This is a genomic window from Sphingomonas hylomeconis (genome assembly GCF_025370105.1).
Classification (GTDB): Bacteria; Pseudomonadota; Alphaproteobacteria; order Sphingomonadales; family Sphingomonadaceae; genus Sphingomonas; species Sphingomonas hylomeconis.
Window position 1 is genome coordinate 1 of the sequence record NZ_JANQBK010000001.1, and the last position, 111,869, is coordinate 111,869.

General features: G+C 67.0%; 111 protein-coding genes, 1 tRNA gene and 1 pseudogene (1 of these 113 running past the window's edge). 67 read left to right on the forward strand and 46 right to left on the reverse strand.

Annotated features, from left to right (window positions below; translation table 11 throughout):
- From NV401_RS00005 to rplA, 4 genes are all read left to right on the forward strand, one after another.
- The coding region (locus tag NV401_RS00005) for a hypothetical protein (protein ID WP_261292335.1) at positions 1-509 on the forward strand (509 nt) is incomplete at its 5' end.
- 79 nt (positions 510-588) lie between these two features.
- Positions 589-2,478 carry a CocE/NonD family hydrolase gene (locus tag NV401_RS00010; RefSeq protein WP_261293041.1) on the forward strand — a complete coding sequence of 630 codons (1,890 nt, stop codon included), beginning with the start codon at positions 589-591 and terminating at the stop codon, positions 2,476-2,478.
- A 181-nt stretch (positions 2,479-2,659) separates the two neighbouring features.
- Positions 2,660-3,091, forward strand: coding sequence for a 50S ribosomal protein L11 (rplK, locus tag NV401_RS00015; RefSeq protein WP_261292336.1), 432 nt, complete (start codon positions 2,660-2,662; stop codon positions 3,089-3,091).
- A 4-nt stretch (positions 3,092-3,095) separates the two neighbouring features.
- Positions 3,096-3,788, forward strand: a complete 693-nt coding sequence (rplA, locus tag NV401_RS00020) for a 50S ribosomal protein L1 (RefSeq protein WP_261292337.1) — start codon at positions 3,096-3,098, stop codon at positions 3,786-3,788.
- A gap of 63 nt (positions 3,789-3,851) precedes the next feature.
- Here rplA and NV401_RS00025 read toward each other — a convergent pair whose 3' ends face one another.
- Both NV401_RS00025 and NV401_RS00030 read right to left on the reverse strand, forming a co-directional pair.
- A complete protein-coding gene (locus tag NV401_RS00025; protein ID WP_261292338.1) occupies positions 3,852-4,877 on the reverse strand; it encodes a helix-turn-helix domain-containing protein in 1,026 nt (341 codons plus the stop codon).
- 411 nt (positions 4,878-5,288) lie between these two features.
- Positions 5,289-7,772 (reverse strand): PhoX family protein, encoded by a 2,484-nt coding sequence (locus tag NV401_RS00030; protein WP_261292339.1) that lies wholly within the window; start codon positions 7,770-7,772, stop codon positions 5,289-5,291.
- Positions 7,773-8,245: 473 nt separating this feature from the next.
- On the opposite strand from NV401_RS00030, the gene rplJ reads away from it, so the two are divergent.
- On the forward strand, positions 8,246-8,761 hold the full coding sequence (gene rplJ / locus NV401_RS00035) for a 50S ribosomal protein L10 (RefSeq protein WP_261292340.1): 516 nt from the start codon (positions 8,246-8,248) through the stop codon (positions 8,759-8,761).
- Between the two features lie 79 nt (positions 8,762-8,840).
- Complete coding sequence (rplL, locus tag NV401_RS00040; RefSeq protein ID WP_261292341.1) at positions 8,841-9,215, forward strand: 50S ribosomal protein L7/L12; 375 nt, start codon at positions 8,841-8,843, stop codon at positions 9,213-9,215.
- Between the two features lie 213 nt (positions 9,216-9,428).
- Here the strand turns inward: rplL and NV401_RS00045 are convergent, their stop codons facing one another.
- Positions 9,429-12,779 carry a polysaccharide deacetylase family protein gene (locus NV401_RS00045; RefSeq protein ID WP_261292342.1) on the reverse strand — a complete coding sequence of 1,117 codons (3,351 nt, stop codon included), beginning with the start codon at positions 12,777-12,779 and terminating at the stop codon, positions 9,429-9,431.
- A gap of 261 nt (positions 12,780-13,040) precedes the next feature.
- Between NV401_RS00045 and NV401_RS00050 the strand changes: the two genes are divergently transcribed.
- Both NV401_RS00050 and NV401_RS00055 read left to right on the forward strand, forming a co-directional pair.
- Positions 13,041-13,589, forward strand: coding sequence for a MarR family winged helix-turn-helix transcriptional regulator (locus NV401_RS00050; protein ID WP_261292343.1), 549 nt, complete (start codon positions 13,041-13,043; stop codon positions 13,587-13,589).
- The gene (locus tag NV401_RS00055; RefSeq protein ID WP_261292344.1) at positions 13,586-15,886 is read left to right on the forward strand and encodes a TonB-dependent receptor; all 2,301 of its coding nucleotides are present in this window, start codon (positions 13,586-13,588) and stop codon (positions 15,884-15,886) included. The genes NV401_RS00050 and NV401_RS00055 overlap by 4 nt, the downstream gene beginning before the upstream one ends.
- Positions 15,887-15,949: 63 nt before the next feature.
- Here NV401_RS00055 and NV401_RS00060 read toward each other — a convergent pair whose 3' ends face one another.
- Positions 15,950-17,716: a PDZ domain-containing protein gene (locus NV401_RS00060; protein ID WP_261292345.1), complete on the reverse strand. Its 1,767-nt coding sequence runs from the start codon at positions 17,714-17,716 to the stop codon at positions 15,950-15,952.
- 250 nt (positions 17,717-17,966) lie between these two features.
- Between NV401_RS00060 and NV401_RS00065 the strand changes: the two genes are divergently transcribed.
- Together NV401_RS00065 and NV401_RS00070 are read left to right on the forward strand one after the other, a co-directional pair.
- Entirely contained in the window at positions 17,967-18,929 is a 963-nt protein-coding gene (locus NV401_RS00065; protein WP_261292346.1) for a hypothetical protein, read from the forward strand.
- A gap of 565 nt (positions 18,930-19,494) precedes the next feature.
- Positions 19,495-21,069, forward strand: coding sequence for a hypothetical protein (locus NV401_RS00070; protein WP_261292347.1), 1,575 nt, complete (start codon positions 19,495-19,497; stop codon positions 21,067-21,069).
- Between the two features lie 244 nt (positions 21,070-21,313).
- Here NV401_RS00070 and NV401_RS00075 read toward each other — a convergent pair whose 3' ends face one another.
- From NV401_RS00075 to NV401_RS00095, 5 genes are all read right to left on the reverse strand, one after another.
- Positions 21,314-21,598, reverse strand: a complete 285-nt coding sequence (locus NV401_RS00075; RefSeq protein WP_261292348.1) for a helix-turn-helix domain-containing protein — start codon at positions 21,596-21,598, stop codon at positions 21,314-21,316.
- Between the two features lie 565 nt (positions 21,599-22,163).
- The gene (nusG, locus tag NV401_RS00080; protein ID WP_261292349.1) at positions 22,164-22,700 is read right to left on the reverse strand and encodes a transcription termination/antitermination protein NusG; all 537 of its coding nucleotides are present in this window, start codon (positions 22,698-22,700) and stop codon (positions 22,164-22,166) included.
- 4 nt (positions 22,701-22,704) lie between these two features.
- Entirely contained in the window at positions 22,705-22,908 is a 204-nt protein-coding gene (secE, locus tag NV401_RS00085; protein ID WP_261292350.1) for a preprotein translocase subunit SecE, read from the reverse strand.
- Positions 22,909-23,076: 168 nt separating this feature from the next.
- Positions 23,077-24,102 carry a histone deacetylase family protein gene (locus NV401_RS00090; RefSeq protein ID WP_261292351.1) on the reverse strand — a complete coding sequence of 342 codons (1,026 nt, stop codon included), beginning with the start codon at positions 24,100-24,102 and terminating at the stop codon, positions 23,077-23,079.
- Positions 24,099-26,276 (reverse strand): S9 family peptidase, encoded by a 2,178-nt coding sequence (locus NV401_RS00095; RefSeq protein ID WP_261292352.1) that lies wholly within the window; start codon positions 26,274-26,276, stop codon positions 24,099-24,101. Before NV401_RS00095 ends, NV401_RS00090 begins: the two co-directional genes overlap by 4 nt.
- Before the next feature lie 192 nt (positions 26,277-26,468).
- On the opposite strand from NV401_RS00095, the gene NV401_RS00100 reads away from it, so the two are divergent.
- The 5 genes from NV401_RS00100 (at position 26,469) to NV401_RS00120 (ending at position 32,406) form a co-directional block, all read left to right on the forward strand.
- Positions 26,469-28,685 (forward strand): TonB-dependent receptor, encoded by a 2,217-nt coding sequence (locus tag NV401_RS00100; protein ID WP_261292353.1) that lies wholly within the window; start codon positions 26,469-26,471, stop codon positions 28,683-28,685.
- A gap of 113 nt (positions 28,686-28,798) precedes the next feature.
- Complete coding sequence (locus NV401_RS00105) at positions 28,799-29,509, forward strand: AraC family transcriptional regulator (protein WP_261293042.1); 711 nt, start codon at positions 28,799-28,801, stop codon at positions 29,507-29,509.
- Between the two features lie 118 nt (positions 29,510-29,627).
- Positions 29,628-30,602, forward strand: coding sequence for an alpha/beta hydrolase fold domain-containing protein (locus NV401_RS00110; RefSeq protein WP_261292354.1), 975 nt, complete (start codon positions 29,628-29,630; stop codon positions 30,600-30,602).
- On the forward strand, positions 30,599-31,192 hold the full coding sequence (locus tag NV401_RS00115; protein ID WP_261292355.1) for an FMN-binding negative transcriptional regulator: 594 nt from the start codon (positions 30,599-30,601) through the stop codon (positions 31,190-31,192). The genes NV401_RS00110 and NV401_RS00115 overlap by 4 nt, the downstream gene beginning before the upstream one ends.
- On the forward strand, positions 31,189-32,406 hold the full coding sequence (locus NV401_RS00120; protein WP_261292356.1) for a dicarboxylate/amino acid:cation symporter: 1,218 nt from the start codon (positions 31,189-31,191) through the stop codon (positions 32,404-32,406). Before NV401_RS00115 ends, NV401_RS00120 begins: the two co-directional genes overlap by 4 nt.
- Before the next feature lie 4 nt (positions 32,407-32,410).
- Here the strand turns inward: NV401_RS00120 and NV401_RS00125 are convergent.
- The 4 genes from NV401_RS00125 to NV401_RS00140 form a co-directional block, all read right to left on the reverse strand.
- Positions 32,411-32,487 (reverse strand) — tRNA-Trp (locus NV401_RS00125).
- A gap of 154 nt (positions 32,488-32,641) precedes the next feature.
- Positions 32,642-32,977, reverse strand: a complete 336-nt coding sequence (locus NV401_RS00130; protein ID WP_261292357.1) for a hypothetical protein — start codon at positions 32,975-32,977, stop codon at positions 32,642-32,644.
- Positions 32,974-33,528 carry a 3'-5' exonuclease gene (locus tag NV401_RS00135; protein ID WP_261292358.1) on the reverse strand — a complete coding sequence of 185 codons (555 nt, stop codon included), beginning with the start codon at positions 33,526-33,528 and terminating at the stop codon, positions 32,974-32,976. Before NV401_RS00135 ends, NV401_RS00130 begins: the two co-directional genes overlap by 4 nt.
- 34 nt (positions 33,529-33,562) lie before the next feature.
- Positions 33,563-33,811, reverse strand: coding sequence for a hypothetical protein (locus NV401_RS00140; RefSeq protein ID WP_261292359.1), 249 nt, complete (start codon positions 33,809-33,811; stop codon positions 33,563-33,565).
- Positions 33,812-33,996: 185 nt separating this feature from the next.
- Here NV401_RS00140 and NV401_RS00145 point away from each other — a divergent pair, with 185 nt between their 5' ends.
- Complete coding sequence (locus NV401_RS00145; protein WP_261292360.1) at positions 33,997-34,647, forward strand: SOS response-associated peptidase; 651 nt, start codon at positions 33,997-33,999, stop codon at positions 34,645-34,647.
- A 46-nt stretch (positions 34,648-34,693) separates the two neighbouring features.
- Here NV401_RS00145 and NV401_RS00150 read toward each other — a convergent pair whose 3' ends face one another.
- On the reverse strand, positions 34,694-35,158 hold the full coding sequence (locus NV401_RS00150) for a DUF3429 domain-containing protein (protein WP_261292361.1): 465 nt from the start codon (positions 35,156-35,158) through the stop codon (positions 34,694-34,696).
- Between the two features lie 29 nt (positions 35,159-35,187).
- A complete protein-coding gene (locus NV401_RS00155; protein ID WP_261292362.1) occupies positions 35,188-35,541 on the reverse strand; it encodes a DUF4440 domain-containing protein in 354 nt (117 codons plus the stop codon).
- A 219-nt stretch (positions 35,542-35,760) separates the two neighbouring features.
- Here NV401_RS00155 and NV401_RS00160 point away from each other — a divergent pair, with 219 nt between their 5' ends.
- Positions 35,761-36,168, forward strand: a complete 408-nt coding sequence (locus NV401_RS00160; protein WP_261292363.1) for a hypothetical protein — start codon at positions 35,761-35,763, stop codon at positions 36,166-36,168.
- Here the strand turns inward: NV401_RS00160 and NV401_RS00165 are convergent.
- A complete protein-coding gene (locus NV401_RS00165; RefSeq protein ID WP_261292364.1) occupies positions 36,093-38,447 on the reverse strand; it encodes a putative bifunctional diguanylate cyclase/phosphodiesterase in 2,355 nt (784 codons plus the stop codon). The genes NV401_RS00160 and NV401_RS00165 overlap by 76 nt on opposite strands.
- An 86-nt stretch (positions 38,448-38,533) precedes the next feature.
- Complete coding sequence (locus NV401_RS00170; RefSeq protein WP_261292365.1) at positions 38,534-40,294, reverse strand: fatty acyl-AMP ligase; 1,761 nt, start codon at positions 40,292-40,294, stop codon at positions 38,534-38,536.
- A 110-nt stretch (positions 40,295-40,404) separates the two neighbouring features.
- Here NV401_RS00170 and NV401_RS00175 point away from each other — a divergent pair, with 110 nt between their 5' ends.
- The 5 genes and pseudogenes from NV401_RS00175 to NV401_RS00195 all read left to right on the forward strand — a co-directional run.
- Complete coding sequence (locus NV401_RS00175) at positions 40,405-40,959, forward strand: RecX family transcriptional regulator (RefSeq protein WP_261292366.1); 555 nt, start codon at positions 40,405-40,407, stop codon at positions 40,957-40,959.
- A 73-nt stretch (positions 40,960-41,032) separates the two neighbouring features.
- The gene (locus tag NV401_RS00180; protein WP_380817254.1) at positions 41,033-41,620 is read left to right on the forward strand and encodes a cold-shock protein; all 588 of its coding nucleotides are present in this window, start codon (positions 41,033-41,035) and stop codon (positions 41,618-41,620) included.
- Complete coding sequence (locus tag NV401_RS00185; protein WP_261292367.1) at positions 41,621-42,115, forward strand: DUF192 domain-containing protein; 495 nt, start codon at positions 41,621-41,623, stop codon at positions 42,113-42,115.
- A gap of 78 nt (positions 42,116-42,193) precedes the next feature.
- Positions 42,194-42,586, forward strand: a complete 393-nt coding sequence (locus NV401_RS00190; RefSeq protein WP_261292368.1) for an NADH:ubiquinone oxidoreductase subunit NDUFA12 — start codon at positions 42,194-42,196, stop codon at positions 42,584-42,586.
- 212 nt (positions 42,587-42,798) lie between these two features.
- Positions 42,799-43,032, forward strand: a pseudogene (locus NV401_RS00195) (DUF2155 domain-containing protein); the annotation flags it as partial.
- A gap of 35 nt (positions 43,033-43,067) precedes the next feature.
- Here NV401_RS00195 and aat read toward each other — a convergent pair.
- The 3 genes from aat to NV401_RS00210 are packed head-to-tail and all read right to left on the reverse strand — an operon-like array spanning position 43,068 to position 46,022.
- Positions 43,068-43,829, reverse strand: a complete 762-nt coding sequence (gene aat, locus NV401_RS00200; protein ID WP_261292369.1) for a leucyl/phenylalanyl-tRNA--protein transferase — start codon at positions 43,827-43,829, stop codon at positions 43,068-43,070.
- Positions 43,826-44,539, reverse strand: a complete 714-nt coding sequence (locus NV401_RS00205) for a ParA family protein (protein WP_261293044.1) — start codon at positions 44,537-44,539, stop codon at positions 43,826-43,828. Before NV401_RS00205 ends, aat begins: the two co-directional genes overlap by 4 nt.
- Before the next feature lie 46 nt (positions 44,540-44,585).
- On the reverse strand, positions 44,586-46,022 hold the full coding sequence (locus NV401_RS00210) for a M48 family metallopeptidase (protein ID WP_261292370.1): 1,437 nt from the start codon (positions 46,020-46,022) through the stop codon (positions 44,586-44,588).
- Here NV401_RS00210 and NV401_RS00215 point away from each other — a divergent pair.
- Positions 45,993-46,157 (forward strand): hypothetical protein, encoded by a 165-nt coding sequence (locus NV401_RS00215; RefSeq protein ID WP_261292371.1) that lies wholly within the window; start codon positions 45,993-45,995, stop codon positions 46,155-46,157. The genes NV401_RS00210 and NV401_RS00215 overlap by 30 nt on opposite strands.
- Here the strand turns inward: NV401_RS00215 and NV401_RS00220 are convergent.
- The gene (locus tag NV401_RS00220) at positions 46,154-46,756 is read right to left on the reverse strand and encodes a LemA family protein (RefSeq protein WP_261292372.1); all 603 of its coding nucleotides are present in this window, start codon (positions 46,754-46,756) and stop codon (positions 46,154-46,156) included. The genes NV401_RS00215 and NV401_RS00220 overlap by 4 nt on opposite strands.
- A gap of 165 nt (positions 46,757-46,921) precedes the next feature.
- On the opposite strand from NV401_RS00220, the gene NV401_RS00225 reads away from it, so the two are divergent.
- The gene (locus tag NV401_RS00225) at positions 46,922-47,938 is read left to right on the forward strand and encodes a glycoside hydrolase family 43 protein (RefSeq protein ID WP_261292373.1); all 1,017 of its coding nucleotides are present in this window, start codon (positions 46,922-46,924) and stop codon (positions 47,936-47,938) included.
- Between the two features lie 62 nt (positions 47,939-48,000).
- Here the strand turns inward: NV401_RS00225 and NV401_RS00230 are convergent, their stop codons facing one another.
- Positions 48,001-48,387 carry a hypothetical protein gene (locus NV401_RS00230; protein WP_261292374.1) on the reverse strand — a complete coding sequence of 129 codons (387 nt, stop codon included), beginning with the start codon at positions 48,385-48,387 and terminating at the stop codon, positions 48,001-48,003.
- A 108-nt stretch (positions 48,388-48,495) separates the two neighbouring features.
- On the reverse strand, positions 48,496-49,890 hold the full coding sequence (locus NV401_RS00235) for a Y-family DNA polymerase (protein WP_261292375.1): 1,395 nt from the start codon (positions 49,888-49,890) through the stop codon (positions 48,496-48,498).
- A gap of 115 nt (positions 49,891-50,005) precedes the next feature.
- On the opposite strand from NV401_RS00235, the gene NV401_RS00240 reads away from it, so the two are divergent.
- A complete protein-coding gene (locus NV401_RS00240) occupies positions 50,006-50,407 on the forward strand; it encodes an acyl-CoA thioesterase (RefSeq protein ID WP_261292376.1) in 402 nt (133 codons plus the stop codon).
- Between the two features lie 9 nt (positions 50,408-50,416).
- Here the strand turns inward: NV401_RS00240 and NV401_RS00245 are convergent, their stop codons facing one another.
- From NV401_RS00245 to NV401_RS00255, 3 genes are read right to left on the reverse strand one after another with little or no spacing between them, the layout of a single operon-like run.
- A complete protein-coding gene (locus tag NV401_RS00245) occupies positions 50,417-50,755 on the reverse strand; it encodes a hypothetical protein (RefSeq protein ID WP_261292377.1) in 339 nt (112 codons plus the stop codon).
- Positions 50,756-50,814: 59 nt separating this feature from the next.
- The gene (locus NV401_RS00250; RefSeq protein ID WP_261292378.1) at positions 50,815-51,309 is read right to left on the reverse strand and encodes a DNA-deoxyinosine glycosylase; all 495 of its coding nucleotides are present in this window, start codon (positions 51,307-51,309) and stop codon (positions 50,815-50,817) included.
- Positions 51,310-51,315: 6 nt separating this feature from the next.
- Positions 51,316-51,822 carry a DUF1993 domain-containing protein gene (locus NV401_RS00255; RefSeq protein WP_261292379.1) on the reverse strand — a complete coding sequence of 169 codons (507 nt, stop codon included), beginning with the start codon at positions 51,820-51,822 and terminating at the stop codon, positions 51,316-51,318.
- Between the two features lie 99 nt (positions 51,823-51,921).
- Here NV401_RS00255 and NV401_RS00260 point away from each other — a divergent pair, with 99 nt between their 5' ends.
- Positions 51,922-52,092 (forward strand): DUF962 domain-containing protein, encoded by a 171-nt coding sequence (locus tag NV401_RS00260; RefSeq protein ID WP_315368969.1) that lies wholly within the window; start codon positions 51,922-51,924, stop codon positions 52,090-52,092.
- Here the strand turns inward: NV401_RS00260 and NV401_RS00265 are convergent.
- A complete protein-coding gene (locus NV401_RS00265; protein ID WP_261292380.1) occupies positions 52,046-52,480 on the reverse strand; it encodes a type II toxin-antitoxin system VapC family toxin in 435 nt (144 codons plus the stop codon). The genes NV401_RS00260 and NV401_RS00265 overlap by 47 nt on opposite strands.
- On the reverse strand, positions 52,477-52,749 hold the full coding sequence (locus NV401_RS00270) for a type II toxin-antitoxin system VapB family antitoxin (RefSeq protein ID WP_261292381.1): 273 nt from the start codon (positions 52,747-52,749) through the stop codon (positions 52,477-52,479). Before NV401_RS00270 ends, NV401_RS00265 begins: the two co-directional genes overlap by 4 nt.
- 98 nt (positions 52,750-52,847) lie before the next feature.
- On the opposite strand from NV401_RS00270, the gene NV401_RS00275 reads away from it, so the two are divergent.
- The 20 genes from NV401_RS00275 (at position 52,848) to NV401_RS00370 (ending at position 76,907) form a co-directional block, all read left to right on the forward strand.
- On the forward strand, positions 52,848-53,840 hold the full coding sequence (locus NV401_RS00275; protein WP_261292382.1) for a cysteine synthase A: 993 nt from the start codon (positions 52,848-52,850) through the stop codon (positions 53,838-53,840).
- A 50-nt stretch (positions 53,841-53,890) separates the two neighbouring features.
- Complete coding sequence (locus NV401_RS00280; protein WP_261292383.1) at positions 53,891-54,193, forward strand: hypothetical protein; 303 nt, start codon at positions 53,891-53,893, stop codon at positions 54,191-54,193.
- Positions 54,194-54,530: 337 nt separating this feature from the next.
- Positions 54,531-55,028, forward strand: a complete 498-nt coding sequence (locus tag NV401_RS00285) for a division/cell wall cluster transcriptional repressor MraZ (RefSeq protein WP_261292384.1) — start codon at positions 54,531-54,533, stop codon at positions 55,026-55,028.
- Complete coding sequence (rsmH, locus tag NV401_RS00290; RefSeq protein ID WP_380817245.1) at positions 55,025-56,032, forward strand: 16S rRNA (cytosine(1402)-N(4))-methyltransferase RsmH; 1,008 nt, start codon at positions 55,025-55,027, stop codon at positions 56,030-56,032. The genes NV401_RS00285 and rsmH overlap by 4 nt, the downstream gene beginning before the upstream one ends.
- Positions 56,029-56,610 carry a hypothetical protein gene (locus NV401_RS00295; RefSeq protein WP_261292385.1) on the forward strand — a complete coding sequence of 194 codons (582 nt, stop codon included), beginning with the start codon at positions 56,029-56,031 and terminating at the stop codon, positions 56,608-56,610. The genes rsmH and NV401_RS00295 overlap by 4 nt, the downstream gene beginning before the upstream one ends.
- Positions 56,607-58,337: a peptidoglycan D,D-transpeptidase FtsI family protein gene (locus NV401_RS00300; RefSeq protein WP_380817243.1), complete on the forward strand. Its 1,731-nt coding sequence runs from the start codon at positions 56,607-56,609 to the stop codon at positions 58,335-58,337. The genes NV401_RS00295 and NV401_RS00300 overlap by 4 nt, the downstream gene beginning before the upstream one ends.
- Positions 58,338-58,347: 10 nt before the next feature.
- A complete protein-coding gene (locus tag NV401_RS00305) occupies positions 58,348-59,763 on the forward strand; it encodes a UDP-N-acetylmuramoyl-L-alanyl-D-glutamate--2,6-diaminopimelate ligase (RefSeq protein ID WP_261292387.1) in 1,416 nt (471 codons plus the stop codon).
- A 199-nt stretch (positions 59,764-59,962) separates the two neighbouring features.
- Positions 59,963-61,336: a UDP-N-acetylmuramoyl-tripeptide--D-alanyl-D-alanine ligase gene (locus NV401_RS00310; protein WP_261292388.1), complete on the forward strand. Its 1,374-nt coding sequence runs from the start codon at positions 59,963-59,965 to the stop codon at positions 61,334-61,336.
- Positions 61,336-62,406 carry a phospho-N-acetylmuramoyl-pentapeptide-transferase gene (gene mraY / locus NV401_RS00315; RefSeq protein WP_261292389.1) on the forward strand — a complete coding sequence of 357 codons (1,071 nt, stop codon included), beginning with the start codon at positions 61,336-61,338 and terminating at the stop codon, positions 62,404-62,406. The genes NV401_RS00310 and mraY overlap by 1 nt, the downstream gene beginning before the upstream one ends.
- On the forward strand, positions 62,403-63,809 hold the full coding sequence (murD, locus tag NV401_RS00320) for a UDP-N-acetylmuramoyl-L-alanine--D-glutamate ligase (RefSeq protein WP_261292390.1): 1,407 nt from the start codon (positions 62,403-62,405) through the stop codon (positions 63,807-63,809). Before mraY ends, murD begins: the two co-directional genes overlap by 4 nt.
- Positions 63,806-65,026 (forward strand): peptidoglycan glycosyltransferase FtsW, encoded by a 1,221-nt coding sequence (locus tag NV401_RS00325; protein ID WP_261292391.1) that lies wholly within the window; start codon positions 63,806-63,808, stop codon positions 65,024-65,026. Before murD ends, NV401_RS00325 begins: the two co-directional genes overlap by 4 nt.
- Positions 65,027-65,036: 10 nt before the next feature.
- Entirely contained in the window at positions 65,037-66,197 is a 1,161-nt protein-coding gene (gene murG, locus NV401_RS00330; protein ID WP_261292392.1) for an undecaprenyldiphospho-muramoylpentapeptide beta-N-acetylglucosaminyltransferase, read from the forward strand.
- Positions 66,198-66,225: 28 nt separating this feature from the next.
- Complete coding sequence (murC, locus tag NV401_RS00335) at positions 66,226-67,629, forward strand: UDP-N-acetylmuramate--L-alanine ligase (RefSeq protein WP_261292393.1); 1,404 nt, start codon at positions 66,226-66,228, stop codon at positions 67,627-67,629.
- Between the two features lie 51 nt (positions 67,630-67,680).
- On the forward strand, positions 67,681-68,553 hold the full coding sequence (gene murB / locus NV401_RS00340) for a UDP-N-acetylmuramate dehydrogenase (RefSeq protein WP_261292394.1): 873 nt from the start codon (positions 67,681-67,683) through the stop codon (positions 68,551-68,553).
- Positions 68,550-69,485, forward strand: a complete 936-nt coding sequence (locus NV401_RS00345; protein WP_261292395.1) for a D-alanine--D-alanine ligase — start codon at positions 68,550-68,552, stop codon at positions 69,483-69,485. The genes murB and NV401_RS00345 overlap by 4 nt, the downstream gene beginning before the upstream one ends.
- Complete coding sequence (locus NV401_RS00350) at positions 69,482-70,426, forward strand: cell division protein FtsQ/DivIB (protein WP_261292396.1); 945 nt, start codon at positions 69,482-69,484, stop codon at positions 70,424-70,426. The genes NV401_RS00345 and NV401_RS00350 overlap by 4 nt, the downstream gene beginning before the upstream one ends.
- Before the next feature lie 5 nt (positions 70,427-70,431).
- Positions 70,432-71,694, forward strand: a complete 1,263-nt coding sequence (gene ftsA / locus NV401_RS00355; RefSeq protein ID WP_261292397.1) for a cell division protein FtsA — start codon at positions 70,432-70,434, stop codon at positions 71,692-71,694.
- A 112-nt stretch (positions 71,695-71,806) separates the two neighbouring features.
- Complete coding sequence (ftsZ, locus tag NV401_RS00360; RefSeq protein WP_261292398.1) at positions 71,807-73,264, forward strand: cell division protein FtsZ; 1,458 nt, start codon at positions 71,807-71,809, stop codon at positions 73,262-73,264.
- 111 nt (positions 73,265-73,375) lie between these two features.
- On the forward strand, positions 73,376-75,595 hold the full coding sequence (locus NV401_RS00365) for an SPOR domain-containing protein (protein WP_261292399.1): 2,220 nt from the start codon (positions 73,376-73,378) through the stop codon (positions 75,593-75,595).
- A gap of 118 nt (positions 75,596-75,713) precedes the next feature.
- Positions 75,714-76,907 carry a deoxyguanosinetriphosphate triphosphohydrolase gene (locus NV401_RS00370; RefSeq protein ID WP_261292400.1) on the forward strand — a complete coding sequence of 398 codons (1,194 nt, stop codon included), beginning with the start codon at positions 75,714-75,716 and terminating at the stop codon, positions 76,905-76,907.
- A 152-nt stretch (positions 76,908-77,059) separates the two neighbouring features.
- On the opposite strand, the gene NV401_RS00375 is transcribed toward NV401_RS00370, so the two are convergent.
- Complete coding sequence (locus NV401_RS00375; protein WP_261292401.1) at positions 77,060-77,347, reverse strand: hypothetical protein; 288 nt, start codon at positions 77,345-77,347, stop codon at positions 77,060-77,062.
- A 210-nt stretch (positions 77,348-77,557) separates the two neighbouring features.
- Here NV401_RS00375 and argS point away from each other — a divergent pair, with 210 nt between their 5' ends.
- From argS to tatC, 8 genes are all read left to right on the forward strand, one after another.
- Entirely contained in the window at positions 77,558-79,279 is a 1,722-nt protein-coding gene (gene argS, locus NV401_RS00380; protein ID WP_261292402.1) for an arginine--tRNA ligase, read from the forward strand.
- A gap of 2 nt (positions 79,280-79,281) precedes the next feature.
- Entirely contained in the window at positions 79,282-80,010 is a 729-nt protein-coding gene (locus tag NV401_RS00385; RefSeq protein ID WP_261292403.1) for an SPOR domain-containing protein, read from the forward strand.
- Positions 80,011-80,103: 93 nt separating this feature from the next.
- Positions 80,104-81,111: a glycoside hydrolase family 3 N-terminal domain-containing protein gene (locus tag NV401_RS00390; protein ID WP_261292404.1), complete on the forward strand. Its 1,008-nt coding sequence runs from the start codon at positions 80,104-80,106 to the stop codon at positions 81,109-81,111.
- A 100-nt stretch (positions 81,112-81,211) separates the two neighbouring features.
- Positions 81,212-81,934, forward strand: coding sequence for a segregation and condensation protein A (locus NV401_RS00395; protein WP_261292405.1), 723 nt, complete (start codon positions 81,212-81,214; stop codon positions 81,932-81,934).
- Entirely contained in the window at positions 81,931-82,536 is a 606-nt protein-coding gene (scpB, locus tag NV401_RS00400; protein ID WP_261292406.1) for an SMC-Scp complex subunit ScpB, read from the forward strand. Before NV401_RS00395 ends, scpB begins: the two co-directional genes overlap by 4 nt.
- 28 nt (positions 82,537-82,564) lie before the next feature.
- Positions 82,565-82,807 (forward strand): twin-arginine translocase TatA/TatE family subunit, encoded by a 243-nt coding sequence (locus tag NV401_RS00405; protein ID WP_261292407.1) that lies wholly within the window; start codon positions 82,565-82,567, stop codon positions 82,805-82,807.
- 59 nt (positions 82,808-82,866) lie between these two features.
- Positions 82,867-83,427: a Sec-independent protein translocase protein TatB gene (gene tatB, locus NV401_RS00410; protein WP_261292408.1), complete on the forward strand. Its 561-nt coding sequence runs from the start codon at positions 82,867-82,869 to the stop codon at positions 83,425-83,427.
- On the forward strand, positions 83,424-84,206 hold the full coding sequence (tatC, locus tag NV401_RS00415) for a twin-arginine translocase subunit TatC (protein WP_261292409.1): 783 nt from the start codon (positions 83,424-83,426) through the stop codon (positions 84,204-84,206). The genes tatB and tatC overlap by 4 nt, the downstream gene beginning before the upstream one ends.
- A gap of 143 nt (positions 84,207-84,349) precedes the next feature.
- Here the strand turns inward: tatC and NV401_RS00420 are convergent, their stop codons facing one another.
- From NV401_RS00420 to NV401_RS00430, 3 genes are all read right to left on the reverse strand, one after another.
- Positions 84,350-84,484, reverse strand: a complete 135-nt coding sequence (locus tag NV401_RS00420; protein WP_261292410.1) for an entericidin A/B family lipoprotein — start codon at positions 84,482-84,484, stop codon at positions 84,350-84,352.
- A 276-nt stretch (positions 84,485-84,760) separates the two neighbouring features.
- On the reverse strand, positions 84,761-86,302 hold the full coding sequence (locus NV401_RS00425; RefSeq protein WP_261293046.1) for a sensor histidine kinase: 1,542 nt from the start codon (positions 86,300-86,302) through the stop codon (positions 84,761-84,763).
- A gap of 72 nt (positions 86,303-86,374) precedes the next feature.
- On the reverse strand, positions 86,375-86,557 hold the full coding sequence (locus NV401_RS00430; protein ID WP_261292411.1) for a NepR family anti-sigma factor: 183 nt from the start codon (positions 86,555-86,557) through the stop codon (positions 86,375-86,377).
- 281 nt (positions 86,558-86,838) lie between these two features.
- Between NV401_RS00430 and NV401_RS00435 the strand changes: the two genes are divergently transcribed.
- The 3 genes from NV401_RS00435 (at position 86,839) to NV401_RS00445 (ending at position 88,587) form a co-directional block, all read left to right on the forward strand.
- Positions 86,839-87,645 (forward strand): response regulator, encoded by an 807-nt coding sequence (locus NV401_RS00435; protein ID WP_261292412.1) that lies wholly within the window; start codon positions 86,839-86,841, stop codon positions 87,643-87,645.
- 72 nt (positions 87,646-87,717) lie between these two features.
- Positions 87,718-87,858, forward strand: a complete 141-nt coding sequence (locus tag NV401_RS00440; protein WP_261292413.1) for a hypothetical protein — start codon at positions 87,718-87,720, stop codon at positions 87,856-87,858.
- An 84-nt stretch (positions 87,859-87,942) separates the two neighbouring features.
- Complete coding sequence (locus NV401_RS00445; RefSeq protein WP_261292414.1) at positions 87,943-88,587, forward strand: sigma-70 family RNA polymerase sigma factor; 645 nt, start codon at positions 87,943-87,945, stop codon at positions 88,585-88,587.
- Positions 88,588-88,592: 5 nt separating this feature from the next.
- Here NV401_RS00445 and NV401_RS00450 read toward each other — a convergent pair whose 3' ends face one another.
- A complete protein-coding gene (locus NV401_RS00450) occupies positions 88,593-88,778 on the reverse strand; it encodes a hypothetical protein (protein WP_261292415.1) in 186 nt (61 codons plus the stop codon).
- A 72-nt stretch (positions 88,779-88,850) separates the two neighbouring features.
- On the opposite strand from NV401_RS00450, the gene NV401_RS00455 reads away from it, so the two are divergent.
- The 7 genes from NV401_RS00455 to NV401_RS00485 all read left to right on the forward strand — a co-directional run bounded on the left by NV401_RS00455 (position 88,851) and on the right by NV401_RS00485 (position 95,898).
- Positions 88,851-91,532: a [protein-PII] uridylyltransferase family protein gene (locus tag NV401_RS00455; RefSeq protein ID WP_261292416.1), complete on the forward strand. Its 2,682-nt coding sequence runs from the start codon at positions 88,851-88,853 to the stop codon at positions 91,530-91,532.
- Positions 91,522-91,986 carry a peroxiredoxin gene (locus tag NV401_RS00460; protein WP_261292417.1) on the forward strand — a complete coding sequence of 155 codons (465 nt, stop codon included), beginning with the start codon at positions 91,522-91,524 and terminating at the stop codon, positions 91,984-91,986. Before NV401_RS00455 ends, NV401_RS00460 begins: the two co-directional genes overlap by 11 nt.
- A gap of 268 nt (positions 91,987-92,254) precedes the next feature.
- Positions 92,255-93,451 carry a M23 family metallopeptidase gene (locus NV401_RS00465; protein ID WP_261292418.1) on the forward strand — a complete coding sequence of 399 codons (1,197 nt, stop codon included), beginning with the start codon at positions 92,255-92,257 and terminating at the stop codon, positions 93,449-93,451.
- 84 nt (positions 93,452-93,535) lie between these two features.
- Positions 93,536-93,877, forward strand: a complete 342-nt coding sequence (gene erpA, locus NV401_RS00470) for an iron-sulfur cluster insertion protein ErpA (RefSeq protein ID WP_261292419.1) — start codon at positions 93,536-93,538, stop codon at positions 93,875-93,877.
- An 8-nt stretch (positions 93,878-93,885) separates the two neighbouring features.
- Positions 93,886-94,656: an exodeoxyribonuclease III gene (gene xth / locus NV401_RS00475; RefSeq protein ID WP_261292420.1), complete on the forward strand. Its 771-nt coding sequence runs from the start codon at positions 93,886-93,888 to the stop codon at positions 94,654-94,656.
- A gap of 9 nt (positions 94,657-94,665) precedes the next feature.
- The gene (locus NV401_RS00480) at positions 94,666-95,469 is read left to right on the forward strand and encodes a transporter (protein WP_261292421.1); all 804 of its coding nucleotides are present in this window, start codon (positions 94,666-94,668) and stop codon (positions 95,467-95,469) included.
- Between the two features lie 165 nt (positions 95,470-95,634).
- Complete coding sequence (locus NV401_RS00485; protein ID WP_261292422.1) at positions 95,635-95,898, forward strand: hypothetical protein; 264 nt, start codon at positions 95,635-95,637, stop codon at positions 95,896-95,898.
- A gap of 45 nt (positions 95,899-95,943) precedes the next feature.
- Here the strand turns inward: NV401_RS00485 and NV401_RS00490 are convergent, their stop codons facing one another.
- Complete coding sequence (locus NV401_RS00490; RefSeq protein ID WP_261292423.1) at positions 95,944-97,101, reverse strand: N-acetyltransferase; 1,158 nt, start codon at positions 97,099-97,101, stop codon at positions 95,944-95,946.
- Between the two features lie 112 nt (positions 97,102-97,213).
- Between NV401_RS00490 and NV401_RS00495 the strand changes: the two genes are divergently transcribed.
- On the forward strand, positions 97,214-98,311 hold the full coding sequence (locus tag NV401_RS00495; RefSeq protein ID WP_261293047.1) for a fatty acid desaturase family protein: 1,098 nt from the start codon (positions 97,214-97,216) through the stop codon (positions 98,309-98,311).
- 82 nt (positions 98,312-98,393) lie between these two features.
- Here NV401_RS00495 and NV401_RS00500 read toward each other — a convergent pair whose 3' ends face one another.
- From NV401_RS00500 to NV401_RS00550, 11 genes are all read right to left on the reverse strand, one after another.
- Positions 98,394-98,915 carry a hypothetical protein gene (locus NV401_RS00500; RefSeq protein ID WP_261292424.1) on the reverse strand — a complete coding sequence of 174 codons (522 nt, stop codon included), beginning with the start codon at positions 98,913-98,915 and terminating at the stop codon, positions 98,394-98,396.
- Between the two features lie 153 nt (positions 98,916-99,068).
- Positions 99,069-100,121 carry an LPS export ABC transporter permease LptG gene (gene lptG, locus NV401_RS00505; RefSeq protein WP_261293048.1) on the reverse strand — a complete coding sequence of 351 codons (1,053 nt, stop codon included), beginning with the start codon at positions 100,119-100,121 and terminating at the stop codon, positions 99,069-99,071.
- 44 nt (positions 100,122-100,165) lie between these two features.
- On the reverse strand, positions 100,166-101,362 hold the full coding sequence (gene lptF, locus NV401_RS00510; RefSeq protein ID WP_261292425.1) for an LPS export ABC transporter permease LptF: 1,197 nt from the start codon (positions 101,360-101,362) through the stop codon (positions 100,166-100,168).
- Positions 101,363-101,498: 136 nt separating this feature from the next.
- Positions 101,499-103,442: an ATP-binding protein gene (locus NV401_RS00515; RefSeq protein ID WP_261292426.1), complete on the reverse strand. Its 1,944-nt coding sequence runs from the start codon at positions 103,440-103,442 to the stop codon at positions 101,499-101,501.
- Positions 103,443-103,491: 49 nt separating this feature from the next.
- The gene (gene spt / locus NV401_RS00520; RefSeq protein WP_261292427.1) at positions 103,492-104,748 is read right to left on the reverse strand and encodes a serine palmitoyltransferase; all 1,257 of its coding nucleotides are present in this window, start codon (positions 104,746-104,748) and stop codon (positions 103,492-103,494) included.
- 4 nt (positions 104,749-104,752) lie between these two features.
- Complete coding sequence (locus NV401_RS00525; RefSeq protein WP_261292428.1) at positions 104,753-104,995, reverse strand: acyl carrier protein; 243 nt, start codon at positions 104,993-104,995, stop codon at positions 104,753-104,755.
- Between the two features lie 206 nt (positions 104,996-105,201).
- Positions 105,202-106,104 (reverse strand): NAD-dependent epimerase/dehydratase family protein, encoded by a 903-nt coding sequence (locus NV401_RS00530; RefSeq protein WP_261292429.1) that lies wholly within the window; start codon positions 106,102-106,104, stop codon positions 105,202-105,204.
- Between the two features lie 160 nt (positions 106,105-106,264).
- Positions 106,265-107,371, reverse strand: coding sequence for a glutamate 5-kinase (proB, locus tag NV401_RS00535; protein ID WP_261292430.1), 1,107 nt, complete (start codon positions 107,369-107,371; stop codon positions 106,265-106,267).
- Positions 107,372-107,607: 236 nt separating this feature from the next.
- Entirely contained in the window at positions 107,608-108,186 is a 579-nt protein-coding gene (locus NV401_RS00540) for a Uma2 family endonuclease (protein ID WP_315368985.1), read from the reverse strand.
- Positions 108,187-108,222: 36 nt separating this feature from the next.
- Positions 108,223-109,269 (reverse strand): GTPase ObgE, encoded by a 1,047-nt coding sequence (gene obgE, locus NV401_RS00545; protein WP_261292432.1) that lies wholly within the window; start codon positions 109,267-109,269, stop codon positions 108,223-108,225.
- 45 nt (positions 109,270-109,314) lie between these two features.
- Positions 109,315-109,902, reverse strand: a complete 588-nt coding sequence (locus NV401_RS00550; RefSeq protein WP_261292433.1) for a TetR/AcrR family transcriptional regulator — start codon at positions 109,900-109,902, stop codon at positions 109,315-109,317.
- Between the two features lie 65 nt (positions 109,903-109,967).
- Between NV401_RS00550 and NV401_RS00555 the strand changes: the two genes are divergently transcribed.
- Together NV401_RS00555 and NV401_RS00560 are read left to right on the forward strand one after the other, a co-directional pair.
- Complete coding sequence (locus NV401_RS00555; RefSeq protein WP_261292434.1) at positions 109,968-110,837, forward strand: metal-dependent hydrolase; 870 nt, start codon at positions 109,968-109,970, stop codon at positions 110,835-110,837.
- Between the two features lie 112 nt (positions 110,838-110,949).
- On the forward strand, positions 110,950-111,234 hold the full coding sequence (locus NV401_RS00560; RefSeq protein WP_261292435.1) for a GIY-YIG nuclease family protein: 285 nt from the start codon (positions 110,950-110,952) through the stop codon (positions 111,232-111,234).
- A 110-nt stretch (positions 111,235-111,344) separates the two neighbouring features.
- Here the strand turns inward: NV401_RS00560 and NV401_RS00565 are convergent, their stop codons facing one another.
- A protein-coding gene (locus NV401_RS00565; protein ID WP_261292436.1) for a GNAT family N-acetyltransferase crosses the window boundary here: on the reverse strand, positions 111,345-111,869 show its 3' portion. 24 nt of this gene lie beyond the right edge of the window; only the last 525 of its 549 coding nucleotides appear in the window; its start codon lies beyond the right edge, outside the window; it ends in the stop codon at positions 111,345-111,347.

Here is a 111,869-nt window from a genome sequence, read left to right on the forward strand (position 1 = left end):
CCTCGCCGCGCGCGCGGCTCGAGCTCAGCGTGCGGGCGATGCGCGCCGGCACCAATCTCACCAGCGCCGCGGTCGATTACGAGGTCGATATCCGCAACAGCGGCGATGCCGCCGCGCTCGGCATCCGGCTGGACCTGCGGCTGCTCAGCGCGAGCGCGGATCAGGATGCGATCCTCACCGCGCTCTATGCCGCGCAGATCGAGCGTCCGGCGGTCGCGCCGTTCGACATTCCCCCCGGCGAGCAAGTCTCGCTCGGCGGAATGGCGATGCTGCCCAACGAGGCGATCAGCGTGATGGCGCTGCAGGGGCGCGGCTTCTTCGTGCCCTTGCTTTCGCTCAATCTCGTCTATGGCTGGGGCACCGCCGCGCGCGGCCAGACCGCCAGCGCCTATATCATCGGCATCGAGCGCGGCGGCGCGGCGAAGATGGCGCCGTTCCGGCTCGACACCGGCCCGCGCATGTTCGATCAGGTCGGGATACGGCGGCACACACTGACAATCGACCGCTAACGCCCTGGAGTTGCCTGACATGACGAAGACGTCCATCACCGCGCCGCGCGCTTTGCTTGCCGCGCTGCTTGCCGGCACGATGCTCACCGCCTCGGCGGTCGCGCAGCAGGCGCCGGCCCCCGCCGGCGACATCCCGGCCAAGTTCACCCCGCCGACCGCCGCCAACGATTACGAGCGCCGCGAATTCATGGTGCCGATGCGCGACGGCACCAAGCTGTTCACCGTGATCGTCGTCGCCAAGGGCGCGAAGAACGCGCCGATCGTGCTGACGCGCACGCCGTACGACGCGGGCAGCCGCGCCCGGCGGCAGGACAGTTCCAGCATGCTCTCGACGCTGCCGCTGGCCGACGAGATGTTTGTGAAGGGCGGTTATATCCGCGTCTATCAGGACATCCGCGGCAAATACGGCTCGGAGGGCGATTATGTCGTCACCCGCCCGGTGATCGGCCCGCTCAACCCGACCAAGGTCGATCACGTCACCGATGCGTACGACACGATCGACTGGCTGGTGAACAAGGCCAATCTGCCCGAGAGCAACGGCCGCGTCGGCATGATCGGCTCGTCCTACGAGGGCTTCACCGTCGCCATGGCGCTGCTCGCGCCGCATCCTGCGCTGAAAGTCGCGGCGCCGGAAAGCCCGATGATCGACGGCTGGATGGGCGACGACTGGTTCCATTACGGCGCGTTCCGCCTTGCCAACATCGCCTGGCTGGGCAGCCAGACCGGCTATAAGGGCCCGGGCAAGGCGCCGCCGAGCGGCGGCTATGACGATTACGACAATTTCCGCGACATCGGCTCGGCCGGCGCCTGGGCGGAGAAGTCCGGCTATGCGCAGCTGCCCTATTGGCAGCGCATGGTCGCGCACCCGTCCTATGACGGCTTCTGGCAGGGCCAGGCGCTCGACAAACTGCTCGCCGCCAACCCGTCCAACGTGCCGACGATCTGGGAACAGGGCCTGTGGGACCAGGAGGACATGTACGGCGCGATCACCGCGTGGGAAGCGCTCAAGGCAAAGGGCAAGACCGGCAACAACTTCCTCGTCATGGGCCCGTGGCGCCACAGCCAGATCAACCGCGAAGGCCGCAGCCTCGGCCCGTTCCAGTGGGACGGCGATACCGCGCAGCAGTTCCGCGAGCAGATGGTGCTGCCGCTGTTCAATCAATATCTGAAGGACGGCCCGGCGGTGACGCTCCCCGCCGCGACGATCTACAATACCGGTGAGAACCATTGGGACCGGTTCGCGACCTGGCCACTGGCATGCGAGCAGGGCTGCGCGGCGCCGCTCAAGCCGATCTATCTCCAGGCCAGCGGCGGCCTCGGCTTCGACAAGGCCGGGGCAGGGGGCGACAGCTATGTCTCCGATCCCGCCAAGCCCGTCCCGCATCTGCCGCGCCCGGTCAATTTCGGCGACGGCCGCTGGGGCGACTGGCTGGTCAGCGACCAGCGCGGCGTCGACGGCCGGCCCGACGTGATGACCTATGAAACGCCGGTATTGCGCGAGGCCGTTCGCGTCTCCGGCGCGCCGATCGCCGACATCTTCGCCCGCACCACCGGCACCGACGGCGATTTCGTCGTCAAGGTGATCGACGTCTATCCCGACGAGATCGCCAGCGACGCCAAGATGGGCGGCTATCAGCTGCCGATCAGCCAGGACATCTTCCGCGGCCGCTACCGCGACAGTTTCGCGAAGCCGACGGCGATCCCGGCGAACAAGGTGCAGCGCTACAAATTCCGCCTGCCGACGGTGAACCACGTGTTCCAGCCCGGCCACCGCATCATGATCCAGGTCCAGTCCTCGCAATTCCCGCTCTACGATCGCAACCCACAGAAGTTCGTCTCCAACATCTTCCTCGCCAAGAAGAGCGATTACCAGAAGGCGACGGTGACGATCGAACGCGGCGGCGCGGCAGCAAGCGCGGTGTGGCTGCCGGTGGTGGCGCTCGATCAGTCGGCGGCCATGGCGAAATGACCCTGCCGGCCGCGCCGCCCGCGTGATTTGCGCGGGCGGGCGGTTTGCGCTATGCGCGCCCCCTTCCAACGAGACATCGGTGGATTCGCGCGGGAGGCGCCCTTTCGAGGGCGTCGCTGGAACCGCTAAACTTGAACCGGCCGGGCGTTCGCGCGCGGCCCCTATAGAGTGAGACAGCCACATGGCTAAAAAGATTACCGGCTATATCAAGCTGCAGGTTCCTGCAGGCAAGGCCAACCCCTCCCCGCCGATCGGCCCTGCGCTGGGTCAGCGCGGCGTCAACATCATGGAATTCTGCAAGGCGTTCAACGCCTCGACGGGCGATCAGGAAGCCGGCACGCCGCTGCCGACCGTGATCACCGTCTATGCCGATCGTTCGTTCTCGTTCGAGACCAAGACGCCGCCGGCATCGTACCTGATCAAGAAGGCCGCCGGCATCAAGTCGGGCTCGAAGGAGCCGGGCAAGGTTTCGGGTGGCAAGATCACGCGTACGCAGCTGGGCGAGATCGCGACCGCCAAGATGAAGGATCTGAACGCCAACGATCTGGTCGCTGCGACCAAGATCATCGAAGGCAGCGCGCGGGCCATGGGCCTCGACGTGGTGGAGGGCTAAGCACATGGCATTCAAGAGCAAGAAGCAGAAGGCTGTCACGATCGATCGTGAGAAGCTGCACGGCATCGACGAAGCGATCGCGCTGGCCAAGTCGGGTGCGACCTCGAAGTTCGACGAGACGATCGAAGTCGCACTGAACCTCGGCGTCGATCCGCGTCACGCCGATCAGATGGTCCGCGGCGTCGTCACGCTGCCCAAGGGCACCGGCAAGACGGTCCGCGTCGGCGTGTTCGCCAAGGGTGCCAAGGCTGACGAAGCCCGCGCCGCCGGCGCCGACGTCGTCGGTGCGGAAGACCTGATGGAGCTCGTCCAGGGCGGCACGATCGATTTCGATCGCTGCATCGCGACCCCGGACATGATGGGCATCGTCGGTCGCCTGGGCAAGATCCTGGGCCCCAAGGGCATGATGCCGAACCCCAAGCTCGGCACCGTGACGATGAACGTCGGCGCGGCGGTCGAAGCGGCCAAGGGCGGCCAGATCGAATATCGCGTCGAAAAGGCCGGTATCATCCATTCGGGCATCGGCAAGGCCAGCTTCCCGGCGGAAGACCTGCGCGCGAACTTCGACGCGTTGGTCGATGCGGTCGTCAAGGCCAAGCCATCGGGCGCCAAGGGCAAATATGTCCAGAAGGTCGCCGTGAGCTCGACGATGGGCGTCGGGATCAAGGTTGACGTGGCGGGCGTCGTCGCGGCCTGATCGCCGACGATCTCGAACCGACGAACGGGGTCGCAAGCGTCATGCTTGCGGCCCCTTTTCGTGTCAGCCGGGCTTGGCCGCGCCGATATCGTGCAGCACCTGCGTGGCGGCACCCAGCACCGCGGCGCGCGCGCGCAGCGAGGCGTCGAGGAACGGCGTGTTGAGGCTGAGGAAGCGGCGCGGCGTCATGCCGAGGAACGTGTTGGCGTCGCGCAGGAAATGCGGCACGTCGAAATAGCTCTTGTCGAGCCGGGCATAGTCGATCGTCTTGTCGGTGCGGGCGATCTGCAGGAACGAGCGCAGGAAGCGCGCGCGCCGCAGCAGCAATTTGGGCGGAAAGCCGAAATGGCGCACCGCCAGCCGGCGCAGCGCATGCGGCTCGATCCCCAGCTCGGCGGCGGCCTGCGCGATCTCCGTCGTCCCCTCGCGGGCGATCATCACCATCAACTGGCGGATCAGCGGCGCGTCGCGGTGGGTGACATCGCGCTGCATCAGCCCGAGCTGCGCGCGCAGCAACGCATCGAGCACCGGCGCGACTTGCCCCTCGCGATCCGAACGATACAGCGCATCGCGCAGGCGCAGCGCGAAACTGCCCGGCAGCGCCGTCGCCAACGGCACGACCCGGTCGCGATAGGTTGCCGCCGGCGGATTGAACAACCGGCTCCAGCCGAGCGCGCTCACCCCGAAGCCGACGAGGATGCCGCCATTGGTGGTCGCCTTCAGCGCGTGCGAGGTCGGGCCGAACAGGCTGACCTCCGGCACCGGATCGAACGTGCGCCGTGCCATCGACACCGAAAAGGGCGCCGCGTCGATCGCGATGCGCACATTGGCGGTGCCGGGCAGGAACCAGTCGACCTGCCCGACATGCCGGTGATCGGCGCTATAGACATGATAGCCGGTGATATAGTCGGCGAGATCGGCGGCGGGCTGATCGTAGCGGATGGCCATGCCGGGCGGCATGGCAAAGGTCGCCGGCACCACGCCCGGGCTGTTCGTGCCGCCGACGATCTGCGTCGGCCCGATGACGGCGCCGCGGTCTCCCGCGGACGTGCCGTCGCTGGATGCTGAATCACCGAATACGCGCGCCACACCGACCCTTTGTTTTTCTGTCCCGCCTGGCCCGATCCCGCGCTCGGATCGGTCCGTTCCGGTCTTTTAGCGCGCTACACGCACTTTTGGTAAGATGCAGGTGAAATTTTGCACGAAATCCGTTTTAAATTGCATGCCGAACCCGGTCGAATCCGCGCGCGGTACATGATGTCCGTAAGGACAATGCCGCGCCGGTGATGGGGCCGTGCCTTTGTCAGGGAGAATTATCGCCGACCGCCGCCCGCGCGGGGTGAGTCGCGCGATGCGATCGTCGCGGCCGCGCCTGGCTGGCCGCGCCTGGGCCTGCGCTATTGCCCGTCATTGCTGCGCCGCGCCGCGCCGGCCCACCGCGCGGCCGCAGACAGCAACGGCCGGGATCGCGCCCGGCCCCGCAGCGGTCCGTCGACAGGATCAGAGGCCGACGACGCCGCCATCGTCCTTGGTGATCACCACCGTCGCCGAGCGCGGGCGCGAGGGCGAGGCGGGGGTGCCGGCCTGGCTGGCCGGCCAGCTGCTGCTGATCGCCGCGGCATTGCCGCCTTCGCCCGGATGCTGGATGTTGACGAATACCGACTTGCCGTCCGGGGTCGAGAAGATGCCGGTGATCTCGCACTGCTTTGGCCCGACCAGGAAGCGGCGCAGCGCCGTGCCCGGTGCCTTGCCGATGCGCGTCGCCTGCGTGCCGGTAGCCCCACCGATCGTGTTGGTGATCGTCTTGGTCGCGCCGTCGTCGACCACGCCCGGGATCGCCGCGAGCATCATGCAGTTGGTCACGTCGGTATAGGCGCCGTCGTCGGTCTGGATCCACATCAGCGGCGTTGCCGTGCCGGTGATGTTGCTCGGCAGGCCGAACCACAGGCCGTCGGGCGAGGAGAAATCGTTGGTCGCGTCCAGCCCGGACAGGTTGATGTTGGCGGCATCCAGATCGCTGCCGGCACCAAAGGCGTAGATGTCCCACTTGAAGCTCAACGCTTCGGACGTGTCGCCGGTCTCGCGCAGGCGGATGACGTGGCCGTTGGCGTTGCCGTTGGAGGCGCCGCCGCTGGTCTTGGGATCGCTATAGGCGCGCGGGTTGGCCGCGTCGGTATTGGCCACGGTGCGCGAGCTGTTGTTGGTCAGCGTCAGATACATCTCGCCGGTGGCGGGATTGACCGCGGTCCATTCCGGACGATCCATCTTGGTCGCGCCGAGCACGTCGGCGGCGAGCCGCGTGTTGATCAGCACGTCGGCCTGATCGGCGAAGGGATAGACCGTGCTGGCGGCGGTCAGGCCGCCCTGGCCGAATACCAGCGGCAGCCAGGTGCCGCTGCCATCGGCGGCGAGCTTGGCGACGTAGAGGATGCCGGCGTCGAGATATTTGTCGCCCATCGCCAGGCGATCGGCGTTGCTGGCATCGGCCGCGGCCCATTTGGCGGTCGAGACGAACTTGTAGAGATATTCGTTCTGCGCATCGTCGCCCATGTAGAAGGCCGGCGACACGCCGACGACGGTGCGGCCGATGACGCAGCCTTCATGGTTCATGCGGCCGAGCGCTGTGCGCTTGCGCGGCACCGACGTGGCGTTGAACGGATCGATCTCGACCACCCAGCCATATTGGAACACCTCGTGGCGGAAATCCGCCGTGCCGTCGGCGGCGAGGCCGGCCTTGGCGGTGACGTTCCAGCGCGAGTAGACCGTGCTGCTGGCATCCGCGGCGACGACGGTCGACCAACCATTGTTGCCCGTGCCGCCCTCGGAGCGGCCATAGCGCGCCAGCGAGACATTCTCCTTGGCCGCGCCGGCCGCGGTGCGCACCGCGGCATCGCCGCTATCGCGGCGGAAATAGCCGACCCAATTCTCTTCGTTGGTGAGATAGGTGTTCCACGGCATGGTGCCGTTGGCGCAATTGTTGATCGTGCCGCGGCCGGTGGTCCCGTCCTTCGAATAGACCGTCTTGAGCAGCGCATGGCCCTTGGCCGGGCCGCTGAACGCCATCGGCGTCATCGGCGTGATGCGGCGGTTGAGCGCGCCGGTCTGCAGATAGCTCCAGGCGCCGCCGGTGCGGTTGATCTCGACCACCGAAACGCCGTGGCATTCGATTTCCTTGAGCGCTTCGGCCTCCGGGCGAACCCCGCCGACCGCAGTCGCGCCGGCCGTGTGCAGATACGGCACGGTGATGTTCTCGTGGTTCATCACCAGCACGCCGCGCGTATTGTTGGTCGGATCGGGCGCGGTGCCGGTGGCGGCGAGCCCGAAATAGCTCATGCCGTCATGATGGTCGCCGGCGCGCTTGGAGAATTCGGTGTCGCTGCCGTCATTCTTGTACGCGGCGACGCCCGCGGCGATCGGATCGCCGAGCCGGTACAGCACCGTGGCGGTATAGCCGGCGGGCACGGTGACCACGTCGTTGAGGTTCTTGGCGACGGCGGTGAAGCCGAGCACCGCCGCGCTGATCGTCACGGTCGTGTCCGCCGTGCTCGGCGTGCCGCTCAGGTTGGTGCCGGTGAAGCGGAACACCAGCGGCGTCGTGCTCGTCACGCTGGGCGCGACGAAGGTCGATACGGTCGGGCTCACCGTGGTCAGCGTGACGGGCGTGCCGCTGATCTGCGTCCAGCCGGAGCTCAGCGAATTGCCGGTCACCGATCCGGTCAGCGTCACCTTCTGGCCCGACGTCGCCGTGCCGTTGGCGCCGGCGGTCACCGCGACGAGCGGCGCTTCGTCCGGGTCGCTCGACCCGCAGGCCGACAGCATCGCGCCACCGAACACTGCGGTAGCCGCCGCCGAAATGCCCCCCATCAGCGTCTGACGGCGCGAATAGCGCGACGCGATCAGATCGTTGAGGTGCGGATTGTCGGACCGATTGGTGTCGATATCGCCGTCGTCATAGGCGGCGATGGCACTGATCTGCTGCGTCATGGTGGAACCCCCGGATAGAAGGCCTGAGCGGCCGTCGCGTTGCTAGTGCGGGCGGAAACTGACACGCCCGCGTCGGCGCCGCGTCTTGCGCGCGTCAATCGCGTGACGGGTTTGTGACGGCGGCGGCGCTGGCGGCCGGCGATTTGACTTTGCCCGGCATTCCGCTAACAGGCGCGCTCTCTCGTTTGCCGGTTCGCCGGGATTCGAGAACCGTCCGAGACAGCAGGTGGTGGGGATTTGCCCCGTCTTAATGTCCTGCCTAGACGGGGAATGGATTTTCCGCTCGGCGTGCCCCGCACGTTGACGGTCTGCTTGCCGCCTGCGGCCGAGTATCCCCATGCCCCTATCGACGGACAACCCGGAAGCGCGGGGTGTTCCCACGCGTCCGGTTTTAACCGGCCCTGCGGCGCGAGCTTCGGGGTCAGACGGGTTTCATCGCTTAGCGGCGATGCGGCCCTAACGTGGAGAATGGCATGGATCGCGCTCAAAAGACCGAGCTCGTTGCCGAGCTGAACCGCAACTTTGCCGAAGTCGGCGTGGTCGTCGTGACCCGCAACCTCGGCATGACCGTTTCGCAGTCGACCAAACTGCGCAACGCGATGCGTGATGCCGGCGCGACCTACAAGGTCTCGAAGAACAAGCTTGCCAAGATCGCATTGGAAGGCACCGAATACGGTTCGCTGAGCGACATGCTCACCGGGCCCGTAGGCCTTGCCAGCTCGATCGATCCCGTCGCGGCCGCCAAGGTGGTGGTCGATTTCGCGAAGACGAACGACAAGTTCGAAATCGTCGGCGGGGCGATGGGTGCGACTGCCCTCGACGTAGAAGGCGTGAAGGCGCTCGCAACGCTGCCGTCGCTGGATGAACTGCGTGCCAAGATCGTCGGCCTCATCGTGGCACCTGCCACGAAGATCGCCACGATCACGCAGGCTCCGGCAGCGCAGCTCGCGCGCGTGCTGTCCGCCTATGCGGAGAAGGAAGCAGCCTGAGCTTTCGAGCTCAGGGCTTACTCGAGACTAATTCTAAACTGAACCGATGGGGCAGCTGCCCCGATACTGGAGACTACACATGGCAGACCTGAACGCGCTGGTTGACAGCCTGAGCGAACTGACCGTCCTCGAAGCCGCTGAGCTGTCGAAGATGCTCGAAGAGAAGTGGGGCGTTTCGGCCGCAGCAGCGGTTGCAGCACCGGCAGCAGGCGGCGGCGCAGCCGCTCCGGCCGCAGAAGAGAAGACCGAATTCGACGTCATCCTGACGGGCGACGGCGGCAAGAAGATCAACGTCATCAAGGAAGTCCGTGCGATCACCGCGCTCGGCCTGACCGAAGCCAAGACGCTGGTCGAGTCCGCTCCGAAGGCCATCAAGGAAGGCATTTCGAAGGACGAAGCCGAGAAGATCAAGGCCCAGCTGGAAGCAGCCGGCGCCACGGTCGAAATCAAGTAAGCCGCAGCGGGAGAGACGAATTAGCTTGGGCTAATTCGCGCTCCCGCAAGGCCGGCCGGCAGCCGCCAGGCTGTCCGACGTGCATGGGCTTCGCCCATGCCGGCCCGCAGCGAAAGGAAAGGGCGGTCCCAGCAATGGGGCCGCCCTTTCTGCGTCCGGCGCCCGCACGCTACTGTTCGGTCTCACGCCGCGGCAAGCGCCCGGCCGGGGCCGTTACGCGCCCGCCGTCACCCGCCCGCTGCGCTCCAGCTTGCCCCAGCCGACCACCACGCCGCGCAGCGCCGCGCCGAGCGCCTTCAGCACGACGTAATACATCACCTGGCGGTAGCCGATGCGCTGCGGGATCAGCAGCCACAGCAGCCGCCAGCGTTCGCGCCGCTCCAGCGCGAAGGCGATCACCGCGGCGAGCAGGTCGATCGCGCTGAACACCAGCCAGTAGAGCAGCATCGTCTCGACATCGCCCGAGCTCTGCGCCCAGCCATGCGCGCGCACCGTCAGCCATGTGCCGATCAGCCCGAGCAGCAGCGCCAGATCGATGATCGGCGAGATCGCGGCGAACAGGATCTGGAACAGGATCGCCTGCGGCAGGCCCACGCGCGCCAGACCCTTGGGCCGACCCTGCGCCATCACCGAACGATGCTTCCACAGGCATTGCAGCGTGCCGAACGCCCAGCGGTAACGCTGCTTGGCGAGCGCGCGGAACGTCTCCGGCGCCTCGGTCAGCGCGACGGCATATTGATCGTAATGCACCTGCCAGCCGAGCCGCTGGATCGCGATCGTCAGGTCCTGGTCCTCGGCCAGCGTGTCGGCCGGATAGCCGCCGGCCTCGGCGATCGCCGCGCGGCGCCACGCGCCGACCGCGCCGGGCACGACGGTGATCGCATCGAGCCGGGCGAGCGCGCGGCGCTCGAGATTCTGCGCGGTGATATATTCCAGCGCCTGCCAGCGCGTGACGAGATTGACGCGGTTGCCGACCTTCGCGTTGCCGGCGACCGCGCCGAGTTTGGGCCCGAGCACCGGATCGGCGAACCAGCGCGCCAGCCTGGCGATCGTCGTCGGCTCGAACTGCGTATCGGCGTCGAGCGCGATGACGATCTCGCCGCTCGCCAGTTCCAGCCCGCGGTTCAGCGCATGCGCCTTGCCGCCATTGGCCAGCGTGAGCAGCCGCACGCGCGGCTCGTCGGCGAAGGTCTCGCGCACGATCGCCGAGGTGCGGTCGTGCGAGCCGTCGTCGATCACGATCACCTCGAGGCGAACGTCGCTGCTGTCGAGCACGCGGTGCACCGAACGCTCGATCACGCGTTCCTCGTTATAGGCCGGGATCAGCACGCTGACGAACAGGCTGGGGTCGAGCGGCGGGAAAACCTGTCGCCCCTCGCGCCGCGCCTGCCACAGCGCCAGACCGGAGAGCAGCAGCGCGCGTGCGATGCCGAGCGAGATGGCGATGCCGAACAGCCAGCCGAGCAGGATCTGCACGTCGCCCAAAGCGGTGAACAGCCCGAGATCGATCCACGCTGCGACCCGGTCGCTGGCCGAGATCGGCGGCATCACCGCCTGGTGGCTGAGCCCGGCGAGCCGCGACACCGGCACGAAGGTGAAGCCGCGCGCGCGCAATTCGCGGATGATGATCGGCAGCGCCGCCACGGTCTGCGCGCGGTTGCCGCCGGCATCGTGCAGCAGCACGATCTGCGCGCTGCGCGCCGCGTCGCCGGCCATCACCTGCGCCACCGTGCGCTGCACGATCGCCGCGACGCCCGGCCGCTTCCAGTCGTCCGGATCGACGTGCAGCCCGACCGAGAGATAGCCCAGCGCCTGCGCCTGCGCGACCGGGCTGATCTCGTCGCCGGTGGTTGGCTCGGCATCGCCGAAATAGGGCGCGCGGAACAGCCGCAGCGAATGGCCGGTAAAGGCCTGGAACAGCCGCTGGTTGGCGTTGAGTTCCAGCATCGTCTCGCGCTCGGTCGCGTTGGCGAGATTGGGGTGGGTATAGGTATGGCTGCCCACCTCATGCCCCTCGGCCACTTCGCGCGCGAGCAGGCTGCGCTGCGTCAGCCCGTTCTCGCCGACCATGAAGAAGGTCGCCGGCACCTTCTCGGCCTTGAGGATGTCGAGGATGCGCGGCGTCCACACGCGGTCCGGCCCGTCGTCGAAGGTTAAGGCGACGAGGCCCGGGCGATAGCCGGTGCGCTCGATCTGATAGGGCAGGGGCAGCGCGGTGAACGCCACGTCGGCGATGCTGCCGTCCGCTGCCGCCTGCACGCGCCGCGCGCCCGCCACCGGCGTCGCGCCGATGCGCAGGATCTCGCCCGAACCCTCGATATCGACATTGGTGCCGGCCGAGATCGCCGCGATCGCGCCCGGCTTGGGCAGCGTGCGGTGCGCGCGGCCGAACATCTGCCACAGCGCCGGATCCTCCGCCCCCAGCCGCCACAGCGCCACCGCGTCCAGCCCGTTGGCGGAGAGCCAGTGCAGCTGGTTGTACGCGGAGGCCGCGTCGAGCAGCCACACGTCGTGCGTCGTGCCGCCCTCGGCATAGGCGAAATGGCTGTTGCCGCTGGCCTTGTCGTATACCGGCAGCACGCCCGAATCGTGCGCCGCCAGCCATGCTTCCTCGATCGACGGCGCATCGGTCTCGCCGCCCTTGCGCCAGTCATAGGCATAATTGCCGAACGCCACGACCAGCTTGCCGCGCGGGATGCCGCGCGACGCCCGCGCGACCTGCTCGATGAACCAGCGCTGCCCAGCGATCGGTCCGGGCGCGCCGCCCTGGTAATGCTCGTCATAGGCCATCAGGAACAGCCGGTCGCTGACCGCCGCGAACGCCGGCAGGTCCCAGCCCGGATTGCCGACCGGCGCGGCGATCGCCACCACCAGCCCGCGCGCCCCGAACCGCGCCTTGGCCTCGCGCAGGAACTGGCGGTAGTCGGGCAGCGCCGCATCCGGCAGATCCTCGAAATCGAAAAACACGCCGCCCGCCTGGTTGGCGCGCAGCATCGCCTCGATCCGTGCCAGCGCCGCGCCGCGTGCGCGCGGATCGGCGAGCAGGGCGGCCATGCCCGGCCCGTCCCAATTGCCGTCCTTGGCGTTCTGCACCATCGGCAGCAGCTTGGGGCGGTGCGGTGCGGCGCTGATGATCGCCTTGCCCGCGGCATCGGGGAACAATGTCACGGCGTGATCCGCGCCGGTGATCGACATCCAGCCCGGGATCAGCCAGTCGAGATCGCCGATATGGCGGCGCAGCGAGGCGGTGCTGGCATCGTCCCACGGCGCGTGGAAGGCGATGGCGAGCGGCGCTTCCGCCGGCTGCGCGCCGAGCATCCGCCGCGCCACGCGCAGCGCATGGCCGAGCCGCGGCCCGTGCTGCCCCGCGCCCGCCTCGGCGCCCAGCCCGTGGACCGGCGGCCGCTCGACCGCGAAGGGCAGCGGCTTCTGCGGCAGCACATCGAGGATCGAGCCGACGAACAGCACTGCCGCGAGCAGCACCAGCGCGACAAACGCCGCCTGGGCCAGGCGGAAGCGGCGGCGGCGGCGGCCGGAGGCGTCGTAGAAAATCGGTTCGGCCACGGTGATCGTCTCGGCTGGGGCGGTGCGCCCGGTGGGTCCTCGCGCCGCCGCTGCGCCCGTCGCCGCGCCGGGGCAAGCAGATTCGCACGGCGCTCGCGGCGATCGGCTGGAACGCGCCGGGCGGCAGCGCTTGCAGCACGCCGCCTTGCGCACCGGGCGGCGTTTCGCGGGCGAGGTGCGGGACGCCGTGGGCCGTTGAAAACCGGGCCGAGCCGACATGCCGGAGCCCGCGCGATGTCGAAACAAACGGCCTTGCCATGAATGTATGGCAGCCATATAGTAATGGCAAATAACGATAACGTTCGGGGGAGCGTGATGCAGGGAGAAGACCGCGATATCGGCGAGATCGCCACGCGGCTCGGCTATCAACTCCGCCGTCTCGACGTGCTCTCGATGGAAATGCTGCATGGCCTGATGGCCGATGTCGGCGTGCCGCCCGGACGCGCGACCGCGCTTGTCTATATCGATCTTCATCCCGGCTGCGATCAGGCCGAGCTTGGCCGTGTGCTGGGCATCAATCGCGCGAGCACGATGGCGGCCGTCAACCGGCTGGTCGCCCTGGGGGCGGTCGAGCGCCGTCCTGGCCGCGATCGCCGCAGCAATGCACTGCATCTGACCGCCGAGGGCCAGTACCTCCGCCAGCAGGTCACACAGATCACGGCCGACCACGAGGCCAGCATCTTTGGATGCCTGAGCGACACCGAGCGCACGGAACTGTTCCGTCTGCTGCTCAAGGTCCGCCAGGCCAACACCGCAATCGCACCGCAAATCACCGCAAGCAGACGGGCGATCCTCAGGAGGGTAAAATGAAGACCATATTGCTGGGCGGCGGCGTCATCGCCGCATTGCTGTCGACCGGTGTGCAGGCGCAACAGGTGGCGCCACCGGATACAACCACCGCCGTCGCGCCGGACATGCCGATCGCCGACGACGGCAACGACATCCTGGTCACCGCGCGCCGCACGTCCGAACGCCTGCAGGACGTGCCCGTCGCGATCACCGCGTTCAGCGGCGCAGCGCTGGCCGATCGCAACGTCGCCACGCTCGACGAGATCGCCAAATTCACCCCCAACATCCGCTTCGACGGCGCCGCCGCTTTGTCCGGCGGCAATTACAACGCCACCGTGTTCGTCCGCGGCGTCGGGCAGAACGACTTCGCGATCTTCAGCGATCCCGGCGTCGGCTTCTATGTCGACGACGTCTATTATGCCCGCTCGATCGGCGGCGTGATGGACGCGGTCGATATCGACAGCGTGCAGGTGCTGCGCGGGCCGCAGGGCACGTTGTTCGGCAAGAACACGATCGGCGGCGCGGTGCTGATCAACACCACCGCACCCGATCTGGACAAGGTGTCCGGCCGGCTCGAGGCCACCTATGGCCGCTTCGATCGCATCGACGTGAAGGGCGCGGTGAACATCCCGATCGTCCCCGGTCTCGCCGGCCTGCGCATCTCCGCCGCCAGCCTCAACCGCGACGGGTACGTCAAGCGCCTGCTCGATGGCGACACGCAGGGCGATCGCTCGGCGCAGATGGTCCGCGCCAAATTGCGCATCCAGCCCGAAGGCAGCGGCCTGACGATCGATATCGGCGGCGATTACACGCGCGCGCGCGAAACCTCCGCGCCGTCCGATCTGCTCGCCGTCGGCAACAAGCCGGGCATCACCGGCATTCCTTTCCTGGTCAATTACAACCGCTATGTCGCGCCGAGCCGCGGCATCATCGCGCCCAACGGCCAGCCGACACTCAACCCCAGCTTCATCACCGCCAGCCCGTTCGAAACCTGGGCCGGCGGCCCCAACGACAACGATCTCGATCTGTGGGGCGCGCAGGCGGTTGTCGCCTATGACATCGGCGGCGCGACGCTCAAGTCGATCTCCGCCTATCGCCACATGAAGGCCTATTTCACTCGCGATGGCGACAACACGCCGTTCGTCTTCCGCCAGACCACCAACCGCGACAAGCAATGGCAGTTCAGCCAGGAGCTGCAGCTCACCGGCAAGACGTTCGACGATCGGCTGAGCTATGTGCTCGGCGGCTTCTACTTCAAGGAAAAGGCCTCCGACATCGCCACCGCCGATCTCGCCATCGGGCTGCAGGCGCCCGCCGCCCCGCCGCCCTTCACGCCCGCCGTGTTCATCCGCAACTATACCGACAATCGCAGCCTCGCCGCTTACGGGCAGGTCGATTTCGAGATCGTGCCCCGGCTCAGCGTCACCGCCGGCGGCCGCTACACCAGCGACAAGAAGACCTTCACCTCGATCAACGTGCGCCAGCGCGACAATGTACAGTTCACCAACGTCACCAGATCGGCCACGTTCGAGAAGTTCACGCCGCGCCTCGGGCTGAACTTCAAGGCGTCGCGCGATCTTCTGCTCTACGCATCCTGGTCGAAGGGCTTCAAGCAGGGCGGGTTCAACGGCCGCCCGCTGGTCAGCGAAGACGAGGTCACGCAATACAAGCCCGAGGAGCTCACCACCTACGAAGCCGGCATCAAGGCGCAATGGCTGGACGGCCAGCTGACCACCAATCTCGCCGCCTTCCATTCCAAATATGAAGATATCCAGCTGACGGTGAACCAGACGCCGACCAACTTCGTCGCCAATGCCGCCGCCGGCGAGATCAACGGCTTCGAATTCGAAACCGTCATGCGCCCGGCGCGCTGGCTGTCGTTCAACGCCGCGGTCGGCTATCTCGATGCCAAATACACCTCGGTCGGCCAGGGCCTCGGGCCCACGCAGATCCTGCCGATCACGCTCGATACCGGCTTCGTCAAGGCGCCGGAATGGACCGTCACCACCGGGCTCGACGTCAGCCACGAATTCGCCAATGGCAGCGAGGCCGCGCTGCGCGTCGATTACACGCAGTATAGCCGGATCTATCACGACGTGGCCAATTCGCCGATCATCACCGATGACGGCTATGGCCTGCTCAACGCCCGGCTGAACTACACGCTGCCGGGCCGGGCGATCACGCTGGCGGTGTTCGGCACCAATCTCACCGATACGCTGTACCTCGTCTCGGGCAACGTCTCGGGCGCGTTCGGCCTGGCCGAGGCCAGCTATGGCCGCCCGCGCGAATGGGGGGTGAGCGCCAGCGTCAAGTTCTGAACGCCCGTGGCCATCGCGGCGCGCGGGGGGCGCGGCGCGGTGGCCATTTGGGTCGGACGCGGGCTAGGTGGCGGCATGGCCGGGGGCGGATGGATTGCCCTGTTCCAGCCGTTCCAGCCGTTCGCGAAGCTCGTCGACCAGCTGGCGCGGCGCAGCTTCGGGGCGCTGGGCGCGCGTCGCGGCGCGCAGTGCCTGCGCGATCGGGCCGGCGGCCGCGGCGAGCGCCTGCAGCTCGGACCGGGGGAAGCGGGACTGGTCGTCGCGCGGCATCAGGATCAGCCATCCCGCCATCCCGTCTTCATCCTCGAGATGGAGCACATGGCCGCCCAGCGCCCGCGCACCGTCCGAGCCGGCGGACGCCGCGGCCAGCACATCGTCCGATTCCAGGCTGCGTCGGGCGAGCAGCGACCGCCCCGTCGGGGTGCGCGCGAACACCGCGCCGGCCGAGGCGTGCAGCGCGCGCAGCGCGACGTCGAGCACACGGGCGGCGAGTTCGGGCGCGTCGCACCGGTCACGCCACAGCGTCAGGCGCACGGGCAGACGCTCGAGATCGACGCTCGCCGGCGTGAAGCGCCGCTTGGACCATTGCAGCACGGCGCGCTGCGTCGGCACGAACACGCTGGTCGCGACGATCGCGCCGAGCGCGAGCCCGAGCATGGCGTTGCCCGGGCCCATCAACGTCGCCAGCAATTGCTTCGCGACGTCCGACAGCAAGGTCCACAGCAGCACGATCCCGCTGGTCACCGCGGTATAAGCCACCGAGCGCGAGATGATCTGGTCGACGTCCCACAGGCGATAGCGGATCACCGAGACGAGCAGCCCCAGCGGCATGATCGCGAAGCCGAGGTTGAACAGGCACACCGTCGCCAGCAGCCAGGCGCCGCGAGGCGTTGCGGACCATTGGTCGTACGCCGCCAGCGACATGGCCAGCGCCACGCCGACGGCCAGGAAGCCTGCGGCAAAGCCCAGCGCGGCCCATTTGATCTGCTGGCGCGCATGGCCCGGCTCGAGCCGGCGGTAGCGGATCACCTGCGCCGCCAGCAGCAGCAACGGCACGCCGACGCCGATCAGCAGCGAGGTCGTCTCGTCGACGCTGTCGAGCATCAGCACGATGCCGAGCACGGGGGCGACGAGCAGCGACCAGCGCAGCACGCGCGGCGTGAACCGGCCGTCGGGAAAGGCGGCCAGCGCGATCGCCAGCATCGTCCACCACAGGCCGGTCAGCGCGTCGATCACCCAGTCGAGGCCGATCGACATCCACATCAGCAGCGGGGGGTCGACGCAGGCGGCGATCGCCAGGAAGCCCAGGCCGAGCAGCAGCGCCTCCGGGTCGCGCGGGCGGCGATGCAGCAGCACGAAGCTCGAGCCGAGCAGCGATAGCGAACAGAGCAGGGTGAAGAACAGCCGCACCCCCATCCGGATGTTGAGCGGGACCGCGTTGCGCGGCGGGATGCTCGCCGCGCGCGCCGAGCGGCTGGCGCGCAGCGTGATCTCGCGCCCGTCGGGCTTGCGCAGGCGCAGCGCGACCCGGTCGCCGGGCGCCGCGATGATCGCCCGCGCCAGCGTCGCGGCGCTGGCCCCCGGCGCATAGCGTCGCCCGGCGATCGCGACGATCCGATCGCCGCGCGCGACGCCGGCCGCGACGATATCGGCGCGCAGCGGCGCGACGACCGGGCGGGCATCGTCGTCGAATTCGATTTCGATCCCGATCGCGTGCAATGCGGGATTGATCCGATAGGCATCGAACAGCACGAAGGCGAACCCGGCGAGCTGGATCGCCGCGACCAGCAGCAGCAGCGCCAGCCACACGCGGCGGAGCGTCCGTGGCACGCCGCGCTCCAGCGCGGGCAGTTGCGCGGGCGGCGACCACCCCCGCCAAAGCATGCCCTGCGTCCCCACCTGCAAGCCTCCGAACTGTCGGATCGTTACCCTTGCGTATCATAAGCGGCGGGTGAAGTGAACGTCGGCGAACCGCGCGCGAACCGCCCGTGCCGGTACGCCCGGCGCCGGATCAGGGGACGGGCAGGGGGGCGACGCGGATGGCTTGCAAAGTTGGAAATCTCTTGAGAACAAAGCGGGAATGGCCCGCCTCTTAACCCGCCCCTTCACCCGCGCCCAGGCGCTGCAGAACGCCGCCTTCCTCGCCGAGCTGCGCCGCACCGGCAACGCGCGCGACGCCGCCCGCACGCTCGGCGTCCACCGCGCCACCTTCACCAGACGCCGCGCCAAACACCCCGCCTTCGCCGCCGACTGGGACGCCGCCCTCGCGATCGCCAGCGCCGCGCTACATCCTCCCCCACCGGGGGAGGGGGACCATTTGCCCCTTCCGGCAAATGGTGGAGGGGCCGTGCCGCAAAAGACCCCCTCACCACAGCCAGAACCCCGCCCAACCCGCACGAAATCCGGCCGCCTCCAGCTCCGCCGCGCGAGCCCCGGCCGCCTCACCCGCGCCGCCGAACAGGCCTTCCTCGCCGCGCTCTCCGCCACCGCCAACATCCGCCTCTCCGCCGCCGCCGCCGGCTTCACCCACAGCGCCTTCTATCAGCGCCGCAAGCAAAGCCCCGCCTTCGCGCGCGAATGGCAACTGGCGCTGGAGCAGGGCTATGACCGCGTCGAGGATGCGCTGCTCGCCAGCCTCAGCCCGCACGCGCACGCCGACGATGCCTGGCGCCACAACGAGCCGCCCGCCATGCCGGCCATGACCAGCGATCAGGCGCTGCAATTGCTGTACCTCCACCAGAAGGAAGCCCGGCTCGAGGCCGAGCCAGCCCATATCAGGCGCCGCCGCGGCGAATCCTCCGAGGCGCATGCCTATCGCCTCGCCGCAATGTACCACGCGCAACAGGCGCGCGACCGCGAGGCGTTCCGCGTCGCCGAGGCCGCCCGCACGGAAGCCGCCGCCCGCTCCCCACACGAGCCGTCCGCGCCGCTGCTCCCGGCGCTGGATCAGGTGACGGGGTGGAGCAAGGCGAGCGGGCGCGCGGCGTATGATGAGGGCAGGGCGTTGTTCGGGGGGTGGCGATTGGGGCGGAAGCGCACGTGATAGACGCGATGCGTACGCTGCGACCGCGCGTTATAGGCCCGGTTGGAAGGGGCGGGGCAGGCGGCCGGGGTACGGCGGCGGCTGGCGCGGTAGCGCGTCGACGCCGCAGGTTAGCCCACCTCAGACCCGTCACCCCGGCCTTGAGCCGGGGTCCCGCTTCTTGGCTAGCGAAAGGAGTGGGACCCCGGGTCAAGCCCGGGGTGACGATAGGGGGGCACCATTCATGCCGTTCCCGCGCCGCTGCTTCCGGCGCTGGATCAGGTGAAGGGCTGGAGCAAGGCGAGCGGGCGGGCGGCGTATGATGAGGGCAGGGCGCTGTTCGGCGGGTGGCGATTGGGGCGGAAGCGCACGTGATGAGCGAAAGGCTCATCACGAGACGCTGAACGCCCGGCCGGCGCGCCGCGCGACCGACGACGCGGGCTTTGCCCGCGGCGGGTGAGGGCACTACTGCTGCTGAGAACGCCGGGGAATGCCGCGCCACTTTTACCCCTCGAAGCAAATGTAGCAGATACGCAAGGTATCGTGAAGCATTGTATCGAGCAATTAACACCTCTAACGTTCTCGAATGGCATGGAATGACATCAAGCGCGAGCTGGACAGCAGCATACACGATCACGCCGGCGAGATAACCTTCCGAGCGGCGGCACGAGCCGTTACGCAGCTCGCCACCAACTTTTCATATACTCGTTTATCTAAAGAGAACAACTCTAGGGATGTCCTGGCGCTATTTAGAGGTTTGTTGGTTGCCCGCGTTGTGCTTGATAGACCCGATGAGTCTGCGGTACGTTCGGCTGTTTATTCTTTAGCAAAAATGCAGCTATTCAACAGTAGTCCAAGTGCAATATCGAAAGCAGTAATTGGATCTTTGAATACTTCGCTTCCAGTTTCTCGCAACAAAAAAATGGAAAGTGTACGAAAGTCGCTTCAAGCCGCTTCAGACATGATGGAGAATAATAAGTCTGGCTTTTTAAAGGAAGATGTAGCCAAGTTCCATATTGATATTTGGGATACTGCTTCGGCGGACTTTGAAAACTTGGAGCGTGGTATAAGGCTTAAGCCTCCTTTAGATGCAAATTATATTGAGTCTCCACAGTGGAAACGCCTAGAGGATCATCTTGTTGCATTTGATGAATCTTGGGAGCCTTGGCTTTTATGGTTACGATTTCGTCTTTTTGGCATTGTTACTGAAGATATTCCTCCCAATGCGTGGCCTCGTATCGAGCAAAAGATAGCGGCTCGTCCCAACGAATTTTGGAATAGGGATGAGACCTCTGTAAATGTCGATGTTGCAAATATAATAATTGAAACGGTTGATGAGCTTCTTGAAGAAGATATAGAAAAAGGGCAGATCGAGTTTGGCCTGACATTCTACGTCAACAGTGAGCAGAAAATAGATCTGCAACAAAATCGATTTGATAGCGATGAGCTTATTAAGGGATCTATTCTGGCTGAAGTCATTCGGTTAGATAATGAACTAATCAAATCGTCAGAGGGCAATAGCACTGCTAGGCTACATGATACCGCTAAGGGTTATGCGGCAGTATTTTCAGATGGCCACTGGAAAGATGATGCCTTATTGGTAATGCGCGGCGATGCGTTGCGGAATGAGTTGCTGTTCCAGAACAATCCGGATAATGACTCGGATATTTCGCCATTTCCACAATCAACACTTTTAATTCTTGAGAGAACTGTACGTTGCCATAACGTGCTAGTTAATAGTCATTCGTCACTATCCAAGATCGACAAAATGCTTTCGGCTTCGGGAACTCCCCTTAGTGATCTCAGCATCAATAAACTCAAGGACATTGTAAAGACAGCTGAGCAAGAACTAATATTAACTGCAAAGGCAAAAGCAGCGTTGAACATCGCGTTAGATGATTCTGTGACATCAACTAAGCCCATAACCAATCATAAGATGATTGACGCAACCGTAGGAAACATGGCCCGGGCAGCGATATCGTTTTTGTGGCGTAATAAGAAAAGTATATCGATAACCTCTCTGGCAGCTTCAACCTACACTATTGGTCACTGGGTGATAGCGAACGAATCGCTACTCTTGAGTTATTTTGCAAAAAATCCTATAATGTCGTTGGCACTCAAGAGAATACTTGGAATACTTCATAATTTGCCATTGCTCTAGCACGCTATTCCGAAAACTAGCGTCTTTTTGAATAGGTAGTTCAAACAATCTGAGGCCCTTACCTCCCGCGTATCCCCGCGCTGCCGACGCAGGATTATTATACATTTGGCAAGATCTGTACTATTGCGCGCGCCTCTTCATCTCTGCGTAGCACGTCACGACCGTCCAATGATCCGCTTACGGATATGTCCAGAACAGCAAAATGAGCACTTGGCAAAATAAGACGTTGCTCGATAAGCCTTGGCTATCGAAGTCTGGCGATGATCGCCTCGACGCCCTCGGGATCAACCGCAATCATTCGCAGCAGCGTGGCTGACCCCGCATCCGACTGACGCCGCTGCCGTTCCCAGTCGCGCACCGTGCCGATCGGGAAGTGGTAGGTGCGGGCGAAGGCATCCTGCGTCAGCTTCGTCGCGGCGCGCACGGTGCGGACGTCCACGGTGGAAACCTGGCCGCGCGTCTCGTCGCCATCCGCGAAGGCAATGGCGTCTGCGAGGCCGGCGGCGATCTTGTCAAAGGCGCTTTTCATCGCCGTTTCCGAAAAAATGCCCGGGAATGGCCGCAGACGTAGAGGCAGTAGGGAAAATCCAAGACGTAAATACGGGTATGGCGGTAGCGCGGCAAGGCCGAGACCTCCGCCAAAGTCGTTGCAAGGATTCCCTAGTTCGCCACGGCGGACTTGTTCGGCAGCTATCTGCGCCGACCATAGGTCGTCATCCCCGCGCAGGCGGGGATCCATACTGGCGGGCTTCGCGGCTGGAATCGCATCGCTAGAGCTTATGGATCCCCGCCGGCGCGGGGATGACGGCGGGATACATATGGCGCGGTACAGGCGCCGACTTCTTCCGGGGGCTGCCGATCCGCAAACATGCAACGCGCGGACGTTGCGGCACAGCGGACCCCGGAACGGGTCCGGGGTGACGATAGGGTCTGCAGGGGCGCCGGAAAGGCAGGTGGCGTTTGCCTGGCGGACGCGGGCAAAGCCCGCGTCATGACGTCGGACGGGTTCGGCGGGGCCGACCCGCCGTCCGGTCGGGCGTCGTCTCAGGATTAGCTTGCGCTAATCCTGTGCGATCGCTGCGTAAGGCTGCGCCTTACTTGGCTCGCTCGACTTGCTCGAACTCCAGTTCAACCGGCGTAGCACGCCCGAAGATCGACACGCTGACCTTGACGCGGCTGCGGTCGAAATCGAGTTCCTCGACGATGCCGTTGAAGCTCGCGAACGGGCCGTCGAGCACCTTCACGGCGTCGCCGATCTCGTAATCGACCTTCATCTTCTGCTTCGGCGCCGCGGCGGCCTCTTCCTTGCTGTTCAGCATGCGCGCGGCCTCGGCCTCGCTGATCGGCTGGGGCTTGCCCATGCTGCCGAGGAAGCCGGTGACCTTCGGCGTGTTCTTGACGAGGTGATAGACGTCGTCGTTCATGTTCAGCTTGGCGAGCACATAGCCCGGCATGAACTTGCGCTCGACGGCGATCTTCTTGCCGCGGCGCGCCTCGGTGATCGTCTCGGTCGGCACTTCGATCTGCTCGACCAGCTGCTCGAGCCCCATGCGGGTCGCCTCGGCCATGATCGCGTCGCGGACCTTGCCCTCGAAGCCGGAATAAGCGTGAATGATGTACCAGCGCGACATGATCTCAACCCTTGGTAGCGAGCGACAGCAGCAACTTCACGATCCCGTCGAACATCTTGTCGATGCCGAAGAAGAAGATCGCCAGGATCGTCGTCATGATCATCACCATCACGCCGGTCATCACCGTTTCCTTGCGGCTCGGCCACACGACCTTCTTGGTCTCGGCCTGGACCTGACGGATGAACTCGATCGGTGTCGTCTTCGCCACGTTGCTGGTACCCGTTTGCTAAAATGCCCGCATCAACGAGGCAGAGGCCGCCGACCGGGTCCGCTGAAGGAACCGGCGAAAGTCTCATCCTCGCTATCGGATGGGCAATGCATCTAGCGACGTGGGGGGACGAACGCAAGCGCGCGGTCGCGGGCGCCCCCCCGCGGCTCAGCCCGCGGCGCTGCCCCAGGCGCTGGCGTCCAGGAACGCCGCGACATTGTCGCCGAGCTCGGCGGTGGCATAGCCGCCCTCCATCACGATCACGCTCGGCACGTCGAGCGCCGCCAGCCGCGCCGCCAGCCGGGTGAAATCGTCCCGCTGCAACGCGAAATGCGAGATCGGGTCACCGGCATAGGTGTCCGCCCCGAACGACACGACCAGCAGCCGCGTGCCATAGGCCGCGATCGCCGCCAGCGCGCGGTCCAGCGCGGGCTGATAGCCGGCCCAGTCGGTGCCGCGCGGCAGCGGCAGGTTCAGCGTCGTGCCTACCCCTGCGCCGATCCCCGTCTCGTCGGCATGGCCCCAGTAGAAGGGGTAGTCCGTCGCCGGATCGGCGTGGATCGAGACGAACAGCATGTCCGCGTCTTCGGCGAAGATGTCCTGCGTGCCGTTGCCGTGATGATAGTCGACGTCGAGGATCGCGACCGGGCCGAGCCCCTGCCGGCGCGCCTCCGCCGCGACGATCGCGGCATTGTTGAGATGGCAATAGCCGCCGAGATAGTCGGCGCCGGCATGGTGGCCGGGCGGGCGGCACAGGGCGAAGGCGGCGCGCTGCCCGTCGGCCACCGCGTCCAGCGCGGTCAGCGCGGTCTGCGCCGACCAATAGGCCGCGCTCCAGCTGTCGGCGGTGATCGGCGTGCCCCCGTCATAGCTGTAGCGCCCGAGCCGCGCGTCGATCCGCGTGAGATCGAGATTGCGGCGGCGCACCACCGGCCAGGTATAGCCGATCGCATCGCCCTCGCGCCCGGCCGCGATCCAGTCGCGATGCGCCACCTGCAGGAAATCGAGATAGGCCGCGTCGTGCACCGCGGCGAGCGGCGCCATGCCGTGGTCGCGCGCCGCGCTGGTCGGGCCGACTGCCGAGAGGATCGTCGCCGCGCGCGCGGGCGTCTCGTTATAGTCGGTCCAGCCGCCATTGTGCAGCTCGAGCTTCGGGGCATGCGCCAGCTGGCGCGGATCGAATGTGGTGATCATGCGAACTTTCCCTCGATACAGCCCTGGGCGAAGGCATAGAAGCGCGCCATCTTGCGGTTCCCGGCGTCGCGCCCGCCGCTCGCCTGGTGGCCGGCGGCCATGTCGGTGAGCAGCATCGCCGGGTGCGTGGCGGTCGATCGCGCGCGCACCTCGGCGACCAGTTTGGCCGGTTCCCAATAGCCCACGCGATCGTCCTTCAGCCCGGCGGTGGTCAGCAGCGGCGGATAGGCCGCGCGCCGGACATTCTCGTACGGCGAGATCGACGCCATGTAATCATAATCCGCCACGCTCGACAGCGGATCGCCCCAATCGGGCCGGAACAGCGGCACCAGCGGGTGATCGGCATCGCTCATCGTGTTGAGCATGTCGACGAACGGCACCGATCCGATCACCCCGGCCCATAGATCCGGCGCCGCGTTCATCGACGCGCCGACCAGCAGCCCGCCCGCCGACAGGCCGTAGGAGACGAGCTTGTCGCGGGCAGCATGGCGCTCGGCCATCAGGTGGCGCGCGCAGGCGATGAAGTCGCCGAAGCTGTTATGCTTGGCGTGCAGCCGCCCGTCGAGGAACCAGCGCCGGCCCTTTTCCGATCCGCCGCGGACATGCGCGATGGCATAGCTCCAGCCGCGCTCGACCAGCACCGTCGGCGCGACATCGAACAGCGCCTCGCTCGACACGCCGTAGGCGCCATAGCCGGTGAGCAGCAGCGGCGCCGTGCCGTCGGCCGGCGCGCCCTTGCGCGTCAGCAGCGTGATCGGCACGGTTTCGCCGTCCGCCGCGGTCGCGAACAGCCGCCGCACGTCGAACCGCGCGGGATCGAACCCGGCGACGCGCTGCTCGGCGATCACCGTGCTGCGCGCGCTCGCCAGGTCGACATCGATCCAGCGCGGCGGGCGGGCCGGCGTCTCGATCATCGCGCGGCACGTGGTACTGCGATGATCCTGCCCGAGCGGCACGGTCAGCGCATAGGCGTCGCCCGCCACCGCGACCTGCCGTTCCGTGCCCCCCGGCAATGTCAGCACCATCCGCGGCAGCACGTCGCGCCGCTCGAGCCGCACCAGCGCGCCGCGGAACGAGGCGAGCTGCAGGATCTGCGTGCCCGCGCGGTGCGGCACCAGATCGCCCTGTTCGGCGAACGTGCCGGGATCGACCCGCGCGATCCGCCCGTCGAGCGCCACCGCGTCCTCGATCAGCGCGACCAGCCCGCCGTTCCACTCCTCGATCGCATAGCGCCGCCCGCCCGCGCGCGGCCACACCAGCACCGGCGCTGCGGTCTCGTCCGCCGCGCGGATCAGCCGCACCTCGCTGGTATCCGGCCCCGACAGCGTGATCGCGACGAACCCGTCCGCCGCGGTGCGCGCGATCTGCATGAAGATCGCCGGATCGCGTTCCTCATAGACCAGCACCCGCGGCCCGCCCTTGACCGGCGTGCGATAGACCCGCGTCGGCCGGTTGCGCGCGTCACGCCAGATCCAGAACAGCCAGTCCGACGAGGACGAGAAGACCAGCCCGCCATAGCCATAGGCATCGCTCTCGACGATCGTCCGCACGCTGCCGCTGGCGATATCGCGCACGCACAGGCGATGCCGGTCGTTGCCGCCGACATCCTCGGCCCAGGCATAGCATGTGCCGTCGGGGCTGACCTGCTGCCCGGTGGTGCGGTAATAGGCCTGGCCTGCCGCGCGCACCGCCTCGTCGAGCAGCAATTGCTCTGCGCCCGTGCCGCCGCGCCGCCGCGCATAGCGCGCATGCGATCCGTCCGGATAGCTCGTGTCGTAGGTCCAGCCGTCGCGCGTCAGGCCGGGCTCGGCATCGCCGACCGGCGCGCGCGCCTGCAGCGCGGCAAACAGCGCCGCCTCGTCCGCCGCGACGCGCGCCAGCACCGCCTTGGCATAGGCGTTTTCGGCCAGCAGATGCGCGCGCACCGGCGCCGGCAGCGTCTCGAGGCTGCGTTGACCCTGCGCCGGCACAAATTTGATCCAGGCATAGGGATCGATCCGCGTCCGGCCGACCTGGGTGCGGACCAGCGGGATGCGCGGCGTTACCGGTGGGGTCGGCAGCGCGGGGCCGGCGGCGCGCGCCGGCAGCGTGACGCCGCCCAGCACCGCTGCGGCACCGACCCCGGCAAGGAAGTGGCGGCGCGAGACGGCGGAGCGGGATCGGGCTGGCGACATGGCGGTCGGCGTTCCTCAAAAGTGAGCCCGGAGGGTAGTGGCGCCCGCCCGATCCCGGCAATCGATAGCCTGCCGGGCGGCGGCACTTTGGCCCGATCGCAACAGCCATCGACCCGGCTAGCGCAATCATGACGCTCGAAAGCGTCACAAATACTCGTAACCTTGCAACGGGACACAATAAAGGGGGCGACATTGCGCAACAATATTTCAGTCACTGGTCGGGTCAGCGCGATCGCGCTCGCCACGCTGCTGCTCGCACCCACGGCGACGTTCGCCCAGTCCGCGCCCGGCGCCGATGGCGAGACGCCGGACATCGTCGTCACCGCGACCAAGCGCGACGAATCGACGCGCGATATTCCCGGCGCCGTCTCGGCGGTCAGCGAGCAGGATCTGCAGCGGCTCAACGCGCAGAGCCTGTCGGACTATGTCACCCGCGTCCCCGGCGTGGTGTTCAACGATTATCAGCCGGGCGTATCCGAAGTGGTCATCCGCGGCGTCGCCTCGACCACCTATCACGAGGCCAACCAGGCCACGACCGGCTATTACATCAACCAGATTCCGCTGGTCGAGCCGGGCTTCCCGCTGGTCATCCCCGATATCGATTCGTTCGACGTGAAGCAGGTCGAGGTGCTGCGCGGGCCGCAGGGCACGCTGTTCGGCTCCTCCTCGCTCGGCGGCGCGATCAACTATGTCGTCAACGAAGCCGATCCCTCGGCGATCGATGTCGGCGCCGAAGGCATCGTCTCCTCCACCCGCCGTTCGGGCGAGGCGAGCTATGCCGCCAAGGCGATGATCAACGTGCCGATCATCGCCGACAAGCTGGCGGTGCGCCTGGTCGGCCTGCAGCGCTACGATGCCGGCTATCTCACCAATGTCGGCACCGGCGAGAAGGGCAGCAACGATCTGCGCGTGCGCGGCCTGCGCGGCTCGATCGTCTTCACCCCGACCGAGACGACCAAGATCTCGGCGCTCGGCCTGTATCAGGAATATGATCTCGACGATCAGACCTATGTGCAGTTCGGCGCCGATCCCCACGCCAAGACCTATGACCGCAACACCAATGTCGACGAATATCAGGATACCGAGATCCAGCTCTACAGCCTGCGGCTCGATCAGGATCTGGGCTTCGCCAATCTCACCGCGGTCGGCAGCCATACGATCAAGAAGGCCGATCTGGCGTTCGACGATTCGATCTTCGGCGGCAACGATCCGCGCACCAACACGCCGCAGCTGTCGAGCTCGGTCGGCAAGTCGACCACCGATTATGGCGAGCTGCGGCTGGCCTCCAGCGGGACGGGTCCGTTCACCTGGCTGATCGGCGGCAATTACACCAAGCTGCGCTCGGATTCGACCGACGGCGCGTTCATCGAGGGGATCGGCGCCTATATCGATGCCAATCCCGCCTTGTTCGGCGGGCAGGCGGGCAGCGTGCTGGCGCCGGACGATCTGGCACGCCGTACCGTCAGCACCAGCCGGGTGCGCGAAATCGCCGCATTCGGCGAACTGGCCTATACCTTTGCCGACGTGCTCACGCTCACGCTCGGCGGGCGTTATTTCGAATATACATCGCGCCCGCGCCTGCAATATCTGCCCAACGCCGCGCTGATCGCGCCGTTCGATTATCAGCCCGGCGCACGCAAGGAATCGGGTTTCGTCCCCAAGGTGTCGCTGTCCTACAAGCCCAGCAACCGCCTGACGCTGTACGGCCTCTATTCCGAGGGCTTCCGCATCGGCGGGATCAATACCTATGCGGTGGCGACCGGGGTGCCGATCGAATTCAACAGCGATTCGACGCAGAATTACGAGGTCGGGGCGAAGTTCGATCTGGTGCCGGGCACGATGTCGTTCGATATCGCCGCCTTCCACATCAAGTGGAACGACATCCAGTCGCGGCTGTTCACGCCGGTCGATTTCAACGCCTATACCGTCAATGGCGGCGGCGCGAAGATCGACGGGATCGAGATGTCGATGGTCTTCCGGCCGTCGCGCAACCTGACCTATACCGCCAACCTGACCTATAACGATGCGCGCCTCTCGGCGTTGTTGCCGGACAGCTTCGCCCCCGGCGGCGGCTATGCGGCGGGCACGCGACTGCCCGGCGCGTCGGAATGGATCCTCGCCAACCAGCTCGATTTCGAGCTGCGCGATTCACCGCTGCGGCCGCGCATCGGCATCGCGCATCGCTATCTGTCGAAGGCACCGGTGGCGTTCGGCGCGACGTTGCAGAAAGGCGATTACAGCCTGATCGATCTCAACGCCGCGATCACCGTCTCGGAGGGAATCGAGGCGGGTGTGTTCGCCAAGAACCTGTTCGATCAATATGGCATCCTCAACGCGCCCTTCTCGTTCGCCGGCAGCGTCACGCGGCCGCGCACGATCGGCGCCAGCCTGCGCTTCGGATTGCGTTGACGATTGCCTGATCGGCGCGGAACGGGCAGTTTCGCGCCGATCGTGAACAGGCGGGGATCGGGCCGATAGAGCATTCGCACAATTTCGAAACCTGTACGCGCCCGGTCTGCGGCCTGACCGACGAATATCCGCCGGGTTTCGTCGATCCGCTGCATCAGCATGATCGGATCCAGGTGCTCTATGCCTGTTCCGGCGTGATGTCGGTGGTCACCCCGGCGATGAGCTTCGTCGTCCCGCCGCAGCGCGCGGTATGGCTGCCCGCCAACATGCCGCACGAAGTGTCGTGTCGCGGCCCGGTCTCGCTCCGCACGCTCTATATCGATCCGGCGCTATATGCGCAGGCGCCGGAGTGCCGCGTGATCGAGGTCAGCGATTTCCTCCGCGCGCTGATCCTGAAGGTCGTGTCGTTCGGGCATGAATATGATCGCGACGGCCATGCCGGCCGGATCGTCGCGGTGTTGCTCGACGAGATCGCGGCGATGCCGCTCGCGCCGTACGGCGCGACGATGCCGAGCGACGAGCGGCTGCTGCGCGTGTGCCGGGCGATCCTCGCCGATCCGGCGGACAATCGCGACGTCGATCAGCTCGCCAGCATCGCCGGCATGGCGCGCCGGACCTTCACCCGCGCGTTCAAACGCGAAACCGGCATGGGCCTGGGCGTCTGGCGGCAGCAGGTCCGGCTGATGCAGGCGCTGTCGCTGATGGCGGCGGGGCGGCCGGTCACCACGATCGCCTTCGACGTCGGGTATGACAGCCCCAGCGCGTTCACCGCGATGTTCCGCCGTGCCTATGGCGTTCCGCCCAGCATGTACGCCTTGCCGTAAAACACCGGCTGGCCCGATTGCGGCGATGTTTGGCCTGACCGCCGTCCTCGCTCACCCGGACTGGCCCTATCAGATCGACACCGGCCAGCAGCGCCGGGAAACGGAGCAGGACCAAGGCATGATTTCCACGATCGAGGCGATGGCCGAGCATGACGATGTCGATCCCGAGATCCGCAGCTTCATCGCCGCGCTGAACCACGGCTACGGCCAGTTTTCCGATTTCGATGCGCTGCCCTTGCCTGAGCGGCGCGCGGCGGCGGAAACGGTGCGCGAGCGGTGGCGCGCCGGCGGCCCGGTAATGGCCGAGACGAGCGAGACGATCATCGCCGGCTGTCGGGCGCGCGTGCATTATCCGCATGCCCCGGCCGGCGCCGCGCCGTTGCCGGCGCTGCTCTATATCCATGGCGGCGGCTGGACGATGTTCAGCATCGACACGCACGATCGGCTGATGCGCGAATATGCCGCGCGCGCCGGCATCGTCGTGATCGGTATCGATTACAGCCTGTCGCCCGAGGCCCGCTATCCCGTCGCGCTGAACGAAGTGGTGGCGGCGTTCCGCGCGCTGCGCCGCGATGCCGCCACGCTCGGCATCGATCCCGCCGCGATCGCGATCGGCGGCGATTCCGCCGGGGCCAATCTGTCGGTCGCCGCCTGCCTTGCCTTGCGCGCCGCAGATGATGTGCTGCCGGCCGCGATGCTGCTCAATTACGGCGCGTTCGATCCTGCCGAGACGGCGAGCTATGCGCGGTTCGATGGGCCGGCCTATATGCTGACGATCGCCGAGATGGATCGCTTCTGGGGCAATTACGTCGCCGATCCTGCCGCGCGCGCCGATCCGCTGGTCGCGCCGCTCCAGGCCGATCTCACCGGGCTTCCCACGGCGTTCCTGGCGATCGCCGAGTGCGACATCCTGGCGGACGCCAATCTCACGATGGCGGCACGGTTGCAGGCGGCCGGTGTCGCGGTCGAGGCGCAATTCTATCGCGGCGCGACGCACAGCTTTCTCGAGGCGGTGTCGGTCTCCTCGCTCGCCGATCGCGCGCTCGACGATGCCGCGCGCTGGCTTGCCGCCCGGCTCGGTGTGGCGGCATGAGCTTCGCGCCGCGTTCGCCGGACGATATCGTCGCGCTGATCGCGGCGCATCCGCTTGCCTGGGTGGCATCGCGCGATTTCGATGCCACGCCGCTGCCGCTGCTCGCCGAATGCGACGGGGAGGGCAGGCTGGTCTCGCTGTTCGGTCACTATGCCCGCCGCAACCCGCAGGTCGCCGCATTCCAGGCCGATCCCCGGGCGCTGATCCTGTTCAACGGGCCGCAGGACTATGTCTCGCCGACCCTGGTGTCGAACCCGGTGTGGGGCGCGACGTGGAATTACGCCACGGTGCGGATCACCGCCGATATCGCGTTCGTGCCGGAGGAGACGGACAGCGCGCTGCGCCAGCTCGCCGCGCATCTCGAGCCCGAGGGCGGCTGGCAGGTCGATGCGATGGGTGAGCGGTACGACCGGATGATCCACGAGATCGTCGCGTTCCGCGCCACCGTCACGTCGTGCGAAGCGGTGTTCAAGCTCGGGCAGGACGAGGCCGATAGCAGCTTCGCGGAAATCGTCGCCGGCCACCCCAACCGCGCCTTGGCCCGCGCGATGCTCGATCAGGGTGACCGCCCCCGCGACGCAATCGCATGACGCTGACCCAGCGGATTCTCGCCGCGTTGATCGCGGGCCTCGCCTGCGGGCTGCTGCTCAGCCGCGTTGCCGATCTCGCCGCGCACGTCACGCCGGTCGCCGAACTGATCGGCAAGGCCTGGGTCGGTGGGCTGCGCATTACCATCGTGCCGCTGGTGTTCGCGCTGATCGTCACCGGTATCGCATCGGCCGCCGATGCCGCGCGCGCCGGCGGCGTCGCGGGCCGGGCGCTGCTGTTCATCGCGATCGGCCTGACTGCCTCGGCGCTCGCCGCCGGGCTGGTGGTCGAGGGGCTGCTGGCGCTCTGGCCGGTCGGTGCGGGCGCGCTCGGCAGCCTCGGCCTGCCCGCCGCACTGCCGTCGCAGGCCACCGCGATCACCGGCGATTGGCTGCTGAGCTTCATCCCGGTCAATCCGATCAAGTCCGCGGCGGAAGGGGAGATGGTGCCACTGGTCGCCTTCGCCCTGTTGTTCGGCTTTGCCGCGACGCGCATCGATCCGGGCAAGCGGGCGGGGCTGGTCGGCCTGATCCACAGCCTCACCGATACGCTGATGGTGATCGTCCACTGGGTCCTGTGGCTGGCCCCGCTCGGCGTCTTCGCGCTCGCCACCGTGGCGGGGTCGCGCGCCGGCATCGCCGCTGCCGGCACGCTGGCGCATTATATCGCGATCGTCGTGTGCGCCTGCGTGGCGGTAACGCTGCTGGTCTATCCGGTGGTGCGGATCGCCGGCGGGGTCGGCATCGCACGCTTTGCCCGGGCGGTGGCGCCGGCGCAGGCGATCGCGTGCAGCACGCAATCGTCGATCGCCTCGCTGCCGGCGATGATCGAGGCGACCAGCGGCCCGCTGGCGATCCGTGAGCCGGTGCGCAACGTCGTGCTGCCGATGGCGGTGTCGATCTTCCGAATCACCAGTGCCGCGGCCAATTTCGCGGTCGCGCTCTATGTCGCGGCGTTGCACGGCATCGCGATCGGCCCCGGCCTGTTCGTGATCGGCGCGCTGGTCGCCACCGTGGTCAGCCTCGCTGCGGTCGGCCTGCCCAGCCAGGTGTCGTTCTTCACCTCGATCGGCCCGGTCTGTCTGGCGATGGGCGTGCCGGTCGAGATCCTGCCGCTATTGCTCGCGGTGGAGACGATTCCGGATATCTTCCGCACCGTCGGCAACGTCACCGCGGATGTCGCGCTCACGCTGATCGTGGATCGCCGTCGGAGGTGAGAAATGGCAGGGGAGCACGGACTCGAACCGTGGGCCTTCGGTTTTGGAGACCGACGCTCTAACCAACTGAGCTACACCCCTATCCCCGCGCCTCTACCCTCCTCCGTTCGGGGGGGCAAGAGCGAACGCTGGGTAAGGCGCCCGGATCGATCGACCTGGCCGAAAAAAGATGCGGCGCGCTGGTCCGTGCCCGCCCGCGACGAAGGCGCCGCGCATTACGGCCGTGCAACGCCGCTCAATCGCCGTCGACCGTCGCGAACCAATCGGCATAAAGCGTGTTGCGGGCCATCCGGCGGTTGAGATCGGGCGCGCCATCGTCCCACCACACCGGACCGCGCTCGCCCAATGCGGTCTTGGCCGATCCGACCGCGGCATGGGCGGTCTGCGCCGCCTGCTTGTCGTCCGCCCGCCGCGCCGCCGCGACTGCGCGGCGCGCATCCATCAGTTGCGCCACCAGCGCTGCGCGTTGCGCCGCACTGAGCCGGGGATCGGCGGTGCGCCAGAGCCTGCCGCGCACGACGATGTGGCGGCCATCCGGGGTGGTCGGCGGGGGCGTCCGCTCCTTGCTCACGGCTGCACCGCCGCGCGTTGCGTCGCTTCGTCGCGCACGGCAAGCCACCGCTGCCGTTCCTCCACCGCGTCGGGCAAAGCCCGGTGTGCCGGCGGCCCGTCCCGGTCGCGCACGCCGGTCAGGACGAGGATGTTCTCGACCGCCGCCGCGAGCGCCTCCGCCGCGACGACGTCCTTCAGCAAGGCCGTCGCCGTCTCGCGCTGTGCCGCCTCGGTGTCGCGCAGGCGCAGCGTATGTTTGGGATAGCCGGCGGCGCGCAGCAACGCGCTCAGCCACTTCCCGTCCCAGCTCGGCGCGGAGGCGAGCAGGTCATGCCCGGTCAGCGTCTCGACCATCCGCCGCGCCACCACGTCATGCGCCACACCCTCGGCGTCGAGCAGCGGGCGCGAAATGCGGTGGATCGCCTCGGCATCCGCGCTCCAATCCTCCCAGCCCGGCGCCGGGCGGATCAGATGCGCCTCCGACGTGCCGTCCTCGAACACCCAGGCGACCTCGATCGGATAGCCGCGCTTGGCCAGCGACGATGCCTCGAAATCGAGAAACACGAACATCCCACGCTTTGCGCCTGGCGCGAGCGGCGGGCCGCTATCGGGCATGCGGGCGTCGCACGTCGGTGACGATCGGGTGCGACAGCCTGACGCTGTCCAGCAATTGCTCGATCGCGGCAGTGTCGCGCGCGCTGCCCGAGGGGGATACCGACCAGTTGCAATGCGGATGCGTGGCGGACGAATAGACCGCGACCGGGCCGATCGCCAGCCGCCAGTGTCTGTTGCTTCCGCCCGATTTGCGCACCAGCGCCGCCACCATCAGGTCGAGAATATCGTTCGTGGTCATCGTCATCCGCTATCGTTGCCGGCCGGGTATCTGCCTTCATGTCGGGCGGGGCGGGGATTTCGCAATGCCGCGCGGCGCGCGGGGCGAAAATTGTTCGCCTCGCACGAAGGCAGCACCAGGCGGCGTTGTGATGCACAGCGAACGGTGACAGACCGTGCATCCCGGATCGACCGAGGGGCAGGGCGATGTGCAATCTCTATACCGTCAGGAAAAGCGCCGCGGAGGTCGCCGCGCATTTCAGGGTGTCCGCGCCGGTGCAGCAGTTCAACGCGCCGGACGAAAGCTATCCCGGTTCGCCCGGGCTGGTCGTGCGCGAGCAGGACGGGGCGCGCCTGCTGCGGTCGATGACCTGGGGCTTTCCGCTGCGCCTCAAGAGCATGAAGCCCGATTCCAAGCCGAAACCGGTCAACAACATCGCCGATGTGACCAAGAACATGTGGGTCGCCCTGGCGCGCAAACCCGAATCGCGCTGCCTGATCCCGGTGACCGGCTTTGCCGAAGCGGAGGGGCCGAAGGGCGCCAAGACGCGGACCTGGTTCAGCGTGACGGGGCAGCCGATCTTCGCCTGGGGCGGCCTGTGGCGCCACAGCGCGGAATGGGGCGATGTCTATTCGGGCGTCATGACGGATTGCAACGCGGCGATCCGCCCGGTGCACGATCGCATGCCGGTCCTGCTGCTGCCCGACGACTATGAGCGCTGGCTGCACGGCAGCCTCGACGATCTCGTCGCATTCCAGAACCGCTGTTTCCCCGACGCGCTGATCGAGATGCAGCGGACGAGCGAGCGGTGGAGCAAGCGGGCAACGCCGCCGGAGGCACTGCCGACACTGCTGTGACGATCGCCAGGGGGCCATCGGTCGACCGGTCTCCCCTCGCACCGTTTCAGGAAAACGCTGCGATCGCCAGCGTCATCCCGCCCAGGCCGACCGACAGCGGCACGCGCAGCCACAGCCACCAGGGCGGGCACAGGCCGGCCGCCCGCAGCTGGCGGTCGACTGCCAGCGAGCCGAGCAAGGTGATGCCGAGTAGCGCCAGCGACGGGCCAGGCCAGCTTGCCCCCGTCGCCCAGGGTAGCACCGATGCCAGTGCGATCAGCGACGGCAGCACCGCCGCGACCCACAGCCAGGCCGGCACGCGCCCGCGCGCCTGCGCCGCCAGCCCCCACCACATCCCGCCCAAAAAACTCAGGATCAGGGCTGCATAGGCATAAGCCAGCGCAAGCGCGGAGAAGCGCGCCTCCGGATTGCCGGCCACAACGGCGATCAGCGCCAGCGCTTGTGGGATCAGCCCGGCAAAGCCGAGCCAGAAGGCGAGGCGCGGCGTGCCGGGGGCAACGTCGCGCGCCACGGGCGTCGGATCTGAATCCGACACCGCCGTCACCGCGTGAGCGGCGGGGTTTGCTGGTGCTGCACGACCTGCCAGTCCTCATGGTTGCGGCGGCGATAGGTCGAGGTGCAGTGCGCGGTATAACGCTCGTCGTCGCGCACCGCCTCGATCTGATAGGCGACGACGATCAGGCCTTCTTCCGGGCGCGCGATGCGCTGCTGCGCAAACGTCACCGCACTCCAGCGCGGCGTGTCGGCAACCGCCGCGACCGCCTCGTCGCCGCCCAGCACATAGGGCGGTGTCGGCAGGACCATCAGGCACGCCTCGTCGATCAGCGCGCGGTAATGTTCCGCGTCCCCGGTCCACAGGCTTTCCTCGAAATGCCACACGCGATCGTCGTCCATGATTGTCTCCTGTTCCAGGATGCTCAAGACTTGCGGTGGTAGAACGTTCCCCCGCGCGGCCCGGACGCGCCATTTCCGGGTCGACGCCGCCGCGATGGGTTTGCGCGAAACCGCGCCGGACGGCCGCATGCTACGCGGTCGCTATGCGAAATGCCGGTTTCGATCTCGAAACACTATGCGCGACCCGATAGCTGAAGCGCCACTTCACGGAGGGGTGGCATGGTGCAGCGGTTCCACGAACGAACGATCGACCTGTCGATCCGGGCAGCCGGCATGCTCGGCTGCACGCTCTCCTATCTGGCGGTCGGCGCGCTGGCGCAGCTTCGCTTGCCCGCCCCGGCGGCGCCGCCGGCCATCGCCTATGCGCTCGCCGCCGCCGCCTTCCTGTTCGCCAGCGTCGGATCGACGCTCGTCATGCTCGGGCGCCACATCTTCGATCGGGTCGCAATCAGCGGACGATGGCAGCGCCGCCCCGGGTCGTACTCACCACGGACCGGAACGGCCGCCGCCGCACACGACGACGGGCGCCGGGTGGCCGGCGATAGCCCTTATCAGGCCGCGGCGGCTTCCTGGCTGCGGCCGGCGACAGCGCGGGCTTCCTCGACGGGCAGGGGGCGGCCGAAATAGTAACCCTGCACCTTGGTGCAGCCGAGCTGCTGCACCATCAGATGTTCGTCCTCGGTCTCCACCCCTTCGGCCGTGGTGGCCATGCCGAGGCTACTCGCCAGCGCGACGACCGCGCGAATGATCGCGATCGCCTCGCGCACGCCTTTCGAGGCCTGGGTCACGAAGCTGCGGTCGATCTTGATCGAGGAGAAGCGGGTGCGGCTGAGATAGCCTAGCGAACTGTAGCCGGTGCCGAAATCGTCGAGGCTGAGCCGCACGCCGAGATCGAGTATCTGTTCGAGCACGCGGACCGCGCACGTGCCTTCCTTCATGAACACGCTTTCGGTCACTTCCAGCTCGAGCCGGTCGGCCGGCAGGCCGCTATTGGCGAGCGCGGAGGCGACGACGGTGACAAAGGCCGGATTGTGCAGCTGCTCGGGCGACACGTTGACTGCGACGCGCACCGGATTGGCCCAGCGCATCGCCTCGGTGCAGGCGGTGCGCAGCACCCATTCGCCGATCGGCGCGATCATCCGCGCATCCTCGGCCAGGGGAACGAACTTGGCCGGCGAGATCGTGCCGAGTTCGGGATGCGTCCAGCGCAGCAATGCCTCGAAGCCGGTGAGCGTGCCGGTGCCGGCATCGACGACCGGCTGGTAGTTGAGATGCATCTCGCCATTGGCGACGGCCTGGCGCAGCGCCAGTTCGAGCACGCGGCGTTCCTCGGCCTGGACGTGCAATTGCGGCTCGTAGCAATGGAACGTGCCGCCGCCAGCATCCTTGGAGCGGTAGAGCGCGAGATCGGCGGAGCGGATCAGCATTTCCGCGGTCCTCCCGTCGCGCGGGCCGACCGCGACGCCGATGCTGGCGCCGATATACAGCGTGTGTTGATCGAGCTCATAGGGGCGCGACAGCGTTTCGATGATCTGGCGGGCGAGCTTTTCGATGCGCTCGGGCTGGCCGGCGTCCCGCACCACGACAGCGAACTCGTCACCCCCGAGGCGGCCGATCGTTTCGTTCTCGGTCACCAGCTGCCCGAGCCGCTCGGACACGCGGCCGAGCAGGCGATCGCCGATCGGATGGCCCAGCGTGTCGTTGACGGCTTTGAAGCGATCGAGATCGATCATCATGAAGGCGCATTTGCTGCCCCATTTTTCCGCTTCGGCCATCGCCCGGCCGAGCGCCTCGTGGATCAGCAGGCGATTGGGCAGGCTGGTCAGCGTGTCGAACCGTGCCATGCGGTTGATCTTGTCGTTCGAGGCGCGCTGCTCGGTGACGTCGGACCCGACGCCGCGAAAACCGAGAAAGGCGCCGCTGTCGTCATGGCGCGGCGAGGCGGTGATCGACCACCAGCGTTCCTCGTCGCCGACCGGCACGGCCAGCACGAGATCGCGGAACGGCTCGCGCGCCTTCAGTTTTTCCGCCAGCACGTGCAGGCCCGGAGTGAATTCGCCCGCTTCCCAGGTGCGCCCGGCCAGGACCTCGAGGAAGGGCTTGCCGTTGACCGTCACGGGATCGAGCCCGACCGAATGCGCAAAGCGCGACGATGCGCGGACGATGCGGCGCTGGGCATCGGTTTCCCACAGCCAGTCGGCGCTGTGATCCTCGAACTCGCGCAGCAACAGGCTCACCGTTTCGTCGCGCTCGGCAAGCGCGATCTCTCCGGCGCGGATCACCACCAGCGCGCGGCCGCGCGAGAAGCAGCCGATCATCAGCAGCGTGGTGAACAGCAGGATCGCGACCGCGAACAGCGGCCCGGCGACGAACCACAGCATCACCGCCAGCGCGCAGCCGACGATGACCAGGAAACTCATCGTGGCGAGCGGCAGCGCGGCCATCGCCACGGCCGAGGCGGTCATCAGGATCGACAGCACGATCCACAGGCCGAAGGCCGCAGCGGGATCGGCGCGCACCCCCACGGCGAGCGGCGGGATCGACCAGACCGCGGCCAGCGCGATGCCGTCGAGCACGGTGTCGCGCACGTCGCGGAGCGTCGCGGTGATGTCCGTACGGTGGCGCGAGGCGAGCCGGCGGAAGGCGACCGCGGTGCCGACGGCGGTGGTCAGCGCGCCCCAACTGACCAATGCCCAGACCGGCACGATCGGCGCGAGCAGCAGCGCGACCAGCGTCGCGCCGACGACATTGGTGGCCAGCAGGAACAAGGCGAGATGCGCGCCGGCATTGAGTTGCGCGGCGCGGATCGGGCCCCAATCGGTCGTGTCGGCAGGGTCGTACAGCCCGAGCAGCGCGCGCGCGTCGATCCGGGGGTGGGCGAACTGGGAGGCGGGCTGGGTTCTCACCCGCGCCTGATACACCGCCGCTGGTTAGCGGAAGGTTAGAATGCGCGCCGCTTTGGGTCGATTATTTGCGTGTCGCACGCCGTACGTTACGCCGCCATGTCGTACGGCTTGATGTCGCCGCTGAGATACAGGTTGCGGGCCTTGGCGCGGCTCAGTTTGCCCGAGCTGGTGCGCGGCAGTGTGCGCGGCGGGATCAGTTCGATCACGCAGTTCATGCCCGTCACGGAGCGCACGCGCTCGCGTATTTCCTCGCGCAGCCGAAGGCGTTCAGCATCATCAGAGCTACGGCACTGCACCAAAACAGCGGGGGTTTCCTCGCCGCCCGGCGTGGTGATCGCGAAGGCGGCGATATCGCCGGCCTTGAAGCCGGGCAGCTGCTCGACCGCCCATTCGATGTCCTGCGGCCAATGGTTGCGGCCGTTGACGATGATCATGTCCTTCGCGCGACCGACGATGTAGATATAGCCGTCGCTGAGATAGCCCATGTCGCCGGTATCGAGCCAGCCATCGGCCATGCATGCGGCGGTCGCCGCCTCGTCACGGAAATAGCCGACCATCAGCGACGGTCCGGTGCACCAGACTTTGCCGATCGCGCGCTCGGGCAGCGGCGTGCCGTCTTCCTCGCGGATTTCGATCGTCATGTCGCGCGCGGGCTTGCCGCAATTGACGATCGCGCGGAAACGCTGCGGGCGATCCTGCCCGGCCGCGACACCGGACAATTGGGTTTCCTCGACCAGCTCGACGCGGATGCCTTCGCCCGGCGGCATGATCGACACCGCCAGCGTGGCCTCGGCCAGGCCGTAGCTCGGCAGGAAGGCGCTCGCCTTGAACCCGGCATCGGCGAAGGCGTCGACGAAACTCTGCATCACGTCCGGGCGGATCATATCGGCGCCGTTGCCCGCCACGCGCCAGCGCGACAGATCGAAACGGTCACCGGCCTTGATCTGCGTCGAGATGCGGCGTGCGCAGATGTCGTAGCCGAAGGTCGGCGAATAGGAGAGCGTGGTGCCCTCGTTACGGCTGATCAAATCGAGCCAGGCAAGCGGGCGCCGCGCGAAATCCTCGGTCTTGAGATAATCGGTCGAAACCTGGTTGGCGACCGGCGAGAGGAAGCAGCCGACCAGCCCCATGTCGTGATACCAGGGCAGCCACGACACGCAGCGATCGCTGTCGACCACTTCCATGCCGTGGCTGTGCGCGGCAAGATTGTTGAGCAACGCATGGTGCGTGATCGCGACGCCGTGCGGGAAGCGCGTCGAGCCGCTGGAATATTGCAGATAGGCGATATCCTCGCCGCGCGCCTGCGGCAGCGCAACCTCCGGCGCGGCGCGCTCGGCGAATTCGGTCCAGTCGATCCCCTCGACCCCGGCGGCGCGCGCGGCGGCACCGGCCATTTCTGCCAGTTCGGGTGGATAGATCAGCATCGTCGGGTCGCAGCTGGAAAGCTGCACCCGAAGCTGTTCGATATAGGAATCCTTGCCGCCGAACGACGTCGGAAGCGGCAACGGCACCGGCCAGGCACCGGCATAGATCACCCCGAAAAACAGGGCGGCGAATTCAGGTCCGGTCTCGGCGACGAGCGCGATGCGGTCCTGCGGCGTGATACCGGCTGCGATCAGGCGGCGCGCCATGGCCAGCGCGTCCTGGCGCATCTCACGAAACGGATAGGCACGCACCAGGCTGCCGCGCGCATCGTGAAAATTCAGCCCGCGTGCGCCAGTGGCGGCATAATCCATCGCCGCGCCCAGCGTGTCGAAATCGGCGAAGCGCCGCGGCAGCGAATCCGCGGTCGGCGTCGCGACTAGCGCCGCTGGTCGCTCGTCCTGCTGCAAAACGTCTGTCGTCATACTTCCTGTGCCTTTGGGTAACGGTCGATCCCGTCGCTATTTCGGACGCGTACCGCAATACGATCCGTGCGCGTTCAAAATCCGTTCCGACTGTGGCACAATGATGGCGCATGCCGCCACGCCCGTCTCGAGGCGCTCCCAAGGAGCGCTGTTCGCCCCCGCCGCTGGACACGGCCGCGCTCGAGCGACTGGCACTACGCTATGTCGAACGCTTCTCGACCACGCGGGGGCGGCTGACCGACTATCTCCTGCGCAAGATACGCGAGCGTGGTTGGGAGGGAGCCGCAGCCGACCCGGCGGCACTGGCCGAAAAGATGGCGGCGCTCGGTTATGTCAATGATCTGGCCTTTGGCGAAGCGCGCGCGGCGGCGATGGCAAGACGCGGGCTGGGCCAGCGCCGCGTCAGTGTCGCGTTCCGCCAAGCGGGTATCGCGGAGGAGGATGCGGCGGCGCTGGCCCCGGCGATCGAGGATCGCGCGGTCCAGGCGGCGCTGACTTTCGCGCGCAAAAAGCGCATCGGCCCGTTCGCCACGGCGCTTCCCGACCGGGCCTTGCGTGAAAAGCAGATCGGTACGATGATTCGCGGCGGACACGATTTCACGCTGTCGCGGCGCATCGCGACCATGGCGCCGGGGGCCTCGGTCGACGACTTGTCCCATGATTGACGAGGAAATCGCGCGGCGGGGCCTTTTTTCGCAGGTGCGAGACGTGCTAAGAACCGGTTCGGGGGAATTAACGATGCGTTCGAGTGCGCAGTCGGCTGTTGGGAGCCGGACCGAAGAGCCAGAGCAAGCGCGTTCCGGAGACCCGTCTCCGGACGAGCGTCGCTATGCCGGTACGCTGAAATGGTTCGATGTGACGCGCGGCTTCGGCTTCGTGGTCGGTGACGAACCGGGCGTGGGCGATATCCTGATCCATTTCTCGGTGTTGCAGCCGCATGGCCGGCGCAGCCTGCCCGAAGGCGCGCGGATCGAATGCTATGCAACGCCGCGCGACCGCGGGCTGCAGGCGACCGAGATACTGTCGATCGATCTGACCAACGCGATCGAAACGCCGGTCCGGCAGCGGGCAACCGCGGACCGCGTCGACCCGACCGGCCTGCTCGATCAGGCCGGTCCGTTCGAGGGCGTGACGATCAAATGGTTCAACCGCCTGAAGGGCTATGGCTTCCTGGTCCGGGACAGCAATTCGGCCGATATCTTCGTGCACATGGAAACCTTGCGTCGTGCAGGGGTTGTCGAGGTCGAACCCGCGCAACGGTTGCGCGCGCGGATCGTCGACGGGCGCAAGGGCCCGCTTGCGGTCGAGGTCGAAGAGGACCGGTAAATGATCGTTCGGCGGACGATGGTGGCGCTCGCGCTGAGCGGGCTGACGCTGACTGGCGCGTGCAACCAGAGCGATTCCGGTTCGGAGCCGGATAGCCAGGGGAGGTTGCCGCTGACGATCAAGAGCGCGACCGGTACGCATGCCTTCACGGTCGAACTCGCCAAGACGCCCGCCGAGCAGGAAAAGGGGCTGATGTTCCGCACCGACATTCCCAAGGACGTCGGCATGCTGTTCGCACCCTATCCGGCGGACGGCGGCGCGCCGCGTGACGCGAATTTCTGGATGAAGAACACGCCGAGCAGCCTCGACATCCTCTTCATCCGCGCCGACGGCACGATCGCGCGGATTGCCGAGAATACGGTGCCGTTTTCCGAATCGCCGGTGCCGTCGGGCGAGCCGGTGGCGGCCGTGCTGGAGCTGAATGGCGGACGCGCCAGCGAGCTCGGGATCGGCGAGGGCGATACGGTGATTTGGCCGGGCGGGCCGGCCAAGTGAGCCGCTGTTAGGCCAGAGCCCTGCGCCTCCGCATTTGACGAATTGCCACGAGCCCATTCGCCCGGCTATTGGGGCGCCATGGGCATCAATCTCAATCCATTCACCTGGTGGAACGGCGCCACGATCGGCACCTGGTTCGGCCTGCGCGGCAAGGCAGTGGTCGGCGAGGATTCGCTGGGCAACGTCTACTACCAGGGTGGCAGCGACACCAACGGCAACCCGCGGCGCTGGGTAATCTATAACGGCGCCAATGACGCAAGCCGTGTCGCGCCGGAATGGTTCAGCTGGCTGCACCATCAGGTCGACGATTTGCCCGAACGCGCGCTGCCCGCTGCCCGCGCATGGCAGCAGCCCGCCGTGCCCAACATGACCGGCACGCCGCTTGCCTATCGTCCGGCAGGGGCGCTGGAAAAGGGCGGCAGACGCGCCGCCGCGACCGGCGATTACGAAGCCTGGACGCCGGACGCGTGAACCTGCAGCGCTGGCTGGGCGTGACGGCGCTCGTCGCCGGGCTCGGCGCGGCTGGCTATTATGGCTACGATCAGCTGCACAGCCGCCCGGCGGCGGTGGCGGTCGACACGCGCCCTGATATCCGCACCGCGCTGGACGAGGCGCCGCAACAGGGCGACGTGACCACGGTCGACGTGTCGGGCGGGGCGGATCCCTCGTTCGGCGCGACGCCGATGAAGCAGCGCGTCGCGGTGCTCGGTCTACTCAACAAGCGCAACGGCGTCGCCCGCGACGTGACCTTGAAGCCGGGCGAGGCCGTGCGCCTGGGCGACGTGGTGATCCGGCTGCGGGCCTGCGAACGCACTGCGCCGTGGGAGCAGCAGCCCTATACCGGCGCGTTCGTACAACTCGACGTGCAGGGCACCGATCGGCAGTTCCGACGGGTCTTTTCGGGCTGGCTGTACAAGGAGCGGCCGGGCCTCAACGTGGTCCCGCACCCGATCTACGACGTGTGGACCAAGAGTTGCGCGATGACCTTCCCGGAAGGCGGACCGAACTCGGTCAGCGGCGGGGCGAGCGGCGCCGAAGGAGCCGCCACACCGCGATCGAGCGCGAAGAAATCGCCGGCGGCGGCGGTCGCGCCGGCGCCGGTAACGTCGGACACCGCACCGGACAACAGCGTCAGATAACTCCGCCGCGATATCTCGATCGCGCCCAGTGTGGCGAGATGATCGGTCATGAACTGGCAATCGAGCAGGGTGAACCCGCCGACGCGCAACCGTGCGACGAGCGCGGCGATCGCCACCTTGGAGGCGTCGCGCGCACGGCTGACCATCGATTCGCCGAAAAAGGCGCGGCCCAGCGCCAGGCCGTAAAGCCCGCCGACGAGGCGATCCCCGTCCCACACCTCGATCGAATGCGCGAAGCCCATGGCGTGCAGCTCGAGATAGACCTGTTCGATCTGGCCGTTGATCCAGGTGTCGGGGCGATCCGCGGCGGCTTCGGCGCAGAGCTGGATGATCGCGGGAAAGGCCTGATCGGCGGTAATCCGGAAGCGATCGGCGGTAAGCGTCTTGCGCAACGATTTCGACAGATGGAAGCCATCCAGCGGCAGGATCGCGCGTTCCCGGGGCTCGACCCAGTAGATGCTTCGTGCGGTGCGCGCATCGGCCATCGGGAAGGCGCCGACCGAATAGGCGCCGAGCACCATCCGTGGATCGAGCGGCACGGCTTCGTGCGCCGCGCGGCCCGGCACGCGCGTCATACCGCGAGCCGCCGTTCGATGCCCTGCCACAGCGCGGCGAAGGCCTGACCGCCGGACGACTTTCCGGCGAAGCTGCCGAGCGGCGCGCGGTGGACCGTCATCGATTCGATCACGCTGGCCATCGGAATCACCGGCCAGTCGGGATGGCGGGCGAGCGCGTCGGCGTGCAGCGTGCGACGCCGATCAACCATCGAATAGACCGGCAGCACGTCCGCCCGGTCGCCGAGATGCTTGATCACCTCGGCATAAGCGCGCTCGGACAGCGGCGAGGGAATGACCGGCGCGACGATCAGGTCGGCCGCGCGCATCACCTGATCGCTGGTCTCGGTCAGCCCGGGCGGGCAATCGAGCAGGATACGGTCATAGCTTCGGGCAAGCCCGGTGAGCAATTTGGCGAGCCGCTTCTTCTTGTCGAGTTCGTGGAACAGCAGATCGAGCCCGCGCAGCGATGCGTCGGCCGGCAGCAGGTCGAGCCGCTCGATATCGGTACGGCGGATCAGCTGCTCGGGCGCGAGATCCTTCGAGAAAACCGCCTGTGCCGGCTCCTTGGCGCGTGCACCGGACAGGATGTAGCTGGAGGCGGCCTGCGGATCGAGATCCCATAACAAGGTGCGACGCGACGACAGCGCAGCCGAGGCCCAGGCCAGATTGACGGCCAGCGTCGTCTTCCCGACCCCGCCCTTCAGGCTGTAGATGGCGATCGTGGACATGAGCGCCATCGTGGCGCAGCATTGTTGCAGGCGCAAGGCGGCGGCGTCACCGTTCTTTCTTGACGCGGAACAGCCATAACAGCGTTTTCGGGCTGAAAATCGCACAGTAGAGAAAGAAGAACATTAACAGCGGCATGACGATCAGGATGATGTCCGCTCCCTGCCGCTGTTGCGCCAGCGACATCGGGCGAGCACCGGGTTTACAGCGGCCCTGCTCAAAGCGCATTTCATCGCACGGTGCCTCGAAGTCGACGATCTTGCTGGCCCAACCGACCGCGCCGGCGGGATCAAATACGCGGGCGAACTTCGCCGGATCGTTATCCGCCGGCCAATGGAATACGGTAAGGAACATCGCGACGGCGGCCAGCGGGAGGATCATGCGCGGGGCGATGCCCAGCGCGTTTCGCTGGTCGCTCGCGCGCCATTCGTACCAAGCGGTCAGGCCGTGGATCCAGCGTTTGTAGGCTGCACGATCGGTGAATTGTAGCCACAGCATTTCCATCGTCGGCGTCGGCGGTTCTTCCAGTGGCTTGCCTTCGGCATCATACTCGAAGTGAAATCGCCCCTCGATCGGCTCCGCCACAGGCGCCGCGCGACGTCCGAAGGCCCCGGCGGGAACGAGCCTCGGCTGTCTGCGCGTGTCACGTCGCCGACGGCCCGGGTCCATCAACCCGCGGCCCAATGCGGTTATCGCGGCAATACGATCCGCGGCGGTGGGGTGGGTTCCCCCCTCGCGGTCCGCACGTCCATCGAACAGAAGACCATCGACACGCGCGCTGTGCCGAAATGCGCCGTGGCCACCGATCTTTTCCAATGCCGATACCAATGCTTCGGGGAAGTGCGTCACACGGACCGCCTCGCCATCAGCGATATGATCGCGACTCAGGCGAACGCCGCGTTGCGCCCAGCGCGCGTAGCGCATCGACGCTTGCGTCGCCGCGCCGCCGGCGATCATCAGGATCAGGACCGGCGGCAGGACCAGCGGAAGCCATAATTGACGCCAATCCTCGATCCGCAACACGTTATGCGTCTGGAACAACACCGCCGTGCGCATCAGCGCATGGTTTGCCGCCAATACCCGCGTGTCGCCCTGGCGAATATGCGATGCTTCATGCGCGAGCACGGCAGCGAGTTCGTCATCGTCCAGCCGATCAAGCAGCCCGCGCGTCACGGCGATCATGCCGGCCGATGGTCCGGTGCCGACGGTAAGCGCATTGGGCTCCGGCGCCTCGATCAGCCCGAAACGCGGCAGACGAACGCCAAGCGCCGTACATTGTTCTTCGGCGATCGCGACAAAGCGCGGTTCCTGCGCGCGCTCCACGAAGCTGACGTTCAGCGCCGTAGCGACGAACTGCGCATGGCGCCGATAGATGTGCCAGAAGACAAGCGCAGCGAGCAACACGAGCGGCGCGGCATAGCGCAGGGCATAAGCGACTGGATCAGTGAGGATGGTGTGCTGCCGATCGACCAGCAGCAGGATCATCGTCAGCGCGAAGGCGCCGACCAGCTGAAAGCCGAGCAGATAGCCGGCGAACAGCAGGACGAACCGCCGCCGATTGGCATCGGCGTGCGCGATATAGCCGGTCGTCGGAAGCTTGCGCCGCATCGCCCGACCTAGAGCGAGATGGAGACCGGTTCGGCGAATTCGGCGCGCCGTTCCCCCAGGCTGAACTTGTCGCGCGGCGGGGTCTTGGCGGGAAACAGGTTCGCCGGAAAGGCCTGGCGCGTGGCATTGGCTTCCTCGACCGCCAGATTGTAGAAGCGGCGGGCCGCCGTGATGCGATCCTCGATACGGATCAGATCGTCGCGCAGCCGGGCATAGTGATTGGCCGACGCCAACGCCGGATATTGGTCGCTGACCGTGAACAGGTTTTGCAGCACACCGGCGACCTGGGTCTCCGCCCGGATCGCGCCGTCGATCGCCTCTAGCGCATCCACCCGGGCGTCGAGCACGTCGCGGATCACATCATGTTCACGCGTGGCGAACGCGCGAACCACCTCGGCGAGGTTGCCGATCAGCGTCTTGCGCTCGATCAGCAGCGCATCGACATCGCCGAAGGCGGCATCGGCGCGCTCATCGAGCCGCGCGGCCAGCGCGTGGCGACCCTTCAGCCACAAGCCTAACCACAATACCAGGATTGCCAGCGGCCAGATCCACCAATGATCGAGCACGAAGTTGGTCGCCCGCACCAGGCGACCATGCAGATCCGTTTCCAACGCAAAGTTTGTCTTCGACACAGAATTTGCCCCCCGATCGCCCGACACGAGGATATGGCGCATTCGCTAAACATTAGATGAATCGCGGCCAACGGTGGCATTGCCGCAGATCAGTGGGCCGCATCGTCGCCCCGCCCGACGACGGACGAAAGGTCAGGAGACAGCATGAACTTAGTTGGACAGTCGTATTTACTGGCGGCGGTGACGCTGCTGCTGGGAGCGACGCCGCCGTGCGCGGCCGCTGCGCCGCGCGAGCATGCGGGCCCCGCGATCGCTAATCCGATCCTGCCGTCGGGCGCAGACCCGTGGATCGTCCGGCACGGCAGGACCTATTACTATATGAACACGCTGGGCGACCGGCTGGCAATCCGCGCCACCCGCGATCTGGGCAAGCTCGCCGCGGCGCCGGAAGTGGTGGTGTGGCGACCGTCGGGCGGCGCCAATGCGCAGTCGATCTGGGCGCCGGAGCTGCATCGCATCGAGGGCAAATGGTATATTTATTATACCGCCGCGGCGGCGGGGCATGATGACGATGCGCATCGCGGCATCTTCGTGCTGGAGAATGCCGGCGACGATCCGCTCGCGGGGACCTGGGTCGATCGGGGTCGGCTGGCAACGGCGCATACCGGGATCGACGGCACGGTGTTCGTCGATCGCGGCAAGCTGTATTTCGCCTATTCGCCTTATGTCGGCAGCGACAGCGACCTGGCGATCGTGGCGATGCGCGATCCCTGGACGCTGAGCGGCCCGGAGACGATCATCGCGCGGCCCGACCAGCCGTGGGAGCGGCAGGGCGGGCGACAGATCCTGGAGGGGCCGGCCGTGCTGCGCGGGCCCAGCGGGCAATTGTTCATGAGCTATTCCGGCAGCGCGTGCTGGTCGGATGATTATGCGCTGGGGATGCTGCAGGCGAAGCCGGGCGGCGATCCGCTCGACGCCGCGACCTGGACCAAGCTGCCCGGGCCCGTGCTGGCGAAAGCGCCGGCGGCCGGGATCTACGCGCCGGGGCATAACGGCTTCTTCGAGGCGGGGGATGGCAGCGCGTGGATCGTCTATCACGCCAATCCCGGGCCGGGGATGAAATGCGGCGCCCGCCGCGCGCCGCATATCCAGCGTGTCACGTTCGACCGGGCGGGGCGGCCGCTATTGGCGCGGCCTGCCAATCGCACGCCGACGCCCTGACGCGGCACGAAAAAGGCCGGCGGATCGCTCCGCCGGCCGTTGTTTCGGTCAGGCGTTGGCGCTCAACCCTTGCAGGTGAACTCGCCCTTGCCCGGCTGCGTGATCTTGGCGCTGGTCGGCGTGCCGGTAAGCGTCCAGCCTTCGCCGGTCAGCGGGTCGCCGGCGGTGACCGCGGTCAGCTTGGTAGCGGGGCCGGTCTTCTCGGTGCGGACCAGCGCCTGCTTGTCGCCGTTGAAGAAGGTGACGAAGAACAGCGCGTTGCCCGGCTGGCAGCGCATCGACTTCTCGGCCTTGATCGACGGCGGCAGCTCGACCGGCGCGCGGTTGGCGATCTCGGCCGCCTGCGGGTCTTCCGACACGCTCGACACGACCTCCGGATCCTTGTTGCTGTTACAAGCCGTCAACGCCAGGAGCGAGACAGCGACGATGCTGGGGAGCAGTTTCTTCATGGCGGGGGCTGCTTCGCGCACGCGAAGGAAAACGTCAAGTGACCGCGGGGAAACGGTGCGTTGGGCTGTGTGCGTCGCAGCAATTGTTACAGTTTGTTGCTTGGCAGGTCATTCGTGGAACTCGTCCAGATCGGGAATGCGCCCGAACGCGATCTTGGTGCCGACCCGATCGATACGGCCGCCGGCCTGCGGCCCGAGGCTGACGGCATTGCGCCCGAACTTTTCGTTGATCCGGTCCATCGCGCGGCTGAGCGACAGGGTGCGCGTTTCGCGTGCGAGCGGATCATCGGGATCGAGCAGGCCGAACAGCGACGCCTGTTCTGCACCGACCGGCTCGATCTCGGCGAGCGTGACGCCGATCATGCGGATCTGGAAATCGCCCGGGCGCGCCCGGCCGGCGGCGACGAGCTGCGGAAACAGCGTATCCAGCGCGGCGAGAACGGCGAAACTATCCTGCGTCGAAGACAGTTTGCGGCTCGCGCGCCAGGTCGATTTGTCATTCTCGAAGCGCGCATGGAGCACGAGCAGGCGGCTGCGATAGGCTTTCCGCCGCAATCGACTGGCCGCCTTGAGCGCCAGGCGGCGCGCGGTGAGCCGGACCGGCTCGAGCCCGCGCTTGCCCGGCGAGAGGACGTGGCTGTGGCCGATGCTGCGGCTTTGCGTGGCCTTTTCCGGCAGATCGACGCCGTGCAGCAGATACCAGAGCCGATCGCCGTTGGTGCCGCCCCAGGCGCTGCCGGCATCGCGCGGACGGCGTTCGCAATATTGCCGGATGTCGTTGATGCCGTCTTGCGCCAGCCGCCGCTCCATCTTGGCGCCAATGCCCGAAATGTCGCGCAGCGGCAGATCGTACAGCCGCTGCGGCAGCGTTTCGGCATGGAGCACGACCAGCCCGTCCGGCTTCTGCATGTCCGAGGCGAGCTTGGCGAGCAGGCGATTGGGCGCGATGCCGACCGAGGAGGTGAGGCATTCGCCGACATTGGCGCGGATCCCGGCCTTGATGCGGTGCGCGAGCGCGGTCGCAGCTTCGTGACTGTTCTCGTTATCGAGCAGGCGGCAGGCGACCTCGTCGATCGAGCAGACCTTGGTGATCGGGATGTGCCGCCAGATTTCGGCGATGATCGCATCGTGGAAGATGACATATTGTTCGTGGCGGGCGGGCGTGACGATCAGATCGCGGCACAGCCGCCTGGCTTCCCAGACGGGCGTGCCGGTCGAGATGCCGTAGCGCTTGGCCTCGATGCTGGCGGCGATCGCCACGGTGGTGTCGCTATCGACCGGCGCAACGAGAATCGGCTTGCCGCGCAAGGCCGGGTTCAATTGCTGTTCGACGCTGGCGAAATAGGAATTGAGATCGAGAAACAGCCAGCGCAGCGGGCGGGGCGGGAAGGCGTGTGCGTGTGCCGGAAAGTCGCGAAAGTCGCACGGATTCGCGTGCGCGCGCGGGGACGCGGCGGGATCCCCCGCGATGCTGACGGCGCGCGACTCGACTGACAGGGCCATCGTGGAACAATAGCAGAACATCGCCGGGTAGGACAGCGGCGATCCGGGCGGCCTGTCACCAATCGGAAATGCGAAAGTCATCGCGCAGTAATGTCTTTGCTGCTATGGAGCGCGAGTGAGTACAGCCATCCCCCATAGCTTCCCGATCGGGATCGACCCCGCCGACATCGACTTCATGGGTCACGTCAACAACGCGTCCTACCTGAAGTGGGTGCAGGACGCGGTGGTCAGCCACTGGCAGCGCTTCGCGCCGGCCGAGGCGATCGCGGCGAACCTGTGGGTCGCGCTGAAGCACGAGATCACCTATCGCAAGCCGACCTTTCTCGACGACGAGGTGATCGCCACCGTATTGCTCGAGAAGGTGCAGGGCGCACGCGCCTTCTACCAGACGATCATCAAGCGCGGCGAGGAAGTGCTGGCCGAAGTGCAATCGAGCTGGTGCTGCGTCGATGCCACCACGCATCGCCCGGCGCGGATCGCGCAGAGCGTGGCGGATCTGTTCTTCAGCAAGGACTGAGCCGCCGGCTCAGCGCGCTGCGGGAAGCGCCCGCAGCTTAAAGCTGGTGATCTTCTTGCCATAGGTGCATTCGAACGAATGGCGCGTGGTGCCGTTGTCGGCCGTGCCCCATACCTTGATGCGATCGATGCTCACCTGCTGCTTATCGATCACCTTGACCGTGCCATACGGCGCGGCGCGCGCGCTGCACGCCTGCACCGCAGTGGGAAGTAGTGCCGCATTGTTTTCCGGTTTCCCGCGCGCGCCGCGCACGGCCATGTCGACAGCGCCAACGGCCATGCCAGCGACACAGCCGCCGAGCGGGATGGTGGCCAGCAGCAAGCTGGCGATCAGCAGCGGATGCTTCATGCGATATCCTCTCGGGCGGCCGGCGTGATCTCGCGCCTAGCCTATCGCGCCGGACCGCTTCAAGGGGCGCGCAGCACATCGCGCAGCGCGATCCAGGCGGCGCGCTTGGCGGCCAGGCCGATCGTGTGCAGCGGGCTGCTCGACGGCAGCGGAATCAGCCGGAGATCATGGCCGGCAAGCTGACGCACGCCGTGGCGATAGGCAGTGGCGCCGTTGAAGGCGATCGCCGCGAGGCCGGGCAGCGTGGCGACCAGACCGGGCAGATCGTTACCGACGAGATCGCGGATCGCCGCGTCGGTACTGCCGGGGCGCGTGGCGCTGGCCACGACATCCCACAAGCCGACCCGGGCTGCGCGCAGCGCGGTCAGGCGATCGTCGTAGGGCAGAGCGGGCAGATCGACATCGACCACCGCTGCCATCAGCCGCCAGAACTGGTTCTGTGGATGCGCATAATAGCGCGCGGCGGCGAGCGACGCGTCGCCCGGCAGGCTGCCGAGCACGAGCAGCCGGGTATCGGCATCGACGACCGGCGGGAAGCTGCGCTTGACCTTCACGGGGTGTCAGGCGGCGCCGAGATAGTCCAGCTTGCCAAGCGGCACGCCCTTCATGCGCAGGATCGCATAGGCCGTGGTGAGGTGGAAATAGAAATTGGGCAGGACGAATTCGAGCGCGAAGCCGATGCCGGTAAACGCGACCGAGCGGCCCGGCGTGACCAGCGTGACCGGCCGGGCTTCCTGGCCGTTCATCGCATCGGCCGGCACCGCCTCAAGGAACGCGACCGTGCGCGCGATGCGCGCTTGGAGATCGGCAAAGGTCACTTCTTCATCGGCCATCGCGACATTCTCGATCCCGCCGATGCGCACCGCGGCGCCCTTGGCACTGTCGCTGGCGCGCTGAATCTGCGCGGAGAGCGGCGCCATGTCGGGATAGAGCCGGGCGGTCAGCAGGTCGCCCGGATCGGTGCCGGTCTCGGCGGCCCAGCCCTCGGCCTTGGCAAGGAAAGCGGACATGGCGGAAAGGCCGCGGAGCAGCGAGGGGACGGTAAGGTCGTAAAGGTCGGTCGCCATGGTCATGTCCCCTGCTACACGCTGTAGATGGGGCGGCACCGCGGGCTTGCAACGGCCGGCGGCCAGATAGCATCGGCGCCATGGCGACGAACACCACCTATGCCGCGTTCCGGCGCTGGCTTTGCCTGGGCGGCGCATTTCGGGGTGGAGAGGAACCGCCCGGCGATCTTCACGTATCCCCGGTGGTCGCCGATCAGCGATTACCGAATGTATTGCCCGTGGCTCAGCGGGCGGCCGGGGCCGGATCTGCGCGTGGCGGGGGTGGCGTGAGCGCCGGCACGATATCGGTATGGGTGAAATCGTCACCCTTGAAGAGCAGCGGCTCGCCGGTCACCTTGGCGAGCGCATAGGCGAAGCAATCGCCGAAATTGAGCTTGGCGGCGTGTCCGGTGCCGCGACCATAGCTGCGATACCCATCGCGGGCGACGACGGCAATCTCCTTCGTCACATCCTGGATCACCACGCCAAAGCGTTCGAGCAAGAGATCAGCCGCATCGCCGATATGCTTGTCGGCAGCGCGCGTGGTGACGGCCGTGAGTTCCAGCCAGCTGCCCGCGGACAGCCATAGCGTTTCTGCGGCTAACATCGCTTCGACAAAGGGACGGGCTTCGGGTTCGTTTCGCAGGATGGCGATGACGGCCGACGTATCGAGGATCACTTCGGCAGGCCGCGATCATCGTACAGCAGATCCTTGTACGTCAGCGACAATTCCTGCCCGTCAAATTCCGGCTTCCAATGACCTCGAAGACCGCTGATCAGTTCCATGGTCTGCTCGATCGTCGGTCTTGCTTCGCTCTTGTCGATCGAGGCCATTTTATCTTCCACGGCGATACGGATCGCGGCTGTTACCGAACCGCCGAGCTTTTCGGCCAGTTTGCGTGCGAGACGAACGGTTTCGGGATCCTTGATGTTGAGCTGTACGCCCATGATCTACCTCCAGGGGAAGGTTTATACCACAAGCCCGAATTGGGCGCAGCCAAAATTGGGTGGATTGCCGGACGCGGCGCATCGCCTATTTAGGGGCGATGCACACAACACCCGACACGCTCGCTCTGATTGGAAATACGCCGCTGGTGCGGCTCAAGGGGCCGAGCGAGGCCACCGGCTGCGACATCTTCGCCAAATGCGAGTTCGCCAATCCCGGCGCGTCGGTCAAGGATCGCGCGGCGCTGGCGATCGTCGAGGATGCCGAGACGCGCGGGACGATTCAGCCCGGTGGGACGATCGTCGAGGGGACGGCGGGCAATACCGGGATCGGGCTCGCGCTGGTCGCCAACGCCAAGGGCTATAAGACGATCATCGTCATGCCCGAGACGCAGAGCCGCGAGAAGATGGACACGCTGCGCGCGCTGGGCGCGGAACTCGTGCTGGTGCCGGCCGCGCCTTATTCCAACCCCGGGCATTTCGTGCACACGTCGCGCCGCATCGCCGAGGAGACGCCGAACGCGATCTGGGCCAACCAGTTCGACAATATCGCCAATCGCCGCGGGCATATCACGGGCATGGCGGAGGAAATCTGGGCGCAGATGGACGGCCGGATCGATGGCTTCACCTGCGCGGCGGGGACCGGCGGGACGATCGCGGGCGTCGGGCTGGGGCTGAAAGCCAAGGACGAGCAGGTGTGCATCGCGCTCAGCGATCCGCATGGCGCGGCGCTGTACGAATATTATGCCCACGGCGAATTGAAGTCCGAGGGCTCGTCGGTTGCCGAGGGGATCGGGCAGGGGCGCATCACCGCCAATCTGGAGGGCGCGCCGATCGATACGCAATTCCGCATTTCGGATGCCGAAGGGATGGAATGGGTCGAGCGGCTGCTGGCCGAGGAAGGGCTGTGCCTGGGCCTGTCATCGGGCATCAACGTTGCCGGCGCGGTGCGGCTGGCGCGGCATCTGGGGCCGGGCAAGCGCATTGCCACGATCCTGTGCGATACGGGATTCCGCTACCTTTCAACGCTGTACAATCGCGAGTGGCTGGAGGCGAAAGGATTGCCGGTTCCGGCCTGGCTTGCCCGGGGGTGAGCGGTGGCATCGACACGACGAAGCGTTTCTGGTACATTTCTGCCACAGGCATGATGAAAACCAGCAATCCCGCGAACGATTCAGCCCAGACGACGCAACGCGTACGCGTCGGCATGATCGGCCTTGCCGCCGTGCTGCTGCTGATCGGGCTGGCCGCGGCGATCTTCTCGACCGCGAGCCGCGAGCGCGCCGTGTCGGGCGGATCGCGCGCCGATGTCGTCGCCAATCTGACGATGGGCAACGGCCTGGCCGGGCTGGGCGACGGCAGCGAGCCGCTCGCCGATCTCGGTGTGACGCCGAGCACCGCAACCGAGAACGTCGCCGCCGCGACCCCGGATCAACCGCCGCGCTGACGCGCGATACCGCGCGTGCGGGACGCTGCGGGGATAATCGGGGAAAGATCGGGTGGCCGCGGGGATCAGGCACCCCGCGCACCGATTCCATCATTTTCTACCGTGAACACAAGCGGAACATGCTGGAATGGCTGATAAATTTTCGGCCGCGAATCCAAACGCATAGGCGGCCGTCCCCGGATCTCCCCTGGTTTCCCCTTGAATCCCCGGCCCGCCCGCGATAACGCGTATCTTATTGAGGGGCATACTCTTTCGCCTGCACCAGTCAGGAGCCGGGAAGCGATTCAGCATCGTTTCCGGGACCGGAGAAGTCATGCCCGACTGACATGGGGTAAGCGTGATCGACAGGGTGGACTATCAGGGTGAGGGTATCGGTCTTGTCGATGACAAGGGCCGGTGCGCCATCCCTGCGTCCCTCCGTGCGGCGCTCGCCGCCAACAGCCCGCGCGCCGATGGCAAGGACGGCGGCAGCGTCATCATCGGCGCGCATCGCAGCAGCCCGTGCCTGATCGGCTATGACGAACGCTATCGCACCGAGCTCAAGGCGCTCGCCGCGCAGCTGCAGGCGGCATATCTCGCCAAGCATGGCACGCATAACCCGAACATCCTGCGCGAGATCGTGCAGGGCGAGCCGGTGCCGTTCGACGGCAGCGGGCGCTTCATCATGCCCGCCTTCGCGCGCTTCCGCGCCAAGATCGGCGCCAATGCCTTTTTCTACGGCACGTTCGAGTGTTTCGAGATCTGGGATCCGCGCACTTTGATCGAATCCGACGTCGCCGAAGTGATGAAGGATTGCGCGCGCTTCCACTGCCAGCAGAAGGGGATCGCGCTGTGACGCTGCCGATCGCCCCGCCCATCGCCCCACCCATCGCCGACGCGCCGCACGTGCCCGTGCTGCTCGCCGAAGTCCTCGCCGCGCTCGCCATTGCCCCCGGCGACGTGCAGGTCGATGCGACGTTCGGCGCCGGTGGTTACACCCGCGCGATGCTGGCGGCCGGCGCGCGCGTGCTGGCGTTCGACCGCGATCCGGATGCGATCGCCGCCGGCCGCGCGCTGGAAGCTGAGCGGGACGCGCTGACGCTGGTGCCGGCGACCTTCTCGGCGATGGAAGCCGAACTGTCGGCGCTCGGCGTCGTGCCGGTCGACGGCGTGACGATGGATATCGGCGTGTCCTCGATGCAGCTCGACCAGCCGGAGCGCGGATTCAGCTTCCAGGCCGACGGTCCGCTCGACATGCGGATGAGCCAGGAAGGGCAGAGCGCGGCCGATTTCGTCAACACCGCGGACGAGGCGCGGATCGCCGACGTGCTGTACGAATTCGGCGACGAGCCGCGCTCGCGCCGCGTGGCGCAGTTCATCGTCGCGGCACGGCCGATCACGCGGACGGGCGAGCTCGCCCGGATCGTGCGTCGCGCGCTGGGCTACAAGCCGCACGACAAGAAGGATCCGGCGACGCGCACGTTCCAGGCGCTGCGCATCGAGGTCAATCGCGAACTCGGCGAGCTCGAGGACGGGCTGGCGGCGGCCGAGCGCGTGCTCAAGCCGGGCGGGACGCTGGCGGTGATCACCTTCCATTCGGGCGAGGACCGGCTGGTCAAGCGCTTCCTGCGCGAACGCAGCGGCGGCCTGCCCTCGGGATCGCGCCACCTGCCCGAAGTGAAGGCCAAGAACGCGCCGAGCTTCGAGGCGGTCGGTCGCGCGGTGCGCGCCGGCGAGGAAGAGATTGCGCGCAACCCGCGGGCGCGATCGGCGACATTACGCGTGGCGACCCGGACGGCGGCGGCCGCCTGGGGCGCTGCGCCAAGCAACACGACCACGAGCAAGGGATTTTCGGAATGATGGCGTTCGTGTGGAAGATGCTGGCCTGGTTCGGCATCGGCGTGGTGGTCGCACTCGGCGTGCTGATCGTGCCGCTGCACGTCGCCGCCGAGCGCAAGAAGCTCGACGCCACGACGCGCGAGATCGCGCAGGCCAATCGCGACATCCGCGCGCTGGAAACCGAGTTCGAGACGCGCTCGAACATCGCGCAGTTAGAAAAGTGGAACGGCGAGACGCTGCGCCTGGCAGCACCCGTCGCCGGGCAATATGTCACCGACGAGGCGCAGCTCGCATCGCTCGACTTCAATCATCCACTCGGCACCGGCGGCGCCACGGTGCAGACCGCCGCGCTGATCGTGCCGCAGCATAACAGCGCCGCCGCCGTGCCGCTGGCGACCGCCGCGCCGGCCGTGGTCAGCGTCGCCGTGGCCAGCGCCAAGCCGCAGCCCGCCGCCGCGATCGCCGCGGCGCCGGTCAAGACGGCCGCCGTGCAGCGCAAGGCGCAGACCGTGGCGATGCTCGATCGCAAACTGCTGAGCGATTCGATGATCGGTGATCTGACCAGCGGCGCCAGCCGGGAAGCAGGCCGCTTGCGGTGAGCATCGCGCTCGCCCGTCCCATGCCGCATCGGCGACCGACGGCGCAGCGCCATGTGCTGATCCAGACGGCGCACATGCGCCTGATGATCCTGCTGCTGTTGTTCACTGCGGCGATCGCGGTCGTCCTGATCCGCCTGGCGGTGCTGGCGATCTCGGCCGATCCGGCGACGGCGCGCGCGGCGATCCTCAGCGCCAGCTGGTCGCGCGGCGATATCGTCGATCGCAACGGCGAGCCGCTGGCGCGGACGATCGAGGCCTGGGGCATCGGCGTGCATCCCCGCAAGGTGCTGGGCGACAAGAACGAGCTGGCAGCCAAGCTGGCGGCGCTGATCCCGACGCATGACGAGGCGTGGTTCTACGAACGGCTGACGATGACCTCCTCGTTCACCTTCCTAGAGCATCATGCCTCGCCCTCGCTGGTCACCGCGGTCAACGCGCTGGGCGAACCGGCCGTGGTGTTCGAGAAGGAGCCCGAGCGGCTCTATCCGCAGACCACGCTCGCCGCGCACGTGCTCGGCTTCCTCAGCCCCGACGCGGCGGCCGGGCGGCTGGCCGGCGCGAGCGGGATCGAGCGCGCGTTCGACGAGCGGCTGGCCAATCCGATCGATCGCGCATCGCCGCTGACCCTGTCGATCGACTATCGCGTGCAGGCGGCGATGGAGAGCGAGCTCGGCGCGGCGATGAACGCCTATCAGGCGCGCGGCGCGACCGGTGTGGTGCTGGACGTGAATACCGGCGAAGTGATCGCGATGGCCTCGCTGCCGGTGTTCAACCCCAACAAGGTCGGCACCGCGAACAGCGAATCGCTGCGCAACAACGTGACGCAGAGCGTGTACGAGCTGGGCTCGGCGTTCAAGCCGATCACCATGGCGACGGCGATCGAGACCGGCGTGGTGACCAGCATGGCGAAGCGCTTCGATGCCACGCAGGCGCTGCATGTCGGCGGCTTCACGATCCATGACGATCACGCGCAGAAGCGCTATCTCAACATCCCCGAGACGCTGATCCATTCGTCGAACATCGCCACCGCGCGGATCGCCGACCAGATAGGCAAGGACCGGCTGTCGGCGATGTTCACCAAGCTCGGCTTCGGCACCAAGCCCGATATCGAGCTGCGCGAGAAGCAGAAGCCGATCTGGCCGAAATACTGGGCGCGCACCACGGTGATGACCACCGCTTACGGGCACGGCATCGCGGTCACGCCGCTGCATCTCGCCAATGCCTATGCGACGCTGGTCAATGGCGGGATCTGGCGCCCGACGACGCTGCTGCGCGTGGCGCCGGGCCAGGCGGCAAAGGGCCGTCGCGTGCTCTCGCCCTCGACCAGCGCGCGGATGCGGCAGCTGCTGCGGCTGATCGTGACGCAGGGCACCGGACGGATGGCCGAGGCACCGGGCTACCGCGTCGGCGGCAAGACCGGCACCGCCGAAGTGGCGGGCGGCGGTGGCTATCTCAAGAACGCCAACGTCTCGACCTTCGCCGCTGCCTTCCCGATGGACAGCCCGCGCTATGTGGTGATCGCGATGATGGACAGCCCCAAGCGGGTGAAGGAAAATTCGTTCCAGACCACCGCCGCCTATACCGCCGCCCCGGTGGTCAGCCGAGTGATCAGCCGGACCGGCGCGATGCTCGGCGTGATGCCGGACAACGCGCGCGATGTGGACGTTTCGGAATTGCTGCCCTTATTGTGGCATGCGCCGGGCGAAACCCCGGCCGACGCAGAATGAGGATCGCGCAATGAAGCTTGGCACGCTGACCGGCGGCGACGAGCAGGCCACGGTCAGCGGCTTCGCGATCGATCATCGCAAGGTGGCCGAAGGCACCGTGTTCGGCGCGTTCGCCGGCGCGCGGGTGAATGGCGAGGATTATATCGTCGCCGCGGTGCAGGCCGGGGCGATCGCCGTGGTCGCGCGGCCCGAGGCGCGGGTGGAAGGCGCAGTGCATATCGCCGACGCCAATCCGCGGGCGCGCTTCGCCCAGCTGGCGGCACGCTTCTTCGCGCCCTTTCCCGCCGTGGCAGTCGCGGTGACTGGGACCAACGGCAAGACATCGTGCGTCGAGATGACACGGCAATTGTGGCGCATGGACGGCTTCCATGCCGCGTCGATCGGGACGCTCGGCGTCACCACCGGCGACGACCGCGTCTCGACCGGGCTGACCACGCCGGACGTGGTGACGTTCCTGTCGAACATGGCGGGGCTGGCGCGCGAAGGGGTGAGCCATGTCGCGTTCGAGGCATCGAGCCACGGCCTGTCGCAATATCGCACCGAAGGCCTGCCGGTGCGCGCGGCGGCGTTCACCAATCTGAGCCGCGACCATCTCGATTATCACGGCACGATGGAGGCCTATTTCGAGGCCAAGATGCGGCTGTTCTCCGAGGTCGTCGAGCCGCACGGCGCGGCGGTGATCTGGGCGGACGATCCCTGGTCGGCGCAGGTGACGGACATCGCCCGGGCGCGCGGCGTGCGCGTGATCTCGGTCGGCACCGAGGGTGAGACGCTCAAGCTGGTGTCGCGCGATCCGACGTTGCTCGGCCAGGGGCTGGTGATCGAGGCCGAGGGCAGGACGTTCAAGGTCAACCTGCCGCTGATCGGCGCCTACCAGGCGGCCAACGCGCTGGTTTCGGCCGGTCTGGTAATCGCCACCGGCGGCACTGTCGCGACGACGCTGGCGAGCCTCGCGCGGCTGCAACCGGTGCGCGGGCGGCTGGAGCGAGCCGTGATCGCGCGCAGCGGCGCGCCGGTCTATGTCGATTACGCGCATACGCCCGACGCGCTGGAGGCGGCGATCGCCGCGCTGGCGCCGCACGCCAAAGGCCGGCTGATCGTGGTGTTCGGTGCGGGCGGCGATCGCGACCAGGGCAAGCGCGCGGCGATGGGCGCGATCGCCGCGGCGATGGCCGACATGGTGATCGTGACCGACGACAATCCGCGCGGCGAGGACGCCGCGGCGATCCGCGCGATGGTGCTGGACGGCGCGCCGGGCGCGCGCGAGATCGGATCGCGGCGCGAGGCGATCGGCGCGGCGATCGCCATGGCGGGCGCGGAGGACATCGTGCTGGTCGCCGGCAAGGGGCATGAGCAGGGGCAGATCGTCGGCGATCTGGTGCTGCCGTTCGACGACGTGACCGTGGCGCGGGAGATGGCGGCGTGAGTGTGTTTGTTGGCCTCGCCTCGCGCTCTCTTAAGTCCCCCTCCCGCTTGCGAGTTCGAGGTCGGTCATGCCCCCGGCATGACCTGAACGATGCGGGGCATCGTTCACCTCAATCTGGGTTAGGGGAGTGCGTGTCTACACATGGCGTCTTCTCCGGACAGGCCCTCCCCCAACCCCTCCCGCAAGCGGGAGGGGAGTTGTGAGCCTCTGGACTTCCTCTGAAATCGCGACGGCGACGAACGGCCAGGCATCCGCGGACTTCGCCGTCACCGGCGTCACCTTCGATTCGCGCGAGGTCGGTGCGGGCGATCTGTTCGTCGCGCTGACCGGCGAGGCGACCAACGGCCATCTGTTCCTCGATCAGGCGTTTGCCCGCGGGGCCGCCGGCGCGATCGTCAGCGAAGATTGCCCGCACGCCCATGTCCGCGTCGCCGATACGATGGCGGCGCTCGAGGCGCTGGCGATCGCGGCACGCGCGCGCACGGCGGCGAAGATCATCGGCGTGACCGGTTCGGTCGGCAAGACCAGCACCAAGGAAGCGTTGTTCGCGGCGCTCGACCGCCCGCGGCCCGGCGCGGCGCATCGCTCGGTCAAGAGCTACAACAATCACACCGGCGTGCCGCTCAGTCTCGCGCGGATGCCGGCCGAGGCCAGCTACGGCGTGTTCGAAATGGGCATGAACCATGCCGGCGAACTCGCCCACCTGACCACGTTGGTGCGGCCGCATGTCGCGATGGTCACGGCGATCGCGCCGGCGCACACCGCCTTCTTCCCCGACGAATCCGCCATCGCCGATGCCAAGGGCGAGATCTTCGCCGGGCTGGAGCCGGGCGGCACGGCGATCATTCCCTATGACAGCGCGCATCGCGAGCGGCTGATCGCCGCCGCCCGGCCGCATGCCGACCGGATCGTGACGTTCGGGCTCGATGCCGGTGCCGACGTTCGCGCGATCGAGACGATGCGGCTGGCGACGGGCGCGACCTTCGTCACCGCGCGGCTCGGCGAGCGCGAGCTGAGCTTCACCATGGCGCAGCCCGGGATGCACTGGGTATCCAATGCGCTGGGCGTGCTGGCGGCGGTCGATGCCGTGGGCGGCGATCTGGCGATGGCCGGGCTGGCGCTCGGCGAACTGGGCGGGCTGCAGGGGCGCGGCGCGCGCTTCATGGCGCCGGTCGACGCCAGCCAAGCCTTGGTGATCGACGAAAGCTACAACGCCAATCCCGCCTCGATGCGCGCGACGCTCGCCGTGCTCGGCGCGGAACAGGCGGCGCGCAGGATCGCAGTGCTGGGCGAGATGCGCGAGCTGGGCGAGGGCAGTGCCGACTATCATGCCGCACTGGCCGATCCGATCGTCGAAGCGGGCGTTTCGCACGTCGTATTGGTCGGGCCGGAGATGGCGGCGCTTGCGGAAGCGCTTGAGGGCCGCGTGCAATTCGTCCATGTGGCCGACGCCGCGGCCGCCCGGACAAGCCTGATGACAATCCTGGCGCCGGGCGATGCGGTGCTCATCAAGGGATCGAATGGCGTGGGGCTGGCGGCGTTGGTCGCAAGCCTGAAAGCCGGGACACGTTAATGCTGTATGTCATCGCCGAATATCTGGGTTTTCCGGGGCTGCTCAATCTGCTCCGCTACCAATCGGTGCGTACCGGCGGGGCGGTGACGATGGCCTTGGTGATCGGGCTGATCATCGGGCCGCGTTTCATCGGCTGGCTGCGGGTGCGGCAGGGCAAGGGCCAGCCGATCCGCGCCGACGGGCCGCAGACGCATCTCGCCAAGCGCGGCACGCCGACGATGGGCGGGCTGATGATCCTGACCAGCATGGGCCTGTCGATCCTGCTGTGGATGGATCTTGCCAACCCCTATGTCTGGGCCTGCCTGTTCGTGACGCTGGGCTTCGGCGCGATCGGTTTCCTCGACGATTACGACAAGGTCAGCAAGGCGAGCGTGGCGGGCGTTTCCGGGCGCACGCGGCTGATCGGCGAGTTCGTCATCGCGCTGGCCGCGAGCTGGATCATCGTCGGGCAGAACGGCACGCATCTGTACCTGCCGTTTTTCAGCAACGTCTCGATCGATCTCGGCTATTTCTACGTGGTGTTCGCCGCCTTCACGATCGTCGCGTTCGGCAATGCGGTGAACCTGACCGACGGGCTGGATGGCCTGGCGACGATGCCGGTGATCATCGCTTCGGTCGCGTTCATGGTGATCGTATATCTCGCCGGCAACGCCAAGTTCGCGACCTATCTCGGCATTCCGCATGTGCCGGGCGCGGGCGAGCTGGCGATCTTCTGTGGCGCGATCGTCGGCGCGGGGCTGGCCTTCCTGTGGTTCAATGCGCCGCCGGCGGCGGTGTTCATGGGCGATACCGGGAGCCTGGCGCTGGGCGGCGCGCTGGGCGCGATCTCGGTCGTCGCGCATCACGAGATCGTGCTCGGGATCATCGGCGGGCTGTTCGTGATGGAGGCGCTCAGCGTCATCATCCAGGTGTTCTTCTACAAGCGCACCGGCCGCCGCGTGTTCAAGATGGCGCCGATCCACCATCATTTCGAACAGCTCGGCTGGGCCGAGGCGACCGTGGTGATCCGCTTCTGGATCATTGCCTTCGTGCTCGCGCTGGCCGGCTTGTCGACGTTGAAGCTGCGGTGATTACCTCGCCCCTCTGGCGCGGCAAGAGCTACGCTGTGCTGGGGCTGGCGCGCTCTGGTGCGGCGACCGTGCGCGCGTTGCTGGCGAGCGGGGCGCGGGTCGTGGCGTGGGATGCGGATGCGGCAAAGCGCGATGCACTCCTCCCCGGCACGGGGAGGGGGACCAGCGAAGCTGGTGGAGGGGGTGTGTCGGCAACGCCCGCCTCGCTCGCGGCACCCCCCCTCCACCATTCGCCGGAAGAGGCGAATGGTCCCCCTCCCCGGAACGGGGAGGAGTTGCAGTTCGCCGATCCGGAGACAATCGATCTAGCCGGCTTCGACGCGCTCGTCGTCTCGCCCGGCGTGCCGCTCAATCGCCACCCGATCGCCGCCAAGGCGCGCGCGGCGGGGGTGCCGATCATTGGCGACATCGAATTGATCGCGCAGGCCCGTGCCTCGCTGCCGGCGCACAAGGTGGTCGGCGTGACCGGGACCAACGGCAAGTCGACCACGGTGTCGCTGATCCACCACATCCTGCAGACCGCAGGCGTGTCGTCGCGGCTGGGCGGCAATATCGGCCTGCCGATCCTTGAGCAGGAACCGCTGCCCGAAGGCGGCGTGTATGTGCTCGAACTGTCGAGCTACCAGATCGATCTGACGCAAAGCCTCGATTGCGACGTGGGGGTGCTGCTCAACATCACGCCGGATCATCTCGATCGGTATGATGGCTTCGAGGCGTATGCGGCATCCAAAGCTCGGTTGTTTGCGATGCAGTCGCCTAAGAGGTTGGCCATCGTAGACTATACGGCCGAAGCGGAACTCGATGTGCTCGACGAGGCCGAAGACCCCATCATCCAGTTCATCGCCGATGTCGTTACAGGCGAGACGGCGGATTGGCCGGCCCTGCGCGGGCCGCACAACCTGCTGAACGCCAAGGCAGCGATCGCGGCGACGCGCCATCTCGGCGTGCCGGATGCGGTGATCGATGCGGCGCTGGCTAGCTTCACCGGCCTGCCGCATCGCATGGAGCGCGTCGGCACGATCGGCGGCGTGGCGTTCGTCAACGACAGCAAGGCGACCAACCCGGAATCGACTGCGCCAGCGCTGGCAGCGTTCCCGGGGATCCACTGGATCCTCGGCGGGCAGGCCAAGTCGGACGATCTCGACGCCTGCGCGCCGGCGTTCGATCATGTCGTGAAGGCCTATACGATCGGCGCCTCGGGGCCGAGCTTTGCGGCGATCCTCGCGCCGCACATGCCGGTCGAGCAGAGCGTCACGCTCGCCGCCGCCGTCGCCAGTGCCGCCGCCAATGCCAAGCCGGGCGAAACCGTGTTATTGTCCCCGGCCTGCGCGTCGTTCGACCAGTTTCGGGATTTCGAGGATCGCGGGAATCAGTTCCGTGCGCTTGTGGAGGCATTGGCATGACCGACCTGCGCGTGCAGCTCAAGACCGGCATCTGGACCCGGATGAAGGATCGCGGCGGGCGCGGCGACCGATCGGCGCTGGGCATGTGGTTCTGGGATATCGACCGGGTGCTGCTGCTGCTGGCGCTGCTGCTGATCGCGATCGGACTGGTCGCGGTCGGCGCTGCCTCGCCGGCGGCGGCGCAGCGCTATTCCGACGACAAGCATCATATCGCGCCGCTTTATTATCTGTGGTGGCAATTGGGCTGGGTCGGCGTGTCGCTGCCCGTCCTGTTCGTCACCTCGATGCTGCCGGTGACGGCGGCGCGGCGCATGGCGCTGATCGGTGCGCTCGTCTGCCTCGTGCTGCTGATGGCGGTGCCGGTGATCGGCTTCGAGCGCAACGGCGCGACCCGCTGGATCAATTTCGGCGTGTCCTCGATGCAGCCGTCGGAGTTCCTCAAGCCTTTCTTCATCGTCACGGTTGCGTGGCTGCTCTCGCTGCGCGCCAAGGACGCGCAATTGCCGGTGGTGTGGATCACCGGCGGGCTGACCGGCTTCGTCGCACTGCTGCTGATGCTGCAGCCCGATTTCGGGCAGACGGTGGTGTTCTGTTCGGTGTGGATCGCGCTGCTGATGATCTCGGGCACGCCGGTGCGCGTGATGATCGGGCTGATCGGCTGCGTGCCGGTGGCGCTGGTCGCGGCCTATCTGTTCTACGATACCGCGCGGGTGCGCATCGATGCGTTCCTGTTCCCGGGCACGGAGGGCGGATCGGACAATTTCCAGACCAACGCTGCCTATAACGCGATCACCAATGGCGGCTGGCGCGGCACCGGCCCCGGCGGGGGCACGATGAAGTTCCGCCTGCCCGAGGGGCATACCGATTATATCTATTCGGTGATCGGCGAGGAATTCGGGCTGATCGCCTGCGCGGTCATCGCGATCCTGTTCCTGACCATCGTGGTGCGTGTGTTCGTCAAACTGCTCGACGAGCAGGACGAGTTTCGGTTGTACGCCGCGGCGGGGCTGGCGACGCAGTTCGGCGCGCAGGCGCTGATCAGCATGTGCGTCAATACCGGCATGGCGCCGAGCAAGGGCATGACGCTGCCGTTCATCAGCTATGGCGGCTCGTCGATGATCGCGCTCTCGATCGGGATGGGATTGCTGCTTGCATTCACGCGGCGAAACCCGTTCGTGTCGCGCTCCCCCTATATCGCGCGGTGGAGCGGCGAATGAGGTTCGGTCAATGAGTGGGCAGAAGCATTTCGTATTGGCGGCGGGCGGCACCGGCGGGCACATGGTGCCGGCCGCGGCGCTGGCTGCGGAACTGGGCAAGCGAGGGCATCACGTGTCGCTGATCAGCGACGCGCGCGGCGTGCGCTTCCCCGGCCTGTTCGATGGCGTGCAGACGCATGTCCTGCCGGCCGGGCGGCTGGCCGGCGGGCCGATCGGCTGGGCCAAGGCGATGAAGGCGATGTTCGCCGGGCGCGCACTGGCGATCGAGCTCTACAAGCATCAGAAGCCGGCGGCGGTGATCGGTTTCGGCGGCTACCCGGCATTGCCCGCTTTGCTCGCGGCGTTCAGCGCGGGCATCCCGACCGCGGTGCACGAGCAGAATGCGGTGCTCGGGCGCGTCAACCGGCTGGTGGCGGGGCGCGTGGATGCGATCGCAACTTCCTATGCCAACGTCCAGCGGCTGAAGGACAAGTATCGCGGCAAGGCGCATCTCGTCGGCAATCCGGTGCGCGCCGAGGTGCTGGCGCTCCGGTCGCAGCCTTATCCGTTGCTCGAGGAAGACGGCATCTTCCGCGTGCTGGTGACCGGCGGCAGCCAGGGCGCGAGCATCCTGTCGCAGGTCGTGCCCGACGGCCTGTCGCTGCTGCCGGTGAGCTTCCGCCGCCGGCTGCAGGTGACGCATCAGGCGCGGATCGAGGATATCGATGCCGCGCGGACGAAATATGCCGAACTGTCGATCGCCGCGGAACTGGCGACCTATCTGCCCGACATGCCCGAGCAGCTGGCCTGGGCGCATCTGGTGATCGCGCGCGCCGGCGCCTCGACGCTGGCCGAGTTGACCGTCGCCGGGCGGCCGGCGATCCTCGTGCCGCTGCCCAGCGCGACCGACGATCACCAGACCGTCAACGCCAGGGAAATGACCGCGGCGGGCGGCGCGCGGACGATCGACCAGCGCAGCTTCACGCCGATCGAACTGGCCAAGCAGATGCAGCGTCTCGGGCTCGATCCCGCCGCGCTGCAGAATGCCGCCGGGCGCGCGCGCAGCTGCGGCCGGCCCGATGCGGTGCGCGATCTGGCCGATCTGGTCGAAAGCCTCGACGCACCGCAGGGCGACATGCCGATCGGCCTCAACAAGCCGGTGAAGTTCGGCGACGCGGCGGCCTATGCGTGATGACATTGCACATGAAGGGTTCTGAAACATGAGGGGTGTCGCGACCGACATCGGTACGATCCATTTCGTCGGCATCGGCGGGATCGGCATGTCGGGCATCGCCGAGGTGATGAAGAATCTCGGCTATGACGTGCAAGGGTCCGACGTGGCCGAGGGCTATGTCGTGCAGGGCTTGCGCGACAAGGGCATCCGCGTGTCGATCGGTCATGCCGCGGAGAATATCGGCGAGGCGGCGGTGGTCGTTACTTCGACCGCAATCGTGCGCAGCAACCCGGAGGTCGAGGCGGCGCTGGAGAAGCGCGTGCCCGTGGTGCGGCGCGCGGAGATGCTGGCCGAGCTGATGCGGCTCAAATCCACCGTCGCGGTGGCGGGGACACACGGCAAGACCACGACGACGTCGATGATCGCCGCGTTGCTCGATGCCGGCGGGGTCGATCCGACGGTGATCAATGGCGGGATCATCAATTCCTACGGCTCGAACGCGCGCCTTGGGGCGTCGGACTGGATGGTGGTCGAGGCGGACGAGAGCGACGGCAGCTTTCTGCGGCTGGACGGCACGATCGCGGTGGTGACCAATATCGATCCCGAGCATCTCGATCATTACGGCAGCTTCGATGCGGTGAAGGACGCCTTCGTCGATTTCATCGAGAACGTGCCCTTCTACGGCGCGGCCCTGCTGTGCCTCGATCATCCCGAAGTGCAGGCGATCATCCCGCGCGTGCGCGATCGCCGCGTGGTGACCTATGGTTTTGCGGCGCAAGCCGATGTGCGCGGGGTCAACGTGACGCCGATCCCCGGCGGCAACCGCTTCGAATGCCTGGTGCGCGCGCGCGACGGATCGGTGCGCTCGATCGAGGGCATCGAGATGCCGATGCCCGGCCGGCACAACGTGCAGAACGCGCTGGCGGCGATCGGCGTGGCGCTGGAAATGGGCATTCCGGACGAGACGATCCGCACCGGCTTCGCCAAGTTCGGCGGTGTGAAGCGGCGCTTCACCAAGGTTGGCGAGACCGGTGGGGTGACCGTGATCGATGATTACGGGCACCATCCGGTCGAGATCAAGGCTGTGCTGGCGGCGGCGCGCGAGGGCGTGGAAAACCGCGTGATCGCGGTGGTGCAGCCGCATCGCTACACGCGGCTGGGCAATCTGATGGAGGAGTTCCAGCAGGCGTTCAACGACGCCGACATGGTGCTGGTGACCCCGGTCTATGCTGCGGGCGAGGCGCCGATCGACGGCGTCGATGCGGCGGCCCTGGTCGAGGGATTGAAGCGGCGCGGGCATCGCTCGGCGGCGACGGTGGCGGATGCCGACGCGCTGGCCGGGGTGCTGGCCGAGGTGACGAAACCCGGGGACATGGTGGTGTGCCTGGGGGCCGGGGATATTACCAAGTGGGCGGCCGGGCTGGCCGCTGGCATCGAGGCCAAGCGGTGAGTGGGGTTGCGCCAGCTGCTCCCCTCCCCTTCAGGGGAGGGGCTTAGCGTCGTGCGCGGCCGCCTCACCTCGAACGCGCCGCTCGCGCCGCTGGTCTGGTTCAAGTCCGGCGGCAATGCGCAGTGGCTGTTCGAGCCCAAGGACGTGGCCGATCTCACGGATTTCCTCGCCGCGCTCGATCCGGCCGTGCCGGTGATGGCGCTCGGCCTCGGCTCGAACATGATCGTGCGCGATGGCGGCGTGCCGGGCGTGGTCGTGCGGCTGGGCAAGCCGTTCGCCAAGGTCGCGGCGATCGATGCGACGACGCTGACCTGCGGCGGCGGAGCGAGCGGGATCCTGGTCTCGTCCACCGCGCGCGATGCGGGCATTACGGGCGTGGAATTCCTGCGCTCGATCCCCGGCACGGTCGGCGGGTTCGTGCGGATGAACGGCGGCGCTTATGGCCGCGATACGAGCGAGATCCTGATCGACTGCGACGTCGTGTTGCGCTCGGGCCAGCGCACGACGCTGACGGTCGACCGGCTCGGTTATACCTATCGCCACTCGACGCTGCCCGAGGGCTGTGTCGTGGTGAGCGCGACGTTCCGTGGCCACCCCGGTGAACCGGCGGCGATCCAGGCGGAGATGGACCGCATCGCCGCGGCGCGCGAGGCATCGCAGCCGCTGCGCTCGAAGACCGGCGGCTCGACGTTCAAGAATCCCGACGGGCACAAGGCGTGGCAGCTGGTCGATCAGGCCGGATGCCGGGGCTTGCGCCGCGGCGACGCGCAGGTCAGCGAGAAACATACCAATTTCCTGCTCAATCTCGGCAGCGCGACGAGCGCGGAGATCGAGCAACTGGGCGAAGACGTGCGCGCCAAGGTGCAGGCGCATTCGGGGATCGAGCTGGAATGGGAAATCCAGCGCGTGGGAGTGATGAAGTGAACAGTCTCCACATCGCCGTATTGATGGGCGGACCCTCGGCCGAGCGCGAGGTGTCGCTGCTGTCAGGTGCCGGCGTCGCTCGGGCGCTGGAATCGCTGGGTCACCTCGTGACGCGGATCGATATGGGGCGCGACGTTGCCGCCAGGCTGGCCGAAGCGGCGCCGGATGTGGTGTTCAACGCGCTGCACGGCACGCCGGGCGAGGACGGATCGGTGCAGGGCATGCTCGATCTGATGGGGCTGCGCTATACGCATTCCGGCATGATCACGTCGGTGATCGCGATCGACAAGGTGCTGACCAAGCAGGCGCTGGTGCCGCATGGCATCCCGATGCCGGGCGGGCGGATCGTCAAGAGCGAGACCTTGCACGACGGCGATCCGCTGCCGCGGCCGTACGTGCTGAAGCCGGTCAACGAGGGCTCGTCGGTCGGCGTCGCGATCGTCACCCATGACGGCAATTACGGCAACCCGATCGCGCCGGGCGCCGAGGGGCCGTGGCAGGAATTCGACGAACTGCTCGCCGAGCCGTTCATCCGCGGGCGCGAATTGACCACCGCGGTGCTCGGCGACTGGCCGATGGGGGTCACCGAACTCAAGCCCAAGAGCGGCTTTTACGATTACGATTCCAAATATACCGACGGCATGACCGAGCATGTCTATCCAGCCGATATCCCTGACGAAATCACTCAGGCGTGCAAGGCGCTGGCGCTGAAATCGCACCGGCTGCTCGGCTGCAAGGGCTGCTCGCGCTCCGACTTCCGCTGGGATGACGAACGCGGCGTGGATGGGCTGTTCCTGCTCGAGGTCAACACGCAGCCGGGGATGACCGCGCTCAGCCTGGTGCCCGAACAGGCGCGGCACAACGGCATGAGCTATCCCGAACTGGTCCAGCGGATCGTCGATGAAGCGATGAAGGGGGAGGCGCTCCTGTGAGCAGCCGCACCCTGAAGCGCAGTCCGGCACGGCGCCCGGTGCAGAAGCGCAAGGTGCAGCGCGTGTCGATGATCGACCGGATGATCGCCGCGCTGCCGATCAGCGAGGCGACGCTGCACCGCGTGGCGACCTGGACGATCACCGGCGCGGTGATCGCGGGGCTGGGCACGATGGCGGTATGGGCTGGCGTGCCCGCCGCGATCGGTACGGCGATGGCCGAGGGCGTCGGTCGCGCCGGCTTCCGCGTCGACAAGATCGAGCTGACCGGGCTGGCACGGATGGACCGCATGTCGGTCTATGCCGTCGCGCTCGACCAGCAGTCGCGCGCCATGCCGCTGGTGCGGCTGGAGGACGTGCGCGCCAAATTGCTGCAATATGGCTGGGTGCAGGACGCGCATGTCTCGCGCCGGCTGCCCGACACGCTGCTCGTCCATATCGTCGAGCGCAAGCCGACCGCGGTGTGGCAGGACAAGGGGCAATTGTCGCTGATCGGCTCGGACGGCGTGTGGCTGGAGCCGGTGCGCGCCGATGCGATGCCCGATCTGCCGCTGGTCATCGGGCCGGGCGCGAACATGCAGGAAGCGGCATATCAGAAGCTGCTCGGCGCGGCGCCGGCGTTGCGGCCGATCGTCAAGGCGGCGACCTGGGTCGGCAACCGGCGCTGGAACCTGACCTTCGAGAGCGGCGAGACGCTGGCGCTGCCCGAGGGCGACAAGGCGGCCGCGGCGGCGCTGACCAAGTTCGCGCAGCTGGACGGGGTGAAGCCGTTGCTCGGCAAGGGCTGGCTGCGCTTCGACATGCGCGATCCGAGCAAGCTCGTCGCGCGCAAGCCGGGCGAGAGCGCGGGCCGCGCGATCACCGATCCGAACGACGCGGGGGCGGCGGCAAAACCCGCGGCGATCGAAGCGAAGAAGCGTGTTAGCGTGGCGGGGCAGGGGTAGAGATCATGGCGAAAGTAGCACCAGAGGGATTGATCACGGCGCTCGATATCGGGTCGTCCAAGGTATCGGCGATGATCGCGCAGAAGGGCGATGGCGGCGAGCTGATCGTGCTCGGCACCGGGCAGCGCGAGAGCCGCGGCGTCAAGCGCGGCTATATCGCCGATGCCGATGCGACCGAGGCGGCGGTACGCGAGGCGGTCGAGCAGGCCGAGCGGATCGCCGGCGTGAATATCCAGAACGTGTGGGTGAGCTTTTCGGCCGGGGGGCTGGTCAGCGACGTCGCGTCGATCGAATTCGAGCTCGGCGGGCACCGGGTGGAGCAATCGGACATCGATGCGCTGCTCCATGCCGGGCGGGAATCGATCGACCCCGCGGGCCGCATGGTGCTGCATGCGCAGCCGGCGCTGTACACGCTCGACGGGCTGACCGGGGTGAAGAAGCCGCTCGGCCTGCACGCCGATCGGCTGGGCGTGCACATCCATGTCGTCGCCGCCGATGGATCGCCGGTGCGCAATCTCGGCCTTTGCGTCGCCAATGCGCATCTCGAGGTGAAATCGATCATCGCCGCGCCGGTCGCAACCGGCATGGCGTGCCTCAGCGACGAAGAGCGCGAACTGGGCGTCGCCCTGGTCGAGATGGGGGCGGGGATCACCAATGTGTCGCTGTTCGCTGGCGGGATGCTGGTCGGGCTGACCTCGATCCCGTTCGGCGCGCAGGACATTACCGACGATATCGCCAGCGCGTTCGGCACCAGCCGGGCGCAGGCCGAGCGGATGAAATGCTTCTACGGATCGGCCAATGCGAGCCCACGCGACAATCACGACATGATCGACGTCGCGCCGTTGAGCGCGGAGGACGGGCAGGGCGACGGCACGCGCATCACCCGCGCGCAGCTGATCGCGGTGATCCGCCAGCGGCTCGATCACCTGATCGGCGAAGTGCAGAAGGCGCTGACCGAATTGAAATTTTCCGGGCCGGTCGGGCGGCAGGTGGTGCTGACCGGCGGTGGCGCGGAATTGAAGGGCGTGGCGGATTATGCGCAGCAGGCGCTGGGCCGGTCGGTCCGCGTCGGGCGGCCGCGCGGACTGACCGCCCTGCCCGAGGCGCATTCCGGGCCGGCCTTCGCCACGCTGGCGGGTCTGGCCTTTTACGCGGCGTCCGATCCGGTCGATCTGCGCTCGCTCGCGGGCAAGCACCAGACGGTGCACCGGCCCAAGGGGTTCGGCGTGATCCGGCGGTTGATCGCGATGGCCCGAGCGAATTATTGAGCTTTTACGACATGCGGTGTCATTGGTGCTGGAAGCGGCCCTAGTGATAGTGCAGAACGCACTGTAATTAATCATGTGTGCCGGGGTATTGGTGCACGTTGGAGACAAGACCATGAGCATCGAATTTCTTGCCCCGGAAGTCGACGAGCTGACCCCACGCATCGCGGTGATCGGCGTCGGCGGCGCGGGCGGCAACGCCATCGCCAACATGATCCGTGCCGAAGTGCAGGGCGTCGATTTCCTCGTCGCGAACACCGACGCGCAGGCGCTCAAGCAATCGAGCGCGACGCAGCGGATCCAGCTCGGCGCGAAGATCACGCAAGGGCTGGGCGCGGGCAGCCGGCCGGAAATCGGCCGCGCCGCGGCGGAAGAGACGATCGATCAGCTCGCCAAGACGCTCGAGGGCAGCCACATGGTGTTTATCGCGGCCGGCATGGGCGGCGGCACGGGCACCGGGGCCGCCCCGGTGATCGCCAAGGCGGCGCGCGACATGGGCATCCTGACCGTCGGCGTGGTGACCAAGCCGTTCGCATTCGAAGGCAGCCGCCGCGCCAAGAGCGCCGAGGCCGGCATCGAGGAACTGCAGAAATACGTCGATACGCTGATCGTCATCCCGAACCAGAACCTGTTCCTGGTGGCGAACGCCAACACGACGTTCAAGGAAGCGTTCCAGATGGCGGACGAGGTCCTGCAGCAGGGCGTGCGCGGGATCACCGATCTGATGGTCATGCCCGGCCTGATCAACCTCGACTTCGCCGACGTCCGTTCCGTCATGCAGGAAATGGGCAAGGCGATGATGGGCACCGGCGAGGCATCAGGCGACAATCGCGCGATCGAGGCGGCGTCGATGGCGATCGCCAATCCGCTGCTCGACGGCGTGTCGATGAAGGGCGCCAAGGGCGTGATCGTCTCGATCACCGGCGGCGACGACATGCGCCTGCTCGAAGTCGACGAAGCCGCCAACCATATCCGCGAGCTGGTCGACGAAGACGCCAACATCATCTGGGGCTCGGCGTTCAACCCGGATCTCGAGGGCAAGATCCGCGTCTCGGTGGTCGCCACCGGTATAGAGGCCGTTGCGCGCGTCGAAGCGCCGGCACCGGCGACCCGCGCCTTCACCTTCGCCACCCCCAAGAAGGCGGAAGAGCCGGCCGCGGCGCCGACCCCCGCCCCGGAAGTGGTCGCTCCCCTCGTCGAGCCGATGCCGACGATGGAAGATGCGTCGGGCAATGTCGAAGCGGACGATGACGAACTGGTGCTCGGCAGCGATGCCGTGGCGCCGCCGGTGCGCGCACCGCTGACGTTCGGTGACGAGCCCGAAGCCAAGCCCGCGCAGGACGTGGCCGATGGCAGCCAGCGGCGCCGCTGGCTGTCGCCGGGCGCGCCGCAGGAAGAGGCTGCGCCCGAAGGCGCACCGGCGCCGATCGCACCGGCCCCGCGCGTCAAGCTGGGCGGCACACTGTTCGAGCGCATGTCCGGCGCGACCCGCGGCGCGGCGCGCGACGAGGAAACGACGGACAAGGATCCGCTCGATATCCCGCGTTTCCTGCATCGCCAGAACAATCAGTGAGGTGAGGCGGACGGGCGCCACCGGCTGGTCGCCGGTGCGCGTCGGTCCGTCGCGCCGGCGGGGCTCCGGACATTGCCGGTTCAGCTGTACAGGCGTCTAGCATCGATCCCGATGACCGTGTTCCGCTTTTCCCTTCTTACCGCTGCGGCGCTGGTCGCGCCGCTCGCGTTGGCCGGCGCGGCGCAGGCGCAGATCGTGTTCGTGCAGCCGGCGACGCCGGATGCCGATGCGCTGGCCGACGAGATGCGGCTGCTCGCCGCCAATCCGAGCAATGTGAACGCGATGGTGCGGGCGGGCGAACTGACGCTCAAGCTCGACGATTCGACCGCCGCTGCCGGCTTCTTCGCGCGCGCCGAGCGGATCGATCCCAGCAATCCCCGGATCAAGGCCGGCAAGGGCACGATCCTCGTCCAGGCCGGACGGCCGGGCGAGGCGCTCCGGCTGTTCGCCGAGGCCGAGGCGCTGCGCGGCGACGTGCGGCGCTTCGCCGCGGATCGCGGCCTGGCCTATGACCTGATCGGCGAGCAGGAGCGCGCGCAACGCGACTATCGGCTGGCGCTGAAGGACGGCCCGGTCGACGAGACGTTGCGGCGCTACGCGCTGTCGCTGGCCATTTCGGGCAAGCGCGACGAGGCGCTGGCGGTGATCGATCCGCTGCTGCGGCGCAGCGATCGTGGCGCCTGGCGGACGCGCGCGTTCATCCTGGCGATGACCGGCGACAGCAAGGGCGCGGAGCGGATTGCGGCCAGCATGATGCCGGGCGGGCTGAGCCAGGGGCTGCAGCCGTTCTTCGATCGCCTGCCCCGGCTGGGCGCGGTCGATCGCGCGTTCGCGGTGCATTTCGGCGAGGTGCGTGCCTCCCCGCAGCGGCTGGCGGATGCGCGGATGACGCCGCCGCTGCCGGTGCTGCTGCCCGAGCCGGGGCGGCCGGCGACCGCCGCTGCGCCGGTCGCACTGGCATCGGCACCCGCCAAGGAAGATCGCCGCGCCCGGCGCGAGCGCGAGAAGCGCGAGAAGCGGGACAAGCGCGCCCGGGCGACCATCCAGGTCGCCGTGGCGGCGCCGGTGCCGCTGCCGCAGCCGCCCGCCTATCGCGCGCCGATCGGACAGCCGAGCTATCAGGCGGCCTATAACCCGCCGCCGGCCAGCACGGCCTATCGCCCGGCGATGACCGCGGCGCCGGCATCGTCCGGCACCGCCGCCGCGGCCAGCCGGGTCGTGCCAGCGCAGCCGCTGCCGACGGTAACGCGCGCATCGACACAGACGACCCTGCCGCAGCCGTATCGCGGGGGAACGGCAGGCGGGGTGACACGGGGGGTGGCGCCGGCCGCGACGATCCGGACTGCCACGGTCAGCGACGCGCCGGTGCGCGCCGTCCCGCCGGCGGCCACGATCGCGCAGGTGGTGACGCCCCGGCCGGTGGTGGTCGAGGCGGGGCCGACTCCGGCACCGGTGCAGATCGCCACCGCGACGATCCCGGCGGCAACGGTGCCCGCGCGCGCGGCGCCGGCGACATCGTCGACGATCCCGGTGTCGCCGGCCACCACTACGTCGGCACCGCCCGCAGCGGGGCCCGCAGCGGCGCCCGTAGCGGTCGCGGTCGCGTCCGTGCCGGCGGCGGCGGTGCCGGCCGAAGTCGCGGCCGCCACGCCGGCGATCCTGCCGCCGATGCCCGGCCCGGCCAAGGGCGAGGATTCGATCCTTGCTAAGATCATCGCCAACATCACGGTGCCCGGATCCGAACTGGACGTCGCGCCGGTCGCGCCCGAACCGGCGCCTATTGCGGCGGCCGTGCCGGCCGCGCCATTGCCGGTCGCGGCGGCGCGCAGCGAGACCGCGGCGAGCGTGACGGTCGACCAGCGCGCGGCCGACCGGCTGGCCAATGAGAAGGCCGCGGCCGACGCGCAGAAACTTGCCGAGAAGAAGCTGGCGGACGCCAAGAAGGCGGCCGAGGCGAAGAAGCTGGCCGAGACCAAGAAACTGGCCGACGCCAAAAAGCTGGCCGAGGCCAAGAAGGCGGAAGAGCTCAAGAAGAAGAACGACCCCAAACTGCTCGAACCGGCGCGGATCTGGGTGCAGGTATCGGGCGGCGCGAACGAGGGCGACCTGGCCAAGGAATGGGCGCGCGTGCGCTCCAAGGCACCGCTCGCGTTCAAGGGCAAGGCGGGGTGGACGACGCCGCTGCGCGCGACCAACCGCGTGCTGGCCGGGCCGTTCAAGACCGATGCCGAGGCGCGCAGCTTCGTCAATGCGCTGTCGAAGGAGGGGCTGTCGGCGTTCACCTTCACCAGCGAGGCGGGGCAGAAGGTGTCGAAACTGGCCGGCAAGTAAGCGCTGTCGCCCAGGCGAGCCACCACCGGGCTTGTTCCGGGCTCTGCCGTGCCGCATGTGCACCCGCGCTAGTGTTTGCGGGGCGGTGGACCCCGGCACAAGTCCGGGGTGACGAATTTTGGTGAAGCGCGACACGCGGGCGAAAGAGACGAGGCTGCCGGCGCCCTGGGCGTCCGATCCGGCGCAAAGCCGGGGCCGGCTCCATCCGGAGGACAGCGATACGGTGCGCGGGCCGCGCGACGCGTTTCAGCGCGATCGCGACCGCATCGTCCATTCGATCAGCTTCCGCCGGTTGCGCCACAAGACGCAGGTGTTCCTGTCGCCCGATGGCGATCATTTCCGCGTCCGGCTGACGCACAGCCTGGAAGTCGCGCAGATCGGCCGCACGATCGCGCGCGCGCTGGGGCTGAACGAGGATCTGACCGAGGCGCTGTGCCTGGCGCACGATATCGGCCATCCGCCGTTCGGCCATGCCGGCGAGGATGCGCTGGAACAGGCGCTCGTCGGCCATGGCGGGTTCGATCACAACGGCAACACGCTGCGCGCGCTGATGCTGATCGATTCGCCCTATCCGCGCTGGACCGGGCTCAATCTCACCTGGGAAACGCTGGAGGGGCTGGCCAAGCATAACGGGCCGATCCATGCGCCGGGCTGGGCGCTGGCCGCGGCGGATGCGGCGTTTCCGCTCGAGCTGACCCGCTGGCCAAGCCTGGAGGCGCAGGTCGCGGCGATCGCCGACGATATCGCCTATGACAATCACGACATCGACGACGGCCTGCGCGCCGGCTTGCTCAGCGTGGAGCAGATCATGGCCGTGCCGGTGGTCGCGGAGGGCTGGGCGGCGACCTGCGCGCGCAACGCCGATGTCGCGCCCGCGCGGCTGGTCGGCGAGCTGATCCGCAGCCAGATCGGGCGGATGGTCAACGATGTGATCGCCGAGACCGAGGCGCGGCTGGCGGCGGCGCGGATCGAGACGGCGGCGGACGTGCGGGCAGCGGGGCAATTGGTCGGCTTCTCGGCCGAGATGCGCGAGGGCGAACGCGCGCTGAAACGCTTCATGTACGCCAATTTGTATCATCATCCGCGCCAGCTGGAGGCGGCGCAGGCCGCGCACGGCGTGGTCGCCGGGCTGTTCGGGGCGTATCGCGGCGATCCCGCGCTGATGCCCGGCGACTGGCGCGATCGGCTGCCGTCGCAGGAGCCCGAGCGCAGCCGGCATATCGCCGACTTCATCGCCGGGATGACGGATCGCTATGCCGTGACGCGCTATCGCGAGGCGGTCGGGCCGGTGGACCTGCCCGAGGGGTTCTAGGCTGGTCCAGCGCCGGCGCGTTCGGGTTGGGCTGGCCGCTGCAACACCGCCGTCATCCCGGACCTGATCCGGGATCCATCATGCCACACGGACGATCGCCAACGGGGCACGATGGATCCTGAATTGCGTTCAGGATGACAATGGTGAGGGGATCAGCGGGCGACGACCGGCGTGCCCGAGGCGGTGGCGGTGTCGGTCTCGAACGACACCGGCACGCCGCCGGCGAAGCCGCGCACATGGCTACCGCGGACGGTCAGCGAGAAATCGCGGCCCGAGGGATAGGCGCGGCCCGACAGCACGGTCTTATCGCCCTTGTCGGTCGAGGTGTAGACATAGGTCTGGCCATCGCGCGTGAAGCTGCGCTTGGGCGCGTCTTCGGCCGAGGCGGCGGTCGGGATGATGATGGCGGCGAGCAGCGCGGCAGTGAAAAACTTGGTCATCGGTCTGGTCCTTTCGATTCGTCGAAAGCCGGATCCAGCACCCTCGTCCTGTCGGTCGTATCTCTGTTTGTAGGCTCATCTTATTGCAGTGCAGCATAAAGCAAATCGCAAAGATTGCGCGGGCAGTTGCAGGAAACGCACGCAATAGCGCGGCGCCGGGAGACGCTCGCGGAATTCCCTTTCCGGGCGCATTGTTCTAAGCGCCCGCGCATGACGCTTTACACAAGGTTCGCCGCGCATCTCGATGCGGTACTCGATACGCTCGTCGCCGCGGGCGATCTGCCCGCCGGGCTCAACCGCACCCCGGTGACGGTGGAGCCGCCGCGCGACACGACGCATGGCGATCTCGCGACCAACGCGGCGATGGTGCTGGCCAAGCCGGCCGGCACCAATCCGCGCGCTTTGGCCGAGAAGATCGCCGCCAAACTGGGTGCGCTCGACGAGGTCGAGTCGGTGTCGGTCGCCGGCCCCGGGTTCATCAATCTCTCGCTGACCGAGGATACGTGGCGCGCCGAACTGTCGGCAATCACCGATGGCGGCGATGATTACGGCCGCTCGGCGCGCGGGCGCGGCACGACGGTGAACATCGAATATGTCTCGGCCAACCCGACCGGGCCGATGCATATGGGCCATTGCCGCGGCGCGGTGGTCGGCGACGCGCTGGCCAGCCTGCTCGAATTCGCCGGCAACACGGTGATCCGCGAATATTATGTCAACGATGCCGGCGGGCAGGTCGATACGCTCGCGCGTTCGGTTCACCTGCGGTATCGCGAGGCGCTGGGCGAGACGATCGAGATTCCGGAAGGCCTGTATCCGGGCGATTATCTCGTGCCGGTCGGGCAGGCGCTGGCGCAGGAATTCGGCGATCGTTACGTCGATGCGCCCGAATCCGAATGGCTCGTGCTGTTCCGCAAGAGCGCGGTCGCGGCGATGCTGGTGCTGATCAAGGCCGATCTCGCGTTGCTCGGCATCCATCACGACCTGTTCTCGTCGGAAGCCGAATTGCAGGCGGCGGGCAAGCCCGAGGAAGCCGAGAAGGAATTGCGGTCGCGCGACCTGATCTATGACGGCGTGCTCGAAGCGCCCAAGGGGCAGGAGCTCGAGGATTGGGAGCCGGTGGTGCTGCCGCTGTTCCGCTCGACGCAGTTCGGCGACGACCAGGATCGCCCGATCCGCAAGTCGAGCGGCGAATGGACCTATTTCGGCGCCGATCTCGCCTATCACTACCAGAAGGCACAGAGCGCGGATGCGCTGATCGACATCTGGGGCGCGGATCATGCCGGCACGGTGAAGCGCATCGTCGCGGCGGTGCAGGCGCTGACCGGCGGCAAGACCAAGTTCGACGTCAAGCTGGTGCAGATGGTGCGGCTGCTGCGCGGCGGCGAGCCGGTCAAGATGTCCAAGCGCTCGGGCAATTTCGTCACGCTCGCCGATGTCGTGAACGAGGTCGGCAAGGATGTCGTCCGTTTCACGATGCTGACGCGCAAGGCCGATGCGCAGATGGATTTCGATTTCGCCAAGGTGGTCGAGGCATCGAAGGACAATCCGGTCTTCTATGTGCAATATGCCCATGCCCGCATCGCCTCGCTGAAGCGCAAGGTGGCGGAGGCCGGGATCAGCTGCAAAACGATCGACCTGTCCCAGCTTGATACGCAGGACCTGGCGTTGGTGAAGCTCGCCGCACAGTTCCCGCGTGTCGTCGATACCGCCGCGCAGGCCCGGGAGCCGCACAGGATTGCCTTTTATCTCTACGACTTGGCGGCATCGCTCCACGCACTGTGGAATGCCGGCAAGGACGATCCGACGCGCCGCTTCCTGATTGCCGATAACGCGGCATTAACCTGCGCGCGGCTTTTCTTGGCCGACGCAATCGGGCAGGTTATCCGCAACGGGCTCGGCATCATGGGGGTGCAGGCGGTCCAGGAGATGTGACGATGGCTACCTCCGATTATGAGGTGCGCGACGAGGATCGGCTGCCATGGCTCGAAACCGTCGACGACGATTACGATGACGGCCCCAATATCGGTCGGATCGTGTTGCTCATCGGACTGGGCCTGGCGGTGATCGCCGCGGCGATCCTGGGCTATCAATATTGGCAGCGCGCACGCGCGTCCGACGGCAATGGCGACCTGATCGCCGCGCCGGAAGGCGATTACAAGGTGCGGCCGGACGAGCCCGGCGGGCTCAAGGTGCAGGGCGAAGGCGACAGCGCGATCGCGACCAGCGACGGCAGCGACACCGGCGACGCCCGGATCAACGTCGAGGCGGTGCCGGAGGCGCCGGTCGCCGGCACCAAGGCGAGCGGCACCACCGCCGGCAAGGACGGCAGCAACAAGGCGGTCGTCGCGGTGCCGGTGTCGGGCGGCAAGCTGACCGCAGCGCCGACCGGGCCGGGGCGACTGCCCGCCGCGGGCGGCGCCTCGGGCGGGGCGCTGGTCCAGCTCGGCTCGTTTGCCAGCGAAGGCGAGGCGAACAGCGCCTGGACGCGATCGTCCAAGCGTTTCGCCTATCTCGCGCCGCTCGGCAAATCGGTGCAGAAGGCCGAGGTCAACGGGCGCACGGTCTATCGGCTGCGCGTGAATGCGGGCAGCGCCGGGCAGGCGAGCGAATTGTGCGGCAAGCTCAAGGTGGCGGGCGAAGCCTGCTTCGTGGCGAGCAACTAGCGGCGCCGCAGCATCGTCGCCCCGGACCGGCGCCGGGGTGACGTCCTACCGCGCGGGCGGTAGGGACGGGGCGCAACTTAGCGAGCGCATATCATGATCCCCGTCATCTTCGGTCTTTCCGGACTTACCGTCACTGCCGCCGAACGCGCATTCTTCGCCGCGGTCGAGCCGGCGGGCTATATCCTGTTCAAACGCAACATCCAGGATCGCGCGCAGGTTCGCGCGCTGACCGACGATCTGCGCGCGATCGCCGGGCGCGACGATCTGGCGATCCTGATCGATCAGGAAGGCGGCCCGGTCGCGCGGATGCGGCCGCCGGAATGGCCGGCCTTCCCGGCCGGGCCGGCGTTCGACCGGCTCTACGAGACCGCACCGATTTCGGGCATCGAGGCGGCGCGGACCAATGCCGAGGCGATCGCGCTGACGCTGGCCGAGATCGGCATCACGGTCGATTGCCTGCCGCTGCTCGATGTCGCGCAAAGCGATACCACCGAGGCGATCGCAACGCGCGCGCTCGGGCACGAACCGATGCGCGTCGCGGCGATGGGCCGCGCGATCCTCGACGGGCTGCAGCGCGGCGGCGTGGTCGGCGTGGTCAAGCATATGCCGGGGCATGGTCGGGCGCAGGTCGATTCGCATCTGCTGTTGCCGCGCGTCGCGGCCTCGGAGGCCGAACTGGAGATCGATCTTGCCCCGTTCATTGCGCTCAAGGGCGCGGCGATGGGCATGACCTCGCATATCGTGTTCGAGGCGTGGGACGCCGACCGTCCGGCGACCTTGTCGCCGATCGTGATCGAGCAGATCATCCGCCAGCGCATCGGTTTCGACGGGCTGCTGATGACCGACGATATCGACATGAAGGCGCTGAGCGGCAGCGCGGGCGACAAGGCGGCGGGCGCGATCGCCGCGGGCTGCGACGTCGTGCTCGATTGCTGGGGCCGGATGGCCGAGATGGAGGATATTGCCGCGCGGCTGTCGCCGATATCCGCCGTGTCGCGCGCGCGGCTGGACCGCGCGATGGCGACGATCGCCGGCGTGCGCGGGCAGGGGGATCTGGCCGCGCTGATCGCCAAGCGGGATGCGCTGCTGGCGGTGGCCTAGTTTCACTTCCGCCCCGGGACGGGGAGGGGGACCGCTCAACTGAAGGCCCCGAGCGGTCCCTCTCCCCGTGCCGGGGCGGAGATGCTAGCATCCGCGTGAAATGACCGACGAAACCCTCAATCTGGACATCGACGGCTGGGAAGGCCCGCTCGATCTGCTGCTCGCGCTGGCGCGGCATCAGAAGGTCGATCTGCGCGAGATTTCGATCCTCGCCCTGGTCGACCAATATCTGCGCTTCATCGAGCAGGCGAAGGCGACGCTCGAAGTGGCGGCGGATTACCTGGTGATGGCGGCGTGGCTCGCCTATCTCAAATCGGCCTTGCTGCTGCCGCGCGATCCGACGGTGGAGCCCGATCCGGAGGAACTGGCGCTGCGGCTGCAGCTGCGGCTGGAACGGCTGAACGCGATGCGCGAGGGCGGGGCACGATTGATGGCGCGCGACCGGATCGGCCGCGACGTCTTTCCGCGCGGTGCGCCGGAAGGTCTGCGCACCGTGCGCCGGTCATTGTGGCAGGCGGAACTTTACGATCTGATCGCCGCCTATGGCCGGATCACCGCGCGCACCCGCCCGGTGATGCACGTCGTCGCCGATCGCCATGTGATGACGCTGGAGGCGGCGCTGGAGCGTGTGTCGCGGCTGCTCGGCATGACGGTCGAATGGGGCGTGATCGAAAGTTTCCTGCCGGAGACCGAGAGCGCTGCGTTTCGCAAATCGGCGCTCGCCTCGAGCTTCGTCGCGGCACTGGAGCTGGCGCGCCAGGGCCGGGTCGAGCTGCGGCAGAAGACTCCGTTCGCGCCGCTCTATCTACGGGCACCGGCATGACCGCGCTCGATACGGTGCAGCGCGCGGTAGAGGCGGTGCTGTTCGCTGCGAGCGAACCGATGAGTGCCGACGCGATCGCCACGCATCTGAACGGCGCGCCCGGCATCGGCGCGGCGTTGCAGGCGGTGCAGGCGGCCTATGCCGGGCGCGGCATCGAGCTGGTGCGGCGCGGCGAGCGCTGGCATTTCCAGACCGCCCCCGATCTGGCGCACCTGCTGCGGCGCGATCGCGAGGAGCCGCGCAAGCTGAGCCGTGCCGGGATCGAGACGCTGGCGATCATCGCCTATCACGAGCCGGCGACCCGCGCCGAGATCGAGGCGATCCGCGGCGTGCAGATCAGCAAGGGCACGATCGACGTGCTGATGGAGGCGGGCTGGGTGCGCCCGGCGGGGCGGCGCGAGGTGCCGGGCCGGCCGCTGCTCTATGCCACCACGCCTGACTTCCTGGCCCATTTCGGGCTCGCCAGCCGCCGCGATCTGCCCGGGCTGGACGATCTAAAGGCGGCCGGATTGCTCGATCCGGTCGACCTCGCCTTCGATCAATTGGAGGCGAACGACGGCGATGATGAGACGGAGGTAGAAAGCGCGGGCGAACAGGACTAGATGGGGGCCGAAATCAGGAGATTCTGTGATGGGTAGCCTTAGTATCTGGCATTGGCTGGTAGTCGGTGTGATTGTCATGCTCCTGTTCGGCAAGGGACGGTTTTCGGACATGATGGGCGATGTCGCCAAGGGTCTGAAGAGCTTCAAGAAGGGCATGGCCGAGGAAGAGGACGAGCGGCCGGTAACGCCGCCGTCGCGGATCGACGCCAAGCCCGCCGCCGATCCCGCGTTCGACCGCGATGGCGAGAAGCTGCGCGAAGAGCGCCCCTAAGCCCCCGGTGCGCTGCGCGCATCGCGGTCTTTTCCGTCCTGTTTGAACGATAGGCATTCATGTTCGACGTCGCGCCTACCGAATTATTGCTCGTCGCGATCGTCGCGTTGGTCGTGATCGGCCCCAAGGACCTGCCGAAGGCGATGCGCTTCGTGGGGTATTGGGTCGGTCGCGCGCGTGGGGTGATGCGCCAGTTCCGCTCCGGCTTCGACAGCATGGTCCGCGAGGCCGAGCTCGAGGAAATGGAAAAGAAGTGGGCGGCGGAGAATGCGCGCATCATGAGCGAACATCCCGCGCCCAAGCAGCTGTCGTCGGGCGAGGCACCGGCGACGGTGATCGAGCATGACGGTGTTGCCCAGGGCGGGGCCGCGCCGGACGGGGCCGCGCATGGCGAGATCGATGACAGCGACGCGCCGCCGGTGATGGTCGAGCAGCCGGGCTTCGCGCCCGATCCGCCGCGGCCCTTGCCGGTGCCGGCGGCACCCACCTTGGGAACGATCGAGCAATCGGCGCCGCAGTTGGCGTTCGATGAACCGGTCGCCGAGGCGAGCATCACCGAATCCGGCGAAGGCGCCCCGCCGCCGGTGAAGAAGCCGCGCAAGCGCAAGGCGGCATCGTGAGCGACGTACCCGAAAGCGAGATCGATGCCTCGCGCGCGCCGTTGCTCGATCACCTGATCGAGCTGCGCCGCCGCTTGCTGTATTGCGCGGTCGCGCTGGCGATCACCTTCGCCTTCTCCTTCTATTTCTCGCGCCCGATCTTCGGCTTTCTGGTGCATCCGCTGGTGATGGCGGGGCAGAAGACGATCATCTCGACCGAGGTGTTCAGTGCGTTTTTCGTGCAGATCAAGGTGGCGTTCTTCGCCGCGATGATGCTGTCCTTCCCGGTCATCGCCAATCAATTGTGGCAGTTCGTCGCGCCCGGCCTGTACCGGCAGGAAAAGCGCGCGCTGCTGCCGTTCCTGCTCGCGACACCGGTGCTGTTTCTGCTCGGCGCGAGCTTGGCCTATTTCATCGCCGTGCCGATGGCGCTGCACTTCCTGCTGTCGTTCCAGGGCGATCTCGGCGGGATCAAGCAGGAGACGCTGCCGACGGTGACGAGCTATCTGTCGTTCGTGATGCAGTTCCTGTTCGCGTTCGGCCTGTCGTTCCTGCTGCCGGTGCTGCTGATGCTGCTCGAGCGCGCCGGGATCGTCTCGCGCGCGCAACTGGTCAGCGCGCGGCGCTATGCCATCGTCGGTGCGTTCGCGATCGCCGCGGTGCTGACGCCGCCGGACATCGGCTCGCAGCTGCTGCTCGCGGTGCCGCTGGTCATGCTCTATGAAATGGCGCTGATCGGGATCTGGTTCACCGAACGCAAGCGCGCCAAGATCGCGGCCGAGGCCGGCGAAACCGCCTGAGGCCCGCGGGCGGCCCGATCGCCCTCTCGATAATGCGAATGCAATAGCGGTCGCCGCGGGCGGCTGCTGGTCGCTATGGCATGAAAAAGGCCCCCTCCCGGTAGGGAGAGGGCCTTCGCGCGATCCGGGCGTGCCGGACCGGCTTACTTGGCGTCGTCGGCCGTCTTGGCGACGGTGCTGCCTGCCGACGAGACGTCCTTGCCGGCGCCTTCGATCGTGTTGCAGGCGCTAACCAACAGTGCTGCCGTCACGACGGCCAATCCCATGATCTTGCGCATAATAGTCTCCCAATTGAAAAGGCGTGGTGCCACCGTGCAAATGCGCGACGTGCGCGTATCGTTCCGGTTGGCGATCAATCTATGTGAAGAAATGATTGGGCCCGGAAACGCCTCCGGGGGGGGAGGTAGGCGTTTCCGGGCCCATGGTATGGATAGCGAGAGCGGGGGGGCATAAGGTCGCTATCCGAACAATAAAACGGCCTTCGCGCTGTTCGGTTCCCGGGATTTTCGCTGCGAGCGCACAAAAATCGAAAAATTTGCGACGCTGCGTCTCGGTCAGTCGCGGCCGGTGATGGCGACCGAAATTTCGTAGGCGCCGATCAGCGGATCGTGATGCAGTTTCGAGCGGAGCTGGCGGGACAGGCCCTCCATCACGCGGCCGTAACGCTCGCCGACAACCTGGCGCAGCACATCGCCCTCGATCAGCGCGGGCGAACTGATGCGGACCGTGGCGCGCTCGGCCACGTCGCTCGGCTTGACCGAAATGCGGATCTGCGCACCGGGATTACAGCTCATCGCCAGTTCGACGATCTCGGTCAGCAGGAAGGCGATGGCGGTGGCGATATCCTGGTTGACCAGGAACGGCTCGACATCGAGCACGATGCCGAGGCTGTTGGCTCCTTCCGGGGCAGTGGCGCGAATGTTCGAGGCGAGTTCGCCGACCACCGAGCGGAGCGAAAGCCCGCGATGCTCCTCCATCTCGGCGAAATGGTGGCGGTGGACCACGGCGAGCGCATCGACGCGGCGCTGGATCCCGGCATAGGCGGCGGTCGCCTCGACCGACTTGGCGCCGCGCGCATGGAAATTGATCAGGCTGGAGATGACCTGCAGATTGTTCTTCACGCGGTGATGCACCTCGCGGGTCAGGCGCGTCTGGCGCACCAGGCCATCGGCCAGGCCCGCCTCATGCTCGGCCACGGTGCGCGTGATGGTGCGGAACGTATCACCCAGTTCGCGGATCTCCTGTGCGGGCAGCGCGCGAACCTCGGCCGGATCGATGATCTCGCCCGGGACATAGGCCGCCACGCTGCTGCGCAGCTTGCGCAAGGGGCGGATGAGCAGGCGATCGACGACGAACCAGCCGATGCTGGCGGCGGCGGCCCACATCAGGATCGGCAGCAGCATCGCGATCAGCAGCGGCGAGGTGATCGGCAGGCTGCGGATCGTCATGCGCAGCGACAGATTGCCGATGCCGAGATCGGCACGCTGCGCCTCGCGCCGTTCGAGCGCGGTGCGCGGCGGCAGCGGCACCAGCGTCAGCGAATCCTCCCCGGCGGCGAGCTCGGCCTGATAGTCGGGGGTGAAGCCGCTCGGCTGGCCGATCGCGGCGAGGAAGGGGATCGGGAAGAAGGCGCTGGCGCTGGTCGCGCCGCGGCTGCCGCGGATCGCCAGCACCAAGCCGCGATCGGGCACGATGCGCGCGGTGATCGGGCTGACCAGGGCGGCCGGCTTGATCATCATCGATTGGGGCAGTGCGGTGCCGCAGAGCACGCGGCGCTCGGCATCGACGATCGCGAACCGCGTGCCGCTTGCCGATTGCTGCGCGAACACGCCCTGCGCGCGGGCGCAGCTCGGGGCGTCGCCGGGATCGGCCTCTAGGGCGTTGAGGGCGACACGCAATGCGGTCATGTCGCCGACCAGCTCGATCGCCAGACGCCGGCCACTCTCGGAGGTGGCGACGCCGAGGCGCGCGCGGGCATCCTCATCGGCATTCTGCGTGCTTTTCAGCGTCGCGAAGAAGCCGATCACGGCGAGCGGCAATAGTGCCGCACTCAGAATCAGGAAAATCTTGGCGCCCGTGGGTATCTGCTTCAGCATCGCCAGGGGGCGATTGAGCCGCGGGACGGCGCCGCCGTCGTCGGGGTCGGTCACGATATCGCGGTCATTTCATCAATCTAGTTTGCCCAAGAGGTCCAGCATTTCGCTGGGAATGCTTTCCTCGACCGTCTTCTGATACACGGTGCGCAGCGCGGCGCCCATGTCGCGGTCCTTATTCTGGACCTTGGCATTCTGCACCTTCGCCCCCGGCACGTTCTTGCTCGCCTTGCCTGCCGAATTATCGCCCGATTGCAATGCCGTGCCCCTTGCAGCGTCCGGCGCGGGCCGGGTCCTTAGAATCAAACAAACGCCGACATTGCCAAGCGTTCACTCATAACGACCGGAAACGGAAGACGGCACCGATCCGCCTCGCGTAAATTGCGTGACGACAGCATGAAACCAAATAGCGCGCCGATTGTTCCACATGCGATGCGAAAAAGTCCGGCCCCTGGCTGATGCTTCGAAACGCATTGCATTGGCGCCGGCCGGCTTTCACAAGGACGGCGCTATTTTCATGTCAGGAGACCCCGACAGCCATGTCGCTTGGACAGCAGCTTGCCCCCCATCTTCCCTTTCTGCGCCGTTATGGCCGCGCCCTTACCGGCAGCCAGACGCATGGTGACCGCTATGTCCGCGCCACGCTGGAGGCGCTCGTCGCCGCGCCAGACGAATTCCCCAAGGAGGTCGATCCACGACTCGGCCTATACCGCATGTTCCAGGCGATCTGGAGCTCGACCAATTACGACGAGACGCCGGAGAATTCCGGTGCGAGCGACGGCGACGATCAGGAATCGATCGCGCGTGCCCGGCTCGCGCGGATGACGCCGCTGTCGCGTCAGGCGCTGTTGCTGACCGCGATGGAAGGCTTCACGCCGGAAGACACCGCCTATCTGATCGACGTGGATCATTCCGAAGTCGACAGCCTGGTCGCCGAAGCGCTGGCCGAGATTGAGAAGCAGACCCGCGCCCGCGTGCTGATCATCGAGGACGAGCCGATCATCGCCATGGATATCGAGACGATCGTGCGCGATCTTGGCCATGACGTGACGGGCGTCGCCGTGACGCGCGACGAAGCGCTCGCGCTGGCGATGGAGGATCGCCCGGGCCTGGTGCTCGCCGACATCCAGCTGGCGGACGATTCGTCGGGCATCGATGCGGTGAAGGACATCCTGGCCGAATTCAGCGTGCCGGTGATCTTCATCACTGCCTTCCCGGAACGCCTGCTGACCGGCGAGCGGCCCGAGCCGACCTTCCTGATCACCAAGCCGTTCCAGCGCTCGACCGTCAAGGCGGCGATCAGCCAGGCCTTGTTCTTCGATTCGGCAACGGTACCGCAGCTCTGACAATCGGGGTCCGTATCGACAAAAGTTCCCACTGATACGGACCCAAAACGTTTTTGACGGGTTTGGCTTTCCATGACTGACCCGAACGAAAAAATCCGTATGTCCGGCGATGAAGCGCGCGCAGGCGCCACGCCCGGCATGACCCGCTACATTCTCGGCATCTCGCTGGTGCTCGTCATCGTCATCTTCGCGTATCTCTTCTACGCGGGTTGATCCGGGCGATACGCGAGGCGTCCGCTGGCAATTGGCTGGCCCCTTACCTATGTTAGTGACCAGCGAGGCGAATAGCGGGTGGCAATGATTGATTCCGAAACGAGCGACGACGAAACCGGCCAGGAAGTCGTGGTCGAGCATGTCGCGCTGTCCGATCCGGAGTTCAAGAAAGAGCTCGCGCAGGTCATTCCGCATCTGCGCGCGTTCGGCCGGTCGCTTTCGGGCAATCGCGACCTGGCCGACGATCTGGTGCAGGAAACGCTGATGAAGGCCTGGGCCGCGCGTCAGCGCTTCCAGGCCGGCACCAATATGCGCGCCTGGACCTTCATCATTTTGCGCAACCTCTATCTCAGCCAGATGCGCCGTGCGCGCTTCAAGGGCGAATGGGACGATCTGGTGGCGGACAAGATCCTTGCCGCCCCGGCGAGCCAGGATCGCCATGTCGAGCTCGGCGACATGCAACGGGCCTTGCTGCACCTGCCGCAGCCGCAGCGCGAGGCGCTGATCCTGGTCGGCGCGGGTGGCTTTGCCTATGAAGAAGCGGCCGAGATTTGCGGCGTGGCCGTCGGCACGATCAAGAGCCGTGTCGCGCGTGGCCGCGTCGCGCTGGAGACGATCCTCGGCGATGGTTCGCTGCCGTCGCGGCGCACGCACAGCAACGAGCCCGGCATGACGGCGCTTGATACGATCATGGGCGAAGTGGAAAGTCTCAGCCGCGATCGCGGCTGAGGCGACTACCGGCGCGTCGGCGCGACGCGATCGAGCGCGCGCAACAGCTCAAGCATATCCGCCGGGACGCCGCGTGGTTCGTCATAGGCCCGGTGCAGCGCGCCGCTCAACATGTCGCCCGCACGCGGCGCGGCGACGCGAAAACCGCTGCTGCATGCCTGGTGGCGCATAGTATCGACCGAGTGGGACATGCTAGCTAAACGAACATTTGTTGGTTTTGTTGCTTCGAATATCTTGACATCTTTTTCGGCGGGAGCGGGCGAATGACGAAATCTGTCTTCGACTCGCGCCTTGTTGACGCCGTTGCGCGGGCGACGGCACATGCACCGTTCCTGGCGATGATCCTGTCGCGCGAACCCGAGATTGCCGAGCAGCTGCGTGCGGGCATCCTGCCGCCGCTCGAGTCGCTCGCAATCGACGATCCGGCGATGCCGCCGGGGCGACGGCTGCGGCTCGAGCGGCGGCGGCTGGCGCTGCTCGTCGCGATCGGCGATCTCGCCGGCCTGCTCGACCTGACCGCGGTGACCGGCGCACTCAGCGACTTCGCCGATCGCGCGCTCGAGACCGCGATCCGCACTGCGATCCACGAGCGCACGCCGGATGCCGCGCCCACCGGCTTCACCGCGATCGCGCTGGGCAAGCAGGGCAGCCACGAGCTTAATTATTCCTCCGATATCGATCCGATCCTGCTGTTCGATCCCGCGACCCTGCCGCGCCGCGCGCGGGAGGAGCCACAGGAAGCCGCGGTGCGCATCGCCAAGCGCGTGGTCGAATTGCTGCAGGCGCGCGACGGCGATGGCTATGTGCTGCGGGTCGATCTGCGCCTCAGGCCATCGCCCGAGGCGACACCTGCGGCACTGCCGGTCGAGGCGGCGATCGGTTATTACGAATCGCAGGCGCTGCCGTGGGAGCGCGCCGCGTTCATCCGCGCGCGCGCCGCGGCGGGCGACATCGCGCTGGGGCAGGGCTTTCTCGATACGATCCGGCCGTTCGTGTGGCGCCGCGCGCTCGATTTCGGCGCGATCGGCGAGATTCGCGGCATTTCGCGCCGGATCCGCGATCATCACGCGCAGGGCCAGGCGTTCGGCCCCGGCTTCGATCTCAAGCGCGGTCGCGGCGGTATCCGCGAGGTCGAGTTCTTCGCGCAGATCCACCAGCTAATCCATGGCGGGCGCGATCCGGCGTTGCGCGCGCCGGCGACGCGCGACGCGCTCGGCGCGCTCGCCGCGGGCGGCTGGATCGACCCCGACGAGGCGCGGTCGCTGTCGGCGAGCTATACGGCGCTGCGCACGATCGAGCACCGCGTGCAGATGATCGACGATCGCCAGACGCATGCCCTGCCGGTCGGCGATGCGCTCGATTCCGTGGCCCGTCTGCATGGCCTGGATCGGGGCGACGAGCTGCTCGATCTGCTCCGCCCGCATGTCACCGCCACGGCGCGGATCTACGATGCGATCGAGCCCGACGAGGGCGACGCGCTGTCGCACGATCGCACGCGGCTTGCCGCCCAGCTCGCCGCCGCCGGCTTTGCCGATACGACCGGCGCGGTGCAGCGCGTCGAACAATGGCGTGGCGGCAGCTATGCCGCGCTGCGCAGCCCGGCCGCTCTCGCTGCACTGGAGGCGGTGCTGCCGGCGCTGATCGAGGCGCTTGGCACCGCACCCGATCCGCATGCCGCGATCCTCCGGCTCGATGCGATGCTGTCACGCCTGCCCAGCGCGATCAATTTCCTGCGCCTGCTCGAGGCCCGGCCGGCGCTGGCGCGGCTGCTCGGCGCGATCCTGAGCCATGCCGCGCCGCTGGCCGAGGCGCTCGGGCAGCGCGCCTCGCTGCTCGACGGGTTGATCGACGCCACCGCGCTCGACGCGGTCGGATCGATCGACGAGCTCGCCGGCGAAATGGCGGACGATGGGGATTACCAGGCGCAGCTCGACCACGTGCGCAAGATCGTCGGCGAGAAGCGCTTCGCGCTCGGCGCACAGATCGTCGCCGGCGCGAGCGACCCGCTGGAAGTGTCGGCCGGCTATGCCCGCGTCGCCGAGGCGGCGATCCACGTGCTCGCGCACGCCACGATCGAGGAATTCGCGCTCAAGCATGGCCGGGTGCCCGGGAGCGAGCTGGTCGTGCTGGCGCTCGGCCGGATGGGTGGCGGCGCGCTGACTCATGCCTCGGATCTCGATCTGATCTATCTGTTCACCGGCGATTTCGCGGCCGAATCGGACGGCGCCAAGCCGCTCGGCGCGGTGCTCTACTACAACCGGCTGGCGCAGCGGCTCACCGCCGCGCTGTCCGTCGCCACCGCCGCCGGGCCGCTGTACGAAGTCGATACGCGGCTGCGCCCGTCCGGCACGCAGGGGCCGCTCAGCGTCTCGCTGGACGGCTTTGCGCGCTACCAGCGCGAGAGCGCCTGGACCTGGGAGCATATGGCGCTGACCCGGGCGCGCGTCGTGTTCGGATCGCCCGACGCGGCCGCCGCGACGATGGCGGTGATTGCGGCGGTGCTTGGCGGCGATCGCCCGGACCGCGACATCATCGCCGATGCGATCAAGATGCGCGCCGAGATGGCGGCGCACAAGCCGCCGACCGGGCCGCTCGACGCCAAGCTGTCGCCCGGCGGTCTGGTCGATCTGGAATTTGCCGTGCATGTCGCCCAGCTGGTGCATCGCACCGGGTTCGACGCCAATCTCGGCCGCGCTGTCGAGGCGCTGGTCGCCGCCGGCCACGCGCCGCCCGGCATGCGCGCGGCACATGATCTGCTTACGCGGCTGATCGTCACATTGCGGCTGGTGGCGCCCGACGCGCAATTCCCCGAGCCGACCACGCAGGCGCTGATCGCGCGGGCGATCGGGCTGCCGGGCTGGCCCGAAACGCTTGCTGCACTCACCCGGACGCGGCAGGAAGTGATGCAATTCTGGCATGATATCGGAGGCAGGCATGGCGATTGAAGAGGGTGCAGCGCTGCCCGACGTGACAGTGACGGCACCGGACGGCACGCCGCTCCACCTGCGCGATTATGCCGGCCGGCCGGTGGTGATCTATTTCTATCCCAAGGACGACACGCCGGGATGCACGCGCGAAGCGCAGGAATTCGGTGAAGCGCTGCCGGCGTTCGATGCGCTCGGTTGTGCGCTGCTCGGCATCTCGCAGGACAAGCCAGCCAAGCACCAGAAGTTCATCGCCAAATACGACCTCGCCGTGCCGCTCGCTTCGGACGAGGACGGCACCGTCCTGGCCGCCTTCGGCACCTGGATCGAGAAGCAGCTCTACGGCAAAACCTATATGGGCATCGATCGCTCGACCTTCCTGTTCGATGCCGACGGGAACCTGGTGCGCAGCTGGCGCAAGGTGCGCGTGCCGGGGCATGTCGCGCAGGTGCTCGACGCGGTCCGCGCGCTCTGAGAAAAAAGCCAATCGGATCAACGGAATCGCCGCGAAACGCGAAAGCGGCGATGTCGTTCCCTACAAATTGCCGGTCGATCGGTCGACGAATCAACGACTCGCCGCGCGACTCCGGCATTTGACCGCGAGAACGCGGTCTCGCCCTTGCCCTGGTAAGACACCGTGGGTCAGAACGGACTGGTCAGGAGCGCGGAGGGGCTGCGATCGTGACAGTTCAGGGGCGGGCGCCGGAATTTCCGGTTTCCAAAGCAAGATCGCCGGGGACTTGATGACGAAGATTTCAACTGCGCGCGTCGCGGACAAGGTTGCACGGGTCCGCACGTGGTTTGTTACCCGGGACTTCATTTTCCATGACGGTCGCGCGCTGCGCCGTTTCAGCATCGCCGGCCGCACGCAGGCGGTCGCCGCCAGCGCCGCCGCGGTAGTGATGTGCTTTTCCGCTTATGGCGTTGCCCAGGCCGCGGTGGGGGCCGCATCGCTGACCGGCATCGTCGAGGCGCCGCTCTCGCCCGAAACCAAGATCGAGCAGATGCAGGCCAAGGTCGCCGCAATGCAGGCCGATGTCGCCAAGATCCGTACCGTCGCCCAGGCGCACGCCGCGCGTGTCGAGCAGCGCCAGGCGCTGATCTCGGCGGTGGTGACCGGCAAGGGCGATGCCGCCGCGATCACCGCGGCCGCTGCGCCGATCGATGCGCAGGACACCAAGCTCGCCGCCAGCGTGATCGCCCCGCTGCAGAAGATCGAACGCCGCCAGGTCGCGCTTGCCGTGCAGGCCCGGCTGATCGGCGAACAGCGCCTGGCCATGACCGTCAAGCATGTCCGCGGCCTCGGCATCGCGCCATCGCGCGTCGCGGCCCGCGTGCCGGCGATGGGCGGTCCGTTCGAGGCCGCCGACGCGGCCACGACGACCACCGAGGCACAGGCCGATCTGCAATTCCGCTCGCTGTTCATGACCTGGAAGAAGCTCGATTCGCTCGAGCAGGGCGTGATCGCGATCCCGTCGGTCCAGCCGGTCGAGCATATGAGCTTCACGAGCAATTTCGGTGTCCGCTCGGATCCGTTCCGCGGCACTGCGGCGATGCATGCCGGGGTCGATATTCCCGGCCCGGTCGGCACACCGATCTACGCGACGGCGGATGGCACGATCGGCCGCGCCGAACGCTCGGGCGGCTATGGCAATCTCGTCGAGATCAACCACGGCAAGGGCATCCAGACGCGCTACGGCCATCTCTCCAAGATCCTCGTCGCGCCGATGGCGCGCGTGAAGCGTGGCCAGTTGATCGCGCTGATGGGCTCGACCGGCCGGTCGACCGGCCCGCACCTGCATTACGAAGTGCGCATCGACGGTCATGCGGTCAGCCCCGTGCCGTTCCTGCAGACCGCCGACTATCTTGCCGGCGTGCAGGATCGTGCGGCGCGCATGACGCCCGTCGCCATCGGCGGCCCGGCACCGGCGACGGATTGATCCGCCGCGCGGCGGATCATTGCGGGCAGGGGCTTCCCGGTCCGCGCGGTTGCCGTTGGCGCCGCGACCGCCTATCTCCAGCGCATGGCCACCATCGCACACGCTGAAGTTACCCTGACCCCGTCCGCCGCCGCGCGCGTCGCGGCGATCGCGGCGCGGCAGGGCAAGCCTGCCATTCTCCGGCTCGCGGTCGATGGCGGCGGCTGTTCCGGCTTCCAGTACAAGTTCGAGCTCGCCGAGACGATCGCCGACGACGATGCCGTCGCCGAAACCGATGCCGCCCGGCTGGTGGTCGATTCGATCAGCCTCGATCTCGTGCGTGGCTGCGCGGTGGACTATGTGGAGTCGCTCGGCGGCGCGGCGTTCAAGGTCGAGAATCCCAATGCCGCGTCGGGTTGCGGCTGCGGCTCCAGCTTCTCGGTCTGACCGTCCCGGTGAAAATCGTCAGCTTCAATATCAACGGCATCAAGGCGCGCCTGCCGCGCCTGATCGAATATCTCACCGAGCAGCAGCCGGACGTGGTGTGCCTGCAGGAGCTCAAGACCAGCGACGAGACTTTCCCGATCGATGATATCCGCGCCGCCGGCTATGGCGCGCTGTGGCATGGCCAGAAAAGCTGGAACGGGGTTGCGATCCTCGCCAAGGGCAGCGATCCTATCGAGCGCCAGCGCGGGCTGGAGGGCGAGATCGAGGACGAACATAGCCGCTATCTCGAAGCCGAGATCGATGGCCTGATCGTCGCCTCGATCTACCTGCCGAACGGCAACCCGCAGCCGGGGCCGAAGTTCGACTACAAGTTGCGCTGGATCGAGCGGCTGTCGGCGCGGGCGCGCACGCTGCTGACCGAGGAGCGGCCGGTGGTGCTGGCCGGCGACTACAACGTGATCCCCAATGACGACGACACCTTTTCGGTGCGCGCGATGGCCAGCGACGCGCTGATGCAGCCGGAGAGCCGTGAAGGGTATCGCCGGCTGGTTGCGCAGGGCTGGACCGATGCGTTGCGCACGCGCTTCCCCAAGGGCGGCGTGTGGACCTTCTGGGACTATCAGGCGGGCGCGTGGCAGCGTGATGCCGGGTTCCGCATCGATCATCTGCTACTCTCGCCGATCGCCGCCGACCGGCTGGTCGATGCCGGCGTCGACAAGGAGTATCGCGGCCGTGAAAAAGCCAGCGATCACGCCCCCACCTGGGTCCGTCTCCGCTAGGAAATCACCATGACGCTGCGCCTGATGCTCGCCGACCTGATCCTGTCGGCGATGGTTGCGGCGCCCGCTCTGGCCGAGGAGCGCGATTATTGTCCTTCGCGCCCAGGGCTCGGCACGACGCCGTGTACCATCGCGCCCGGCAAGGTTTCGCTCGAAACCGCGTTGGCCGACTGGACGCGAGACGACAATGCGGACGAGCGCGAGGACACGATCCTGTTCGGCGACACACAATTACGCTTTGGCGTAACGGATACGCTCGAGCTGCAGGCCGGCTGGACGCCGTTCGGCCAGGTGCGCACGCGTGACAAGGCGGCGGGCGGGGTGGAACGGGCGGCGCGCGTCGGGGATGCCTATCTCGGTTTCAAGGCCAATGTGGCGAGCCCGGACGGCAGCGGCTTTTCCGCCGCCGTTTCGTCGTTCGCGACCGTGCCGGTCGGTCGCGCGCCGGTCGGTGCCGGTGACTGGGGCGCGGGGCTGCTCGTCCCGCTGAGCTACGATCTGAGCGATACGTTCAACCTGCAGTTCACGCCTGAAATCGACGCTGCGGTCGATGCCGACGGCCATGGCCGCCATCTTGCCTATAGCGGCGTCGCCGGTCTCGGGATCAAGCTCAACGACCAGCTCAGCACCACGCTCGAAGTGCAGCTGAGCCGCGACCGCGATCCGGCGGAGAAGACGCATCAGGCGCTCGCCGGCCTGTCGCTCGGCTATATGCTGGGTGACGACCTGCAGCTCGATTGCGGTGCCAATGCCGGGCTCGATCGCGCCGCACCCGACATCCAGCTCTATCTCGGCGTGTCGCGCCGCTTCTGATCCGCCGAGGATTGGCGCGTCATGCCAACAGATCGCGTTTAATACCGCATCACGAAAGCTATAATCTCGCTAAGTCATTGGAAATGCTATCCTCAGGTGTTTGGCATGCATAATGCACTAACACAGTCACGATCGGCAGAAACGCGCGATCGGATGGAGGATATTATGATCAAGACCGTCGTCATCGCGCTCTCGGGCGCGCTCATCGCCGCTGCAACGCCGGCCTTCGCCGACGCCGCTCGCCCCAGCGCGGACACCACCACCGCCCAAATCGCCACCACGAAGGAAGCCCCCAAGCAGGCGGCGGTGTCGTCCAAGCAGCGCTACTGCGTCACCGATACGCTCACCGGTTCGCGCCTGCCGGTCAAATCATGCCAGACGCGTGACGAGTGGCTCAAGCAGGGCTTCGATCCGCTCGCCAAGCACTGAGCCGGCGGAACGCCCGCGGCGCGATCCGCGCCGCGGGCCGGTCCGTCACAGCTCCTTGGCGTAGATCTCGTACTTCTTGTTGATCTCGCAATTGATGATCTCGGCGATCGATCGCATCCCCTGATTGTCGTCGAGGATCCAGCCGATCTCGCCGCGGGTCGCGCCATAATTGGCGACCGCCGCCTGGCGGATATATTCGATCATCATCAGCGCCAGCTGGCTCGCCATGCGCGACGATTGCAGGTGCTTGACCACGCCCATCAGCGGGACGCGCATCGTCTTCACCTTGGGCGCGCGCAGCCACCACAGCAGTTTCGCCCAGCCGAACGGCAGCAGATTGCCGTTGAGCGGCGCGATCGCCTCGTTCAGGTCGGGCAGCGTGATCATGAACGCGACCGGCTCGCCATCCACCTCGGCGATGCGGATCAGATCCTCGAACACGATCGGCTTCAGCTTCTTGCCGACATCGGCGATCTCGGGCGGGGTGAGCGGCACGAAGCCCCAATTGTCCGACCAGGCATCGTTGAGGATATCGAGGATGATCTTCGCCTCCTGATCGAACTTCGACTTGTCGACGTTGCGGATGCGGATGCGCGGGTTCTTCTCGCCGGCGGCGATGATCCGTCCGCAGATCGGCGGGAAGGTCTTCGTGATGTCGAGCTCGTAGGTGTAGAGCGTCTTCACCCCGGCATAGCCGGCGGATTCGATCCATTCCTGATAGTGCGGCTTGTGATGCCCCATCATCACCGTGGGCGGGTGATCGTGCCCTTCGACCAGCAGGCCCGGTTCCTCCCAGATCGACAGGCTGATCGGCCCCAGCGCGCGCGTCATGTCCTTTCCGCGCAGCCAGCCCTCGGCGGTATTGATCAGCGCGTGCGCGGTATTGCGGTCCTCGGCCTCGAGCATCCCCCAGCAGCCGACGCCGGGCCCGAAGCCCTGTTCCGGCGGCAGCGTCAGCGCCAGCGTATCGATATGCGCCGAGATCCGGCCGACCACCGTGTCGCCGCGGGTCGCGATAAACAGCTGCCCCTCGGCATGGCTGAACCAGCCATTCTTCTTGGGATCGATCTTCTCCGCTTCCTCCTGCTTCAGCGGCGGCACCCAATTGGGGTCGTCGGCATTCAGGCGATAGGGCAGGGCGATGAACGCCTTGCGATCGGCCTTCGTATCGGCGGGACGGATGGAGAGCGGGGGATTGGCCACGGGCTTGGCACCTCTTTGAGACTGGCCGCCCAAGTCCCGCGTGCGCGCGCGAGTGTCAAGCAGCCGTTGATTGCCACCGTCGCGCCACTATCTTCCTGTAATGCAACGCACCATGGACAGCGCTCTCTCTTTCGACCGGCAGTCTGCCGATGCTAACTCGCCTGCAGCCCGCGTCACGCGCGAGCGCATTGCGGACGACCGCGCGATGTTGCGCACGGCCGCCGAGCTGACGCGTGACCTGCTGCCGCACCGGCCGATCGTCTATTGGGCGGATCTGATCGCCTCGGCGGTGATCGGCTATGGCGCGCTGGTCGCTGCAGTGATGATTCCGACGACGGGCCTGGCGATCCTGGCCGGTGTCGTCTCGGTACTGGCGTTGTATCGTGCCGGCAGCTTCATCCACGAACTGACGCATTTCAAATCGTCTGCGGTACCCGGCTTCCATCTCGGCTGGAACCTGATCGCCGGCATCCCGCTGCTGTTGCCGAGCTTCATGTACGAAGGCGTGCACAATCTGCATCACGCCCGCACGCGCTACGGCACGGCGGAGGATCCGGAATATCTGCCGCTGGCGCTGATGAAGCCCTGGACGCTGCCGCTGTTCATCGTCGTGTCGGCGCTCGGCCCGGTGGCCTTGCTGTTCCGCTATGCCGTTCTGTCGCCGTTGTCCGCGCTCTTCCCGGCGATCCGCCGGCTGACGGTCGAGCGCTATTCGTCGCTGTCGATCAACCCGGCCTTCCGCCGCCGCCTGCCCGAGGGCGAGGCGAAGCGCGCCTGGCTGTGGCAGGAAACGCTGACCAGCCTGTGGGCGATCGCGTTGCTGACGATGGTGGCGACCGGCGTCATCCCGCTGCGCGCCTTCGCCATCGGCCTGGCGATCCTGTCGGCCTCGATGGTGATCAATCAGGTGCGCACGCTGGTTGCGCATCTGTGGGAGAATGAGGGCGAGGCGATGACTGTCACCGGCCAGTATCTCGACAGCGTCAACGTGCCGCCGCCGGCGTTCCTGCCGATGCTGTGGGCGCCGGTGGGGCTGCGCTATCATGCGCTGCACCACTTGCTGCCGGGCCTGCCCTATCACGCGCTGGGCGAAGCGCATCGCCGCATCACCGCCGCGCTGGACACCGATTCACCCTATCACAAGGCAAGCTATGCCGGCCTGCCGGGTCTGGTCGGCAAGATCGCCCGCTCGACGATGGTGGCGCGCTAAGCGAGCTCAGGTCGCGATCGGCATCAGGCACAAAAAAGGGGCGCTCCATCGGAGCGCCCCCGTCGTTCGATCGTAGCAGCTTTTAGATCGCCGCCATCTTCGGGCGCGATGCGCTGTGGCCGCCCAGACGATAGAGCATGTCTTCGGCGGTGGCGGGGTCGATCCCTGCCGTGCCGGTGTCGACCGACACGAACACGCCGCCGTCATTGATGCGATCGCCGTAATAGCGCGCATCGTCGCTGCTGACCCCGTGATCGGTCATCACCTTTTCGAGGCCACCGACAGCGCCGCCGATCGCCGCGCCGGTGATCGCCGCGCCCGGAATCGCCGCCGAGGCGATCGCGCCGGCAGCGACCAGCGGGCCGACGCCGGGAATTGCCAGCGCGGCAATACCGAGCAGCGTGCCGATCCCGGCACCGGCGGCGACCTTACCGACGAATTCCTGCGTGTCTGCGCCGCTGCCATCGGTGGTCGTGTTCTTGCCGTCGTGCTGCGCGACGATCGAAATGGCGCTGTCGTTGACGCCGGCACTGCGCAGTTCGGCCAGCGCACGCTCGGCATCGGCATGCGAATCGAAGACGGCAGATACGATATTGGTGGTCATGATGGTTCCTGTCACGGTTCGAAGCTGGGGAGCCTTAGAAGCCGTCGGCACCTTTATTGTTCCGCGCAGGCGGGGTTATCGGTCTGCTAACCTCACGCATTGGCTTGTTTTTTCGGCGATAGCGTTCCGCTCTTCCGGTGCCGCGAAAAGCGCTTACTCCTCGGTGCGTACCAGCACGGCTTCGCCGATCAGGAAGAAGAGCAGGAAGGGGGCCCAGGCTGCCAGGAATGGCGGATAGGCGCCGAGATTGCCCATCGCGAGCGCGAAATTGTCCGCCACGAAATAGGCGAAGCCTAGCCCCATGCCGATGGCCGCGCGCAGGAACAGTTTGCCCGATCGCGCCACGCCGAACGCTGCCACGGCGCCGAGCAGCGGCATCAGGATTGCCGACAAGGGCGCGGACAATTTGTGCCAGGCAGCACCTTCCAGCGCCTTGGTTGGGCGCCCGGCATCCGCCAGATCGCCGATCGCCTCGCGCAATGCGCCGAACGACAGGCCTTCGGCATTGACGGTCGCCAGCGTGAACTGGTCGGGCCGCACGCCCTTGGCCACCACCATCGTGCCCAGGCTGGTCTGGCGTCCGCTCGCGACATCGAAGCGCGTCGCATCCTCGATCCGCCAGGCGGTGCCGGTATAGGTGCCGCGCGGGGCCTGCACGATCGCCACGAGATTGCCGTTGGCGCGATCGTACAGCGTGATGTTGCCGAGGCGTGCAGCCGCACCCCGGCCCTTGATCTGCCCCACTTCGATCAGGTCGTCGCCGTCGCGCACCCAGACGTTGGAGCGGTCGCCGCGATCGATCGGCAGCGGACCGTAATTGACCTTCTGCCACTGTGCGAGCGTGGCCGAGGCGCGTGCGACGATGCGGTCGTTGAACACGAACGACACCATCGCGACGACCAGGCTGGCGGCGATCAGTGGCGCCAGCACCTGATGCGCGGATAGGCCCGAGGCCTTGAGCGCGATGATCTCGCTGTTTTGGTTCATCGTCGACAGGGTCAGGATCGTGCCGAGCAGCACGGAGAAGGGCAGGATGAAGGCAATGATCTGCGGTGCGCGCAGCGACACGTAATGCCATACCTGCGCGTCGCCATTGCCGGGATAGGCCAGGATGTCGCCGGACTGGCCGAGCAGGTCGAGCGCCTGCAGCACCAGCACCAGCGCGCCCATGATTGCGAACGTGCGCACCACGAACAGCCGCGCCATATACAGCGCGACGACCCGCGACGGGAAGAATTCCAGGAAGTGCTTCACGCCTGCGCCTCCGGACGGCGGCCGGGAATGCGCCGCACGATCCATTTGCCGACCTTGCCCGCGACGCGCTCCAGCCCGCCGATCGGCTGCCCATCGGGTACATAGGCGATGGTGTAGAACATCCAGCCGACCAAAGCAGCGAACAGCACGAACGGCGTCCACAGGGCGATCAGCGGATCGATCCTACCGAGGCTGCCGATCGCCTCGGCATATTGGTTGATCTTGTGATAGGTGACGACCATCACGATCGCCAGGAACACGCCGAGCGCCGAGGTCGAGCGCTTGGGCGGGATGCCGAGCGCCAGCGCGAGCAGCGGCAGCAGGAACATCGTCGCCACCTCGACCACGCGGAAGTGGAACGCGGCGCGACTGGTATCGCGCAGATCGTCGGTCGCGGCGGGGTTGCGGCCGATCTGCGCCAGTTCCGGCAGCGTCAGTTCCAGATTGCGCTGGCCGCGCTGCCGGAACGCGCCATATTTGGGCAGCGGGATCGGCAGGTTGTGCGTGCTGAACGTCAGCACGCGCGGCGAGGCAAGGCCGGGCGCGTCGTTGATCAATACGCCGTTGCTCAGCTGGAAGACGATCTCTTCGGGATTGTCGGTGGCCATGAACTTGCCGGTCTCGGCCGTCACCGCATAGGATGCGCCATTCTTCGTCACCGCCTTGACGAAGATGCCGGAAAGCTTGCGGCCCTGCTCGCGGCTCTGCTCGATGCGGATCGTCATGTTGGCGCCGAAATGCGTGAACTCGCCGACCTTGATCGAGGCGCCGAGCGCACCGGTGCGCAATTCGAAGCGCAGCCCTTCATAGGCGTAGCGCGCGCGCGGCTGGACGAAGCCGACGATCGCCAGGTTGGCTGCCGCCAGCACGAAGGCGAACATGAAGGGCACGCGCAGCAGCCGCCAATAGCTCATGCCGACGCCGCGCATCACATCCAGCTCGGAGCTGGTGGCGAGCTTGCGGAATGCCAGCAGCACGCCGAGCAGCAGGCCGATCGGTATGCCGAGGCCGAGATATTCCGGCAGCAGATTGGCCAGCATCTTCCACACCACGCTGATCGGCCCGCCTTCGGTGGCGACGAAATCGAACAGTCGCAGCATGCGATCGAGCACCAGCAGCATCGCCGAGATGACGAGCGTGGAGAGCAGTGGCAGCAGGATCAGCCGGACCATGTAGCGATCGATCGACTTCATGGGGCGGAGAGGATCTTTCGCGAACGGGCGCCGGCGCGCGGGAAGCACTTGCTATACCGGCGCGCACGGCGTCCGTCAGCCGCTAAATGGCGTTGGCGATACGATCGCGCGCCGGGCGGCGACAGCCGAGGCGGGGCTATTCCGCGGCGATGCCGTGCGCCGCCGCTCGCGCCGCGGCCATTGCCGCGCCGATCGCGCGTTCCAGCTGCAGGATCGTGAACGGCTTGCGCAGCACATGGTGACCGCCGAACTGCGCCTCGCTCGTCTCGCCGGCATAGCCGGTGACGAACAGGACGGCGATATGCGGATAGGCCGGCGCCAGGCCGGCGATCATTTCCGGCCCGGTCTGCCCCGGCATCAGCACGTCGGAGACGATCATGTCGATCTGCGGCGTCTGTTCGAGCATGGCGGGGGCGGCGAGCGGATCGGTGCAGGCAATGGTGTGATGGCCGAGATCCTCGAGCGCGCCCATCGTCGCGGTGAGCACGCGCGGATCGTCCTCGACGACCAGGATATTGAGCGCGGCGCTGGGCTGGGCGTGGACCGGCTCGACCTGCGGCTCGGGCTTGGCCACAGTCTCCGGAATGTGCCGCGGCAGGTACAGCGTCACCGTCGTGCCCTTGCCCGGCGTCGAGGTCAGGCCGATCTCGCCTCTGGCCTGGGCGACGAAGGCGAAGATCTGGCTGAGGCCGAGACCGGTGCCCTGACCGATCGGCTTGGTGGTGAAGAACGGCTCGAACACGCGTTCCATCACGTCGGGCGTCATGCCGTGGCCGGTGTCCGTCACCGCGATCGTCACGTACTGGCCGGCGGGGCAGCGGCCGATGGCGTGTTCAGCGAGCCGGGTCGTCGCGGTGACGATGCTGAGCTTGCCGCGCCCGCCCATCGCGTCGCGCGCATTGACCGCGAGATTGAGGATGACGTTCTCGAGCTGATGGCGATCCGCACAGGTCAGCCAGCCGCCGCACTGATCGCGCGCGCTCACCGTGATCGCGTCGCCCAGCGTGCGATCGAGCAGATCGGACATGCCCGCGACCAACGCGCCCGGCGCGATCGGTTCGACGCGCAGCGGCTCCTCGCGCGAGAAGGCGAGCAATTGCCGGGTCAGCGCGGTGGCGCGGTTGGCGCCCTCCATGGCATTGTCGATATGCCGGCCGGTGGCATCCGGATCCTTGGCGATGCTGCGCCGGGCAAGCTCCAGCCCGCCCACCACCACCGCCAGCATATTGTTGAAGTCGTGCGCGATCCCCCCGGTCAGCTGGCCCACCGCTTCCATCTTCTGGACCTGGCGCAGCTTGCTTTCTTGCTTGCTGAGTTCGCTTGTGGCGGCTTCCACCGCGACCTGCAGTTCGTGGGCACGCTCGCGCGCGGTTTCGGCCTCGGCGCGCGCGACCGCCTTCTCGCCCAGCGCGCTGAGCGTCAGCCAGCCGAGCACGATCGCGCCGAGCACGATCGCCATGCCGAACACGGCGAGGATCGCGGCGAGCCGGTTGGCGCGATCGATCGAGCGCATGGCGACGGCGGTGCGCTTGGCGAGCAGCTCGCGCTCCTGCGCGATGACGTTGTCGAGCAGGGTGTTGATGCGGAACAGCGCGTCCGATTGGCGTGCCGCATAATAGCGCGACAGGGCTTGGTTGTTCTTGCCGTAATTGGTGCTCAGCGCGACCAGCGCGAGCTCGGCGCCGCGCTCGTCATAGGCTTTGCCAAGCGCGGCGATGCGGCTGGTCTGGCCGTAATCGTCATCGGTGACCTGATCGAGCCGGGTGATCTGCGTGCCCGCGAGCTTCCATTCGTCGACGTACAGCCGGCCGAGCTGCTTGTCGGTGCTGATCACGTAGCGGCCAAGCGATGCCTCGCTGCGCGCGATCGTGCTGGAGAGCGTGCGCGCGAGGATCATCACCTCGTAGCTGTGCGATTGCAGGCTGAGGGCGCGATCGCGCTCGCGATTGGCGCTGGCCAGCGTCAGGATCAGCGCGACCAACACGGCTGCGCCCAGCACCGCCATCACGACCAGCATGATGGTGCGCCAGGCGGATTGAGGCTCCCCCGGAGCCGCGCTCTCGCCGTCCAACCCACTCATAAGGGCAAGGCATACACGCCTGGGCGGGCGGTTGAAAGCGCCCGGCGACTCAGCCGATGACGCCGACAGCCCGGCCGGAAGCCTCGAACATCGCCAGTACGGTATCGATCTGCGCCGGCGTATGTTCGGCGCACAGCGAACAGCGCAGCAGGAACGTGCCGGCGGGCGTCGCCGGCGGACGGGCCATGTTGACGTACAGGCCGCCGTCGAGCAGCGCCTGCCACATCGTCACGGCCTGTTCCTGATCGTCGAGGATGATCGCGATGATCGCGCTGTCGGGATTTTCCGTGCCGAGCCTGAAGCCCAGCGCCTTGAGCCCGCCGTGCAGCTTGCGGGCATTGTCCCACAATTGCGCGCGCTTCTTGTCCGCGGTCATCAGCTTGCGGATCGAGGCCGCGGCGGTGGCGACGACCGACGGCGGCAGCGAGGCGGTGAAGATGTACGGGCGGCAGGCGAGGCGGATCGCCTCGAACTTCGGGTGGTTCGACACGCAGAAGCCGCCGACCGTGCCGACCGACTTGGAGAAGGTGCCGACAACGAAATCCACGTCGCAGCCTTGGTCTTCGTATACGCCGCGACCATGCGGCCCGAAAAAGCCCATCGAATGCGCCTCGTCGCTGAGCACCATGGCGCCGTGCTTCTTGGCCACCGCGACCATTTCGGCGAGCGGCGCGATATCGCCGAGCATCGAATAGACGCCTTCGAGGATGACCAGCTTGCCGGCCTCCTTGGGCAGGCGGCCGAGCCGCTTGTCGAGATCGGCGACATCGTTGTGGCGGAAACGGACGATCTCGGCATTGCCCTGCTTGCAGCCGTCATAGATCGAGGCATGGCTGTCGGCGTCGAGGATGACATACTCGCCCTTGCCGGCGAGCGTCGAGATCATGCCGAGATTGGCCATATAGCCGGTCGAAAACACGATCGCGCCGGTCATGCCGTAGAAGTCGCGCAACGCATCCTCGACCTCGATATGGTCGCGGAACGTGCCGTTAAGCATGCGGCTGCCATTGGTGCCCGAACCGAACTGGTCGAGCGCGGCATGGCCAGCGGCGATCACGTCGGGATCGAACGTCATGCCCATATAATTGTAGGTGCCAAGCAGGATCGTGTCGCGGCCGGCAATCACCGCTTCGGTCGGCGACGTGACCCGTTCCATGACGATCGCGAACGGATCGGTCACGCCGGTATCGATCAGCGCCTGGCGCTCGGCGATCAGCGCGTCGAACTTCGACATCAGGTCGCGCTCGGGGGCAACCTCGGCGGGATCGGCGGGCAGCTTTTCGGTGGCGAGGCCGGCGTCGGTCATCGGCTCAGCCCTTCAGCTTGGCGACGGCATCGGCGAGCTGACCGACCGTCTCGATCTCGGCCTGCATGTTCATCGTGATCAGGATGTCAAATTCGTCCTCGATCGCAGCAACGAAGTCCATCACCGTCAGGCTGTCCCACTCCAGATCGCCCTGGAAGGTGGTGGCCTCGGTGACGGTCACGCCCTTCTTGTTGAAGGGCTCGATCTGCGCGGCGATCGTGTCGAAAATTTCAGTACGGTCTGTCATCCGCAAGTCCTTATGCAATTGCCCACCGACTTGCCAAGCGAATGCGGCGGGAAGGGGGCGCAGGTGCGGCGGATGGGGATGCGGTAGTCCTCCAACTGCCGTCATCCTGACGAAAGTCAGGATTCATCCCTCACCTCGGACGATCGGATTTGAGGCGCGATGGATCCTGAATCGAGTTCAGGATGACGGCAGTGGGTAGCGGGCGTCTATCGCAACAAGCCGTTCGCCCGGTACCAAGCCGCCGTCGCCGCCAATCCTGCGGGCGTCGCAATCTCCGCACGCCACAAATCCCCTGACGGCCGACGGCTTGGCTCGGCCGCCCAATCGGGATGCGCCAGATAGTTCACCCGGTCCTGGGTCAGCTTGGCCTTGTCGCCACGGAGCAGTTTGTCGGCCGACGCGGTCAGCGACAGCAGACCCTTGGGCAGGGGCAAGGTCAGCACGCGCTGCCCCACCGCGGTCCCGACGGCGCGGGCGAATGCTTCATGCGTCCAGCTCCTGCCATCGTCGGGCTCGAGGATCACCCGTCCGGGATCGCGCTCGACCAGAATCAGCAGCAGGCGCGCGAGATCGTCGACATGGATCAGCGACAGCCGCCCGGGCGGCGGCATCAGCGCGAGCCCGAGGCGGGCGAGGCGAAACACGTCGCGCATCTCCAGGTCGCCCGGCCCGTATACCGCCGGCGGGCGCACCACGGTCCAGTCGAGCGCGCTGGCTGCGACGACATCCTCGCCGCCGCGCTTCGACCAGCCGTAATGGGAGAGATCGGGCTCGCGCGCGGACAGCGACGAGACGTGGATGAAGCGCTGCGGCCCGTGCGTAAGCGCGGCCTCGACCAGCGCCCGTGTGCCGGCGATGTTGCCGGCGGCGAAGCCATCGCGCGTCGGCGCGTTGACCACGCCGGCGACGTGGATCGTCGCGTCCGCGCCCGCGAGCAATCGGGGCAGGGCGTCCGTCGAATCGAGGGCACCGATAATCCAGGTAACGCCGTCGCGGGGTTCTTGCGGGCTGCGCGCCAGTGCCCGCACCATATACCCGCGCTCCAGCGCGAGATCGATCAGGCGCTTGCCGACAAAGCCGGTGCCGCCGGTCACGGCGATGGTGGTCACGATGCTTCCTCACCTGCTGCTTGCCCCTTCACCGCTTCCCCGGCGAAAGCCGGGGCCCAGTCGGAAAGGTGGAAATGAGGAAGCGCATCACTCGCCAATGATCGTTCCACGCGTGGGCCCTGGCCTTCGCCGGGGAAGTGCAGGGGTGGGAAATTGGCCCTCACAATACCGCCATATGATTGCGATGCACCAGCGCCCCGCGCGGCGCATAACCAAGGATATCCGCCAGCGCGCTCGTCCGCATGCCGACGATCCGCGCCGCTTCCGCGGCATCGTATTCCGCCAGGCCGCGCGCCAGCACCGCTCCGTCCGGCCCGACCACCGTCACCAGATCGCCCCGCGCGAAGGCGCCCTCGATGCGCGTCGCCCCAGCGGCCAGCAGACTGTTGCCTTTCGCAAGCGCGCCGGCCGCGCCAATATCGACATGGATCGCACCCTTTGCGGTCAGCCCGCCGGCCAGCCACGCCTTGCGTGCGGGCGCCGATCGCTCAGCCACGAATAAGGTATGCCGGGCGGCCTTCGACAGTGGATTTGCGATCCGCCCGCTGGCGATCGCGAGATGAGCGCCCGCCGCATTGGCGATCCGCGCCGCCGCGATCTTCGAGACCATGCCGCCCGATCCCATGCCGGAAGCGGAGCCGCGATCCGCCATCGCCTCGATCGCGCCGTCGATCCGCTCGACCCGCGCGACATGCACCGCGCCCGCCAGCGCCGGATTGCGATCGTACAGGCCGTCCACATCGCTGAGCAGCACCACGCCCTGCGCGCCCGCCGCCTGCGCCACGCGGGCGGCGAGCCGGTCATTGTCGCCGAAGCGGATTTCCTCGGTCGCCACGCTGTCATTCTCGTTGAGCACCGGCACGACGCCCAGGCCGAGCAGGCGATCAAGCGTCGCCGCGGCGTTGAGATAGCGCCGCCGATCCTCGAGATCGTCGAGCGTCACCAGCATCTGCGCGGCGGTCAATCCCTCGGCGGCCAGCACCTCGGCCCATACCTGGCTAAGCGCAATCTGCCCCACGGCGGCGGCGGCCTGCGCATCCTCCAGGCTCGCCCGTCCGCCCTTGGTGAGCCCCAGGCGGCGCGCACCCAGCGCGATCGCACCGGAAGAAACGACGGCAACCTGCTGGCCGGCGCGCCTGCGCTCGGCGATATCGGCAGCGATCCCCTCCAGCCACGCCCGCCGCACGCCGCCATCGGGATCGACCAGCAACGCCGATCCGATCTTGACGATCAGGCGCGGGCAGGTGGCGGGCGGGAAGAGCGACATGAGGATGCGTTAGCACGCTTTGCGCAGGAGTTAAGCCATCGCCCAATCGCATCGCCTACCCAAACGCATTTGGCACTGATGACGACCCCAACCTGTAAGTACCGTTCTCCCGTGAAGCAGGAGCCCAGGGTAACAAAAGACTGCGCTCCGGGCTCTGGACTCCTGCGTTCGCAGGAGAACAATAGGGCTATGGCGGTACCGGCAACCCGCCGAACAGATTCGGGGCTACGAAGGAGTCAATCGAGCGCGAATATCTCGCTGTGGGGGATCGTGACGCCGAGCGACGGGATCGGAATGCCGCTTTGGCCCGAAAACATGCTGTCCATCCAGCCAATCGGCGACTGGCGCTCGATCGTTCGACACATCTCATTGGCGGTATCCACGAACGCAATTGTCTGCACGCTGGGGATGGACTTATATTCTTCCAGCTTGGTGCCCTGATCAAACGTCGCCGTCGTGCGCGACAGGATTTCGACGATCACCTTCGGGTTGTCGAGCGTCTTGGCCTGCGTCAGCATATCCCGTGGCGGCTGATCGCAATAGATGCTGATGTCGGGATAGCGTAGATCAATGTCGCTTACGCGAAGCGCCATCTCCGAACCATATGGACGGCAGGATGTGCCGCGCAGCTTGTGACGAAGCCAAACAAGGATGTTGCCCTGCACCCAGGCATGTGGCTCGGTGCCGCCGGTCATCATGTAGATGACCCCGTTATCCAGCTCGAATTTCTTGTCGGTGCCGAAGTCCATTGCCAGGAATTCGTCCGCCGTGATCGGTCGATAGGCTGGATCGTGCCGCATAACCCAGGATACCATGGAGACGGTCGACCGGTAAAGTTGGCTATCCGGCCCTCAAACCGGCGACCAGGCAATCTCGTCCTCGCCCTCGTCATCTGGGCCGACCATCCCGCCCGATGGCCCGATCGCCTCCAGCATTTTGTCGAGCACCCAATCGAGCCCGGTGCCGGCCGCGCCAGAGATCGGAATGACTTCCGCCCCGCTCGCTTCCTCGAGCTCGGCCGACAGCGCCGCGATCAGCTCGTCGTCGAGCGTGTCGATCTTGTTGAGCGCGACGATCACCGGCTTGTCGATCAGGCCCGCGCCGTAAATCTCCAGCTCGTCGCGCACGATGCGGTAGCTTTCCGCCACGTCCTTGTCGTTGGCGTCGACCAGATGGAGCAACACGCTGCAGCGTTCGATATGGCCGAGAAAGCGGTCGCCGATCCCGGCGCCGTCGGCGGCACCCTCGATCAGGCCGGGAATATCCGCGACGACGAATTCCTGGTGCTTGTGCCGCACCACGCCGAGCTGCGGGCGGGTCGTCGTGAAGGCATAGGCGCCGACCTTGGCCTGCGCGTTGGTCACGGCGTTGATGAAGGTCGATTTGCCGGCATTGGGCAGGCCGACCAGGCCGGCATCGGCAAGCAGCTTCAAGCGCAGCCAGACCCACATTTCCTCGCACGGCCAGCCGGTGCCATGCTGGCGCGGCGTGCGGTTGGTGGAGGTCTTGTAGCTCGCATTGCCGCGACCGCCATCGCCGCCGCGCAGGAACACGACCCGCTCGCCGACTTCGGTGAAATCGGCCAATACCTCTTCCTTGTCTTCGCTCAGCACCTGCGTGCCGACCGGCACGCGGATGATCAGATCCTCGCCGCCCGCGCCGGTCATGTTGCTGCCGGCGCCGCCCTTGCCGCGCGGCGCGCGGAAATGCTGCGTGTAGCGGAAGTCGATCAGCGTGTTGAGGCCGGCGACCGCCTCGAACACGATGTCGCCGCCCTTGCCGCCATTGCCGCCATTGGGGCCGCCATATTCGATGAACTTTTCACGGCGAAAGCTGACGGCACCGGGGCCGCCATCGCCGGAACGAACGAAGATCTTTGCTTGGTCGAGAAAATGCATGCGCGCTCCATAGCGCAAGTGCGCAATTTTGCCAGCGGGCGTGCGTCAGGCGGCCGGCACGCTGACATGCGCGGCGATCAGCGTCTGCAGCGCCAGTTCGCGTGCCGAGGTGCGCGGCAGGCCCAGCGCCTTGGCCATCGGCCCGCCGAGCAGCGCATCGCCGAGCGCGGTCAGCACGAGCTGCAGCGTTTCCTCATGGATCGAGGTCCGGCCCGGCGCATGGCCTTCTGACAGGTCGTCGACCAGCTTGTGGATCGCCTCGAGGATCGGGTCGAGCGCATCCTCGTTCCCGGTCAGGATCATCCAGCTCGCCATCGCGCCAGCGCCGCGCGCGAACGCATCGAACGTCATGTCGACCACTTCGCGCGGATCCTGATCGCCGGCGCGCGCGCGTTTTGCCGCGTCGCCGATCTGCGCAGTAATCGTGCCGGCGAGATGCGCGATCAGCGCCTTCTGCAGATCCGCCGCCGAGCCGAAATGGTGCAGCAGATTGGCGTGCGTCCGCCCGATCCGCGCCGCTACTGCCTTCAAGGTCACGGCCTGCGGCCCATCTTCGACGAGCAGCGCGCGCGCCGCCTCGATCGCCGCTTCACGTGATTGTTCGGGAGAGAGCCGGCGGCGGGCTATTGACATGAGTGTAAGTAAAACCTAGAATGATGGGCAATGGCGACTGTCGTCTCTTTCTGTTCGAGGTTTTCATGACGAAAGCAACTACTCCGGCGGATCTGACGATCACGCCGCGCGATCTACGGTTCGGCCGGGGCACGCAGATGCGGCGCTGGTGGCTGAACGACGATCCCTATGCGACCGCGTTCTACAACGCCTTGTCGGTGACCTTCCCCAAGGGCGAGGGTTTCTTCGTCGATAGCGTGCGCGCGTTTCGCGACGGCACGCCGCCGCAACTGCGCAGCGAAATCCAGGCGTTCATCAAGCAGGAAGTGATTCATACGCGCGAGCATGTCGCTTTCAACCGCCACGTCACCGATCAGGGCTATGACGTCGCGCCGCTGGAACGCGATCTCGATGCCGCGCTGGCGCTGACCAAGGGCAAGCCGGCGATCGCCAGCCTGGCGGCGACGATGGCACTCGAACATTTCACCGCAATGCTCGCGCACCAGCTGATCGCCAATCCCAAGCATCTCGCCGGTGGCGACGAACAGGCGGCAGCGCTGTGGCGCTGGCATGCGGCGGAGGAGATCGAGCATAAGGGCGTGGCCTATGATACCTGGCTGCATGCGACGCGGGACTGGAGCCGCTGGCAGCGCTGGAAGATCAAGTCGATCGTGATGGTCGCGACGACGATCAAATTCTTCCAGGGCCGTCGCCGCGGCATGCTCGAACTGCTGCGGCAGGACGGGCTGACCGGGCCCAAGGTGTGGGCGCGGCTGGCTTGGTATGCGTTCGGCAATCCGGGCATGGCGCGCAAGATTCTCGGCGCGTGGATCGCCTTCTTCCTGCCTGGCTTCCACCCGTGGAACCACGACGATCGCAAGCTGATCGCGCTCGCCGAAAGCGATTATGCCGCGGCGGTGCTGCCGCGCGCCCAGAAGATCGCGGTCGCGGCCTGATCCACGGCCGTCACCCCCGCGCAGGCGGGGGCCTATCACTGCCCGTTTCATATGCTAGCTTATGCGGATGCAGCGATAGGCCCCTGCCTGCGCAGGGGTGACGGGTGGGGGCGTGGCGGGCTACGTTTACATCATGACGAATGGGCCGAGCGGTACGCTGTATATCGGCGTTACCAGCGATATCGTCCGGCGCGTCTGGCAGCATCGGGAGGGGACGGGTTCGGCGTTTTGTCGGGAGCATGGGCTCAAGCGGTTAGTGCTAGTCGAGACCTATCCTTCGATCGCTGACGCGATCGCTCGCGAAAAGGCGCTCAAGAAATGGAAGCGTTCTTGGAAGCTCAACCTGATCGGTCGAGCCAATAGCGACTGGGCGGATTTGTGGGAGGTCATCGCCTAACCCGGTACGTCACCCCTGCGAAGGCAGGGGCCTATCGCTATCTCCGCACGCACCAACGCTAAACGAGACAGCGATAGGCTCCTGCCTTCGCAGGAGTGACGAGCTGAGAGTCAGGCCGCCAACCTTTCCTCGCATCGTCGCCCTTCGTCGAGATCGAGCTCGAACACCGCGCAGGGCACATCAGCGCCGCGTGCGCGCGAATGGCGCGGTTCGACCCGCCCGGTGAAGTGAAAGCCGAGCTTGGTCAGCACGCGGCCGGAGGCAGGATTGTCGATGAAATGGCCGGCATGCAGCCGGCGCAGCCCCATGGCATGGCGCGCGATCTCGATCACCTGCCGTCCCGCCTCGGTGGCATAGCCGCGACCCCAGGCGTCGGGTGTCAGCCAATAGCCGAATTCCGCTTCGCCATCCGTCGCGGGATCGATGGCGATGCCGCCGATCAGCCGCGGCGCTTGCGCCGGCGATTCGAAGATCAGGAAGTTTGGCGTCGTCGCGCCGCGGGGCATCGCCAGGAACGATTCGGCATCGTCGAGTGCATAGGGCCAGGGCGCACGCGCCAGCTTGTCGACGACCTGCTCGTGGCCGATCGCCGCGGCCAGCGCGGGGGCATCTTCAGGCCAGCCGGGCCTGAGCGT

What these genes read in the sequence shown, in the direction of transcription:
- NV401_RS00010 (WP_261293041.1), top strand. Translation starts at nt 589, where the DNA reads ATGCTCACCGCCTCGGCGGTCGCGCAGCAGGCGCCGGCCCCCGCCGGC.
- rplK (WP_261292336.1), top strand. Translation starts at nt 2,660, where the DNA reads ATGGCTAAAAAGATTACCGGCTATATCAAGCTGCAGGTTCCTGCAGGC.
- rplA (WP_261292337.1), top strand. Translation starts at nt 3,096, where the DNA reads ATGGCATTCAAGAGCAAGAAGCAGAAGGCTGTCACGATCGATCGTGAG.
- NV401_RS00030 (WP_261292339.1), bottom strand. Translation starts at nt 7,772, where the DNA reads ATGACGCAGCAGATCAGTGCCATCGCCGCCTATGACGACGGCGATATC.
- rplJ (WP_261292340.1), top strand. Translation starts at nt 8,246, where the DNA reads ATGGATCGCGCTCAAAAGACCGAGCTCGTTGCCGAGCTGAACCGCAAC.
- rplL (WP_261292341.1), top strand. Translation starts at nt 8,841, where the DNA reads ATGGCAGACCTGAACGCGCTGGTTGACAGCCTGAGCGAACTGACCGTC.
- NV401_RS00050 (WP_261292343.1), top strand. Translation starts at nt 13,041, where the DNA reads ATGTATGGCAGCCATATAGTAATGGCAAATAACGATAACGTTCGGGGG.
- NV401_RS00055 (WP_261292344.1), top strand. Translation starts at nt 13,586, where the DNA reads ATGAAGACCATATTGCTGGGCGGCGGCGTCATCGCCGCATTGCTGTCG.
- NV401_RS00065 (WP_261292346.1), top strand. Translation starts at nt 17,967, where the DNA reads ATGGCCCGCCTCTTAACCCGCCCCTTCACCCGCGCCCAGGCGCTGCAG.
- NV401_RS00070 (WP_261292347.1), top strand. Translation starts at nt 19,495, where the DNA reads ATGGCATGGAATGACATCAAGCGCGAGCTGGACAGCAGCATACACGAT.
- NV401_RS00075 (WP_261292348.1), bottom strand. Translation starts at nt 21,598, where the DNA reads ATGAAAAGCGCCTTTGACAAGATCGCCGCCGGCCTCGCAGACGCCATT.
- nusG (WP_261292349.1), bottom strand. Translation starts at nt 22,700, where the DNA reads ATGTCGCGCTGGTACATCATTCACGCTTATTCCGGCTTCGAGGGCAAG.
- NV401_RS00090 (WP_261292351.1), bottom strand. Translation starts at nt 24,102, where the DNA reads ATGATCACCACATTCGATCCGCGCCAGCTGGCGCATGCCCCGAAGCTC.
- NV401_RS00095 (WP_261292352.1), bottom strand. Translation starts at nt 26,276, where the DNA reads ATGTCGCCAGCCCGATCCCGCTCCGCCGTCTCGCGCCGCCACTTCCTT.
- NV401_RS00110 (WP_261292354.1), top strand. Translation starts at nt 29,628, where the DNA reads ATGATTTCCACGATCGAGGCGATGGCCGAGCATGACGATGTCGATCCC.
- NV401_RS00115 (WP_261292355.1), top strand. Translation starts at nt 30,599, where the DNA reads ATGAGCTTCGCGCCGCGTTCGCCGGACGATATCGTCGCGCTGATCGCG.
- NV401_RS00120 (WP_261292356.1), top strand. Translation starts at nt 31,189, where the DNA reads ATGACGCTGACCCAGCGGATTCTCGCCGCGTTGATCGCGGGCCTCGCC.
- NV401_RS00135 (WP_261292358.1), bottom strand. Translation starts at nt 33,528, where the DNA reads ATGTTCGTGTTTCTCGATTTCGAGGCATCGTCGCTGGCCAAGCGCGGC.
- NV401_RS00140 (WP_261292359.1), bottom strand. Translation starts at nt 33,811, where the DNA reads ATGACCACGAACGATATTCTCGACCTGATGGTGGCGGCGCTGGTGCGC.
- NV401_RS00145 (WP_261292360.1), top strand. Translation starts at nt 33,997, where the DNA reads ATGTGCAATCTCTATACCGTCAGGAAAAGCGCCGCGGAGGTCGCCGCG.
- NV401_RS00155 (WP_261292362.1), bottom strand. Translation starts at nt 35,541, where the DNA reads ATGGACGACGATCGCGTGTGGCATTTCGAGGAAAGCCTGTGGACCGGG.
- NV401_RS00160 (WP_261292363.1), top strand. Translation starts at nt 35,761, where the DNA reads ATGGTGCAGCGGTTCCACGAACGAACGATCGACCTGTCGATCCGGGCA.
- NV401_RS00170 (WP_261292365.1), bottom strand. Translation starts at nt 40,294, where the DNA reads ATGACGACAGACGTTTTGCAGCAGGACGAGCGACCAGCGGCGCTAGTC.
- NV401_RS00175 (WP_261292366.1), top strand. Translation starts at nt 40,405, where the DNA reads ATGCCGCCACGCCCGTCTCGAGGCGCTCCCAAGGAGCGCTGTTCGCCC.
- NV401_RS00180 (WP_380817254.1), top strand. Translation starts at nt 41,033, where the DNA reads ATGCGTTCGAGTGCGCAGTCGGCTGTTGGGAGCCGGACCGAAGAGCCA.
- NV401_RS00185 (WP_261292367.1), top strand. Translation starts at nt 41,621, where the DNA reads ATGATCGTTCGGCGGACGATGGTGGCGCTCGCGCTGAGCGGGCTGACG.
- NV401_RS00190 (WP_261292368.1), top strand. Translation starts at nt 42,194, where the DNA reads ATGGGCATCAATCTCAATCCATTCACCTGGTGGAACGGCGCCACGATC.
- aat (WP_261292369.1), bottom strand. Translation starts at nt 43,829, where the DNA reads ATGACGCGCGTGCCGGGCCGCGCGGCGCACGAAGCCGTGCCGCTCGAT.
- NV401_RS00205 (WP_261293044.1), bottom strand. Translation starts at nt 44,539, where the DNA reads ATGTCCACGATCGCCATCTACAGCCTGAAGGGCGGGGTCGGGAAGACG.
- NV401_RS00210 (WP_261292370.1), bottom strand. Translation starts at nt 46,022, where the DNA reads ATGATCCTGCTGCTGGTCGATCGGCAGCACACCATCCTCACTGATCCA.
- NV401_RS00225 (WP_261292373.1), top strand. Translation starts at nt 46,922, where the DNA reads ATGAACTTAGTTGGACAGTCGTATTTACTGGCGGCGGTGACGCTGCTG.
- NV401_RS00230 (WP_261292374.1), bottom strand. Translation starts at nt 48,387, where the DNA reads ATGAAGAAACTGCTCCCCAGCATCGTCGCTGTCTCGCTCCTGGCGTTG.
- NV401_RS00235 (WP_261292375.1), bottom strand. Translation starts at nt 49,890, where the DNA reads ATGGCCCTGTCAGTCGAGTCGCGCGCCGTCAGCATCGCGGGGGATCCC.
- NV401_RS00245 (WP_261292377.1), bottom strand. Translation starts at nt 50,755, where the DNA reads ATGAAGCATCCGCTGCTGATCGCCAGCTTGCTGCTGGCCACCATCCCG.
- NV401_RS00255 (WP_261292379.1), bottom strand. Translation starts at nt 51,822, where the DNA reads ATGGCGACCGACCTTTACGACCTTACCGTCCCCTCGCTGCTCCGCGGC.
- NV401_RS00260 (WP_315368969.1), top strand. Translation starts at nt 51,922, where the DNA reads ATGCCGCGTTCCGGCGCTGGCTTTGCCTGGGCGGCGCATTTCGGGGTG.
- NV401_RS00270 (WP_261292381.1), bottom strand. Translation starts at nt 52,749, where the DNA reads ATGGGCGTACAGCTCAACATCAAGGATCCCGAAACCGTTCGTCTCGCA.
- NV401_RS00275 (WP_261292382.1), top strand. Translation starts at nt 52,848, where the DNA reads ATGCACACAACACCCGACACGCTCGCTCTGATTGGAAATACGCCGCTG.
- NV401_RS00280 (WP_261292383.1), top strand. Translation starts at nt 53,891, where the DNA reads ATGATGAAAACCAGCAATCCCGCGAACGATTCAGCCCAGACGACGCAA.
- NV401_RS00295 (WP_261292385.1), top strand. Translation starts at nt 56,029, where the DNA reads ATGATGGCGTTCGTGTGGAAGATGCTGGCCTGGTTCGGCATCGGCGTG.
- NV401_RS00305 (WP_261292387.1), top strand. Translation starts at nt 58,348, where the DNA reads ATGAAGCTTGGCACGCTGACCGGCGGCGACGAGCAGGCCACGGTCAGC.
- mraY (WP_261292389.1), top strand. Translation starts at nt 61,336, where the DNA reads ATGCTGTATGTCATCGCCGAATATCTGGGTTTTCCGGGGCTGCTCAAT.
- NV401_RS00325 (WP_261292391.1), top strand. Translation starts at nt 63,806, where the DNA reads ATGACCGACCTGCGCGTGCAGCTCAAGACCGGCATCTGGACCCGGATG.
- murG (WP_261292392.1), top strand. Translation starts at nt 65,037, where the DNA reads ATGAGTGGGCAGAAGCATTTCGTATTGGCGGCGGGCGGCACCGGCGGG.
- murC (WP_261292393.1), top strand. Translation starts at nt 66,226, where the DNA reads ATGAGGGGTGTCGCGACCGACATCGGTACGATCCATTTCGTCGGCATC.
- ftsA (WP_261292397.1), top strand. Translation starts at nt 70,432, where the DNA reads ATGGCGAAAGTAGCACCAGAGGGATTGATCACGGCGCTCGATATCGGG.
- ftsZ (WP_261292398.1), top strand. Translation starts at nt 71,807, where the DNA reads ATGAGCATCGAATTTCTTGCCCCGGAAGTCGACGAGCTGACCCCACGC.
- NV401_RS00365 (WP_261292399.1), top strand. Translation starts at nt 73,376, where the DNA reads ATGACCGTGTTCCGCTTTTCCCTTCTTACCGCTGCGGCGCTGGTCGCG.
- NV401_RS00375 (WP_261292401.1), bottom strand. Translation starts at nt 77,347, where the DNA reads ATGACCAAGTTTTTCACTGCCGCGCTGCTCGCCGCCATCATCATCCCG.
- argS (WP_261292402.1), top strand. Translation starts at nt 77,558, where the DNA reads ATGACGCTTTACACAAGGTTCGCCGCGCATCTCGATGCGGTACTCGAT.
- NV401_RS00385 (WP_261292403.1), top strand. Translation starts at nt 79,282, where the DNA reads ATGGCTACCTCCGATTATGAGGTGCGCGACGAGGATCGGCTGCCATGG.
- NV401_RS00390 (WP_261292404.1), top strand. Translation starts at nt 80,104, where the DNA reads ATGATCCCCGTCATCTTCGGTCTTTCCGGACTTACCGTCACTGCCGCC.
- NV401_RS00395 (WP_261292405.1), top strand. Translation starts at nt 81,212, where the DNA reads ATGACCGACGAAACCCTCAATCTGGACATCGACGGCTGGGAAGGCCCG.
- scpB (WP_261292406.1), top strand. Translation starts at nt 81,931, where the DNA reads ATGACCGCGCTCGATACGGTGCAGCGCGCGGTAGAGGCGGTGCTGTTC.
- NV401_RS00405 (WP_261292407.1), top strand. Translation starts at nt 82,565, where the DNA reads ATGGGTAGCCTTAGTATCTGGCATTGGCTGGTAGTCGGTGTGATTGTC.
- tatB (WP_261292408.1), top strand. Translation starts at nt 82,867, where the DNA reads ATGTTCGACGTCGCGCCTACCGAATTATTGCTCGTCGCGATCGTCGCG.
- NV401_RS00420 (WP_261292410.1), bottom strand. Translation starts at nt 84,484, where the DNA reads ATGCGCAAGATCATGGGATTGGCCGTCGTGACGGCAGCACTGTTGGTT.
- NV401_RS00425 (WP_261293046.1), bottom strand. Translation starts at nt 86,302, where the DNA reads ATGCTGAAGCAGATACCCACGGGCGCCAAGATTTTCCTGATTCTGAGT.
- NV401_RS00435 (WP_261292412.1), top strand. Translation starts at nt 86,839, where the DNA reads ATGTCGCTTGGACAGCAGCTTGCCCCCCATCTTCCCTTTCTGCGCCGT.
- NV401_RS00440 (WP_261292413.1), top strand. Translation starts at nt 87,718, where the DNA reads ATGACTGACCCGAACGAAAAAATCCGTATGTCCGGCGATGAAGCGCGC.
- NV401_RS00445 (WP_261292414.1), top strand. Translation starts at nt 87,943, where the DNA reads ATGATTGATTCCGAAACGAGCGACGACGAAACCGGCCAGGAAGTCGTG.
- NV401_RS00450 (WP_261292415.1), bottom strand. Translation starts at nt 88,778, where the DNA reads ATGTCCCACTCGGTCGATACTATGCGCCACCAGGCATGCAGCAGCGGT.
- NV401_RS00455 (WP_261292416.1), top strand. Translation starts at nt 88,851, where the DNA reads ATGACGAAATCTGTCTTCGACTCGCGCCTTGTTGACGCCGTTGCGCGG.
- NV401_RS00460 (WP_261292417.1), top strand. Translation starts at nt 91,522, where the DNA reads ATGGCGATTGAAGAGGGTGCAGCGCTGCCCGACGTGACAGTGACGGCA.
- NV401_RS00465 (WP_261292418.1), top strand. Translation starts at nt 92,255, where the DNA reads ATGACGAAGATTTCAACTGCGCGCGTCGCGGACAAGGTTGCACGGGTC.
- erpA (WP_261292419.1), top strand. Translation starts at nt 93,536, where the DNA reads ATGGCCACCATCGCACACGCTGAAGTTACCCTGACCCCGTCCGCCGCC.
- NV401_RS00480 (WP_261292421.1), top strand. Translation starts at nt 94,666, where the DNA reads ATGACGCTGCGCCTGATGCTCGCCGACCTGATCCTGTCGGCGATGGTT.
- NV401_RS00485 (WP_261292422.1), top strand. Translation starts at nt 95,635, where the DNA reads ATGATCAAGACCGTCGTCATCGCGCTCTCGGGCGCGCTCATCGCCGCT.
- NV401_RS00495 (WP_261293047.1), top strand. Translation starts at nt 97,214, where the DNA reads ATGGACAGCGCTCTCTCTTTCGACCGGCAGTCTGCCGATGCTAACTCG.
- NV401_RS00500 (WP_261292424.1), bottom strand. Translation starts at nt 98,915, where the DNA reads ATGACCACCAATATCGTATCTGCCGTCTTCGATTCGCATGCCGATGCC.
- lptG (WP_261293048.1), bottom strand. Translation starts at nt 100,121, where the DNA reads ATGGCGCGGCTGTTCGTGGTGCGCACGTTCGCAATCATGGGCGCGCTG.
- lptF (WP_261292425.1), bottom strand. Translation starts at nt 101,362, where the DNA reads ATGAAGTCGATCGATCGCTACATGGTCCGGCTGATCCTGCTGCCACTG.
- NV401_RS00515 (WP_261292426.1), bottom strand. Translation starts at nt 103,442, where the DNA reads ATGAGTGGGTTGGACGGCGAGAGCGCGGCTCCGGGGGAGCCTCAATCC.
- spt (WP_261292427.1), bottom strand. Translation starts at nt 104,748, where the DNA reads ATGACCGACGCCGGCCTCGCCACCGAAAAGCTGCCCGCCGATCCCGCC.
- NV401_RS00525 (WP_261292428.1), bottom strand. Translation starts at nt 104,995, where the DNA reads ATGACAGACCGTACTGAAATTTTCGACACGATCGCCGCGCAGATCGAG.
- proB (WP_261292430.1), bottom strand. Translation starts at nt 107,371, where the DNA reads ATGTCGCTCTTCCCGCCCGCCACCTGCCCGCGCCTGATCGTCAAGATC.
- NV401_RS00540 (WP_315368985.1), bottom strand. Translation starts at nt 108,186, where the DNA reads ATGGTATCCTGGGTTATGCGGCACGATCCAGCCTATCGACCGATCACG.
- obgE (WP_261292432.1), bottom strand. Translation starts at nt 109,269, where the DNA reads ATGCATTTTCTCGACCAAGCAAAGATCTTCGTTCGTTCCGGCGATGGC.
- NV401_RS00550 (WP_261292433.1), bottom strand. Translation starts at nt 109,902, where the DNA reads ATGTCAATAGCCCGCCGCCGGCTCTCTCCCGAACAATCACGTGAAGCG.
- NV401_RS00555 (WP_261292434.1), top strand. Translation starts at nt 109,968, where the DNA reads ATGACGAAAGCAACTACTCCGGCGGATCTGACGATCACGCCGCGCGAT.